The following is a 111,080-nucleotide window of genomic DNA, read 5'->3' on the forward strand; positions in this document are numbered from 1 at the left end:
CGGCTCGTCCAGGACCAGGACCGGGGCGTCGCGCAGGATGGCGCGCGCGATGGCCAGGCGCTGGAGCTGGCCGCCGGACAGACGGGCCGAGTTGGGGTCGACCCGGGTGTCGTAGCCGTCGGGGAGTCTGAGGATGAACTCGTGGGCGTCCGCCGCCCTCGCCGCTTCCTCGATCGCCTGATGGCTGGCGCCGGGGCGGCCGCAGGCGATGTTCGCGCGGACCGTGTCGTGCAGGACGAGGGTCTCCTGCGGGAGGAGCGTGACGTACGCGCGCAGGCGTGCGAGGGGGAAGTCCCTGAGCGGTACGCCGTCCAGCAGGATCTGGCCGGTGTCGGGGTCGTAGAAGCGGAGCAGCAGTTTGGAGACCGTGGACTTTCCGGCGCCGCTCGGGCCGGTGACGATCACCAGTTCACCGGGGCTGACCGTGAAGGAGAGGCCTTCGAGGGCGGTCTTGTCGGCGCCCGGGTAGCGGAAGGCGACGTCGCGGACCTCCACCCGGCCGTCGGGACGGCCGGTCTCCGTGCCGCGCCGGGGGTCGGTGACCGAGGGGCGGACGTCGAGGATCTCGATGAGCCGCTCGGCGCCCGCCGTGGCGGCGGTGATCGTGAGGCCGAGCTGGGCGAGGCCGCGCACGGGCGGGTAGAGGTAGCCGAGGAAGGCGGCGAAGGCGAGCAGCTGGCCGAGGGTCATGCGGCCGGTGGAGATCTCCCAGGCACCGATGCCGATCACCGCGAGCACGCAGACCGTCTCGATGACCTGGACGAGTTGCTCGTAGGCCTCGTTGAGGCGGGTGGAACGGACCGAGGCGCGGAACCAGGCGCTGGCCTCCTCGCCCAGCCGGCGGCGCTCGGCGTCGCGGCGGTCGTAGGCTTGGGTGAGCACGATGTTGCCGAGGGATTCCTCGACCACCGAGGTGATGGCGCCGTCGGCGACCCGGCCCGCGCGGGAGACGTCCTTGATGGAACCGGAGAAGCGGCGGGCGGCCAGCCAGAACAGGGGCGCGAGGACGAAGGTGGCGGCGGCCAGGTCCCAGCGCAGCCAGAACGCGGCGGCGGCGTAGAAGAGGGCGGAGAAGGCGGCCGAGGCGGCGCCGACCAGACCGGAGACGACCATCGTCTCGATCGCCTCGACGTCGCTGGTCAGCCGAGAGAGCAGATCGCCCTGGCGGTGGCGCTGGAAGAAGTGCGGGGGCAGCTGCTGGACGTGGTCGAAGACGTGCTCGCGCAGCCGCATCACGAAGCGTTCGGTGGCCCAGGCGGCGAGGGAGTTGCCGGCGTACGCGACGAACGCGCCGACGACGGCGACGCCCAGCCACTTCACGGCGGGCGCCCAGAACGCGGCCAGTGATCCCTTCTCCAGGGCGTGGTCGGTGAGTTCGCCGAAGAGCAGAACGGCCTCGGTCTCGGCGAGCGCGGCGATCACCGTGCACAGCCAGACGACGAGCAGCCATTTTCTCAGCCCCTTGGTCAGCGGCCAGAAACGGCGGAATGCTGTCCGGGCGGGAATGGTCGGGGTCTCGTACTCGAATTCATCACCCTCGTCCGTCATGCGAATCCCTTCTCGATTCCGTTCCGGATCACCTTTCTGAAATGAAAAACCAAAGGGGCCGACGGTGCACCATCGACCCCTTTCAATTCAGCCTCGGATTACTGGTCCTGGCCGGGGAACGGCTTGGGCAGCGGCTTCGGCGCGTGCTTCTTCGGCTTCGGCTTCGGCGGCGGGGGGAGCTGCTTCGACTTGGGCTTGGGGGGCAGCGGGGCAAGCTTCTTGAAGCTCATTCCGACTCCTAGTGTTTCGCAGTTCTGGTATTTCGAGAATTCCGCGTCCGGCTCCCGACATCGAAGAACCTACACGTCTCCCGACAGCCCGAACGGCAAAGTTGGCAAAGGGGCGCTGTGAGTACCTTGGTGATTCCTGAGAGACCCGCGCGAAGCTGAGAGTTCTCTTGTGAAGCTGAGTGCGGCCTTATGATCCCGGGCCCGCGCCCCGGTCGGCTCTGGCCTCTTTCGTCGGCTCGTCCAGCGCCTCTGCCAGCACCTCCGCCAGATGTCTCCCCCGCACCCCGGCCAGCTGCTCCAGCTGCGTGCGGCAGGAGAAACCGTCCGCGAGGACCAGCGTCTGCTCGGATGCGTCCCGGACCGAGGGCAGGAGCTGTTCCTCCGCGCAGGCGCGGGAGACCTCGAAGTGGCCTTTCTCGAAGCCGAAGTTGCCCGCGAGGCCGCAGCAGCCCCCGCTCAGCTCGCCGGTGAGGCCCGCGGCCTCACGCAGTCGGCGGTCGGGAGTGTCGCCGAGCACCGCGTGCTGGTGGCAGTGGGTCTGGCCGGCGACCGGGCGGTCCACGGCGGGCGGGGTCCAGTGCGGTGCGTGCCGCTCAAGAGCCTCGGCGAAGGTGAGGACCGACGAGGCCAGCTCGGCCGCGCGCGGGTCGTCGGGCAGCAGCTCGGGCAGGTCGGCGCGCAGGGCCGCAGCGCAGCTCGGCTCCAGGACGACGACCGGGAGCCGCGCCCGCAGCACCGGCTCCATCAGGTCCAGCGTGCGGCGCAGCACCGCTCGGGCTCGGTCCAGCTGGCCGGTGGAGACATACGTCAGACCGCAGCAGACCCGGGCCCGGCGGGCCGTGAGCAGCGCGGCGGCCGACCTGCCCGGACCGGCGCCGAGCGCTCCCCCGCGCGGCAGCAGCGTCGGCGGCAGGGCCACGCGCAGCCCGGCCCCCTCCAGCACCCGCACGGCGGCCCGGCCCACGGACGGAGACAGATGCTCGGTGAAGGTGTCCGGCCACAACACGACCAGGGGCGCTGTGCGTCGGCCCGCTCCCGGACCGCCCGGGTCCCCCCCGACCGGAGCCCCCACGCCTCCGGCGACCCCCCGCCTGCGCCACCAGGCAGTGAACGTCTGCCCCGCCAGCCGGGGAATCTCCCGTTCCGCCGCGATGCCCGCCAGGTGCCGGCCCGCGCGGGCCAGCGGTCGTAGCGATGCGAGCGCGTTGAGCAGCGGGGCGGTGCGGGTGCGGGCGATCCGGTTCAGCCACTCGGGGAGGCGGCCCATGCTGTGGTGAGCGGCGGGGCGGCGGCGGCCGGCGTAGTGGTGGTGCAGGAACTCCGCCTTGTAGGTGGCCATGTCGACGCCGACCGGGCAGTCCGAACGGCAGCCCTTGCAGGACAGGCACAGGTCGAGGGCGTCGCGGACCTCCGTGGACCGCCAGCCGTCGGTGACCAGTTCGCCCGCCAGCATCTCGTGCAGCAGCCGGGCCCGGCCGCGCGTGGAGTGCTCCTCCTCACCGGTCGCCCGGAAGGAGGGGCACATCACGGCGGGACCGGAAACGGTCGTCGTACGGCACTTGGCGACGCCGACGCAGCGGCGGACGGCCGCGCGGAAGTCGCCGCCGTCGGCCGGGTAGCCGAAGGCCACGTCGACCGGGCCCGGCGGCAGGACGGCGAAGCGGAGGTTGGCGTCCAGTGGGGCCGGGCGGACCAACATGCCGGGGTTGAGCAGGTCGTCGGGGTCCCAGAGCGCCTTGGCCCGCTCGAAGAGCCGGACCGTCTCCGCGCCGTACATACGCGGCAGCAGCTCCGCGCGGGCCTGTCCGTCGCCGTGCTCCCCGGACAGCGAGCCGCCGTGCTCCACCACCAGGTCGGCCAGTTCCTCGGAGAAGCGGCGGAAGCGGCCGACGCCGGCCTCGGTGAGCAGGTCGAAGTCGATGCGGACATGGATGCAGCCGTCGCCGAAGTGGCCGTACGGAGTGCCGCGCAGGCCGTGGGCCGACAGCAGGGCCCGGAAGTCGCGCAGATAGGGGCCGAGGCGGGCGGGCGGCACCGCGCAGTCCTCCCAGCCGGGCCAGGCCTCGGAGCCGTCGGGCATACGGGTGGCCGTGCCGCTCGCGTCCTCGCGGATGCGCCACAGGGCCCGCTGCGCGGCCGCGTCCGTCACCACCAGGGAGTCCACCACCTCGGCCGCGCGGACGATCTCCTGCGCACGCGCGCGTGCCTCGCCCGCCGACCGGCCGCCGGTCTCCACGAACAGCCAGGCCCCGCCCCGCGGCAGTCCGGCGGGCGAGCGCACCAGGTCGGCCGCCATGCCCTCCACCGTCAGCGGCCGGTACGGGAGCAGGCCCGCGGCGGCCTCGGCCGCGTCGCCCTCGTCGCCGTACCCCAGCACGGCGAGGGCACGCGCGCGGGGTGCCTCCACCAGCCGTACGACCGCTTCCGTGAGCACCCCCAGCGTGCCCTCCGAGCCGCAGAAGGAGCGGGCCACGTCGGCGCCCTTCTCGGGCAGCAGGGCATCGAGGGCGTAGCCGGAGATACGGCGGGGCAGGTCGGGGAAACCGGTGCGCAGCCGCGCCAGATCCCCCTCCACCAGTCCCCGCAGCCCCTCCGGCGCCCCGGCCCAGTCCCGTCCGAGCCGCAGCCGGTGCCCGCGCGCGGTGATGACGGACAGCTCGCGGACACTGTCCGCGGTCGTCCCCCAGGCCACCGAGTGGGAGCCGCACGAGTTGTTGCCGATCATCCCGCCGAGCGTGCATCTGCTGTGCGTCGAGGGGTCCGGGCCGAAGCGCAGTCCGTGCGGGGCTGCGGCCTCCTGGAGCCGGTCCAGGACCAGGCCGGGCTGGACGACGGCCGTGCGGGCCGCGGGATCGATCGACAGCAGGCCGTTCATGTGCCGCGTGAAGTCCAGCACCACGCCCGTGCCCGTCGCCTGCCCGGCGATCGACGTACCCCCGCCGCGTGCCACCACCGGTACCCCGCGCGCCCGGCACACCTCCAGCACGGCGGCCACGTCGTCCGCGTCCCTGGGGGCCACGACCCCGAGCGGGACCCGCCGGTAGTTCGACGCGTCCATGGTGACCAACGCCCGGGAGGTGGTGTCGAAGCCCACCTCTCCCCGGACGACCCTGCGCAATGCCTCGGCAAGATCTGTCATGCGTCCAGGATGCATCCGCTCACGCACAGTCACGGCGAGTTTTCCACAGCCTCGCCCATATCGTCGTACTAATTCACAAGTCCATGAGCCGGCGACCTCGTCTCATCGGACGGACATGGTTCCGTCCCGTTTCGCCCACCCGATACCCTCCGACTCGTGGCCGACATCCAGATTCCCGCTGACATCAAGCCCGCCGACGGACGATTCGGCGCGGGCCCCTCCAAGGTGCGCACCGAGGCGCTGGACGCCCTCGCCGCCACCGGTACGTCCCTGCTGGGCACCTCCCACCGCCAGGCGCCCGTCAAGAACCTGGTCGGTAAGGTCCGCGAGGGCATCTCCGAGCTGTTCTCCCTGCCGGAGGGCTACGAGGTCGTCCTCGGCAACGGCGGCTCGACCGCCTTCTGGGACATCGCCACCCACGGTCTGATCGACGACAAGTCGCAGCACCTGAACTTCGGCGAGTTCTCGTCCAAGTTCGCCAAGGCCGCCAAGCTCGCCCCCTGGCTGGCCGAGCCCACCGTCATCGCCTCCGACCCGGGCACCCACCCCGAGCCGCGGGCCGAGGCCGGTGTCGACGTCTACGCCTTCACCCACAACGAGACCTCCACCGGTGTCGCCATGCCGATCAAGCGCGTGGCCGGCGCCGACGAGGGCGCGCTCGTCCTCGTGGACGCCACCTCCGGCGCGGGCGGCCTCCCGGTCGACGTCGCCGAGACGGACGTCTACTACTTCGCCCCGCAGAAGTCCTTCGCCTCCGACGGCGGCCTGTGGATCGGCGTCTTCTCCCCGGCCGCGATCGAGCGCGCGGAGCGGATCCACGCGAGCGGCCGTCACGTCCCGGAGTTCTTCTCGCTGCCGACCGCGATCGACAACTCCCGCAAGAACCAGACGTACAACACCCCGGCCCTCGCCACGCTGTTCCTGCTGGGCGAGCAGCTGGAGTGGCTCAACGGCCAGGGCGGCCTCGCCTTCTCCACGGCCCGCACGAAGGACTCCTCGACCCGCCTGTACACCTGGGCGGAGGAGTCCAAGTACGCCACCCCGTTCGTCACCGACCCGGCCAAGCGCTCGCAGGTCATCGGCACGATCGACTTCTCCGACGAGATCGACGCGGCCGCCGTCGCCAAGGTGCTGCGCGCCAACGGCGTCGTGGACACCGAGCCGTACCGCAAGCTCGGCCGCAACCAGCTGCGCATCGCGATGTTCCCGGCGATCGACCCGGCGGACGTCGAGGCGCTGACGAAGTGCGTCGACTACGTGATCGAGAAGCTCTGACCTCGCACGTACGACGGTGAAGGGTGTCCGGCGCAGGTGCCGGGCGCCCTTCCCCCATGTCGCCGCACCGGAGATCCGGGAGCGCCCGACGTGACAAGTACCGGGACCGGTGCGTCCATGGAGACATGGCCAGTTCGCGCACGAGCCCCGCGCTCACCCCGTTCGTCAGGCAGTACACCGCCCTGCTCACGACCCACAAGCGGGACGGCACCGGTGTCGGCACCCCGGTGAACATCGCCGTCGAGGGAGACCACGCCTACTTCCGCACGCCGGGCAGCACCTGGAAGGTCAAGCGCATCCGCGGCAACCCCGAGGTGGAGCTGGCCCCCTCCACCGTGCGCGGGGCCCCCACCGGCCCGCAGATCCACGCACGGGCCCGGCTGCTGGACCGCGGCAGCCCGGAGGACCGGCACGCGTCGAAGTTGCTGCGCCACAAGTACCCTTTGACGCAAGGCGTGTTGGTGCCGCTCGCGCACAAGCTGATGCGGACGTCGACGCTGCACTACGAGGTACGGCCGGTGGCGCAGGAGCCGCCCGCCGGGAAGTGGGCCGAGCCCGGCGGCCGGTGACCGCTCAGCCCCTGCGCCGCAGCCGCCGCATCCCGAAGAGGACGGCCGCCCCGGCGGCGACGATGACGGCACCGAGCTTGTAGCTCCCGCCGTCCGGTCCCGAAGTGCCCTTGGCGGACGGCGAGTCGGACGTGGACGCCGGCCGGCCGGGCGCGTCCTTCGCCTCGACCGCGCTGTCGGCGCCCTCGCTGCTGTACAGCAGCTTGGTCCCGTCGGCGGAGTACGTGACGCCCTCGCCCTGCCCCTGCATCGGCACGTCGAGCCGGCCCTCGCGCTTGATCCGGCCGCCGTTCCAGTCGTAGTAGATCCCGCCGAAGTACCCGCGCACGGCGAGCCGGCGTCCGTCCGGCGAGAAGGCGGCGTCCGTGGCCCAGAGGTCGACGGTGGCGATGGGCTTGAAGACGTTCGCGCCGGAGGTGGAGAGGGTGGCCGGGCCCTCGTACAGGTGCCCGCCGTCTTCCTTCTTGTCGATGATGTAGACGCGGCCGGTCTTCGGGTGGACGACCAGTGACTCGGCGTTCCGCGGCCCGTTCGCGTACTTCACGACGTACTGCGCCGCCGTGACCGTCTGGTCCTTGAGCACCTTCGGCTCGGGCAGCTTGTAGATCCACACGTACGGCCACGTGCCGTCGAGGTTGTCGCCGATGTCGCCGACGTAGATCTGGTCGTCCGGCCCCATGGAGATGGCCTCGACGTCGCGCGGGGAACCGATGCCGCGCAGGGTGATCCGGGCGACCGTCTTCCCGGTGCGGCTGTCCACGGCGTAGATGTAGGGGCCGTCGCCGCTGTCGTTGTGCGTCCAGTAGATGCCCGGGTGCCGGCGGGAGGCGGCGAGCCCGCTGGACTCGGTGATCCGCGGGTCCTTGAAGGTGAACCCCTGGTCACCGGCGCCGGCGCCGTCGGCGGCGGACGCGGGCAGCGCGCAGGCACCGGTGAGCAGTGTCCCGGTGAGCAGCGCTGCGGCGAGGACGGAGAACGATCGGCGCATGCCCCAAGCCTGCCATTGCCTTGGGGTGTTCGGCGTTCGGCTGACGTGGTGGGCCTCACACCCCATGGGTACGCGTGATCGTCCATCATGAGCGGATGCTCAGATTCATGCCCGTAGGTGACTCCATGACGATCGGGAGCGCGGGCGAGCACACCTGGCGTTACCGGTTGTGGCGGCATCTGTGCGAGACGTACGAGGGCCCGTTCACGTTCGTCGGCCCGCGGGAGGAGCTGTACGACAAGACGGCCGACGCGCCGGCGTCGTACGCGTACGCCGAACCCGGCTTCCCCCGCCGTCACCTGGCGGGCTGGGGCGAGGGCTGGCTGCACATGGCTCCGCTGATCGGCGAGGCGGTGCGCGCGCACCGCGCGGACGTGCTGCTGGTCTCCCTCGGCCTGATCGACCTGGGGTTCTACACGAACGCCGAGCAGACGGCGGAGAACGTACGGGCCTTCGTCGCGGCCGCCCGGGAAGCGAAGCCGCGCATCTGCATGGTCCTGCTCCCGGTGATCCCGAACATCCGCGCCCTCGCGGACGCGCCCTTCGCCGAGCAGGTGGACCGGTTCAACGTCCTGCTCGCGAAGGCGGTGGCCGACCTGGACGAGCCGCGCTCGCCGATCCTGCTCGCATCGCCGCCGCAGTCGTACGACCTCGACGCCGACACCTACGACGGGACGCATCCCAACGCGAGCGGGGAGCACCGGATCGCGGGGGCCTTCGCGGGGGCGATGTACGAGGCCTGGGGAGTCGGACAGCCGTACGCGGCTGGAACAGGTTGACCTGATCCCGGCGTCTCCCGGTCACCGTGCGTATCGTTGAACCGCGCGGCTGCACTCGTCGACGTTGCAGCCGGGGAGGAGCGCCACGATGACCGTCCTCGAAGACAGGATCGCGATGGCCGAGAGCGACAGCGAGAGCACGCTGGACGAGATGTTCGAGCGGCTCGAGAAGATGCCCGTCCCCGAGGGATACAAGGTCGAGATCGTCGAGGGGACCGTCTACATGTCGCCGCAGCGGGACACCCACTGGGAAATCATCCTGGACATCGTCGAGCAGTTGCGGCCCAAGTACCCCCGGAAACGGGTGAAGTCCGACGTCCGGATCGACTACCCGGGCCACCTCAACGCTTTCGCCACGGACGTGACGGTGATGGCCGAGGGGGCCGAGGGGGCCGAGAAGACGGAAGCCGGCCACTGGCGCCACGAAGACGTCGAGTTTGTTGCCGAGGTCATCTCCAAGGGCACCGCCGCCAACGACTACGGCCCCAAGAAGACCGCCTACGCCACCGCCGAAGTCCCTGTCTACGTCATCGCCGATCCCTACCAGCGCCGGTGCCACATCTACACCCAGCCCAAGGAAGGCGACTACGAGATCGAGACCACGGTCCCCTTCGGCAGCGACCTGGACCTCGGCAACACGGTCGTCGGCCTCACCCTCAAGACCGACGAGTTCCCCCGCGACTAGCCCAACCCCGCTTGCTTCGAGCGCACTTCAAGCCGTTGGCTGGGGACCCATGAAGTACACGCAGCTAGGACGTACGGGACTCAAGGTCAGTCGGCTCGTGCTCGGGACGATGAACTTCGGTCCGCAGACCGACGAGGCCGGCAGCCACGCGATCATGGACGCGGCGCTGGACGCGGGCATCAACTTCTTCGACACCGCCAATGTGTACGGGTGGGGTGACAACAAGGGGCGGACCGAGAGCATCATCGGCAACTGGTTCGCCAAGGGCGGCGAGCGGCGCGACAAGGTCGTCCTCGCCACCAAGGTCTACGCCAACATGGCCCCCGACGGGCAGCCGGCCTGGCCCAACCACGACAAGCTCTCCGCGCTGAACATCCGGCGCGCCGTGGACGCCAGCCTGAAGCGGCTGCAGACCGATCACATCGACCTCTACCAGTTCCATCACGTCGACCGGACCACCCCCTTCGAGGAGATCTGGCAGGCGATCGACACCCTCGTCCAGCAGGGCAAGATCCTTTACGTCGGCTCCTCCAACTTCCCCGGCTACAAGATCGCCCAGGCCAACGAGATCGCCGCCAGGCGCGGCGGCACCATCGGGCTGGTCAGCGAGCAGTGCCTGTACAACCTCTTCGAGCGCCGCGCCGAGATGGAGGTCATCCCGGCGGCCGAGGAGTACGGGCTCGGGGTCATCCCCTGGTCGCCGCTGCACGGGGGCCTGCTCGGCGGGGTCATCAAGAAGGAGGTGCAAGGTGGCCGCCGTGCCTCGGGGCGCGCCGCCGACACCCTGGGCGACCCGGCCGCCCGCGCCCGGATCCAGGCGTACGAGGACCTGGTCGACAAGCACGGTCTGGAGCCCGGTGAGACGGCCCTGGCCTGGCTGCTGACCCGCCCCGGCGTGACCGGCCCGATCGTCGGCCCGCGCACCGCCGAGCAGCTGGACTCCGCCCTCAGGGCTGTCGAGCTGGAGCTGAGCGAGGAGCTGCTGGCCGCTCTGGACGAGGTCTTCCCGGGGCCGGGTCCGTCCCCGGAGGCCTTCGCCTGGTAGTGCCTTCCTCCGCGTGAAGGGCCTTCCGACGGGTGAGGGGGCGACGGGGAACTGCGCGAGGCGGCCACGACGGCCCGCGGCCGGTCAGCCGGCCAGCCGCAGTTCCCCAGCCCCTACCTGACGGCCGCCGACACAGCCACCACCACGAACATCAGCACAAGCACACCGGCCATGATCCGGTTCCGCGTCTTCGGGTCCACGGCATCGAGCCTAACCGGCCCCGCCGAGGACCCAGCGGCCGACCGGCTCGTACCGCGGCTGCTCCCCCTTCACCCCGGACCGCGGCAGCTCGCTGCGCACCAGTGCCAGGTCCGCCACCGTCCAGGCGCTGCTGGTGAACTCCGCCAGGGCGTCGACGTACGGGTGGGTGTCGAAGCCGTCCCGGCTGCGGGCCAGCGTCAGGTGCGCCTTGTAGCGGCGGTGCTCCTCCATGGGCAGGCCCGCCTTCCGTGCCGCCGACTCCGTCCGCTCGGCCAGCAGGCGCAGTACTTCCAGGTCGCCGCAGGCGCCCGCCCACAGTGCGCGGCCGTGGCCGAACTGGCCGCCGCCGGAGACGGCGAGCCGGAAGGGCGTGGTGCGGTGGGCGGCGCGGGACAGGCGGTCCGACAGGGCGGGTACGACGTCGTCGGCGACCTCGCCGTAGAAGGCGAGGGTGAAGTGCCAGCCGGGGCGGCCCGTCCAGCGCAGCCTCTCCGCGCCGGGCAGCCTCTTCAACCCGGCCACCTCGGCGGCGAGTTCACGGACGACGTGCTCCGGCGGGAGCACCGCGGCGAAGAGTCTCATGTCTTCACCTTCGCAGACACCGGTCGGCATGATGGGCCCATGACGATCACCATCCGCGAGGGCGGACCCGACGACATCCCCGTGATACTCCGCATGCTCGACAGCAGTGTGGAGTGGCTGGTCTCACAGGGGCGCACCGGTCAGTGGGGAAGCGCACCGCTCTCGGAGAACCCGAGGGTGGCGGAAACGATCCTTCAGGCCATGGAGAAGGGCCGTGCGTACATCGCCGAGGCCGACGGGGTGCCGGCCGCCGCTCTCACCCTCACCGACGCGCCCGGCGCCTATCTGTCGCATCTCCCGCCGCCCGGCGAGCCCGAGCGGTACATCCACTGGCTCGCCTCGGACCGCCGCTTCAAGGGGCTGGGCGCCGGTGCCGCGCTGCTCGCCCACGCGGCCGGGGAGACCCGGCGGGCCGGGATCTCCCTGCTGCGCGTGGACTGCTACGCGGGCGGTGACCGCAAGCTCGTGGCGTACTACGAGGCCAACGGCTTCATCCCGACCGAGGCCTACACCCACGGCGAGAACGACTGGCCGGGGCAGGTGCTGGCCCGGAGGGTGCTGTAGCAGCCGACCGGGCCCGGAGCGCCTACGCCGCCGTCGTCAGTTCCCCCCGTTCCCTCGGGACGAAGCGGACCCGCGGGTGGCCGTGGTTCCAGCGCAGCGTCAGGCGCAGGCCGCCGATGCGGGCCAGGACCAGGCCGATGGTCGCGGCGGCCCCGGCCGAGATGACGCCGCCGAGGGCGAAGCCGACGCGGGCGCCGTAGGTGTCGGTGATCCAGCCGACGACCGGCGCGCCCAGCGGCGTACCGCCCACGAACACCATCATGAACAGGGCCATCACCCGGCCGCGCATGGCCGGATCGGTGGCCATCTGGACCGCGGTGTTCGCCGTGACGTTCACCGTCAGGCCGAAGATCCCGATCGGGACCAGGAGCAGCGCGAACAGCCAGTACGACGGTGCCAGCGCGGCCACGACCTCCAGCGCGCCGAAGGCCACCGCGGCGGCGATCAGGACGCGCAGCCGGGCCGTGCCGCGCCGGGCGGCCAGCAGGGCGCCGACCAGCGAGCCGACGGCCATCAGGGTGTTGAAGAGGCTGTAGCCGCCGGCACCCGCGTGGAAGATGTGCTCGGCGTAGGCCGAGAGCCACACCGGGAAGTTGAAGCCGAAGGTGCCGATGAAGCCGACCAGCACGATCGGCCAGATCAGCTCCGGACGGCCGGCCACGTACTGCAGGCCCTCCCGCAGCTGGCCCTTGCCGCGCGGGGCGCGCGTGACCACGTGCAGTTCGCGGGCGCGCATCAGCAGCAGGCCGGTGATGGGCGCGACGAACGACAGGCCGTTGGCGAGGAACGCCCAGCCGGTACCCACTCCGGTGATCATGAGACCGGCGACGGCCGGGCCGATCAGCCGGGCGGACTGGAAGTTCGCCGAGTTCAGGCTGACCGCGTTCTGCAGCTGCTCGGGGCCGACCATCTCGGAGACGAAGGACTGCCGGGCCGGGTTGTCGAGCACCGTGGCGAGACCCATCGCGAACGCGGCCAGGTAGACGTGCCAGACCTGGACGTGGCCGGAGAGCGTGAGGAACGCGAGCGCCAGACCCGTCAGGGCCATCGAGGCCTGGGTGACCAGCAGCGTGGGGCGCTTGGGGAGGCGATCGACCAGGACACCGCCGTAGAGGCCGAAGAGGAGCATCGGCAGGAACTGGAGGGCCGTCGTGATGCCCACGGCGGCGGAGGAGCCGGTGAGGCTGAGCACGAGCCAGTCCTGGGCGATGCGCTGCATCCAGGTACCGGTGTTGGAAACGACCTGGCCGACGAAGAAGAGGCGGTAGTTCCGGATCCTCAGCGAGCTGAACATCGAGGACTTGCGGGCGGCGGGGGTCGTAGGTGCGGTCGGTGCGGGGGCGGAAGGTGCTCCGGATCCCGTACTCAAAGTCGGTCGCCTCCTCGTATCAGCGGCTTACAGGTGTGCGAGCTTCTCCAGCACGGGGGCGGCGGCGCGCAGCTTGGCCCACTCGTCCTCGTCGAGGCCCTCGACCAGGCCGGACAGGAACGCGTTGCGTTTGCGGCGGCTCTCCTCGAGCATCGCCTCGGCCTGTTCGGTCTGGGTGACGACCTTCTGACGACGGTCCTCGGGGTGGGGCTCCAGCCGGACCAGTCCCTTGGCTTCGAGCAGCGCCACGATGCGGGTCATCGACGGCGGCTGGACGTGCTCCTTGCGGGCCAGTTCGCCCGGAGTGGCCGAGCCGCAGCGGAAGAGGGTGCCGAGCACCGACATCTCGGTGGGGCTCAGCGACTCGTCGACCCGCTGGTGCTTGAGCCGACGGCTCAGCCGCATCACGGCCGAGCGGAGGGAGTTCACGGCGGCAGCGTCGTCGCCATGGGTGAGGTCCAGGTCCGGCATGTCTTTAGGGTAACTCATTACTCTCTCTAAGGACCACCGCGGCACGGATCCGATGCCCGTGACCCTGGCCACTGAACCCCTCGGTCACCCGTATGAGTGAGTCAATTCCGGAAAGTGACGCACCGGGCACCCGGATGTGGCGACCCTCGTACACATGGGGACCAGTGTGCTCAGCCTGCGGATAGACGGGGAGCTGCTCGAAAGGCTCCGGCACCACGCGGCGAAAAGAGGAATGAGCGTGCAGGACTATGTGGTCCGCACGCTCATCCGGGACGACTTCGACGAGCGGTTCCAGACCGCCGTCGAGGAGACGGAGAGGTTCTACGGGGTCACCTGACCCCGGCCGATCAGAGCAGGCCCAGGGCCGGCATCAGGTAGTAGAACGCGAAGACCGCCGAGACGAGGTACATGGGCGGCGGGATCTCCCGGGCCCGGCCGGCGGCCAGGCGCAGGATCGTGAAGGTGATGAAGCCCATGCCGATGCCGTTGGTGATCGAGTAGGTGAACGGCATCATCAGCATCGTCACGAAGGCCGGGATCGCGATGGTGTAGTCGGCCCAGTCGATCTCCTTGACGGAGTTCGACAGGATCAGGAAGCCGACCGCGATCAGCGCCGGGGTGGCCGCCTGGGAGGGGACCATCGTGGCGATCGGGGTGAGGAACAGCGCGAGGGTGAACAGGCCGCCCGTGACGACGTTCGCGAGGCCCGTCCGGGCACCCTCGCCGACACCGGCCGTGGACTCCACGAACGCCGTGGTGGCCGAGGCGGAACTGGCGCCGCCCGCCGCGACCGCGAGGCCGTCGACGAAGAGGACCTTGTTGATGCCGGGCATATAGCCCTGGGCGTCGGTCAGCTTGGCCTCGTCGCTGATGCCCATGATCGTGCCCATCGCGTCGAAGAAGCACGACAGCAGGACCGTGAAGACGAAGAGGATGCCGGTCAGCACGCCGACCTTGGAGAAGCCGCCGAACAGGCTGACCTTGCCGACCAGGCCGAAGTCGGGGGTGGCGACCGGGTTGCCCGGCCACTTCGGGACCGTCAGGCCCCAGGAGGGGATGGTGGTGACGGCGTTGACGATCACCGCGAGGACGGTCATGCCGACGATCGAGATCAGGATCGCGCCCGGCGTCTTGCGGACGATCAGCGCGAAGGTGAGCAGCACGCCGAGGATGAAGACCAGCACCGGCCAGCCGTGCAGATGGCCGCCCGTGCCGAGCTGGAGCGGGACGGTGGTCTGGGCGGCGTCCGGCATGCGCGTGACGAACCCGGAGTCGACGAGGCCGATCAGCATGATGAACAGGCCGATACCGATCGAGATCGCCTTGCGCAGCCCGAAGGGCACGGCGTTCATCACGCGCTCGCGCAGACCCGTGGCGACCAGCAGCATGACCACGAAGCCGGCCAGCACGACCATGCCCATCGCGTCCGGCCAGGACATCCGGGGCGCCAGCTGGAGGGCGACGACCGAGTTCACGCCGAGTCCGGCGGCGAGCGCGATCGGCACGTTGCCGATGACGCCCATGAGCAGCGTGGTGAACGCGGCCGTCAGCGCGGTCGCGGTCACCAGCTGGCCGTTGTCCAGGTGATGCCCGTACATGTCCTTCGCGCTGCCGAGGATGATCGGATTCAGCACGATGATGTACGCCATCGCAAAGAAGGTGGCCAAACCGCCCCGTACCTCGCGGACGACCGAGCTGCCGCGCTCGGAGATCTTGAAGTAGCGGTCGAGCGCACCGGCGGACGCACCGCCCGGCTTCTCGGGGGTGGGGGCCTTGGCGGGTGCCGAGGTGGACATGCGAGACCTCATCACCGACGGGGTTCCCCCGAGCCCCGTTGGAGTTTCATACGAGCAGAAGTGGCCAAAGACAAACGGTTTCAGTATGAAGGTATGAGTGACAGATCGCTATCTCCGCGCGTAGACCGTTCGGCCGTCCGGACGCCTCGTAAGCTGTCCCCATGACCAAGTGGACCCCGAAGCACGAGGCGCCGGAGCCCCTGGAGGGCCCCGTGGTCGCCACCATCACCGGCGGCACGATCGTGTGGTTCGTCCTCTTCCTCGTCCAGCTGCCCTTCTACGGCTGGTTCGACGACCACGGCCATCTGTGGTGGCTGTGGACCTGTCTGGCCGGGGGCGCACTCGGACTGCTCGGCATCTGGTACGTCCGCAAGCGCGACGCGGCGATCAAGCGGGACGCGGCGCTGAAGGCGGCGACGGCGAACTAGCCGCCGCCGTACGACCAGCGCACGAATCGCCTCCTCCCCAGGTCGGACATCGGCTCTGCTCGGCAGGTAAACAGGTAAATCCGCACGTACCGTCGGATACATGACCCACATAGACGCGGGCTCTGAACTCGACCCCGTTCACCCCGTGGCCCTGCCCGAGAGCCCCTCGGCCGGGCTGACCGGTGCCGAAGTCGCGCAGCGCATCCAGCGTGGGCAGGTCAACGACGTCCCCGTGCGCAGCAGCCGGTCGCTCGGGGAGATCGTCCGGGCGAACGTCTTCACCCGGTTCAACGCGATCATCGGCGTGCTCTGGCTGATCATGCTGTTCGTCGCGCCGATCCAGGACAGCCTGTTCGGCTTCGTGATCCTCGCCAACACCGGCATCGGCATCGTCCAGGAGTGGCGGGCCAAGCAGACCCTCGACTCGCTCGCGGTGATCGGTGAGGCCCGGCCGACCGTCCGCAGGGACGGGACGGCCGTCGAGGTCGCCACCCACGAGATCGTGCTCGACGACCTGATCGAGATCGGTCCCGGGGACAAGATCGTCGTGGACGGGGCGTGCGCGGAGGCCGACGGTCTGGAGATCGACGAGTCACTGCTCACCGGCGAGGCCGACCCGGTCGTCAAACGGCCCGGCGACCCGGTCATGTCCGGCAGCTTCGTGGTCGCGGGCGGCGGCGCCTTCAAGGCCACCAAGGTCGGCCGCGAGGCCTACGCCGCCCAGCTCGCCGAGGAGGCCTCGCGCTTCACGCTGGTCCACTCCGAGCTGCGCACCGGCATCTCCACGATCCTCAAGTACGTCACCTGGATGATGGTCCCGGCCGCGATCGGCCTGGTCGTCACCCAGCTCGTGGTCAAGAGCAACGACTTCAAGGACGCCGTCGCCCGCACGGTCGGCGGCATCGTCCCGATGGTCCCCGAGGGGCTGGTGCTGCTCACCTCCGTCGCCTTCGCGATCGGCGTCATCCGGCTGGGCCGCAAACAGTGTCTGGTGCAGGAGCTGCCCGCGATCGAGGGGCTGGCCCGCATCGACACCGTCTGTCTGGACAAGACCGGCACGCTCACCGAGGGCGGCATGGACGTCACCGAGCTGCGGATGCTGGACGGCGCCGACGACGGTTACGTCCGCAAGGTCCTCGGCGCGCTCGGCGAGTCCGATCCGCGCCCCAACGCCTCCCTCCAGGCGATCATCGACGCCTACCCCGACAGCGAAGACTGGCGCTGTGTGGAGTCGCTGCCGTTCTCCTCGGCCCGCAAGTACAGCGGGGCCGCGTTCAGCGAGGGCGACGGCGAGACCAGCACCTGGCTGCTGGGCGCCCCGGACGTGCTGCTCGCCGACGGGGACCCGGCCCTGGCCGACACCGGGCGGCTCAACGAGCAGGGGCTGCGCGTGCTGCTGCTGGCCCGCGCGAGCCGCGAACTGGACGACACCGAGCCGGCCCACGGCGCCCGCCCCACCGCCCTGGTCGTCCTGGAGCAGCGGCTGCGGCCGGACGCCGCCGACACCCTGCGCTACTTCGCGGACCAGGACGTCCGCGCCAAGGTCATCTCCGGGGACAACGCGGTGTCGGTCGGCGCGGTCGCGGCCAAGCTGGGCCTGGAGGGGACGACGGTGGACGCGCGGCGGCTGCCCGCCGACCCGGCGGGGATGGCGGACGCGCTGGACGAGGGAACCGTCTTCGGGCGGGTCACCCCGCAGCAGAAGCGGGACATGGTGGGCGCGCTCCAGTCCCGGGGGCACACGGTCGCGATGACCGGCGACGGCGTGAACGACGTGCTCGCGCTGAAGGACGCCGACATCGGCGTCGCCATGGGCTCGGGCTCGGAGGCGACGCGGGCGGTGGCGCAGATCGTGCTGCTGGACAACAGCTTCTCGAGCCTGCCGTCGGTGGTCGGCGAGGGCCGCCGGGTGATCGGCAACATCACGCGCGTGGCGACGCTGTTCCTGGTGAAGACCGTCTACTCGGTGCTGCTGGCGGTGCTGGTGGTGTGCTCACAGGTCGAATACCCCTTCCTGCCCCGGCACTTGACCCTCCTGTCCACCCTCACCATCGGCGTCCCGGCCTTCTTCCTGGCCCTGGCCCCCAACAAGGAGCGGGCGAAACCGCACTTCGTACGGCGGGTGATGCGCTACTCGATCCCGGGCGGCGTGGTGGCCGGTACAGCGACCTTCGTGACGTATCTGATGGCCCGTCACTACTACACCGGACACGGCCAGTTGAACGCGCAGACCAGTGCGGCCACGCTGACCCTGTTCCTGATCTCCATGTGGATCCTGGCGATCGTCGCCCGCCCCTACACCTGGTGGCGGGTGACCCTGGTGGCCGCCATGGGCGTGGCGTTCCTGCTGGTCCTGGCCGTCCCGGCACTACAGGGCTTCTTCGCCCTGAAACTGGTCGGCGTCACGATGCCCTGGGCCGCCGTCGGTATCGCGGTGGTGGCGGCGGCCGCCCTGGAGTTCCTGTGGAAATGGGTCGACCGCCGTTTCCCCGACTAGGCGCGGGTGGACCGGGCGAGGGCTACTGCACGTCCACGTAGTCGCCCGCCGAGCTGACCGCCGGGGTCGTCGAGACGCCCCCGAAGCTGTAGCGGTAGTAGCCGTCGGAGCCGGCCGTGACCGTGGTCTTCAGGACGCCGGTGGAGGCGGAGGTGACCGTCTTCACCGTGGTGTAGGTGGAGGTGCCCGCCTTGCGGAACTGGAGCTGGACGGACTGGCCGCCGAAGGTGTTGTAGGTGTGGCGCTCCCAGTCGGCGCGGGTCAGCTTGCCGGTGACGGTGATGGTCCTGCCCTTCTTCACCGGCTCCGGGGTGGCGTCGGCCGTCAGTGCGGAATTGCGCTGGACGAGGGTGGTGGCCAGACCACTCTGGTCCTTGTAGCCGACCTTGCCCAGGTCGGGGTTGCTCTCGTTCTGGCCGTTGAGGGCGACGGCCTCGGCGGCCACGCTCCAGCCGCCGGCCCAGGTGTTCTTCAGGTCGCCGTCGGACGGGTAGATGTTGATGGAGCCCGTGCAGGTGGCCGTCGTCGACGTCACGGCCTTGCAGGTCGCCGGGTTGTCGCCGTACAGCTCGGGCGCCGAGTCGGTGTAGGAGCCGTGGTAGAGGAAGGCGTCCGTGATGAAGTCCTTCGCGGCGATGTTCACGTTGGTGCCATGCGTCAGCGTGTACGAGTACGAGACGCTGACCTCGTTGGTGGAGCCCACCTTGACCGCCTTGGCGATCGAGAGGTGGGAGAAGCTCGCGTTCAGCGTGTACGGCGTGCCCGAGTCGGCGGCGGCCTGCGCGGCCGGGACTGCGAGGGCGGACAGGGCCAGGGCGCCGGAGACGGCGGCCACGGTGGCGCGTATGCGCATGTGCGTTCCCTAGGAGGGAGAAGTGATCGTGGAGTCGGTTGACTCACGCGATCAGATCCACGACCCCTGGGGCTGGTTGTACGGCAAGGACGATTTCCGGCCAGATTTGGGACGGGCATTGCCTGTTCATGGTGTAGGCCATGAACAGGCGATGCCGGCCGTGTCCCGGGGGCGCTCAGTCGAACCAGCGGTCCCGCGCCAGCTCCTCCGTCCGTGACGGGTCCTCCAGCAGGGCCGCCACCTCGAAGCGCCGGGGCCACTGGCCCGCCGCCCAGGCGAGACCGGCCGCGACCCCTTCCAGCGTGGCCGCGTGCAGCACCCCGTCGTCGGTGAGCCGCCAGTCGATCTCCACGCCGTCCACGACCAGTTCCTCGTGCTCGACGTACGTCGCCGGCGTACGCGGCCCGAGCAGCACCCCCACCGGCTCCGGTACGTCGTGCTCGGTCCCCTCGGAGTGCACCTCGCCGGTGACGGACTCGCTCAGCCGCCGTACCTGGAACAGCTCCGCCAGCTCCGCCGCCCGGGCCGGCCGTACCGGCAGCAGCGGTACCCCGGAGGTGAAGGGCAGCAGGTCGGGCGAGTCGACCACGACGGCCTCGGCGGCGTCCACCACCGCCGCCCTCCCGTCGACCACGGCCCGCACCTCGTCCGGCAGGGTCACCTGATCGGGGTCCATGTCCGCCAACGCACCGTACAGGCCGTGCAGTTGGCCCGGGGTGAGGGTCCGGCCGGGATCGGCCAGCCGGTCCAGCAGTTCGGCGGCGCCGCCGGGCTCGTCCAGCAGGGCGGCCACGGAGGTGCGCACCCCCAGGGCCCGCAGCACCTGCTCGTCCTCGAACCCGGTCGCGTCGGCCTCGTCGTACAGGCCGTGCAGCAGCGGATCGCCGCCGGCCGCGAGGAGCCCGGCGGGCCGGCGCCCGTCGAGCACGGGGTGCCCCCGCAGCCACCACGCGGTGTACGACCGTACGACCTCGTGCGTGCCGTCGGGCAGCAGGATGCGGACCGGCTGGGTGAGGGCGTCCCTCAGCGGCGGGCGCGCGAGCAGCATGAGCGCCTCGGGCCAGTGCTCGTCGTCCACCAGGTCCAGGTCGCGCACGGCGACCAGCTCGGTGGCGACCGGGGGTACGGGACTGTCCGGGAAGCGGTCGAGGATGTCCTCGCACCACACGTCGACGGAGTCGAGCAGCCCGGCGTCGTCCGGCTCGGCGAAGTCGCCCTCCCGGGGCTCCAGTTCGTCGGGGTCGAGGACGACGTCGGTGGCGCGGACCAGCGCGAAGTCGGCGAGCACCCCGCACGCGGTCAGCGGCTGTTCGCCCCACTTGTCGGCCAACTCGCGCTCCACGGTGGCCAGTTCTCCGTCACGGATCACCCGGGCGAACGGGCTGCCGGGAAGGACCAGTTCGCCGGCGGGCGCCAGCTCCCCGTCCTCGTCGGGCAGGGCGAGCGCGCCCAGCCAGGGCTCGTCACCGGGCTCCAGGCCCGCGTCGCGCACCAGGGCGAGAACGGTCTCGGCCAGCTCCTCGGCGTCCGGCGCGTCCTCCTCCCACCCGATCCCCTCGTCGTCCAGCGAAGCGGCGACGGCGGCCCGCACCTGCGGGGTCGTCAGCACCGCGCGCGAGGTGGCGGGCAGCGCGCCCAGCTTCTCCAGCAGCGGGTGCGCCGCGCTCTCGTGGGCGACCTTCAGCCCGAGCCGGCCAAGGACGTCCGGGTCGATCAGCGCGCCGTCCGGGGTGGGCAGCAGCACCTGCCGGGGCCCGATCGTGCTCCGCCCGTCGGCGAGCGGCACCGGCAGCCCCGACAGCCGGTCCGGATCGACCCCGGCGAGGCTGTCGTAGAGCCGCCACCACCAGTCGGGGTCCTTCTCCAGCCCGGCGAGCCGGTCGACGGCGTCGGCGAGCGAGAGCCGGGCGACGCCGAGGCCGCGCAGTTCGGCCCGGCGTTCCAGACCGGCGGGCAGCAGGGTGGGCAGCACCTCGGCGAGCACCCGGACGGTCTGCGCCCCGGCGCCCTCCACGATCTCCGCGTCCCGGGGCCGCAGCACCTCGGGCAGCTCGTCGTCCTCCCCCGCCCGGACGGCCGGCGGCAGGAAGGCGATCCGCGGCAGCCGCTCCAGCACCGCCTGCCGCAGCGCGCCGTCCAGCTCCCCCCTGCCCAGCGGCCCGGGCACGAGGTCGATGATTTCCTCCGTCACCGGCCGCCAGCCGGCGAGGAGTTCGGCGTACGCGTCGGCCGCGCGCAGCACCAGGAAGTCGGTGAGGGGGCCAGGGGCCGCGTGCCGGCGGGTGGTGTCGAGGGGGAAGGAGGCGATGAGGAGCGCCGGGACACCGAGGGGCTCGTCACTGGGGGTGGGCGCGTGCACGACGGACGCGGTCCGGGGCCGCAGCGGACGCCCGGCCTCGTCCTCGGGGACGGCCCAGGTGACGGACCAGTGCGGCCGCAGCCGCTCTTCGACGGGCCGGTCGGCGAGCAGGTCGGCGGAGAGCGGCCCGTGCGCGGAGGCGGTACGCCACCGTGTGCTCCCCTCCCGCGAGTCCTCCACGACGGTGACGGCGCCGTCGCCGCGACGGCGCAGTGTGCGGGGCGCGCCGCCGTCCACCTCGATCACGACCTCCTCGAGCCCGGGCAGGGCGAGGAGCAGCGCGTCGTCGACGGTCTCCAGCAGCCGCTCGGCGAGATCGGCGGCGGCCGTGTCCCGCAGGGGCAGGATGACGGCGGTGTCGTACGGCTCCGGAGCGGTGCCCTCGGCGGCGAACGGCAGCCGGAGCAGCGGCACGTGCCCGTCCCGGCGCCGTACTTCGTCCCCGAGTCCCGGGCTGTGCCGGGCGGTGTCACCGGCCAGCTCCCGTGCCTCGGCGAGCGACCAGCGCACCCCGCCGTGCCGTCCGACGATCGCGGGCTCGTCGGTGACGGCGATGACGGCGGCGAAGCCGACCCCGAACCGTCCGACGGCGCCCTGGACGCCCTCGGTGTCCCGCTTGGCGGAGGCCCGCAGCGTGGACAGCGACTCGACGCCCGTCGCGTCCAGCGGGGCACCGGTGTTGGCGGCGACGAGGACCCCGTCCCGGAGAGTGAGCCGCAGCCGCCCCGGCACGTGCGCCCGCGCGGCGGCGTCGGCGGCGTTCTGCGCCAGTTCGATGACGAGCCGGTCCCGGTATCCGCCCAGGACCAGATCCTCCTCGGCGTTGGCGTCCTCCCGGAACCGGGCGGGGCTGGTGGCCCAGGCGTCGAGCACACCGCGCCGCAGCCGGGCCGTCCCGAACGGATCGGCCCCTTCAGCGGCCGGCCGCACGTACTTGCTGCTCACGTTCACTCCCTCGTCTACGTGAGGACGAAGGTACAGCGCGGGCGGGGAAGGGTGCGGTCAGCGGGGTGGTGGCCGGGCAGCTGGCGGGGCATCACGTCAAGGGACCACGGGAGCCGACGCGGCGGCCTGTTGGCCGCTCCGCGTCCCCGTACGCCGCGTCCCGGCCCACCCGCCGACAACCACCCGAACCGGCGGCCCGGCGGTCCGCTGGGGTCACCTGTCCGGACTTCCGGGCCGCCCGCCGGACCGCAGGCGGCTCGCCGCATCCGGTACCGCTACGAGTGACCCAGTTCCGCCGTCTCCTCGTCGGCCGGTTCCGGGACCGAGCCCGAGTCGCGGGCCGGGCGGAGGGGGAAGGCGTCGACCTTCGTCTCGTCGACGACCGGCGGGGCCGGCTGCGGGGGCTTCGGCATGACCGCGGCCTCGGAATGGCCGCCGCAGCCGTAGGCGAGAGAGACCACCCGGCCGTCGGCCGGGGAGAACTCGTTGGCGCACACGCCGAAGGCCTGGCCCAGCGAGCCGCCGATCGGAGAGAGGAAGCCACAGGTCACACAGGTGGCCGGGGCCGCCTGGGCCATCGGGGTCTTCGGGCCGAAGGACTCCTCCCAGCGGTCGGCCGCGATGTGCAGGCCGTAGCGGGACAGGACCCGGGCGCGGCGCAGGCCCAGCTCCTCGGCGACCGCGGCGATCGAACCCCGGGACGGGATCGTGGGCTGGACGGCCGGGGCGCCGGGGGTGACGTCGGCGTCCTCCGCCTCGGCCAGCTGCGCCATCTCCTCGCTCACCGCCGAACTGGGCGGCGGCTGCTCCTCGGTCGTGTAGCCGGGCTCCAGGCGCAGGTCCTCCTGGTCCGTGGGCAGCAGATCGCCGGGGCCCAGGTCGCCGGGGCGCAGGCGCTCGCTCCACGGGACCCACTCGGGGGCGAGGAGTGCGTCGCGGCCGGGCAGGAGGACCACCTCGTCGAGGGTGACGACCTTGGCTCGGGAGGCGCGGGCCACCGTCACCGCCCAGCGCCAGCCGCGGTAGCCCAGCTCCTTGCACTCGAAGAAGTGCGTGACAACGCGGTCGCCCTCGGACACCACGCCGGCGTGCTCGCCGACCACGCCGGGTGCGGCGGCCTCCTCAGCGGCGGCGCGGGCGAGGTCGACGGCCTCCGCGCACAGACGGTCGGGGGTGCGGCTTCGCGTGGTCGCTGCGCTCACAGGTATCGCTTCTCTCCTACGCCGTCTCACGAGTGCGGCTGCCTCCGGCGGGTTGGCCAACGGAGCGGACCGGGGGACCGCATCGACGTCTGCATCCGCGCGCTCGGGCGCACCTCTGCCATCCATTCTGCGTTATGGCTGAGATACGCACGCTACACCGAACAGGATTCGTCGCCGCTACGCGGCATCTTTTCGCACCCGCCCACCCGGCCCCACCCGACCGGAAAGCGGGGGCCCGCACAAGTCTTCCTCGGCCGCGGAGCGGGGGGCCACACGGGTACCCCTCGACCGGGGCCGGGGTGTTCCGTGGCTTGCGGGGCGGATTTCGCAGTATCGACCGGCTTCTCAGGGCACTATGAACGGCGTGGCAGCCGCGGACAAGGCGAGTGGTCGTGGCGGCGGTGCGGGTCGTGTGGGCGGCGCCGTCCGTTCCGTCGGGCGTGCCCTGCACTTTCCCGTGACCGGGGCCGCGCGCGGCATCCGGAAGGCCACGCACGCCCATGGCGCGGGCGAGTCGGGACTGGGCAAACTGATCGAGCTGCACGCCGTGAACGGCGCCGGCGACGTCATGGTCACCGTGGCGCTCGCCTCCACCGTGTTCTTCTCCGTGCCCACCGACGAGGCGCGCGGGCGCGTCGCGCTGTACCTCGCCATCACGATGGCGCCCTTCACGGTTCTCGCCCCGGTCATTGGGCCCCTTCTCGACCGGCTGCCGCACGGGCGGCGCGCCGCGATGGCCGCGGCCATGCTGGCCCGTGCCCTGCTCGCGCTGATCATCTCGGGCGCCGTGGCGAGCGGCAGCCTGGAGCTGTACCCCGCCGCGCTGGGCGTGCTGGTCGCCTCCAAGGCGTACGGGGTGGTCCGCAGTGCCGTCGTGCCCCGGCTGCTGCCGCCCGGGTTCTCGCTCGTGAAGGCCAACTCGCGGGTCACCCTGGCCGGCCTGCTGGCCACCGGCGCCGCCGCGCCGCTCGCGGCCGGGCTGCACAAGGTCGGTGACCCCTGGCCGCTCTACGGCGCCTTCGTGATCTTCGTCGCGGGAACGTTCCTGTCGTTCACCCTGCCGCCCAAGGTCGACTCGGCCAAGGGCGAGGCCGTGGCGCTGCTCGCGGCCAGGGACGGCGGCCCGGGCCCGAAGGAGCAGGCCAGGCGGCCGGGGCTGCGGAGCGTGGGGCCCGCCGTCACGTACGCGCTCGGTGCCAACGCCGCCCTGCGCTGTCTGTCCGGCTTCCTGATCTTCTTCCTCGCCTTCCTGCTCCGCGAGCACCCGCTGACCGGGGAGAGCGCGGCGGTCTCGCTGGGGATAGTCGGGGTCGCCGCCGGCGCGGGCAACGCCCTCGGTACGGCCGTGGGGTCCTGGCTGAGATCGCGCGCCCCGGAGATCATCATCGTGACCGTCGTCGCCGTGGTGCTCGGTACGGCGGTCGTCGCCGCCGTCCTCTTCGGCGCGTTCCTGGTGGCCTGCCTCGCCGCGGTCGCCGGATTCGCCCAGGCGCTGGCCAAGCTGGCCCTGGACGCGCTGATCCAGCGGGACGTGCCGGAACAGGTGCGCACCTCGGCGTTCGCCCGCTCGGAGACCCTGCTCCAGATGGCCTGGGTGTTCGGCGGAGCGGTCGGCATCGTGATGCCGCTCAACGGCACGGTCGGGCTCCTCGTCGGCGCCGCGTTCGTCGCCGTCGGCTGGCTCACCACCCTGAAGGGGCTGCTCGCCACGGCCCGGCACGGCGGCCGGCCCCGGACCCGCGTGGCGTGACGAGGTGGCGTAACGAATGGGACACGGTCCGCCGCTCGCGGGCGCACCTGGCGTAACGAACCGGGCACGCCGCACCCCACGTGGCCGGACGGCTCCGGGCGCCCGATAGCCTTCGGCCATGACCACGCTGCAATCCGCTGTGCGACGCCGCCGCGCCGTCGCCGCCGCCGGCGCCGTTTCCGCCGGACTGCTTCTGCTGTCGGCCTGTGACAAGCCGACGCCCGTCGCAACGATCACTGTCGGGCGGAGCTCGGTCAACTCCGAGGCTCTCTGCTACAACGACGGCAACACGCTGGACGCCAAGTCGCTGACGAAGTGCGCCAAGAAGGTGAACGACGTCAAGTCGATCACCGTGGACACGGACGACACCGTCCGCTTCGGCGTCGACCCGAAGATCGCGGACGCCGGCTGGGTCATCCTGGTGAACGGCCGCCAGTTCACCGACTCCAGCAAGAAGACGTACCGCACCATCCCGGGCAGCGCGTTCTTCAACGCCCAGTACGGCACCCAGGGCGACACCAACACGGTCTCCATCCAGACGGGCAGCAGCAGCCCGGGCAAGGGCCTGTGGTCCTTCAAGCTGAAGAAGGCCTCCTGACCACGTCTTACGCACGCGTCCTCGTAGCCACCGCGGTTCCCGCCGAACGGGACGCGGTGGCGCGGGCGTTCGCCCCGCCGGTGGAGCACGTCGGCCTGCCCGGCGCGGCTCTGACGCGTACGGCCGACGCCTGGGACCTGCTCGCCGCCGGGGTCGGCCCGGCCCGCGCCGGCGCCTGTGTCGCGTCCGCGCTGACCGCCGCCGCCCTCGCCGGGACCCCGTACGACCTGGTCGTCTCGGCCGGGATCGGCGGCGGCTTCCAGCCCGGGGCACCCGTCGGCTCGCTCGTCGTCGCCGACCGGATCACCGTCGCCGACCTCGGTGCCGAGACCGCGGACGGCTTCCTCCCGGTCACCGAACTCGGCTTCGGAACCGTCACCCACCGCACGCCGGAATCACTCGTGCGGGTCGCCACCGAGGCCACCGGCGCCCGCACCGGCACGATCCTCACCGTCTCCACGGTCACCGGCACCGCCGCCCGCGCCACCGAGCTGCGCACCCGGCACCCCGGCGCGCTCGCCGAGGGCATGGAGGGCTTCGGGGTGGCGGAGGCGGCCTACGCGCACGGGACGGCCGTACTGGAGATCCGCGCGATCTCCAACCCGGTCGGCCCGCGCGACCGCGCCGCGTGGCGCATCGGCGACGCCCTCACCGCCCTCACCGAGGCGTTCGGGAAGCTCGCCCCCGTACTGGAGAGTTGGCAGACACATGAGCAGTGAGCAGCAGCACGCGCTGAAGATCGCGTACTCCCCCTGTCCGAACGACACCTTCGTCTTCGACGCCCTCGCCCACGGCCGCGTCCCCGGCGCCCCCGCGCTGGACGTGACGTTCGCCGACATCGACATCACCAACGGCATGGCCGAGCGCGGTGAGTTCGACGTGCTGAAGGTGTCGTACGCCGTCCTGCCGTACGTCCTCGACGAGTACGCCCTGCTGCCGTGCGGCGGCGCGCTGGGGCGGGGGTGCGGACCGCTGGTGCTCACGCGGGAGCCCGGCGCTGGGGGCACCTCCCACGCTTTCGGCAGTGGGGGACTGGCGGGCCGTACGGTCGCCGTGCCCAGCGAGAAGTCGACCGCCTATCTGCTGTTCCGGCTGTGGGCCGCGGACACGCTGTCCGACGGCGGTGTCGGCGAGATCGTCGTCATGCCGTTCCACGAGATCATGCCGGCCGTGCGGGACGGCAAGGTGGACGCCGGACTGGTCATCCACGAGGCGCGCTTCACGTACCAGAACTACGGGCTGCACAAGCTCGCCGACATGGGCGAGCACTGGGAGCACACCACCGGGCTGCCGATCCCGCTGGGCGCGATCATCGCCAAGCGCTCGCTGGGGGCGCCGGCGCTGACGGGACTCGCGGACGCCGTCCGCGCCTCCGTACGGGCCGCCTGGGACGAGCCCGAGGTGTCCCGGCCGTACGTCATGGCGCACGCCCAGGAGATGGACCCGGCCGTCGCGGACCAGCACATCGGGCTGTACGTCAACGAGTTCACCGCCGACCTCGGCGAGGACGGCTACGCGGCGATCCGCGGGCTGCTCACGCGCGCGGCGGCCGAGGGGCTCGTCCCGCCCCTCGGCCGCGATGCGCTCGTCTTTCCCTGACGCGCGTCTAGACGTCCAGCTGGTCGGCGACCGCGCGGAGCAGGCCGGCGATCTTCTTGCCCGAGGTCTTCTCCGGGTAGCGGCCCTTCTCGAGCATCGGGGTGATGTTCTCGAGAAGGGTCGTCAGGTCCTGCACGATCGAGGCCAGCTCGTCCGGCTTCTTGCGCTGGGCGGCGGCGACCGACGGCGTCGGATCGAGCACGGTCACCGAAAGAGCCTGGTCACCGCGCTGACCGGCGACGACGCCGAACTCCACGCGCTGTCCCGGCTTGAGCGCTTCGACTCCGGCGGGGAGAACCGAGGAATGGACGAAGACGTCACCGCCGTCGTCGCGGGAGAGAAAGCCGAAGCCCTTCTCGCTGTTGAACCACTTGACCTTGCCGGTAGGCACGTCTGTCCTCGTCCTCGTATCTCGTCGTGGAACTACTTCGGAAACGGCTCTTGATAGCAGTGGAGCGGGTCGACCGTGACCCGCTGCTACCTAGCGCTACCAAGGCTAATGGTCTTCGAGCGGGTGACAAGACGTCCCCCGGTTGTTCACCGTGGCTGGGAACTACCCTGGTCCGGTGCGTGACAAAACCCAAACGAATTCCGCCGGGCCCGGTGACCGACTGATCCGCGCCGGTGTCGTCGTCTTCTTCATCGGGGCCCTGGCCACCCTCGTCACGGTGACCCCGCTGTTCCTCGGCGCCACACCGTTTCCGACGTACATGTATCTGCTGAGCATGCTCATGGGCGTCGGTTTCCTGCTCGCGGGCGCCGGTGTGCTGCGGTCGGTGACGGCCGGCCGGCGTCAGGCGCGGGCGGCCGCCGCCGAGCGATAGCCGTCCAGCCAGCCCGGGAACGCGGACAGGTCGTCCAGTACGACGTCCGCTCCGGCGGCGCGCAGTTCGTCGGCCGAGCAGGGGCCGGTGGCGACGGCGACGGACAGCGCGTCCGCCGTCCGGGCCCCGCGGACGTCCCCGAGGTGGTCACCGACGTACACGGCGGCGCCGTACTCGCGCAGCGCCTGCGCCTTCTGCTCGGCCCACAGGTCGCCCACGACCACGTCGGGCTCGATGCCGAGGTGCGCCAGGTGCAGCTTGGCGTTCGGCTCGTACTTCGCCGTGACGACCATGGTCCGCCCGCCGGCGGCCCGCACCGCCTCGATCGCCTCCTGGGCGCCGGCCATGGCGGGGGTCGCGGCGATGGCTATGGACGGGTACATCTCCCGGTACAGGTCGGCCGTCGCCGGCACCTGCTCGGCCGGGAACCAGTTGATCAGCTCCTCGGCGAGCGGCGGCCCGAGCCGGGTCACCGCCAGATCGGCGTCGATGTACGTCCCGGTCCGCTCCGCCAGCGCCAGGTAGCACGCACGGATGCCCGGCCGGGAGTCGATGAGGGTCATGTCGAGGTCGAAGCCGACGGTGAGAGTCATGTCCGACATTGTGCCGGTTGCCTCCGGCGGGGGGTGGGGGACGGGTTGGCGCCCCCTGCCCCGCTCACTTCCTCCGCTGCGACCGCCACACCAGATAGAGCGCCGACGTCACCGCCGCCCCCCGGACCACCCACGGCCACGTCCCGGCGACCGCGTCGTTCATGTGGCCCTGGGCGATCGGCTCCCCCCAGCGCCCGTCGTTGCGTCCCCACAGCCACACCAGCCCGGCCGCGACCGCCGTGCCGGGCAGGATCATCACGGCCGTCCTGGTCTCCGCCGCCGTCAGCCGCCGGGAGCCGTAGGCGATCACCCAGCCGAGGAGCAGCGCGAACCAGTTCCCGAGCACCGCGCCGGCGATCAGTGCGGCGGCGGCCAGCAGCAGGAGGGGGTTGGTCCAGCCGACGGCGGGGCGCAGGGCGAGCAGACGACGGCGCGGGGCGGCGGCGGCCTCCGGTGCCTCCTCCGCCTCCTTGGGCACGTCCGCCGCCTCTGCCCGCGCCGCCTCCCGCGTCTCCTTCTCGGTCTCCCTGGGCGGTCGCCGCAGCAGTTCCGGGATCTCCACACCGCCGACGAAACCCGGCACCGCGTCGCTCTCGGTGCCGCCGAAGGGGGTGCCGCCGACCCGCCACCAGTCGGGCCGGGTCGCGCTGTCCCCGAGTTCGTGCGCGGCCGCGAGGTGCGGCGGGGACGGTACGTCGCGCGGGGCGGCAGGCTGCCCGGGCTCGGCGGGGCGCGGGCGCGGTACGACCCTGCGCAGGCCCTTCGGACGATCACCGCTCTCCGCCGGCCTCGGCTTCCGCTCGCGCGACGCCGGCTGTGCGGGCCCGGCGGTGGTGGGCGGCTGGGGGGCGCGGCCAGTGCCGGAGGTGCCGCCCGCGGCCTGGACCACCTCGTCCGGGGTGCCGATCCGCTCCAGGATGCGGCGGACGGCGGCGGGACTGTCCACCGTCGTCCTGGCCCGGTGCCGGTCGATCTCGTTACGCAGCTCCGACACGAGCCGCATCCGCGCGGCCGACGGCAGCTGCCGCTGCTGAGCGATGTCCCCGACACGGCTCAGGTACTCGTAGACGACCTGGTCGCTCTCGATCCCCAACGGAAACCCCTCCGGGGCGACGGCGATGAAACCCCGTGAGGACGGTACCGCTTGCCCGCCCTCCCCCGGCTCACTCGGCTGGAACGTACGCAACCGCTAACGTGGGTCAGATGAGCCAAGCGGCCCAACCAGCTCCCCGTTCCCTCGCGGAAGCGCTGCGCGCCAGGGACGACGCCTCCCTGTCCGCGCTCCTGCGCAGCCGGCCCGACCTCATCACGCCCGTCCCGACCGACCTCACCCAGCTGGCCACCCGGGCCGGGACCCGCGCCTCGGTGCTGCGCGCGCTGGAGCGGCTGGACCGGTTCGCCCTCCAGACCGCGGAAGCGCTGGCCGTGGCCCCGGACCCGGCGCCGTACGACACGCTGCTCGGGCTGATGGCGGGCGACGCGCAGGACGAGGCCGTCACCGCCGCGCTGCCGCGTGCCCTCGCGACCCTGCGCGAACAGGCGCTGGTGTGGGGCGACGACCAGCGGCTGCGTCTGGTGCGCACCGCCCGCGAACTCCTCGCGCCCACCCCGCAGCACCCCTCGCCGACCGGGCTCGGGCCCACCGTGCAGGAGGCGACCTCGGGCATGTCGCCGGGCCGGATCCAGGAGATCGTGACGACGGCCGGGCTGCCGACGACGCACGACGCGGTGTCCGCCGTGGCCGCGCTCACCGCGCTGTTCACCGGCCGGAAGAAGATGGCCAGGCTGCTCGCCGGGGCCCCGGAGGGCGCCCTCGAGGTGCTGAACCGGCTGGTGTGGGGGCCGCCGTACGGACAGGTCACCCCGGACCCGGCCGCGCATCTGCGCTGGCTGCTCGACCGGGGCCTGCTGCTGCCGACCGCACCGGGCACGGTCGTCCTGCCCCGCGAGGTGGCCCTGCGGCTGCGCGAGGGCCGCGCCCATCGCGCGCCCGAGCCGCTGCCGCCGGCCGTGGCGCCGGCCACGACGCACGGTCCGCAGGTGGTGGACGCGACGGCCGCCGGGCAGGCGTACACCGCGCTCGCCACCGTAGAGGAACTGCTGAAGGACTGGGACGAGGGCGGCCCGGCGGTGCTGCGGGCCGGCGGGCTGAGCGTGCGGGACCTGAAGCGGACCGCCGTCGCCCTGGACGTGTCCGAGCCGGTCGCCGCGTTCTGGGTGGAGCTGGCGTACGCGGCCGGTCTGATCGCCTCCGACGGCGAGGCCGACGAGCGGTACGCGGCCACGCCCGGCTACGACGAGTGGCTGGAGCGGCCCGCCGCCGAGCGCTGGAGCCGGCTCGCCGAGGTCTGGCTGGCGGGCACCCGGACACCGGGGCTGGTCGGCGGGCGGGACGCGAAGGACCGTACGCTCTCCGCGCTCGGCCCGGGCCTGGACCGCTCGGCCGCGTCCGAGGTACGGCACCGGGTGCTGACCCTGCTGTCCTGGCTGCCCGCGGGCACGGCGCCCGACCCCGAGTCGGTCCTGGCCCGGCTGCGCTGGGAACGGCCCCTGCGCGGTCCTCAGCGGGACGGCGAGGAGGACCTGCGCTCCCGGCTGGCCCGCTGGACCCTGTCGGAGGCGGAACTGCTGGGGATCACCGGGCGGGGCGTGCTCTCGGCCCAGGGGCGCGCGCTGCTCGGGGCGCCGGCGGCTGCCACCACCCGTCCGGTGGACGACGGGGCGGGCCCGGGTGCCAAGCTGCCGGTCCATCACCACCAGCCGGCCGCACCCGCCCTCGCGGCCCTCTCCCCCGCCGAGCAGGCGGTGGCGACGGCGGCCGCCGCCCGGATCCTCGCCCCGCTGCTGCCCGAGCCCCTGGACCACGTGCTGCTCCAGGCCGACCTGACGGCGGTGGCGCCCGGCCCGCTCCAGCGGCCGCTCGCCGAGACGCTGGGCGTGCTCGCGGACGTCGAGTCCAAGGGCGGCGCGACCGTGTACCGCTTCACTCCGGGCTCGGTCCGCCGCGCGCTGGACGCCGGCCGCACGGCCGCCGATCTGCACGCCTTCCTCACCGAGCACTCCCGGACCCCGGTCCCGCAGCCGCTGGCGTATCTGATCGACGACGTGGCCCGCAAGCACGGTCATCTGCGGGTGGGCGCGGCCTCGGCGTATGTGCGCTGCGACGACGACACCCTGCTGAACGAGATCCTGGCCGACAAGCGCGCCGCCGTCCTGCGCCTGCGCCGCCTCGCGCCGACCGTGCTGGCCGCCCAGTCGGACCCGGCGGCTCTGCTGGAGGGCCTGCGGGCGATGGGCTACGCGCCCGCCGCCGAGTCCGCCGAGGGTGACGTCCTGATCGCCCGCGCGCACGCCCACCGCACCCCGCCGCGCACCGCCCCCGAGCCCGTGCCGGACGGCCCTCCGCCGCCCGACGCCACGCTGCTCACGGCCGCGATCCGCGCGATCCGGGCGGGCGACCTGGCCGCGACCACCCCGCGCAAGACCACCGGGTCCGGGGCCTTGTCGGCGGTCGGCGCGCTGCCCCGCACGTCCTCCGCCGAGACCCTGGCCACGGTGCAGGCCGCCGTCCTGACCGGCGGCTCCCTCTGGATCGGCTACGTCAACGCCGAGGGCGCCGCCAGCCAGCGCGTCATCGCCCCGGTCCGTGTCGAGGGCGGCTTCGTCACGGCGTACGACCACACGGCGGACGAGGTACGGACGTATCCGCTGCACCGGATCACGGGAGTGGCGGAGCTGGCGGAGGACTGACCCGGTCGGGCGGCGGATGCGGCACACTGGAGGTTTGGCCGTCATGGAAAGGGTGTGCCGCTCGTGAACGGACCGCTGATCGTCCAGTCCGACAAGACCCTGCTCCTGGAAGTCGACCACGAGCGGGCCGACGACTGCCGACGGGCCATCGCGCCGTTCGCCGAGTTGGAGCGGGCGCCGGAGCACATCCACACCTACCGGGTCACACCGCTCGGGCTGTGGAACGCGCGCGCGGCCGGACACGATGCCGAGCAGGTCGTGGACGCGCTGGTGGAGTACAGCCGGTATCCCGTGCCGCACGCGCTGCTCGTGGACATCGCCGAGACGATGGACCGCTACGGGCGGCTCACCCTGAGCAAGCATCCGGCGCACGGACTCGTGCTCACCAGCACCGACCGGCCGGTGCTGGAGGAGGTGCTGCGGTCCAAGCGGATCGCGCCGCTGGTCGGGGCGCGGATCGACCCGGACTCGGTCGTGGTGCACCCCTCCGAGCGGGGGCAGATCAAGCAGGTGCTGCTGAAGCTGGGCTGGCCGGCCGAGGACCTCGCCGGGTACGTCGACGGTGAGGCGCACCCGATCGAGCTGCTGGAGGACGGCTGGGCGCTGCGGCCGTACCAGAAGCAGGCCGTGGAGAACTTCTGGCACGGCGGGAGCGGTGTCGTCGTCCTCCCCTGTGGTGCCGGAAAGACGCTGGTCGGCGCCGGTTCGATGGCGCAGGCGAAGTCCACCACGCTCATCCTCGTCACGAACACCGTCTCCGCCCGGCAGTGGAAGCACGAGCTGGTGAAGCGGACGACGCTGACCGAGGACGAGATCGGCGAGTACAGCGGGACGAAGAAGGAGATCCGCCCGGTCACCATCGCCACCTACCAGGTGCTGACCACGAAGCGGAAGGGCGTCTACCCCCATCTCGAACTCTTCGACTCCCGGGACTGGGGCCTGATCGTCTACGACGAGGTGCATCTGCTGCCGGCTCCTGTCTTCAAGTTCACCGCCGATCTCCAGGCCCGCCGCCGCCTCGGTCTGACGGCCACCCTGGTCCGCGAGGACGGCCGCGAGTCCGACGTGTTCTCCCTGATCGGGCCCAAGCGGTTCGACGCGCCCTGGAAGGAGATCGAGGCGCAGGGGTACATCGCGCCCGCCGACTGTGTCGAGGTGCGGGTGAACCTGACCGACTCCGAGCGGCTGGCGTACGCCACCGCCGAGCAGGAGGAGAAGTACCGCTTCTGTGCCACGACCGCGACCAAGCGGAAGGTCACGGAGGCGATCGTCCGCCGCTTCGCCGGCCAGCAGATCCTTGTCATCGGTCAGTACATCGACCAACTCGACGAGCTGGGCGAGCACTTGAACGCGCCCGTGATCAAGGGCGAGACGTCCAACGCCCAGCGCGAGAAGCTCTTCGACGCCTTCCGCGAGGGCGAGATCAGCGTGCTGGTCGTGTCGAAGGTCGCGAACTTCTCCATCGACCTGCCCGAGGCGACGGTCGCCGTCCAGGTGTCGGGCACCTTCGGCTCCCGTCAGGAGGAGGCCCAGCGCCTCGGCCGGGTACTCCGTCCCAAGGCCGACGGCCACCAGGCGCACTTCTACTCGGTCGTCGCCCGCGACACGCTCGACCAGGACTTCGCCGCCCACCGCCAGCGCTTCCTGGCCGAACAGGGCTATGCGTACCGCATCGTGGACGCGGACGAGATCCTGGCGGAGGGCACGGGCTGAGCCGGCCGGCGCCGGGTCCGGCGGGGCGTGCGGCGGGCCCAGAGGGCGCGCCGGGCCGTCACTTGCGGCGTATGCCCGCTTCCTCGCCGTACTCACCGAGGATCACGACGCCGAACGCCGCTTCCGCGAAGACCTTGATCGCACGCAGGGCGTTGCCGAGGGGGTGGTGGTGGGGGCCGTCCGTCGCCGTGGCACCGGACGGGGGCCGTGCGGGGCCCGGAGAGATGGTTGCTGCGCTCATGTCTCCATGGTCGCTCTCCGGGCACCGCACCCGCATCGGTCTGCAGAGCCAATCCCGGGCGCCCCGGACTAGGCCCCCGGGTGGACCCCGGCCCCTAGTTCAGGGTGTCCGCGTCCCCTAGGGGATATTCATTGGCGCCCGCTCCGCGCCCTGACTAAAATCCTCGCTCTTGCCCGCCTCCGCCCACGGAGTGCTGCCGTCCGGACGGAAACCGGACGGCCCCGATCACGCAGGCCAGAGCAGTTCCAGATCCGGAGGCACCCCCTTGTCCACGCCCGCCCGAGAACCGCTGGACGACCCGCTCGCGCGCGAGCGGGCCCATCTCTCCTCCTCCCGCGCCGCGCTGCGCGCCATGCGCGAGGACGTGGAGTCGCTGGACATCAAGGACGTCGCCGCGAACTGGGTGAACGCCCAGGTGCTGACCCGCCAGATCGACGAGCGGATCAAGGCGCTGGCCGACCTCAGCGACACCCCGCTGTTCTTCGGCCGCCTCGACTATCTGCACGCTCCGGGGGCGGAGCAGGCCGAGGGGGCCGAGGGCGAGCAGTTCTACATCGGGCGGCGGCATGTGCACGACGCCGGCGGCGACCCCATGGTCATCGACTGGCGTGCCCCGGTCTCGCAGCCGTTCTACCGCGCGTCGAAGAAGGACGCGATGGACGTCGCGCTGCGCCGCCGCTTCGGCTACACGGGCGGCGACCTCACGGCCTACGAGGACGAGCACCTCTCCGACCCGGAGGAGAGCGCGAAGGCCAGCAAGCTGCTCCAGCGGGAGATCGAGCGGCCGCGCGTCGGCCCCATGCGGGACATCGTCGCCACCATCCAGCCCGAGCAGGACGAGATCGTCCGCAGCGGGCTGAGCGGGACCGTCTGCGTGCAGGGAGGGCCCGGCACCGGGAAGACCGCCGTGGGTCTGCACCGGGTCGCCTACCTCCTCTACGCCCACCGCGAGCGGCTGGCCCGCACCGGCACCCTCGTCATCGGGCCGAACCGCTCCTTCCTGCACTACATCGAGCAGGTCCTGCCGGCGCTCGGCGAGTTGGCCGTGCAGCAGGCCACCGTGGACGACCTGGTGGCGCATGTGGAGGTGCGCGGCACGGACGACGCGGCCGCGGCCGTGATCAAGGGCGACGCCCGCATGGCCGGGGTCCTCAGACGCGCCCTGTACTCCCATGTGACCCTGCCCACCGAGCCGGTCGTCGTCGTGCGCGGCTCCCGGCGCTGGCGGGTGCCGGCGTACGAACTCGAGGACCTCGTGCGGGAGTTGCTGGAGCGCGACATCCGCTACGGCGCCGCCCGCGAGGCCCTGCCGCAGCGGATCGCGCACGCGGTGCTGGTGCAGATGGAGCGGTCCGGGGAGGCGCCGGACGACCGGGTGCAGGACGCGGTGGCCCGCAACAGCGCGGTCAAGGCGGCCGTGAAGGCGGTCTGGCCGGCCGTGGACCCGGCCAAGCTCGTGCTGCGTCTGCTGACCGACGCGGACTTCCTCGCCGAGCACGCCGCGGGCGTCCTCGACGAGGACGAGCAGAAGACGGTCCTGTGGGCCAGGCCGGTGCGCAGCGTGAAGTCGGCGAAGTGGTCGGCGGCGGACGCGGTGCTGATCGACGAGGCGAGCGATCTGATCCAGCGCACCCACTCGCTCGGCCATGTCGTCCTGGACGAGGCGCAGGACCTGTCCCCCATGCAGTACCGGTCGGTCGGCCGCCGCTGCACCACCGGCAGCGCGACCGTCCTCGGCGACCTGGCCCAGGGCACGACCCCGTGGGCGACCCGGAGCTGGGACGAGGCGCTGGCCCACCTCGGCAAGCGCGACGGTGTGATCGAGGAGCTGACGGCCGGTTTCCGCGTGCCGACGGACGTCATCACGTACGCCTCCCGGCTCCTGCCGCACATCGCGCCGGGCCTCACCCCGGTCGCCTCGGTCCGTGAGAACCCCGGCTTCTTCGAGGTCCGCACGGTGACGGACACCGCCGAAGTCGTCGCCGCCTGCGAGGAGTTGCTCCGCAACGAGGGCTCGACGGGTCTGATCGCCGCCGACGCCCGCGTCCCGGCGCTGGCCGAGGCCCTGACGGCCGCCGGGATCGCCTACCTCGCCCCCGGCGAGGAGACCACCCGTGAGACCCGCCTCACCCTGGTCCCGGCGTCCCTCGCCAAGGGCCTGGAGTACGACTACGTGGCCCTGGACGAGCCGCAGGCGGTGGTGGACGGCGAACCGGACGAACGGACGGGCCTGCGGCGCCTGTACGTGGCGCTCACGCGAGCGGTCTCGGGCCTGGTCGTGACGCACACGGCACCGGTGCCTGCGCAACTCGTCGAGAGGAACGGTGAGTAGGGTGCTGATCCGTTCCGCCACGTCCCCATGGAAAGGCCTCCGTTGAGCACACCGCCGTCCCCGCACCCCGGCTACCAGCAGGCGCCCGGGCCGTACCCGCAGCAGCCGGGTCCGTACCAGCAGGCTCCAGGGCCGTACCAGCAGCCGGGCCCTTACGCGCAGGCGCCCGGGGCGTACCAGCAGCCCGCGCCCGGGCCGTACCAGCAGGCGCCCGCACCGTACCCGCCCCAGCAGGTGGCCGCCGGCTACGGCCAGGCCCCGGCTCCGTACCCGCAGGCGCCCGCCGCCTACCCGTCCGCCGCCGCACCCGCACCCGGCGGACCCGGGTGCGAGGTGTGCGGGGCCGCGCCCGCCGCACGGGTGACGGTCCGCGGCCACCAGGGCATGCTGATCGTGATGCGGAACCTGTGGCGGAAGGGCACCTTCTGCCATCCCTGCGCGCTGTCCGTGTTCCGGAAGATGCAGTCCGACACGATGGTGAAGGGCTGGTGGGGTCCGATGTCGATGATCATCACGCCCATCACGCTGCTGATCAACCTCTTCACCCTGTCCAGGATCCGGAAGCTGCCCGCGCCGACGGCCGCCTACGGCCCCGGCCTGGACCCGGGCCAGCCGGTGCTGCGGCGTCCGGCCGGAATGCTCGGTCTGATCCCGCTCACCGGCTTCTGCCTGGTGTTCCTCTTCGTCCTGTTCGCTCTCGCGACCGCCTGACGGGGCTCGTCCTACTCCCCGTCCAGCGCCCTGCGCCACTCCAGGACAGCGGCCTCGGAGACCGGTCCCTCCCACCCGGAGGGCCGGGCCGCGCCACCGATGTGGAAGGCGTCGATCCCGGCGTTCCGCAGCGGGCGTACGTGCTTCAGCCGCAGCCCGCCGCCGACGAGGACCGTCTGGTCGTACCCGGGCTCACCCCGGCGGCCCGCCTCCGCGACCAGTGTCGGCAGGCCCTCGTCGACGCCCGCGGCGGCGCCCGCCGTCAGATAGGTGTCCAGTCCGGGCAGGTCGGCGAGCTGCTTGCGCAGGGCGTCGCGGTCGGCGGCGCGGTCGATCGCCCGGTGGAAGGTCCACGCGCAGCCGTCCAGCGCGCCGACGACCGACTCCACCGCGGCCAGGTCCACCGCGCCGTCCGGGGCGAGGAACCCGAGCACGAACTGGTCGGCGCCCGCGTCCCGCAGCTCGCGCGCCACCCGGACCAGACGCTCGACGTCCTCGGGGCCCCCGGCCGCGAAACCGTCCGCCGGCCGCAGCATCACGCGCAGGTCGATGTCGACGGCGGCCCGGACGGCGGCGACGGTGGCGGGCGCGGGGGTGAGCCCGTCGGCCGCCATCTCGGTGACCAGTTCCAGGCGATCCGCGCCTCCCGCCTGGGCGGCGACCGCGTCCTCGACGTCGAGCGCGATCACCTCCAGGACTGCACGCTTGCTCATGGCACCCCATTCATCGGCCGCTACGGCTCTGCATAGCCCTACAGGTCTAGTCCAATTCACCAGACTACGCCTGTCCCCCGGCACCCTTCACCCGGAGCCGCCAAGTAGCCCAAGGACGCACACCGGCCACAATGAGCGCATGGCCGACCTCGACGCCCTGCGCCTCCGCTTCGCCCGCGCGCTGGAAGCCGCCCGCGCCCCCGGCGGCGGCCCCGACCCCGCGCCGTACGCCGATGACCTGCTCGCCCGCTGGCAGGAGCCGCAACGCCGGTACCACACGCTGGCCCACCTCACGGCGGTGCTCGACCACGTCGAGGTACTGGCGGAGCACGCCGCCGACCCGGACGTCGTGCGCCTGGCCGCCTGGTTCCACGACGCCGTCTATCTGCCCGAACGGTCCGAGAACGAGGAGCGCTCCGCACGGCTGGCCGAGCGGGCGCTCGCCGAGGCCGGGGTCTCACCGGTACGGACGGCCGAGGTGGCCCGGCTGGTCCGGCTCACCGTCACGCACGACCCGGCCGGCGACGACCGCGACGGCCAGGCGCTGTGCGACGCGGACCTGGCGATCCTGGCGGCGCCCCCGTCGGCGTACGCCGCCTACGCCGCCGAGGTGCGCGAGGAGTACCACTTCGTGCCGAACGACGCCTTCCGGACCGGGCGTTCGGCGGTTCTGCGCCAACTCCTCGACCTGCCGAGGCTGTTCCACACCCCCCACGGCCAGGAGCACTGGGAGGCCACCGCCCGCTACAACCTGGCGGCAGAGCTGGAATTGCTGTCGACCTGAGCCGACGCCTTCCCTAGAGTGCGCCTCATGCGAATGATCGACGGGGATGATGTGAGCGCGGCCGTCGCCGGATGCCTGGCGGCGCTGCGGCCGGTGGCGGACCGGGACTGGGAGAGCACGCGGGCCGCGCGGCTGGAGTGGAGCTGCCGGAAGACGGCCGAGCACATCGCGAGCGATCTCATCGCCTACGCGGGCCAGTTGGCGGGCCGGGCCGAGGGCGCGTACGTCCCCTTCGACATCACCCTCGACGAGGGCACCGACAACACCGGTCTGCTGTACGTCATCGAGACCACCGGCACGCTGCTCGCCACGGCCGTCCGCGCCGCCCCGCCCGGCGTGCGCGCCTTCCACCCCTACCCCTTCCGCAGCGCCGACCGCGAGGGCTTCGCCGCGATGGGCATCGCCGAGGTGCTGCTGCACACCCATGACATCGCCGAGGGCCTCGGCATCGCCTACACGCCCGCCGAGGAACTCGCCGAGTCCGTCCTGACCTGGATCTTCCCGCACATCAAGCCCGGCCCCGCGCCCTGGCCGACCCTGCTGTGGGCCACCGGCCGCGGCGAGCTGGAGGGCCGTGCCCCGGTCACCGACTGGCGCTGGCGCAACAACCTCACCCTGACCGCCGACCGCATCACGCTCACGGGCCTGCGCCCGGCCGTCGCCCGCGATCTGCGCCTCGGCGGCGACGGCGGCCTGGACTGGATTGAGGGCGGCCCGTACGAGGGCACCCGGGAGGCCTCCGGCCACCTCGTGAAGGCGTACGAAGCGGGCGTGCACCGGCCCGAGTTCGGGGTCTTCGCCCTCGTCCGGCACGAGGACGGCCGCGCGATCGGCGGCATCGGCTTCCACGGCGCCCCGGACGAACAGGGCTGGGTGGAGATCGGCTACGACCTCGCCGAGGGCGCCCGGGGCCAGGGATACGCCACCGAGGCGCTGCGCACGCTGACGGAGTGGGCGCTGGCCCGGGACGACGTCGAGATGGTCTTCGCGACCATCGAGCAGGCCAACGCCCCCTCGCAGCGCGTGGTGTCCCGGGCCGGGTTCACCCGGGCGACCGTGGAGGAGGAGCGGCTCGCCCGCGAGGAGCACGGCATGGACGACGGACTCCAGCTCCACATCCGCCGCGCCTGACCCTCCTCAGACTCCGCGCTTGCGCCGGCGCAGCCCGGAGGCGTGCAGCAGCCGTACCACCGTGCGGCTGCTGACCTCCACCGCCCCGGCGGCCACCGCGTCCGCGTACCGGTGGGCCGGCAGATCGTAGTGGTCGCGGTCGAAGGCCCGCCTCGGCACGTCCAGCGTCCCGGCGAACGCGTGCAGTTCGTCGTACGACACATCGCTGACCAGATGCGACCACATGCGTCCGTGCCCGGGCCAGGCGGGCGGGTCGATGTAGAGCGTCACGACGAGGTCGTTCCGCCGGTGGCCGAGCCCAGCGAGCCGACCGACGCGACCTTCACGCCCGCCTTGTGGCAGACCCAGTGCGGGTCGGGGCCCAGTTCCGGCTCGACGTCCAGCGCGTGCGGGTCGCCCGAGCCGCACACCGGGCACACCGGCCAGCGGCCGTACCGCTCCAGCAGCGCGTCCTGCACGTCCTGCGCGATCAGCCCGGCGACGTAGGCGACGCCGTCCGGCCACTGCTGGACCCACCAGCGGCGCTCCGCGACGGAGTCCTCGACGAGCGAGACGACGTCCGCGTGCGCGACCCCGCCGGCGACGAGATCGGCGAGGACCAGGGCGCGGGCGGCATGCAGCGCCTGCTCAAGGGGGCTGGCGGGATTGACGGGCTCCATGGAACCCATTGTGCGCACCCTTGACCGCCACACCGAACCGAAAATATCTTTCACCTGTGACCCAGGACGTGAAGGAAACTTTCGGCAGTCCGGGCGGTTCCCTCGCCGCGAAGGTGCGCACCCTCGCCCCTTCCATGACCCGGTCCATGCACCGCGTCGCCGAGGCCGTCGCGAACGACCCGGCCGGCTGCGCCGCCCTCACGGTCACCGGCCTCGCCGAGCTCACCGGCACCAGCGAGGCCACGGTCGTGCGCACCGCCCGGCTGCTCGGCTACCCCGGCTACCGGGACCTGCGGCTCGCCCTCGCCGGGCTGGCCGCGCAGCAGCAGTCGGGCCGGGCGCCGGCCATCACGACCGACATCGCGGTGGACGACCCCATCGCCGACGTCGTCACCAAGCTCGCCTACGAGGAGCAGCAGACCCTCGCCGACACGGCGGCCGGGCTCGACACCGTCCAGCTCGGCGCCGCCGTGACCGCGCTGACGGGCGCCCGGCGTACGGACGTGTACGGCATCGGCGCGTCCGGGCTGGTCGCCCAGGACCTCACCCAGAAGCTCCTGCGCATCGGCCTCATAGCCCACGCCCACGGCGATCCGCATCTCGCGGTGACCAACGCGGTGCAGCTCCGGCCGGGCGACGTGGCGATCGCGATCACCCACTCCGGCTCGACGGGGGACGTCATCGAGCCGCTGCGGGTCGCCTTCGAGCACGGGGCCACCACCGTGGCCATCACCGGCCGGCCGGACGCGCCGGTCACCCAGTACGCCGACCACGTACTGACCACGTCCACCTCACGGGAGAGCGAGCTGCGGCCCGCCGCGATGTCCTCGCGGACGAGTCAACTGCTCGTGGTGGACTGCCTGTTCGTGGGAGTGGCCCAGCGGACGTACGAGACGGCGGCGCCCGCGCTGGCCGCGTCGTACGAGGCGCTGGCCCATCGGCATCGCACCAGCCCCAGGTGAGTACCAGCACGCGAACCCGGACCTGACGAACCTGAAGAGCCTGAGAGAGCCGCCCCCCATGACCTCGCATGACCTGCGCAGCCAGTTGGCCTCCCTGACCACCGAGGCCTTCCGCCCCGAACTCGCCGACATCGACCGTCTGCCCACCCTCGACATCGCCCGTCTGATGAACGGCGAGGACGCGGGCGTGCCCACCGCCGTCGCCGCGCAGCTCCCCCGGATCGCCGCCGCCATCGACGCCGCGGCCGAGCGGATGGCGAACGGCGGGCGGCTGATCTACGCCGGCGCCGGTACCGCCGGGCGGCTCGGGGTGCTGGACGCCTCCGAGTGCCCGCCCACCTTCAACACCGATCCCGCCCAGGTCGTCGGCCTGATCGCGGGCGGCCCCCCGGCCATGGTCACCTCGGTGGAGGGCGCCGAGGACTCCCGGGAGTCGGCGCGGCAGGACCTGGACGCGCTCAAGCTCACGGCGGACGACACCGTTGTCGGGATCTCCGCCTCGGGCCGTACCCCGTACGCGATCGGCGCCGTCGAACACGCCCGGGCGACAGGCGCGCTGACGATCGGCCTGGCCTGCAACGAGCACAGCGCGCTGGCGGCGGCCGCCGAGCACGGCATCGAGGTCGTGGCGGGGCCCGAGCTGATCACCGGCTCCACGCGTCTGAAGGCGGGCACCGCCCAGAAGCTGGTCCTCAACATGCTCTCGACCATCACGATGATCCGGCTCGGCAAGACGTACGGGAACCTGATGGTCGACGTCCGGGCCTCCAACGACAAGCTCCGGGCCCGTTCACGCCGTATCGTCTCGCTGGCCACGGGGGCGGGGGACGAGGAGATCGAGCGGGCACTCGCCGAGTCGGGCGGTGAGGTGAAGAACGCGATTCTCTCCCTCCTCGCGGACGTCGACGGCCCGACGGCCGCCCGCCTTCTGGAGGAGTCCGGCGGCCATCTGCGCGCCGCGCTGGCGCACACGCCCCGCTGACCCGCACGCTCGGGGCGTGCGCAACGACCCCGCCTCCACCGCGACCGCCGTCCTCGCCCTGGTCGGCGGCCCGGCCAACATCACCGACGTGGCCCACTGCATGACCCGCCTCCGCCTGACCCTCGCCGATCCGACGGCGGTGGACGAGGAGGGCCTGCGGGCGGTACCCGGCGTAGTGGGCATCGTGTCCGACGGACCGTCCCGCCAGATCGTGCTCGGCCCCGGTGTGGTCGAGGAGGTCACGGAGGAGGTGGCCGCACGGGTGGCTGCGGTCGGGCTCCGGGCGACCGAGGGCGGGGCGGAGGGAGCGGCGGGGGCGGAGGGGCTGGTGGCTTGGGGGGCTGCCGGGCGGGACTGGACCACCGGGACCGGGGCTGAGGAGGAGGCGCGGCGCCTCTGGCCTGCGAACGCCGGGGCCGGGGAGGAGACGGGCGGGTCGCTCGTCGGGCGGGCCCGGGCAGCCGACGGCGGAGCGGAGGCAGCGGCGCGGGAGTCCGTCCGGCGGCCCCGGCAGGCCGACGGCCGGCCGGGGCAGGCGGCTCCCCTCAAGGCCGTCCTGCGTCGGGTCGCCAACGTCTTCCTCCCGCTCATCCCCGCCCTGATCGGCTGCGGCATCCTGGCCGGCCTCAACGGGCTGCTGCTGAACGCCGGTTGGCTGCCCGGTCTGACCCCGGCCCTGTCCTCCGTCGCGTCCGCCTTCCTCGCGCTGATCGCGGTGTTCGTCGGCATCAACACCGCGCGCGAGTTCGGCGGCACGCCCGTGCTCGGCGGGGCGGTCGCGGCCGTCGTCGTGTACCCGGGGGTGGCGAAGGTGACGGTGTTCGGGGCCCAACTGGCCCCCGGGCAGGGCGGGGTGCTCGGCGCACTGGCGGCGGCGCTGCTCGCGACCCGCGTGGAGAAGTGGGTCCGGGGCCGGGTGCCGGGCGCGCTGGACGTCCTGCTCACCCCCACGGTCACCGTCCTCGTTTCCGGACTGGTGACGCTGTACGGCCTGATGTACGCGGCCGGTGCGGTGGCCGGGGCGATCGGCACGGCGGCGGGCTGGCTCATGACCACCGCCGGGGCGGCCGCCGGACTGGTCCTGGGCGGCCTCTTCCTCCCGCTGGTCATGCTGGGCCTGCACCAGGCCCTCATCCCCATCCACACCACGCTGATCGAGCAGCAGGGCTACACGGTCCTGCTGCCGCTGCTGGCCATGGCGGGCGCCGGTCAGGTGGGCGCGGCGCTCGCGGTGTACGTCCGCCTGAACCACGACACCTCGCTGCGTACGACGATCCGGTCGGCCCTCCCGGCGGGCCTGCTGGGCGTGGGCGAACCACTGATCTACGGCGTCTGCCTCCCCCTCGGGCGGCCCTTCCTGACCGCCTGCGCGGGCGGCGCGGCGGGCGGGGCGTTCGTCGGCTTCTTCGCGATGCTCGGCACCAAGGTCGGCGCGACGGCGATCGGCCCGTCGGGCTGGGCCCTGTTCCCCCTGCTGACCGGCAACAGGGGCGCGGGCGCGGCGGTCGCCGTCTACGCGGGCGGCCTGCTCACCGGCTACGCGGTCGGCTTCGCCGCGACCTACCTCTTCGGTCTCCCCCGCCGCCCCCGAGTGGCCGCGACGACGTAACACCCCACCCGCAGCGGTCGTTTGCCCGGCGTGACGAGGAAGCCCCCCCGTTCTCAAGGCCGTGTCCCCGCTGTCGCTGCCCGACGCCGCCCCCGCGTGCGGCAAGGGAAGCCTCATCAAGAAGCACGGGCACTGACGGGGGCGCGCCAGAGCAGGGTGTAGCGCCAGAAGAGCCGGCGGCGCAGCCGGGCGCCGGGCAGGATCCGGCGGGCCTCGCGGCCGATCTCGGTGAGGGTCAGCTCCGGGTCACGGGTGGGGGCGGTCATGGAGACCGGCCGCCGCGCCGTGGCCCGCCCCCGGTTCTTCACCCACCCGGTCAGCATGTTGAGCGGTACCGCCGCCAGCCCGATCGCGTGGTCGAGGACGCCCTTGGGCCGGGCGCAGCCGACGACCACCAGGGTGCCGCCGGGCGCGAGTTCACGCCGGAAGCGGGTCAGGGCGTCGGCGCAGGGGAGGTGGTGGAGTACCGCGACGCAGGTGATGACGTCGTAGGGGCCGGCGGGCAGGCCGTGCGGGGCGGAGGCGAGCGCGTAGGTGACGGGGGCGGCCGCGTCGGTCAGCCGCCGGGCCTCCTCCAGCATCCGGGGCTCCGCGTCCGCCCCGACCACCGACTCCGCGCGCCCGGCCAGCAGCCGCACCAGATCCCCGCTGCCGCACCCCACGTCCAGGACGCGGCCGACCCTGCGGGGCAACTGCCGTAGCAGCCAACGGTGGTAGTGCGCGTTGTGGTCCCAGGGGTGGTCGGCGTTGAAGCGATGCAGGGCCTCGACCAGTCTGCTCAATGGCTGCGCCTCTCCCGGTTCACCTGCCGCACCTTGACCCGCAGTTCCTCACCGACGGACATCGCCCTCAGCACGTCCGTCAGCCGCTCGGCGGTACGGACATTGCAGCGCCCCAGGTCGACCAACGCGAACGGTTCATCGCTCGCGCCGGTCACCGGGTCGACGCACAGGGACGGCAACACGACACCGACCCCGGCGAGCGCGTCCCGCAGCGACTCCACGATCTCTTCGGTGGTGCGCACGTCCTCTGACCTCCACGGTGAGTTCCGGTTTTGCTACATAGCGTGGTGGGCGGCTCGCTAGCCTGGCCAGATACGGCGCCCCAACAATCCCGTTTGTGCGAGAGGGAGCTGCTGCCATGGCAGGACCGAAGAATCTGGACCCGTCGTCATCACCCCGGGCCCTGCTGGGCGCGGAGCTACGACACGCCCGCGAAAGAGCCGGACTGAGCCAGGAGGAACTGGGCCAACGGCTGTTCGTGAGCGGGTCGTTCATCGGTCAGCTGGAGGCGGGTACGAGACGGATGCAGCCGGAGCACGCGCGGATGCTTGACGAAGCCCTGGGGACGAAGGGCTTCTTCACGCGGAACTGCAAGGCGGCGGCCAAATCGAAGTATCCGGAACACTTTGCGGAGGCAGCGGAGGCCGAAGCTCAGGCCACGGCGATCAGGCAGTACGCCCCACTGCTGATTCCCGGCTTGCTCCAGACCTCCGCGTACGCACGGGCCGTGTTCCGCGCGTACCGGCCGACAGCACCGGAGACGGAGATCAACGAGTTGGTCGCCGCCCGGATAGAGCGGGCCCACATCCTCGACGATCCAACAGAGCCGTTGTTGTGGATGGTGCTCGACGAAGCAGCCTTGCGGCGAGTGACCGGTGGGCGCGAGGTAATGACACAAGCGCTGAGTCACATCATCGATGTGATCCACCAGAACCGGGCCATCGTGCAGGTCCTGCCGTTCGGCGCAGGCGCGCACGCGTCAATGGAGGGCTCCATCAAGCTGATGGACTTCGAGGACGCCCCTCCCCTGCTCTACTTTGAGGGAGTTGGCACGGGACGACTGGAGGACGACCCAGCCGTTGTCCGCTACCAGCGGCACACCTTCGAACTCCTCGCAGCGTGCGCACTCTCGCCGGAGAAGTCCTTGGCTGTCATCGAGGCGATGGCACAGGATTACGGCCATGAGGAGCATCCCTGAGTACGATCTGGACGCGGCTACCTGGCACAAGTCCAGCTACAGCGGCGGTAGCGGCGGCGACTGCCTCGAAGTGAACGACACCCACCCCGCCCTCGTCCCCGTCCGAGACTCGAAGACCCCCCACGGCCCGAAGCTCTTCTTCGGCTCCGCCGCCTGGGCCGCCTTCACGTCCTCCCTCAAGTGACCGCCCGAAGCTCAAGCCTCGAGCGCCAAGCTCCTAACGTGCGGCCATAAGCAAACGGCCCCCGCCGGACTACCTGCCCCGTCCACCACCCGGCCGCCCTGGTCCGCCGCCGCCTGACCGACAAGCTTCCGCCCGCCCCGCCGCCCACCCCGCCCACTCGCCGTCTTCTGGAGTGCGGCGAGTGCGGTGTGCCGGGGCGGCCGGAGGCGCTGGAGGGCGGGCTGTGCCGGGCGTGCCGGAGTGCGCTCTCCACCGGCAGCACGCACTCCAACGCGCCCCTGACGGCTTCCGCGATCCGGTCATATGCAGATGGCATGCGTGCCGCGATCTTGCAGAGGCGACGAGACAGGGCACCGGGATGACCGGTCCTACGGTCCGACGAGACCACTCCAGGGCACCATGGAAGGGAGGAGGCACGCAGATGTCCGTCGAGGAATTCGAGGAACTCGTCCGCAGGGCTCCGAGGGAGCTGCCCGACCGGCTCCCCGCTACCCCTGGGGCGCTACCGTCGAACTGCCGCCCCCGGTCGGCATCACACTGGACACGGAGAAGCTGAAGGACTACGCGGACTGACATGAACCACGCCCAGCTCACCACCCTAGGACGAGCCCTGCGCCTCCTCGGGGACCACGGGGACGAACTCACCGCCGACACCCCGGACGCCCGGCTGCACGAGATCAAGGCCGATCTGCGCCGGGCGCTCGACCTGGTGGAGGAGAGCGCCGTGAGCAAGGCGCCCACCACCCGGTGCCCCGAGCATCCGCAGGGGCCCGTGGACAAGAGCGCGCCCGATCTGTGTCTGCTGTGCGAGACCCGGCGCCGGGCCGCCCGCCGGTCGGAGTACCAGGGCCGGCCGAGCGCGGCCGAGCCCGTGGCCACCGCGCCCTCCCGGTACGGCGTCCGCGCCGACCGGCCCCAGCCCCAGCAGCGGTGGCTGCCGGAGTCGTGGAACGGGCAGGAGTGGCAACTGTGCGGGACACCCCGGCGGGACCGGCGTGAGGCCGAGACGTATCTCGCCGCCCAGCGGCGCTCCTCGCGGCCCGCGATGGCGTACCGGCTCGTGCACGAGTTCACCGACTACGAGGTGCTGCGCGTGTGGGGGACGCCCGTGCACGTCCCCATCGAGCCGATGAACAACCCGCTGGGCGATCTGTAGACGCCCCTCAGACCAGCAGCGGCAGGGGCGCGAAGTCGTACCCCTCCCAGATGCGTCTGATCCGCTCCTCCGGGTACGGCGCCACCCGCTGTTCGGCGTCCAGGATCTGGACCGGGCGGGTGTCGGCGGCGTACGCGGGCCAGCCCGGGTCGCCGGTCCGGGCGAACGCCGTCCAGGCGCGCTGGAAGAACGCCGAGAGCCGCTCCGCCTCCGGTGTCGGCTCGCCCCGGGAGAAGAGCAGAGCGCCCAGGTCGGCGCCGAACGTGCCGAAGAGCAGCGGGACGTCCAGGCCGTGGCAGGCGCCCAGCACACCGGCGCTGTCGGGAGCCGGCCAGGTCAGCTCGTAGACATGCGCGCGCCCGCCGCCCGCCAGCTGGGCCTCCGCCAGGCGCAGGCTCGGCATCGCGAACAGCCAGTCGGTCTGGACCCGTTCGAAGAGCCGCTCCGGGCCCGCGTCGGGGAACGCCGAGCGGTAGGCCGCCTCGCCCGCCTCGCCACCCGGCGCGTACAGCCGCAGGGTCTGTGCCGCCGTCTCGTCCGTGATCTTGCCGGACAGACCGGCCATGACCATGAACAGGCGGAACTCGTCGCGGTTGTGGCCGAGGAGGAGGTCGATGTCGCGGGCCGCGCCCGCGGCGAGGGCCTGCCAGGGCGTGCTGGGGAGGACGTCGCCGTCGACCACCGGCGAGAAGGGCACCGAGGTCGGGGCCGCCTGACCCCAACGGTCGGTGTACGACAGCATCTTGACGCCCAGCGCCTGGCCCGCCTGGGTGAGCTGCCGCGGGTCGGCCTCGGCCAGGTCCGCCGCCGTCGGCCTACGGCCCGCCTCGGCCGCCAGGACCGCGGCGATGTCCCGGGCCAGGTCCACGGAGAAGAACGTACCGGGCACGCTCTGCGTCACCGCGCGCCGGAACAGTCCGCGCGCTCTCGGCATGGCCAGCAGCGCGGCGATGCAGCCCGCGCCCGCCGACTCGCCGAAGACGGTGACCTGCGCCGGGTCGCCGCCGAACGCGGCGATGTTCTCCTGGACCCACTCCAGGGCCGCGACCTGGTCCAGCAGGCCCCGGTTGGCGGGGGCACCGGCCCAGAGGGCGAAACCCTCCATGCCCACGCGGTAGTTGAGGGTGACGATCACGACGTCGCCCGCGCGGGCGAGATGCTGCGCGTCGTAGCCCGGCTGGCCGCTGTGGCCCAGTTTGAACGCGCCGCCGTAGAGCCACACCATCACCGGGCGGGCGGCGCACGGGTCCGGCTCCGGGGTCCAGACGTTGACCGTCAGCCACTCGTCACCCTGCGGGAGCGGGACCTGGGCCGTGCGCCCCGCGAAGCCCGTCTCCTGCGGGGGCGGCGGGCCGAACGCGTACGCCTCGCGGGTGCCGTCCCAGGGGCGGGGCGGGCGCGGGGCCTGGAAGCGGTCCGGGCCGACGGGGGGTGCGGCGAAGGGGATGCCCCGGAACACCGACAGGCCCTGCTCGCGCAGACCGCGCACCGCACCGGAGGCGGTGCGCACCACGGGGCCGTCGGTGTCCGGGGCCGGGGACTCACCAGTCGTCATGCTCGCTCCTCACTGCCCTGCTGCCCGCACTGCTCATCAGGGGAACGCACGACGCCGGTCACAAGTGCCCGGCCTCCAGGGTCAGCTGAGGGTCTTCACCGCGGCCGCGTCGTACGACTTCAGCTCGTCGTAGCGGTCGCCGAGCACCTTGGCGGCCCACTCCGGGTCCTGGAGCAGCGCGCGGCCCACGGCGACCATGTCGAACTCGTCGGCCTCCAGGCGGTCGAGGAGGTTGTCTATGCCCTGGACCGGGGAGCCCTCGCCCTGGAAGGCGTTGATGAAGTCGCCGTCGAGGCCCACCGAGCCGACGCTGATGACCTGCTTGCCGGTGATCTTCTTCGTCCAGCCGGCCAGGTTCAGGTCCGAGCCCTCGAACTCCGGCACCCAGTAGCGGCGGGTGGAGGCGTGGAAGACGTCGACGCCGGCCGCCGCCAGCGGGGTCAGGATGGCCTCCAGCTCCTCGGGGGTCTCGGCGAGGCGGGCGGTGTAGTCCTGCTGCTTCCACTGCGAGTAGCGGAAGAGGATCGGGAACTCGGGGGACACCGCCCCGCGGACCGCCGCGACGATCTCCGCCGCGAACTTCGTGCGGGCCACCGGGTCGCCGCCGTAGGCGTCGGTGCGGCGGTTGGTGCCCTCCCACAGGAACTGGTCGAGGAGGTAGCCGTGGGCGCCGTGGAGCTCCACGCCGTCGAAGCCGATGCGCTCGGCGTCGGCCGCGGCCTCGGCGAACGCGCCGATGACGGCGTCCAGGTCGGCCTGCGTCATGGGCTTACCGGTGGGCTCGGCGTCGGCGGTGACCAGGCCGGAGGGGCCCATCGCGGGGGCTTCGGGGTAGGGGGCGTCGCCGTCCTTGCGGACCATGCCGATGTGCCACAGCTGCGGGACGATCGTGCCGCCCGCCGCGTGGACGTCCTCGGCGACCTTCGCCCAGCCCGCCAGCTGCTCCTCGCCGTGGAAGCGCGGCACCCGGTCGCTCTGCCCGGCCGACTCGTGGCCCACGTAGGTGCCCTCGGTGACGATGAGGCCGACACCGGCGGCGGCACGGCGCGCGTAGTAGGAGCGCACGTCCTCGCCGGGGATGCCGCCCGGGGAGAACATCCGGGTCATCGGCGCCATCACGATCCGGTTCGGGACGGTGAGACCGTTGAGCGCGATCGGGCGGGACAGGATCTGGGCCGCGCGGGAGGCGGACGTCGTGGCGGTCACGGTGGGGCTCCTCGTGAGTGGCTGGGTGGACCGAGTGGCGCGTGCGCCGACCGTTGGGTATGTGCGTGCGCATTGTTGCACCTTCTGAAGGAAACCGACGCGCGGAGCTCCCTATTCCGCACCCGGCCCCGGTTTCCGTGTGGCCCCGGCCACTCGGGCGGTCCTAGCCGACCAGCAGCTCCTTCTTCAGCTCGCGCAGCTCGTGCCCGTCGATGCCGAGCCCCTTGCGCAGGTAGGTGCCGAACGAGCCGTACGCGGCCTGCACCTCGTCGAAGCCGGAGTCGAGGTACTCGGGGCGCACGTCGAGCAGCGGCTTGTAGATCTCGGCCTGGGCGGGGGGCATGGCCGCGAGGGTCGCCGCGTTGGCCGCCGCCCGGTAGGTGTTGCTGGCGAGGTAGTCGTCCATCACCGTCCGGCGCGGCACGCCGAGGGCCGTCAGGAGCGCGGCGCTGGACCAGCCCGTGCGGTCCTTGCCGGCGGTGCAGTGGTAGACCAGCCCGTGCTGCCCCTCGTCGGCGACACCCGCGTACACCGCGCCGTAGGCGGCGCGCGCGGTGCCCCCGCCGACCATGAACTTCTCGCCGTCCACCATCATCTTGACCGCGTCGTCCGCGGACGTCGGCATGGCGCTGAAGGCCGGGGAGCCGGCGAGCACGTCGGCGACGTCGTAGGCCGCGCCGGCCGGCACACGGTCGGGCCCGGACGTGCGCTCCGACTGCGTGCGCAGGTCGTACACCGCGTGGATGCCGAGGCGGTGGAGCTTCGCGAGGTCGGCGTCCGTGAGCTTGTTCAGGGCGTCGGAGCGGTAGATCTCGCCCATCTTCACCCAGTGGCCGTCCTGGGTGCGGTAGCCGCCCGCGTCCCGGAAGTTGACCGCGCCGTCGAGCTTGATCAGCCGGTCGGCGAGGCGCAGGGAGCCGCCGCGCTCGGGCACGAGGTCGAACCACTGGCGGTCGGCGGCGGGCAGCCCGCGCACCGTGACGTCCCCCGCCGCCCCGCCCCGCGCCACGACGTGCCCGTTCGCCCGGATGGTCACCGTGCGCACCCCGGGCGCCTTCCAGACGATGCGGTACGAGCCGTCGTCACCGGCGGTGACGGTCGCGGCCGTGAAGGGGATGCGGTGGCCGGCGGTGTGGTGGGCGGCAGGGCGGTGGCCGGCGGCCGGGGCGGCGAGGGCGGCCGACGTGGTGAGGGGGACGGACACTGCGGTGAGCGCGAGGGCGGCACCGGCGAGAGCGAGCTTCTTCATGAGGCGGATGCTGTGTGCACCCGCTGACACCGAGATGAACGCCGAGCGAATGACACCCTCTGCCGAAGTGGCAGTTTGTGCCACTCACGCTGCCCCGCCCCACCCCTTCGCCGTCCGCACCCGGAAACGCCCGAGGGCGGCACCCCCTGTCACAGACAGGAAGTGCCGCCCTCGGCAAGGACGTGATCAACCAGGGGTCGATCAGAAGTCCATGTCACCGCCCGGCATGCCGCCCGGAGCGGCCGCGGCGGCCTTCTCCGGCTTGTCGGCGATGACGGCCTCGGTGGTGAGGAACAGCGCGGCGATGGAGGCGGCGTTCTGCAGCGCGGAACGGGTCACCTTCGCCGGGTCGATGATGCCCTCGGCGATCATGTCGACGTACTCGCCCGTGGCGGCGTTCAGACCGTGGCCGACGGCCAGGTTGCGCACCTTCTCCACGACGACGCCACCCTCGAGACCACCGTTGACGGCGATCTGCTTCAGCGGGGCCTCCAGCGCGAGCTTCACGGCGTTGGCGCCGGTCGCCTCGTCACCCTCGAGGTCCAGCTTCTCGAAGACCGAGGAGGCCTGCAGCAGGGCCACGCCACCACCGGCGACGATGCCCTCCTCGACGGCGGCCTTCGCGTTGCGGACGGCGTCCTCGATGCGGTGCTTGCGCTCCTTGAGCTCCACCTCGGTGGCGGCACCGGCCTTGATGACCGCGACACCGCCGGCGAGCTTCGCCAGGCGCTCCTGCAGCTTCTCGCGGTCGTAGTCCGAGTCGCTGTTCTCGATCTCGGCGCGGATCTGGTTGACCCGGCCGCCGACCTGCTCCGAGGAGCCGGCACCGTCGACGATGGTGGTCTCGTCCTTGGTGATGACGACCTTGCGGGCACGGCCCAGGAGGTCCAGGGTCGCGTTCTCCAGCTTGAGGCCGACCTCCTCGGAGATGACCTCGCCGCCCGTGAGGATGGCGATGTCGCCGAGCATGGCCTTGCGGCGGTCGCCGAAGCCCGGGGCCTTGACGGCGACGGACTTGAAGGTGCCGCGGATCTTGTTGACGACCAGGGTCGACAGGGCCTCGCCCTCGACGTCCTCGGCGATGATCAGCAGCGGCTTGCCCGACTGCATGACCTTCTCCAGGAGCGGGAGCAGGTCCTTGACGGAGCCGATCTTGGAGTTCGCGATGAGGATGTACGGGTCCTCGAGCGACGCCTCCATGCGCTCCATGTCGGTCGCGAAGTAGGCGGAGATGTAGCCCTTGTCGAAGCGCATGCCCTCGGTGAGCTCGAGCTCCAGACCGAAGGTGTTGCTCTCCTCGACGGTGATGACGCCTTCCTTGCCGACCTTGTCCATGGCCTCGGCGATCAGCTCGCCGATCTGGGTGTCGGCGGCGGAGATGGACGCGGTGGAGGCGATCTGCTCCTTGGTCTCGACGTCCTTCGCCTGCTCCAGCAGGGCGGCGGAGACGGCCTCGACGGCCTTCTCGATACCGCGCTTCAGAGCCATCGGGTTGGCGCCGGCGGCGACGTTGCGCAGGCCTTCCTTGACCAGGGCCTGGGCCAGCACGGTCGCAGTGGTCGTACCGTCACCGGCGACGTCGTCCGTCTTCTTGGCGACTTCCTTGACCAGCTCGGCGCCGATCTTCTCGTACGGGTCCTCGAGCTCGATCTCCTTGGCGATGGAGACACCATCGTTGGTGATCGTGGGGGCGCCCCACTTCTTCTCGAGGACGACGTTGCGGCCCTTGGGGCCGAGCGTCACCTTCACGGCGTCCGCGAGCTGGTTCATGCCGCGCTCGAGGCCGCGCCGCGCCTCCTCGTCGAACGCGATGATCTTGGCCATGTGAAGTGGTCCCTCCAGGACTGGGGGTGATTCCTTCGGACCGCGCCCGCGCCCGCGACGGACGGCTCGCTGACCCCGTGGTTCCTTGCCCCACCTGGCCTGCGGGCCTCACCGACCCGGTCCTTCTTTGTCACTCTCACCTTCAGAGTGCTAACGCAATGATTAGCACTCGGCATGCCCGAGTGCAAGGCTGCGCCCGCGCAGCGGGCTCGCCGGGGGTGACGGTCGGGTGACGGGCGGGTACGACGAAGGGTCCGCACCCCTGCGGGGTGCGGACCCTTCGTACAAGAAACGTTCAGGCGCTGAGGCGAACCATGTCGGCCTGCGGGCCCTTCTGGCCCTGCGAGATCTCGAACTCCACCCGCTGGCCCTCTTCCAGGGTGCGGTAGCCGTCCATCTGAATGGCGCTGTAATGGACGAAGACGTCCGCACCACCGTCGACCGCGATGAAGCCGTACCCCTTCTCCGCGTTGAACCACTTGACGGTGCCCTGAGCCATGCCTAACTCCCCTATTACTGGCCCTTGCACAGATCCACACTTCGCGGACCCGGGTCAGACCTCACCCCCCATTGGTCGGGGGCGTGCGCCGGAACGCGTCGACCGCGGCTGAATGTATCTGTCCAACTGCCGTCTGCAACAGGTCAATCGGACGAGAATTCTGGACGAGCCCAGTCCGGAATCTGCCTAAAGTTCGGCTGAATTCAGGGCAAGTCGGGCCGTACAAAATGGAACGAAAGCCGCATAAAGCCCGCACACTTTGGCTACTTCTTATCGGGCGTGCGGCGCGGAATCCGGGACCGGGGAGGCGCGGGTCCGGCGCGCGTTCCCCAACTGTACCGCGCTCAATCACACTGAATGGCCCCCTCCGTTTCTCTCACGGAGGGGGCCATTCGATGAACAATCAGTAACCCGGGTTACCGAAGGTAATGACCGGTCATTCGGTCAGCAGGATCAGCGCGATCAGCAGCCGCCGGCGACCGCCGGAATGATGGAGACACCCGCACCCTCGGGGGTGGCCGTCTGAAGGCCCTGCTCGAAGCGGACGTCGTCGTCATTGACGTAGACGTTGACGAAACGGCGCAGCTTGCCCTGGTCGTCCAGGACGCGGGCGGCGATCCCGGTGTGGTTCTTCTCCAGGTCCTCGATGACCTCGGCGAGGGTCCCGCCCTCGGCGGGCACCTCGGCCTGACCGCCGGTGTAGGTGCGCAGGATGGTGGGGATGCGAACGGTCACGCTCATGCGAGGCCAGCCTCTCGGAAAGAGTCCAGGGTGGGGCGGATCGTCGCGGTGAGGCCCGTGTCGGCCACCGCGTCGAGGGTCTTCAGGCCGTCGCCGGTGTTGAGGACGACCGTGGTCTTCGTCGGGTCCAGGAGGCCTTCCTTGAGCAGCTTGCGGGTGACGCCGACCGTCACGCCGCCCGCCGTCTCGGCGAAGATGCCCTCGGTGCGGGCCAGCAGCCTGATCGCGTCGACGACTTCCTCGTCGGTCACGTCCTCCACCGCACCGCCGGTCCGGCGCGCGATGTCCAGGACGTAGGGCCCGTCGGCCGGGTTGCCGATGGCGAGGGACTTGGCGATGGTGTTCGGCTTCTGCGGGCGGACCACGTCGTGACCGGCCTTGTACGCCGTGGACACCGGCGAGCAGCCCTCGGCCTGGGCGCCGAAGATCTTGTACGGCCTGTCCTCGACCAGACCCAGCTCGATCAGTTCCTTCAGACCCTTGTCGATCTTCGTGAGCTGGGAGCCGGAGGCGATCGGGATCACGATCTGGTCCGGCAGCCGCCAGCCGAGCTGCTCGCAGATCTCGTACGCCAGGGTCTTGGAGCCCTCCGCGTAGTACGGCCGCAGGTTGACGTTGACGAAGCCCCAGCCCTCGCCGGCCGGGTCGCCGATCAGCTCCGAGCAGAAGCGGTTGACGTCGTCGTAGTTGCCCTCGATGCCGACCAGCTCGCCGCCGTAGACCGCGGCCATGACGACCTTGCCCTGCTCCAGGTCGTGCGGGATGAACACGCACGAGCGGAGGCCGGCGCGGGCGGCGGCGGCGCCGACGGCGCCGGCCAGGTTGCCGGTCGAGGAGCAGGACAGGGTGGTGAAGCCGAAGGCGCGGGCGGCCTCCAGGGCCTGGGCGACGACGCGGTCCTTGAAGGAGTGCGTCGGGTTGCCGGAGTCGTCCTTCACGAACAGGCCGCCGGTGACGCCGAGTTCGCGGGCGAGGTTGTCGGCCCTGACGAGGTTGGTCCAGCCCGGGTTCAGGTTCGGCTTGTCGGCGACGTCCGCCGGGACGGGCAGCAGGGGCGCGTACCGCCAGATGTTGGCCGGGCCGGACTCGATCCGCCGGCGCAGTTCCTCGGTGTCGTAGCCGGAGAAGTCGTAGGCGGCCTCCAGCGGGCCGAAACACTCCTCGCACGCGAAGACCGGACCGAGCGGGACGCGGTGACCGCACTCGCGACAGCTCAGAGCCACGGCGGGACCGAGGTCGACGGCGGGGGTGGTGGTGCTTGCAACTGTCTGCACAGCCATGGAGGCGAGGCCCTTTCTCCTCATCTTCCTCACGACGCATCTCGCCGTGAGACGGATTTGGCACCTTCCCTAGCCGGGAGCCTCGCTTCGAGAAGACGAGAATCGGCTGGAGGGTTGCCGGGGCTTCATCGGGCCGTATCCCTCTGCCCCTCTGGATGAGCGGTATTCGATTGTGAACGCGCGCGAGCCCCGACATGCGATGGTCATCGGCGTTGTCCAAGACTGTAACCGAAGGCCAGGACAGTTGAGATAGTCGTCCGAACCGCGAGATGGATCACACTGTCACCACCTGTGATCACGAACAGTGAGGAGCCGCAGACCGTGCTGGAAGAAGTCGAGCGCTGGCTGGCAACCCGCTCCTGGTCCGTGACCGACCGTCCGCTCCACCGGATCCTGACCGCCAAGCAGCGCACGGGACAGACGATCAGCGTCGTCCTGCCCGCGCTCAACGAGGAGGAGACCGTCGGCGACATCGTCACGGTCGTCCGGCGCGACCTGATGGAGCGGGTCCCGCTCGTCGACGAACTCGTCGTCGTCGACTCCGGCTCCACCGACCGCACCTCCGAGGTCGCCGCCGCGGCGGGCGCGCGGGTCGTCCACCGGGACACCATCCTGCCGCGCATCCCCGCCGTTCCGGGCAAGGGCGAGGTCCTGTGGCGCTCCCTGCTCGTCACCGGCGGCGACATCGTCTGCTTCGTCGACGCCGACCTGAAGGAGTTCTCCGCCGACTTCGTCTCGGGAATCGTCGGCCCGCTGCTCACCGACCCCGAGGTGGCCCTGGTCAAGGCCATGTACGACCGCCCGCTCGGCGCGGCGGCGGGGCAGGGCGGCCGGGTCACCGAGCTGATGGCCCGCCCGCTGCTGAACATGCACTGGCCGCAGCTGGCCGGTTTCGTACAGCCGCTCGGCGGTGAGTACGCGGCCCGCCGCAGCCTGCTGGAACAGCTCCCCTTCCCCGTCGGCTACGGCGTGGAGCTGGGCATGCTGGTGGACGCCCTGCACCTGGTGGGGCTCGACGCGCTGGCACAGGTGGACGTGGGCGTGCGCAAGCACCGCCACCAGGACGGCCAGGCGCTGGGCCGGATGGCGGCCGCCATCTACCGCACCGCCCAGCTGCGGCTGGCCCGGGGCCATCTCATCCGGCCGTCGCTGACCCAGTTCGAGCGCGGCGAGGACGGTTTCGAGCCACGCACCTACTCGGTCGACACGGAGGAACGGCCGCCGATGGTGGAGATCACGGAGTACGCCGAGCGCAAAGTGGCCTGAGCCGAGCGCGTGACGGCCCCGGTCGGGCGCGGTGGCCTGTCTTCGTATACGGCCGAGGCGTCGGGCGTGGCCGTACGTTTGAGCGTTTCCGGGCCGGGCTAGGTTGAGGACCATGGCTTCCACCGGCGGTGCTGAGGTGCTGGTCGCGTCGAACCGCGGCCCGGTTTCGTACGAGCTGCACGAGGGCGGGGTGCTGCGCGCCCGGCGGGGTGGCGGCGGGCTGGTCTCGGGGCTGTCGGCCATCGGACCGGACGCGAACGCCGTGTGGGTGTGCGCCGCGCTGGGCGAGGGCGACCGGGAGGCCGTACGGCGCGCGGACGGCGCGCTGCTGCCGACGGAGGACACCGGCGGGCAGCGGGTGCGGATGCTGGACATCGACCCGGCCGTGCACGCCGACGCCTACAACGGCATCGCCAACTCGGTGCTGTGGTTCGTCCACCACATGCTGTACCAGACCCCGCTGGAGCCGGTCTTCGACGCCGGGTTCCGGCGGCAGTGGGCGTCGTACGAGGCCTACAACCGGGCGTTCGCCGAGGCGCTGGCCGAGGAGGCGGCCGAGGGGGCCGCGGTGCTCGTGCAGGACTACCACCTGTGTCTCGTGCCCGGGATGCTCCGTGCGCTCCGCCCCGACCTGCGCATCGGCCACTTCTCGCACACCCCGTGGGCGCCCAGGGAGTACTTCGAGCTGCTCCCGGGGGACATCCGCGAGCAGCTGCTCACGGGCATGCTCGGGGCGGACCGGGTGGCGTTCCTGACCTGGCGCTGGGCGACGGCCTTCATGAGGTGCGCCGAGGGCCTGGATCCCGAGCGCTACCGGGTGACCTGGCCGTCAGGTGCCCCGCGGGCGGTCCAGCACCTGCGGGAAGGCCGGAGCACCGAGGTCGGCGTGCACTCCCTCGGTGCCGACGGCGACTTCCTGCGCGAGCGTGCGCACCGGCCGGACGTCGAGGAGCGGATCACGGCCCTGCGGGCGGAGATCGGCGAGGGCCGCAGGACCGTCGTACGCGTGGACCGCACGGAGCTGTCGAAGAACATCGTGCGCGGTCTGCTGGCGTACCGGCAGCTGCTGGACGAGCACCCCGAGTGGCGCGAGAAGGTCGTCCACGTGGCCTTCGCGTACCCGTCCCGCCAGGACCTCGCCGTGTACCGCGACTACACGGCCTCGGTGCAGCGGCTGGCGGAGGAGATCAACTCGGCTTACGGCACGCCCGGTTGGACGCCGGTGGTGCTGCACGTCAAGGACGACTTCGCCCGTTCCCTGGCCGCCTACCGGCTTGCGGACGTGGCCCTGGTCAATCCCGTCCGGGACGGTATGAACCTGGTCGCCAAGGAGGTCCCGGTCGTCTCCGACCGGGGCTGTGCGCTGGTGCTGTCCCGGGAGGCCGGGGCGTACGAGGAGCTGGGCGCCGACGCGTTCGTGGTGAACCCCTACGACGTGCTGGAGACCGCGCGGGCCCTGCACGAGGCGCTGTCCCTGCGGCCGGAGGAGCGGGCGGACCGCGCCAAGAGGCTGGCGGCGGCGGCCACCGCGCTTCCCCCGGCCCAGTGGTTCCTGGAGCAGCTGCGGGCGCTGGAAGGGCTTCAGTCCAGCTGATCGGCGAGCGTCCGCAGCAGGTGGACGACCCCTGCCGGGCCGTCGACCACCACGTCCGCCCGTTCCGCCAGTTCCGTGACCTCCGTGCTGCCGCTGCAGACCAGGAGGCCGGGGACACCGTCGGAGCGGAGTTTTTCCACGGCGGCGAAGGCGGGGAGGTCGCCCAGGTCGTCACCGGCGTAGAGGACCGAGCCGGCGTCGATCCGGCGGGCGTACTCGGTGAGGGCCATGCCCTTGTCCATGCCGGGCGGGCGCAGTTCCAGGACGAGGCGGCCGGGTTCGACGATCAGGCCGTGGCGGGTGGCGAGGTCGGCGAGGGGGCCGCGCAGGGCCTCGAACGCGGCCTCGGGATCGGCGGCGCGGCGGGTGTGCACCGCGACCGCCCGGCCCTTCTCCTCGATCCAGGTACCGGTCCAGGCGCCCGCGCGGTCCAGAACGCCCGGCAGCTCCGCGCGGACCGCGGCGACGCCGGGGTGCGGGGCGGGGGCGGTGACCGTGCCGGTGACGGCGTCCCAGCGTTCGGCGCCGTAGTGGCCGAGGACGGTGAGGTGGTCCAGGCCGGGCACACCGGCGAAGCCGCCGTAGCGGACCGCGACGCCGGCGGGGCGGCCGGTGATCACGGCGACGGAGGCGACCTTCGGGGCGAGCGCGACGAGGGCCGGTACGGCTTCGGGGTGGGCGCGGGCCTGTTCGGGGTCGGCGACGATGGGGGCCAGGGTGCCGTCGAAGTCGAGTCCGACGAGCGCCGTACCCGGCCGTGCGAGCAGCGCGGCCAGTCCGTCCCGGCCGGGTTGGGTCTGCGGGGTGGGCAGAGGGTCCATACCCCGACAGTATCCAGCGCGGGCAGCCATCACGCCTGGGTCCCGGCCCCGAACCCTGCCGGGTGCTCCGCCTCGTCGGCCGGGAGGGCACCCGCCCCGGCCCACCCGGGTTCAGCGCTCCGCTGCGCGGCCGTCCCGGCCGGCCGGGCAACGCGGAGCGGGGGTCAGCGTTGCGAGCGTTGGGTCTCCCGTACTCTGCGCAGGCGGTTCACCGTCACCGGGTCCGCCGCCAGTGCCCGCTCGTCGTCCAGCAGCGCGTTCAGCAGCTGGTAGTAGCGGACCGGAGCCAGGCCCAGTTCCTCGCGTATCGCGCGCTCCTTCGCGCCGGGGCCGGGAAAGCCCCGGCGTTCCAGCGCGAGGATGGCTTGTTCGCGGTGGCCGAGTTCCATGGCAGCCACCGTAACGCCGGGTACTGACAGCGGGCTCAGCCGCCGTTGCTGCCGTCGGCCGCCGTGGCCGTGGCCTGGAGGCGGGTGAGGACGCCGGAGGGGCTGCCGCCGGGGGCGACGGCCTGGCCGATGTTCTGCTTCACGGCCGCGCTGACCGCCGCCCAGGAGGTCTTGCCGACCGGGTACAGCTCGGAGGTGGGCAACTGGTCCAGGAAGGGGTGCAGGGCCTTGTCGGGCTCGGCGTCCGAACCGCTCATCGCCGTCGAGGCGGAGCCCGTCACCGGCAGCAGGCCGTAGTCGCGGGAGAACGCGAGGACGTTCTTCTCGCTGTAGACGAAGTTGAGGAAGTCGCCGATCTGCTCGGCGTGGCCGCTCTGCTTGAACGCCATCATCCAGTCGGTGACGCCCATCGAGGCCCGGGCCGCGCCGGTGCGCCCCGGCATCGGCACCATGCCGAACTTCACGCCCTTCTTCCCGGCCTGCTGGATCAGCGTGGGGTGCCCGTCGAGCATGCCGACCTGGCCGTCTGCGAAGGCGGCGAAGGCATCCGCGCGATTGAGCTTGCCGGGCGCGACCGGGCCGGTCAGACCCTTGCCGACCAGGTTGTCCCTGAGCCAGGTGAAGGTGTCGACGTTCTGCGCGGAGTCGATCGTGTAGGTGCCGACGTCGTCGGTGTAGCCGCTGCCGCCGTTGTCGCTGTTCCCGCTCAGCATCCACTGCATGGTCTCGGCCTGGGCCTCCTCCGGGCCCAGCGGCAGCGCGACGGGGTACTTCACGCCCTTGTCCTTGAGTGCCTTGGCGTCGGCCGCCAGCTGGTCCCAGGTGCTGGGCGGGGTGATGCCGGCCTTGGCGAACAGGGTCTTGTTGTAGAAGAGCACGCGCGTGGAGGCGGCGAAGGGTATGCCGTACTGCGTGTGGTTCCACTGGCCCGCGTCGGAGAGCTGGGACAGGAAGTCGGCCTGGGTGCGGATCGAGAGCAGGTCGGAGGCCGGGTAGAGCTTGCCGGCGGCCGCGTAGTCGGCGTAGGCGCCGATCTGGGCCAGGTCGGGGGCCTTGCCGGCGGCGACCATCGCCTTGACCTTGGCGTCGACGTCGTTCCAGGAGTAGACGCTGACCTCGACCTTCACCCCGGAGTGCTTGGCCTCGTACGCCTTGGCCAGGCTGTCCCAGTACTTCTTGGAGCTGTTGGCGGAGGAGTCGCCGTAGTCGGCGGCGACGAGTCTCAAGGTCACGCCCGAGGAACCGGTGCTTCCGCAGCCCCCGAGAACCGCTGTCATGCCCAGTGCGGACACCACCGCGATCGTTCCTGCCGTACGCCGACGCACGCTCAAAGCCCCAACCCTGCTGTCTGACCGTTCAATATATGGACAGATAAGGTCTACACCACGTGAGTGGACTAGACCTCTCCCGGGTGCGAGGGCCACACTAGGGCCCGTGGTGAGACATGTCATCGCCCTGGACGTGGGCGGTACCGGGATGAAGGCCGCCCTCGTCGGCGACGACGGCGAGCTGCTCCACCGCGCCCGCCGCGCCACCGGCCGCGAGCGCGGGCCGGACGCGGTGGTCAGGGCGATCCTCGACTTCGCCGCCGAGTTGCACGCGTACGGCGTCGAGCACTACGGCACGCCCGCGCTCGCCGCCGGCATCGCGGTCCCCGGCATCGTCGACGAGGAGCGGGGCAACGCCGTCTACGCGGCCAACCTCGGCTGGCGGGACGTACCGCTGCGCGCCCTGCTCGCCGAGCGGCTCGGCGTGCCCGTCGCCCTCGGGCACGACGTGCGCACCGGCGGCCTCGCCGAGGGCCGGATCGGCGCGGGCAAGGGTGCCGACCGGTTCCTGTTCGTGCCGCTCGGCACCGGGATCGCCGGGGCCATCGGGATCGACGGCCGGGTGGAGTCGGGCGCGCACGGCTTCGCGGGCGAGATCGGCCACATCGTCGTACGGCCGTCCGGCACCCCCTGCCCCTGCGGACAGCACGGCTGTCTGGAGCGGTACGCCTCCGCGTCCGCCGTCAGCGAGGCCTGGGCGGCGGTCTGCGGGGACCCGGACGCGGACGCGGCCGACTGCGCCAAGGCCGTGGCCTTTGGCGACCCGAGGGCGGCCCAGGTCTGGCAGGAGGCGGTGGACGCCCTCGCCGACGGCCTGGTCACCGCGCTCACCCTGCTGGACCCGCGCACACTGATCATCGGTGGCGGTCTCGCCGAGGCGGGGGAAGTGTTGTTCTCACCCCTGCGGGACGCCGTACGGCGCCGGGTCACCTTCCAGAAACTGCCGGCCATCGTTCCCGCCGCCCTGGGCGACACCGCGGGCTGCCTGGGCGCGGGCCTGCTCGCGCGGGACCTGCTCGGCTCGCCCACTTCTTCTACGACTCCGGAGGTAAGCGCCTGATGGCTCCCAGCTTGGTTCTCACAGGTGCTCGGGTGGTACTGCCCGGCGGGGTGGTGGACGACGGGCGCGTGTCCGTCGAGGGTACGAAGATCACGGCCGCCGCTCCCGAGAGCGCCGAGGTACTCGACGCGACCGGCCACTGGGTCGTCCCCGGCTTCGTCGACATCCACAACCACGGCGGCGGCGGAGCCTCCTTCTCCGGTACCCCGGACGACATCCTGACGGCCATCCGCACGCACCGCCTGCACGGCACCACGACGCTCGTCGCCTCCACGGTGACCGACGAGATGGACCTGCTGGTGAGCCAGGCCGGGCTGCTGAGCGAGCTGGCGGAGCAGGGCGAGATCGCGGGCGTCCACTTCGAGGGACCGTTCATCTCGCCGTGCCGCAAGGGCGCGCACTCCGAGAAACTGCTGCGCCACCCGGACCCGGCCGAGGTCCGCAAGCTGATCGACGCGGCGCGCGGCAGGGCGAAGATGGTCACCCTCGCCACCGAGCTGCCGGGCGGCATCGACTCCGTACGGCTGCTCGCCGAGCACGGCGTGATCGCGGCGATCGGGCACACGGACGCGACGTACGAGCAGACGGTCGAGGCCATCGACGCGGGCGCCACGGTCGCCACCCACCTCTTCAACGCGATGCCCCCGCTGGGCCACCGCACGCCCGGCCCGATCACCGCCCTGCTGGAGGACGAACGGGTCACCGTCGAGCTGATCAACGACGGTACGCACCTCCACCCGGCCGCGCTGGAGCTGGCGTTCCACCACGCGGGGGCGGACCGGGTCGCGTTCATCACGGACGCGATGGACGCGGCCGGCATCGGCGACGGCCGCTACATGCTCGGCCCGCTGGAGGTCGAGGTCAGCGAGGGTGTGGCCCGGCTGGTGGAGGGCGGCTCGATCGCGGGCTCCACCCTCACCCTGGACCGCGCGTTCCAGCGGGCGGTCACCATCGACAAGCTGTCGGTCGAGGACGCGGTGACGGCCCTGTCCGCCAACCCGGCCCGGCTGCTCGGCCTCTTTGACCGCATCGGCTCCCTGGAGCCCGGCAAGGACGCCGACCTGCTCGTCCTGGACGCGGACTTCGGCCTCAAGGGCGTGATGCGCCGGGGCGAGTGGGTGGTAGCACCCCAACTGGCCTGATCCGCCCTACTTCTGCGCCGACGGCGGCCGACCCACGACTGGGCCGGCCGCCGTCTGTTTGGCATGATCGAGGCCCCGGAAACGGAAGACGGACACAGGGACTTCGAGGGAGGTCGGCCCGGGTGATCCTCACGGTCACACTGAACACCGCTCTCGACCTGACCTATCGCGTACGGTCGCTGCGGCCGCACGCCTCGCACCGGGTCTCCGAGGTCGTCGAACGGCCCGGCGGCAAGGGCGTGAACGTGGCCCGTGTGCTGGCCGCCCTCGGACACGAGGTGACGGTCGCGGGCTTCGCGGGCGGCGCGACCGGACGGGCGATACGCGAGCGGCTCGCCGACACCCCCGCTCTCACCGACGCCCTGCTCCCGGTCGCCGGAGCGACCCGGCGCACGATAGCCGTGGTGGACGAACTCTCCGGCGAAACCACCCAGTTGAACGAGCCCGGCCCACAGATCGAGCCGGCCGAGTGGGGCACCTTCCTGGACCGCTACGCCGAACTCCTGCCGTCCGCCTCGGCGGTGGCCCTGTGCGGCAGCCTGCCGCCGGGCGTGCCGGTCGGCGCGTACGCGCACCTCGTCCGGACCGCACGTTCCGCGGACGTCCCCGTCCTCCTCGACACCAGCGGCGAGCCACTGCGCCGAGGCGTGGCGGCCCGCCCGGACCTGATCAAGCCGAACGCCGACGAACTGGCCGAACTGACCGGCTCCCACGAGCCGTTGCGCGCCACCCAGGACGCCCGCCGGCGCGGCGCCCTCGCGGTCGTCGCCTCCCTCGGCGCGGAGGGCCTGCTGGCCGTCACCCCCGAGGGCCGCTGGCGCGCCACCCCACCAGCCCGCGTCCACGGCAACCCGACGGGCGCGGGCGACTCGGCGGTGGCGGGCCTACTGTCGGGCCTGCTGGAAAAGCTCCCCTGGCCGGACCGCCTGACCCGCGCGGTCGCTCTGTCGGCGGCGACGGTACGATCCGCGACAGCGGGCGACTTCGACCACGCGCACTACGAGAAACTCCTGGCGCAAGTGTCGGTGACGCCGCCGTGAAAGGCAGTGTGGCCAAGAATCACCCTTCCCTTCATGTCAGCCGAGTGATCTGATGATCACCCGTTCGCTGCGCTGACCAGCAGCGAAAGACATAGGGGAACTCCACATGAGCCTGCTCAAGAAGAGCCTGACGACGGTGGCTGTGACCGGCGCGTTGCTGGCCGGTGCCTTTGCCACACCGGCTGCGGCGGCCGATCCCAACACCTGCCCGAAGGGGAAGGTCTGCGGCTGGTCGGGGACGAACAGGACCGGAACCAGGACCGCCATCTCTGTGACGCCCGGTTGCTATCCCTTCGGCACTTTCCGGTCCGTCTCGAACCAGACGTCGTATCGCATAGAGTTCTGGCACGCCACCACGGGCTGCCACGCTGGCACCCGGCTAGTTACTCTGAAGCCGGGCACCTACTCGGACAACACCCATGGCACCGTTACGGGGATTGAAGTCTGGGCGAGTTAGTGCTGCGGCCTTTTAGCGGCGGCCGAGCCTGAGGGTGCACCGCCGGTGCTCCGCACGTCACGGTAAAGCTTCATGACGGTCCGCCGGGCTACCGACGGACCGTTCCGCTGTCTGACCCCTACTGCACCCACAGTTGGTCGATGAGGGCGTTGCACTGGTTCCCCTGACCACAGGAGATCGTCAACGTGTTGGTGCCCTTGGTCAACGTCACTGGAGCCCAGGTGGACTGCCAGCCCTTCTCAAAGTTGCCCTTCGGAGAGCCGATGAAGTTCTTCATACCCAGTGGCTGTTCGTTGGGCTTGCCGTTGACCGTCAGCGTCGCGTTGGCATCCACACCGGGAATGCTGTAACGCACATACAGGCGGTACGGGCCAGCTTTCTGGATGTCATTGACAGTCCAGGTGACCGAAGCGCCGACAGTGTTGAACCCCGCCACATAGAGCCCGCCGTCCGTTTTCGCCCCCTTGACGCCCGAGGCCGTGGACGCGCCGCCGCCCAGCTGGAGGTCCTTCGCGTCGGTCTTCGGCAAGTCCCCCGACGCGCTGCTGCTCGCCGACTGGCTCGGCTGGGAGTTCTGTGAGGCGGACTGCGAGGGCGAGGAGTCGCCGCCCGCCTTGTTGTCCGAGGAGTTGCCGTTCATCATCGCCACGCCGATGCCGACGACGACCGCCGCGACCACCGCGATCGCGCCGATCAGCAGGCCCTTGGTGTTGGGGCCGCGCCGGCCGGGGGCGGGCGGGGCCTGGCGGCCGGTGGGGGCGCCGCCCGGGAGGGTCTCCGGGGCCTGGTAGTGGGCGTTCGGCTGGCCGTAGCCGCCCTGCTGCTGGGGCGAGCCCTGGCCGCCGTAAGTCGGCTGCTGCTGCGGCACGCCCTGGCCGTACACGGGCGCCTGCTGGCCGTACTGGCGCTCGCCGACCGCACGCACCCTGCTGACCGAGTTCGGGTAGCCGTAACCGCCGGACGGCGGCTGGGCTCCTCTGGCCTGGCCGTCTGCGTACAGATAGCCGAACGGGTCGTCGTCCTCGGGCGTGCTCGCGCCGTTGTCGCCGGGCGTCATCCCTAGGTACTCCTCAACAGGTGCGGGCGGATGCGGTACAGGTATGTGAAGGGCGAGCCTACCCGCTCTGGCTGAGCCAAACAGGTGACTCGCACCGCATCAGGTCGCTGACCTGCGACTCATCCGGCGCGTCGGTGCTGTTTGGGACGAGATCGTTTCTCTACGTACATCCGCTCGTCAGCAGACTTCAGGACTTCGTCCGCCGTCATGCCGCAGTGTGCCCACCCGATGCCGAAACTCGCGCCCACCCGGACGGCCCGGCCCTCGGCCCGGATCGGCTGGATGATCTCGTTGCGCAGCCGTACGGCGAGGTCCTCGGCGTCGGCCCGGCCGAGGCCGTCGGCGAGGATCACGAACTCGTCGCCGCCGAGCCTGGCCACCGTGTCGCCGTCGCGGACCCCGCGCGAGAGACGTCGGGCGACCTCGATCAGAACCGCGTCGCCCGCGTTGTGGCCGAACCGGTCGTTGATCGACTTGAAGCCGTCGAGGTCGCAGAAGAGCACCGCGAGGCCCTTGGTGCCGTCGTCGCGGTCGTCCTCGGGCGCGACGGTGTGCACATGGTGGTCGAAGGCGTCGAAGCCCTCCGCGCCGGGCCGGAAGTCGAAGCCGTGGCCGGCCGGGGTGTCGAAGACGGGGTGGCCGTAGGCCGCGTCCAGGGACTCCAGGTCGCCGGGCTGCGAGGGGCGCCGGCACAGCCGGGCCGCGAGCCGCGAGCGCAGCTCGGCGGAGTTCGGCAGGCCGGTCAGCGAGTCGTGGGAGGCGCGGTGGGCGAGCTGGAGCTCGCGGCGCTTGCGCTCCTCTATGTCCTCGACGTGGGTGAGGAGGAAGCGGGGGCCGTCGGCGGCGTCGGCGACGACCGAGTTGCGCAGGGACACCCAGACGTACGTGCCGTCCCGGCGGCCCAGGCGCAGCTCGGCCCGGCCTCCCTCGGCGGAGGTCCTCAGGAGCGTGCCGATGTCCTCGGGGTGGACGAGGTCGGAGAAGGAGTAGCGGCGCATCGCCGAGGCGGGGCGGCCGAGCAGCCGGCACAGGGCGTCGTTGGTGCGCAGGATCCGGCCGTGCTGGTCGCCGCCCATCTCGGCGATGGCCATGCCGGAGGGGGCGTACTCGAAGGCCTGCCGGAAGGATTCCTCGCTGGCGCGCAGGGCCTGCTGCTCGCGCTCCAGGCGGACCAGGGCGCGCTGCATGTTGGCGCGCAGCCGGGCGTTGCTGATGGCGATGGCGGCCTGGAAGGCGTACATCTGCAGGGCCTCGCGGCCCCAGGCGCCGGGGCGGCGGCCGTTGCGCGGCCGGTCGACGGATATGACGCCGAGCAGCTCGCCGGAGGAGCCGCCCTGGAGGCCGGGCGTGAGCATCGGCGCGAAGAGCCGGTCGGAGGGGTGCCACTCGTCCTCGAAGCGCGGCGCCGGGCCGTCGGTGTACCACTGGGGGACGTCGTCGTCGTCCAGCACCCAGCCCTCGGTGTGCGGGATGAAGATCAGGTCGTCGCCCCAGCGCTCGCCCATGTTCAGCCGCCGCTCCCAGGACTCGCGGGAGCCGACCCGGCCGGTGATCAGGGCCTCGGCGGCGGAGTTGCCGGAGAACGCGGCGACGACGAGGTCGCCGTCGGGGCGGACGAGGTTCACGCACGCCATCTCGTACCCGAGGGCCTGTACGGCGCCGTCGGCGACGGTCTGCAGTGTGTCCGCCAGGCTGCGCGCCGTGTTCATGTCGGCCATGACCTGGTGCAGCTGCCGCAGGGACGCAAGACGGACATACGGCTCCGACTCGGTCTCCATGCTCGCCCTCCCCCCGAGACCTCGCAGCGAATCAAGGGTTGTCTTCGGCGCTTCTTTACTGTGCCTCTTACGGTGGTCTTTCAGCTCCCCCGCCACTGAATCACAGCGCGCTGCCCACTCGGTACACAGGGTCAACAATTCCTGCCTTCTGTGACTCAAGTCACAGATGAACGTGAACAATTGAGTGGAGTTTCCGCGATTTCCACGTGCGATTACTGAACGCAGGCTTTGCGAGCGTGCGCACAATTGGTCCTTGATCCTCCGCTGGTCCTAGGACCCGGCTCAGGCTCAGGCCCGATGCGGCGCGCACAGGGCGGACACTAGCGTTTCCGGCGTGCTGAAGACTGCCTCCCCCACCGCCCTCACCGCTTCCGGGCATGCTGAGGGGGTGAGCAACGACGAGTTCCGGGCCGCGATGTCCCGGCTGGCCGCGGGCGTGGTCCTGGTGACCGCTCAGGAACCGCCGCTCGACCCGGACGACCCGGCCGCGCCGGGCGTGGAGGACGTCGGCATGACCGCCACCGCCTTCCTGTCGGTCTCGCTCGACCCGCCGCTGGTCCTAGTCAGCCTGCGCGAGGGCTCCCGCATGGACGACCTGCTGGACGAACAGCCCCTGTGGGCCGTGTCGGTGCTCACCGAGAACCAGCGGCACATCGCCGGCCGCTTCGCGATGAAGGGCCGCATCAGCGACCGGCTGCTCTTCGAGGACGTCCCCTGCGTCCGTGGCGAGGCCACCGGCGCGCCCCTGGTGGGCGGTGCGCTGGCCACGCTGGAGTGCCGCACCGAGCAGCGGGTGAGCGCCGGGGACCACACCCTGGTCGTCGGCCGCGTCCTGACCGCGCACGTGCCGAGCGCGGAGGGCGGACCGCTGCTGTACTTCCGCGGCCGGTACCGGCAGTTGGGCTGAGCCCCCGCCCCCGAGGCGTACCGCCTCGGGCCCGGGCGGCCGACGGCCGCGTCTACGCCGGCTCGACGGTCAGCTCGGACAGTCGGGCCGGGTCCGTCACGATGTCGATCGCCGCGATGCGGTCGGCGACGAAGGTGAAGGTCAGGACGCGCTCCAGACGGCCGTCGACGGCGAGGACCAGGCCCGTGGCGCCGTCCACCAGCGCCGGGCTCGACAGGGCGGCCAGGCGGGCGAAGCCCGTCGCGCCGGAGGCGACCCCGATCGCCCCGACGGTCGTACCGGCGTCGCTGCGGGCCAGCACGTCCGGGTCGAGGACGGCGAGCAGCCCGTCGAAGTCGCCGTCCCGCGCCGCCGCCAGGAAGGCGTCGACGACCTCCCGCTGCCGTACCAGGTCGGCCTCCGGCGCGCCCGCGCCCCGCACCCGGCGCCGGCCCCGGCTGGCCAACTGCCGCGCGGCGGCCGGGCTGCGCCCGAGGATGCCGCCGACCTCCTCGAACGGCACCCCGAACAGGTCGTGCAGCACGAACGCCAGTCGCTCGGCCGGGTTGAGCGTGTCGAGGACGACGAGGAGGGCCGAGCCGACCGAGTCGGCGAGCAGGGCGTCCTGCGCGGGGTCGGGCTCGGCGGAGGCCACCGGATGCCAGGTGTCCAGGGGCTCCTCGCCCCGGGTGCGGCGGGAGCGCAGCATGTCGAGGCAGACCCGGCCCACGACGGTCGTCAGCCAGCCCCCGAGGTTGTCCACCCCGCTCGTGTCGGACCGGCTCAGCCGGAACCAGGCCTCCTGCACGGCGTCCTCGGCCTCCGCGGCCGAGCCCAGCATCCGGTGGGCGACGCTGCGCAGATGCCCCCGGTAGACCTCGAACCGCTCGGCGAGGATGTCGTGGTCGTGCTGCTGCTCGTGCTCGTTCATCGCGGGGCCCGGCCTCTCGGTCGCCGTCATCAGTCCTCTGCGACACCGACGAACGGCGGCCCGGAAGTGTGACGGACACCCCGCTCCGCGCGCTCCGTGGCCTACTGCCAGTCCCGGCCCGTGCGACCGCGCTTGGTCTGCGAGCGCTGCTTCTTCTCCCGCAGCCGGCGTTCGTTGATGCCGCGCGGGATGCGGGTGGGCCTGCGGGGCTTGGGCGGGGGCGCGGCGGCCTCCGCGAGGAGCGCGGCGAGGCGTACGGCGGCGGCCTCGCGGTTGCGCCACTGGGAGCGGTGCTCGGAGGCGCGGACGGTGACGACTCCGTCGACGAGCCGGCCGGCCAGCCGCAGCAACGCCCGCTCCTTCCACACCGGCGGGAGCGCCTCGGTGCGGGCCAGGTCGAAGCGCAGCTCCACCTGTGAGTCGCTGGTGTTGACGTGCTGTCCGCCGGGCCCCGACGACCTGGAGAAACGCCACATCAGCTCGGCCTCGGGAAGGGAGACGGAGCCACGGATGACGTAGGGACCGGACATGCCCACCATGGTCGCGCGACCGGCAGGTCCACGTCACGTGAATAAGCGGGGCCGATGGAGTGGGCCGGGCGGGACACAGGAGGGTAAAGAAAGTAAAGAGACCTGGAACCTTCCGCACCCCCCTTGGCGTTCATACGGGTAGCTGTAGCTTTTCCGCCGTACCGAACCGAAGGAAGGGACTCCCAAGAATGGCTGTAAGCCTGTCCAAGGGTGGCAACGTCTCGCTCACCAAGGAGGCTCCGGGCCTGACCGCCGTCACCGTGGGCCTCGGCTGGGACGTCCGCACCACCACCGGCACGGACTTCGACCTGGACGCCTCCGCGATCGCGGTCAACGCACAGGGCAAGGTCTACTCGGACGCCCACTTCGTCTTCTTCAACAACAAGCAGACGCCGGACAACTCGATCGTCCACACGGGCGACAACCGCACGGGCGAGGGCGCGGGCGACGACGAGTCGATCAACGTGAACCTGGCCGCGCTCCCGGCCGACGTCGACAAGATCGTCTTCCCGGTCTCCATCTACGACGCCGAGAACCGCGGCCAGAACTTCGGCCAGGTCCGCAACGCGTACATCCGCATCCTGAACCAGGCCGGCGGCGCCGAGATCGCCCGCTACGACCTGTCGGAGGACGCCGCCACGGAGACGGCGATGGTCTTCGGCGAGCTGTACCGCAACGGCGCGGAGTGGAAGTTCCGCGCGGTGGGCCAGGGCTACGCCTCGGGCCTGGTCGGCATCGCCCAGGACTTCGGCGTCAACGTCTGACGGACACCATGCCGAGCAGAAGCCCCGGACCGCGGCGGACAGCCCTGGGCCGGGGCTTTCGCCGTAGCGGGCGCACGCCACGGGCACGGACGGTGGATTCCCCCGGTGCTCCTCGAACTCCTGTCGCGGCGGGTGGTCCGGCGCTGGACACATGGGAGTTCGAGGAGCGGCGGCTGAAGCACGCTCGCCCGGCGTGGGCGGCGATGCGGGCGGGGCCGGCCCGCGAGGGACAGCCCCCGCGCCCGGCCGCCCCCGGCCTCACGGGTGGGCCGGTTTGCCGTCGCCGTAGAGCCAGTCCTTCCAGATCTCGGTGAAGTCCTTGTCCGGGGCCTGTTTCTCGACGTAGGCGGTGAAGTCGGCGGTGTCGGCGTTGCCGTAGCGGTGGCTGGCGGGCCAGCTGCGCAGGAGGGCGAAGAAGGCCTTGTCGCCGATCTTCTGCCGGATCTTGTGGAGGACCATCGCGCCGCGTTCGTAGACGGGGCTGTCGGAGATGTGGGCGGCGCCGGACGGCTTCGCGGGCGGATAGGCCCAGATCTGGTCGTCGTCGCCGTTGTAGAGGTCGGTGAAGATCTTCTGCGCGGAGTCGCCGCCGTGGTCCTCCTGCCACAGCCACTGGGCGTAGGTGGCGAAGCCCTCGTTGAGCCACATGTCCTGCCAGGACTTCGGGGTGACCGAGTCGCCGTACCACTGGTGGGCGAGTTCGTGCACCACCGTGCCGGTGTCCGGGGCACCGGGGAAGGTGGGCCGGTTCTGGGTCTCCAGGGCGTATCCGGCATCGTCCGGCCCGGCCACGATCGCGCCGGCGGAGGAGAAGGGGTACGGGCCGAAGGTGTCCTCCTCCCACTTGATGATGTCGGGGAGCTTCGCCAGCACCTCCGCGCCGTCCTTCGCCTGGTCCGGGGCGACGGCCGTGAGGATCGGCAGCCCGTGCGGGCCGGTGCCGCGGCCGATGTCGAAGTGGCCCACGGCGACCGTGGCCAGATAACTCGCCATCGGCTGGGCGGTGTGCCAGTGGAAGGCCGTACGGCCGCCCTGGGTGGACCGGCCCGCCAACTCGCCGTTGGAGACGGCCACAAGGCCCTTGGGGACGGTGACGGTGATGTCGTAGGTCGCCTTGTCGGAGGGGTGGTGGTCGCCGGGGAACCACGCCATGGAGCCGACCGGTTCGCCGAGGCCGAGAGCGCCGTCGGCGGTGGGCAGCCAGCCCTCCTTGGAGCCGTCGGGGTCGGTGAGGGTCCGCGGGACACCCGAGTAGCGGACGGTGGTCCGGAAGGTCTCACCCGCGCTCAGGTCGGCGTGCGGGCGGACGGTCAGTTCCTGCCCGGCCCGGCTGAAGGGGGCGTGCTCGCCCTCGACGGTGACCGAGTCGACGTGCAGACCGGCGAGGTCGAGGTCGAAGGCGGACAGATCCTGGGTGGCGCGGGCGGTGATGACCGCCGTACCGGTCAGACGGCGGGTGGCCGGGGTGTAGTCGAGGGTCAGGGCGTAGTGCCCGACGTCGTAACCGCCGTTGCCCGCCTTCGGGAAGTACGGGTCGTGTACGCCGGAGTCGCCCGGGGTGCCGTGCACACCGCCGTCGCACGCGGTGCCGGTCAGGGCGAAGCTGAAGGCGAGCAGGGCCGCGGCGGCCGGGACCAGGCGTACGGATCGGGGCACAGCAGCGATCTTAGGGGGCACCGGTCTTACTTATGGGGCCCGAGATCCGGGGCCGGGCAGGAACTCCCCCGCCTTCGTGACACCATCTCTGCGTGCTCGACATCGGCTACGCCCTCTCCAATCGGTTCCCGGACCCCCCGCAGACCGACTACCGCCGCGCGGACGTCCACGCGCTGCGGCACGACCTGTTCTGCGGTGACGTCTACCTCGCGGACACCGAGACGGACCGGGAGCTGTCCACAGCCTGGGGATGGGTGCCGGTGCTGGACTTCGCGTGGGCGCTGTGCGACATCGCGGAGCGGCTGGACCGGGATCCGATGGGCTCGCGCGCCGCCCGGCCGCAGCAGGCGGAGCTGGACTTCACCGAGTCCACGGACCGGATGCTGTTCGAGCGCCGCTTCGGCTGGGTGGACGTCGAGGCCGACTGGATGCCTGCCGAGGAGGCCCCGCTGGCCTTCTCGCACGCCGAACTGCGCCGCGAGGCCCGCGACTTCCTGCACGACCTGATCGCTGACCTCACCGACCTCCATGAGGACCTCGCGGAGAACCCGGCGATCTGGACCCTCCAGGCCCGCTTCCCCCGCCTCCCCTGACCGGCGGCCGGCCGGCCGCCCCGATGGTCAGCCCTCCACTCTGATCCCCAGCTCTGCGGCCAGCACCGGTGCCAGATCCAGCAGCTGCCCCGTGCTGATCACCGCTCCGGACAGCCGGTCCAGGCCGCGGACGATCTCCAGCGGGACGGCCCCGCGCAGGTCCACGTCCTTCAGCGTCGCACTGCCGAAGTCGGCCTCCTTCAGCGCGCAGTCGACGAACTCCACCCGCTCCAGGGTCGCGCCCGCGAAGTCCGGCTCGACCAGGACGCAGGACTCGAAGACGACGTCTCTGAGGCGGGCCTCGCGCAGATTGAGATAGTCGATCTTGCCGCCGCGGACCACCACCCGCTCCAGTACGGCACCGTGCAGCTGGGTGCCGCCGAGGCGGGCGTCGATCAGCTCGACGTCGCGGAGCGTGGACTCGGCGAGATGGGTGCCGACCCCGCGCAGCCCGGTCAGCACCGAGTCCAGCACTCTGGCCCGGCCCAGCGCCGTACCGTCCACCGCGCAGCCCGTCAGCGCGCAGTCCATGAACCGGGCACCCACGCCGTCCTGCCCGCTCAGGTCCGCGTCCCGGAAGTCCAGCCCGTCGTAGTCCCCGTCCGGTTCCAGCCCGCCGTCGGCCCACGGTGTCAGGGGCGGCAGCCGCAGCTCCGGCCGTCGCGCACCGTTCACTGCGCCCCGGCCCGCCGCGGGACCGCCACCCGTCGCTCTCCTCGCCATGCCCCCATGCTGCACCCCGCCACTGACAATGTCCCTGACCTGGGCAGACAATGATCACTTGGCCTCAAGCACGGTTGAGGCCGGAGCCTGGACCCACCGAGACAGCCCCACCTGAACGCCGTCCTCCCTTAGGTCCCGTGCACGCCGTCCGCCTCTACTCCTTCGGTCCCGCCGAGAACCTGCGCCGAAGCCGCCAGCGGCCGGCTGCGCCCGGCCGTCACCCGCTTCCCACTCTCACGAGCGGCCGCCGCGCGTCTGGGGCGTGCGGCGGGCAGAGCGCGCCGGATACCTCGCGACGCACCGTCGTCCTGGGCCCTGCCCGGCTACTGCCCCGCACCCAGCCCGGCCAGTGCGTCACCGGTCAGCCGGTACACCGTCCACTCGTCCTGCGGGCGCGCGCCCAGCGCCTCGTAGAAGTCGATCGCGGGCCGGTTCCAGTCCAGGACCGCCCACTCCAGCCGCCCGTACCCCCGCTCCCCGCAGATCCGCGCCAGCTCGGTCAGCAGGGCGCGGCCGTGGCCGCCGCCGCGGGCGTTCGGGCGTACGTACAGGTCCTCCAGGTAGATGCCGGGCACCCCGCGCCACGTGGAGAAGTTCAGGAACCACAGCGCGAGGCCGACCGGCTGGCCGGTCTCGTCGTCCACCGCCAGATGCGCGAACGCGGCCGGCCGCTGCCCGAACAGCGCCTCCCGCAACTGCTCCTCGGTCGCCCGCGCCTCCTCCAAGGCCTTCTCGTACTCGGCCAGTTCACGGATCAGGGCGAGGATGACGGGGAGGTCGGCGGGGGTCGCGGCACGAATCATGAGGCGAGGCTAGATCACCTGGTCATGGGGCGGGGCTCACGGTGTCCGCTCAGTGCCGCCCCGCCACCCGGTCCGCGACCTTCGCCAGACGGGAGGACTCCGTGCCCGGGTGGAGGCGTTCTCGCCGGTCGGCGGTGCGGTAGGTGGCGTACATGCCGTGGACGCCCAGCCAGCGCAGGGGTTCCGGCTCCCACTTGCGGACCTTGTGGTTCACCCAGGGCAGATCCGTCAGCTCGGTGCGGCCGCCCTGGCCGGAGTCCTGCTGGACCAGGTCGCGCAGGGTGCGGGCCGCCAGGTTGGCGGTGGTGACACCGGAGCCGACGTAGCCGCCCGCCCAGCCGAGGCCCGTGGAGCGGTCCAGGGTCACCGTGGCGCACCAGTCGCGCGGGACGCCCAGCACACCCGACCAGGCATGGTCCACCCGCGCCCCGGCCAGCGACGGGAAGAGGCGGGTCAGCAGCTCGCGCAGTGCCTCGACCGTCGCCGGCTGCGTCCGGCCGTCGTTGTCCGTACGGGAGCCGAAACGGTAGGGCACCCCGCGCCCGCCCAGCGCGATCCGGCCGTCGGCGGTGCGCTGCGCGTACATGTACGCGTGGGCCATGTCGCCCAGGGTCTCGCCACCCGCCCAGCCGATCGACGCCCACTGCTCCTCGGTCAGCGGCTCGGTCGCGATCATCGAGGAGTTCATGGGCAGCCAGGTGCGCTTCTGGCCCTTCAGGGAGGCCGTGAAGCCCTCCGTGCAGCGCAGGATGTAGGGGGCGCGGACCGTGCCGTACGGGGTGACCGCGTGTTTGGGGCGGATCTCCGTCACCGGGGTCGACTCGTGGATGGTGACGCCCAGCGCCTCCACGACCGCCGCCAGGCCCTTCACCAGCTTCACCGGGTGCAGCCGGGCCCCGTGCGGGGTCCAGGACGAACCGACCGCGTCCGCGACCCGGATCCGCCCGGCCGTCTCCCGCGCCCCGTACAGCTCCCGGTCCTTCTCGCCGTACGACAGCTCGTGCTCGTGGAAGGCCTTGAGGCGCGCCAACTGGGCCGGTGTGGTCGCCACTTCGAGCACACCGCCCCGGAGGACGTCGGCGTCGATGCCCTCCGCCCCGGCGACCGCGATCACCTCGGCCACCGCGTCGTTCATCGCCTTCTGCAGCCGTACGGCGGCCTCGCGGCCGTGCAGCTTCGCGTACCGGTCGCGCCCGGCGATGCCGTTGTACAGCCAGCCGCCGTTGCGGCCGGAGGCGCCGTACCCGCAGAACTTCTGCTCCAGCACCGTGATCCGCAGGAAGGGGACCGCCTTCTTCAGGTAGTACGCCGTCCACAGGCCCGTGTAACCACCGCCGACGATGACGACGTCCGCCGACGCGTCCCCGCACAGCGGCTCGCGCACCGCCGGGAGACCGTCGTCCGCGTACCAGAAGGAGATCCCGCCGTTGACGACACCACTGCTTGCCGAGCTGCTCATGGCCGGGACGTTAACCCCTCGGAGCAGCCAGTGTCTCCTTCGGATTCCATGGTTTTCCGCGCCCTCTGACCAGCGGATAGCAGGCCAGCCCGATCAGCACGGAGACGAAGTGGCCGAGATCGGTGAAGGTCCGCCCCTCGACCAGCGGCAGCCCGAAGACCAGCAGCACCACCGCCAGATACCCGTACCGCCAGGGCGCCGCGAGCCGGTAGGTGAGCACCCCGATCACCCCGGCCAACGCGTAACTCACCCCGATGTCCAGGGTGTCGACCGCATGGTGCGGGGCGATGCCGTCCCGGATCGCCTTCAGCAGGGCGCCCTCGCTGATCAGCGTCGCCAGCACGTGCGCCAGGACGCACACCGCGAGCCAGCGGGCCGTACCCAGCCAGCGCTCGGCCGGCGCGTGGAACACCGTGTACAGGAAGGCGTACGGGATCCAGTGGCCGCTGTCGATCCAGAACGCGCTCGCCACCAGCACCCGCACCGGGTTGTGCGACAGCTCGTGGATGTTCGTCGACCGCTGCCGCAGGAAGTGCTGCTCGAACTCCGGCGACATGCGGTGCAGGGCGACGGTCGTGACGAACAGCACCACCAGCCACACATACGCACCGGGAGCACTGCGGATCCACGCCCCCACCGCGTTCCGAGCCCGGTCAATTCGCATGAGCCGATTCACGCATGCCAGTATCGTCCGGTCCGTGATCGACATCCCCACCGCACTGGCCGAGGCGCAGGAGACGTACAACGGCGCGGCAGGGAGGGCCTTCGTCGCCGGGCTGCCGGACCTCGTGGCGGCCTTCCTGGACCGCTGGCGGCTGCGGCTCGACGGGCCCTCCATGAACGGGGTCAGCGCCCTCGTCCTGCCGGTCCGCCGGGCCGACGACACCCGCGCCGTCCTCAAGCTCCAGCTGCTGGACGAGGAGAGCGAGGGCGAACCGGTCGCGCTGCGCACCTGGAACGGCGACGGAGCCGTACGACTCCTCGACCACGACCCGCAGACCGGCACCATGCTCCTGGAGCGCCTGGACGAGTCCCGGATGCTCGCCTCGCGGACCGACACCCGCGCGGCCGTCGAGGTCATCGCCCGGCTCCTGGCCCGCCTCACGTCCTTCCCGGCGCCGCCGGGCCTGCGCCGCCTCGGCGACATCGCCGAGGCCATGCTGGAACAGACCCCATGGGCGCTTCGGCACATCCCCGACCCCGCGGCCCGCCGCCTGGTCGCCGACTGCGCCGCCGCCGTACGCGAGGTCGTCGCCGAGCCCGGTGACCGACTGCTGCACTGGGACCTGCACTTCGAGAACGTCCTCGCCGCCGACCGCGCCGACTGGCTCGCCATCGACCCCAAACCGCTGGCCGGCGACCCCGGCTTCGAGCTGTGGCCCGCCCTGGACAACCGGTTCGACGCGGCCGACGTCCGACCGCGTTTCGACGCGCTGACGGACACCCTCGGCCTGGACCGGGAGCGGGCCCGCGCCTGGACGCTCGGCCGGCTGCTGCAGAACGTCCTGTGGGACGTGGAGGACGGCCGCCCGACCGAGGAACGCCAGCTGGAGATCGCCCGCAGGCTGCGCGCCTGAAACCGGCTGCGGACACAATCCTGATCAAGGATTTACTTGTTCCTCGTTGTCGCGGTCGAGGCGGGTCGGCACCATTCGGCTGACATGAGCAGACCATTCGGTCTCCCTCCTCACCCCACCAGAAGGGCACTTCCTTGCTCTCAGGAAGACGCCGGGCGGCCTCCACCGCCCTGCTGTCCGCCACGGCCCTCATATCCACCGCGGCGTCCACCGGATGGCTCACGTCGACCGCGGCCGCCGCACCGTCGGCCAACGGCACGACCCACGTCAAGCACCTGTGCGCCCACGCCGGCACGCCGGGCCATGTCGCGTGCCTCGCCGAGGCCCGGACCGACATCCTCCAGCGCCTGACCGTCAGCCCGCACACCGCCCCGTCCGGCTACGGCCCCTCGGACCTGCAGAGCGCCTACAACCTGCCGTCCGCCACCGCCGGTTCGGGTCGCACCGTCGCCATCGTCGACGCCATGGACGACCCCGGCGCCGAGTCCGACCTCGCCGCCTACCGGACCCAGTACCACCTTCCCGCCTGCACCACCGCCAACGGCTGCTTCCGCAAGGTGAACCAGACCGGCGGCACGACGTACCCGAAGGCGGACGCGGGCTGGGCCGGCGAGATCTCCCTCGACCTCGACATGGTCAGCGCCGTCTGCCCGCAGTGCCACATCACGCTCGTCGAGGCCTCCTCCACGAGCACGAGCGACATCGGCAAGGCCGAGGACGAGGCCGTCGCCCTCGGCGCCAAGTACGTCTCCAACTCCTTCGGCGGCACCGAGGACCCGAGCGAGACCACCGCCGACGTCCAGTACTTCAACCACCCCGGCGTCGCCATCACGGTCAGCGCGGGCGACAGCGGCTACGGCGTGCAGTACCCGGCCTCCTCCCCCTACGTCACCGCGGTCGGCGGCACCTCCCTCAGCCGCTCGGGCAGCACCCGCGGGTGGAGCGAGTCGGTCTGGTCCACCTCCAGCACCGAGGGCACCGGATCCGGCTGCTCCGCGGACGAGGCCAAGCCCACCTGGCAGACCGACACCGGCTGCTCCCACCGCACGGTCGCGGACGTCTCCGCGGTCGCCGACCCGGCCACCGGCGTCGCCGTCTACGACACCTACGGCGGCGCCGGCTGGGACGTCTACGGCGGCACCAGCGCCTCCGCGCCCATCATCGCGGCCACCTACGCCCTCGCCGGCACCCCGGCCGCGAACAGCTACCCGTCCTCGTACCCCTACGGCCACGCCTCGGCGCTCAACGACGTCACCACGGGCTACGACGGCACCTGCACCACGAACTACCTGTGCGGCGCACGCACCGGCTACGACGGCCCGACCGGCCTCGGCACCCCCAACGGCACCACCGCCTTCGCCCCCGGCGCCACCGCGGTCAACTCGCTGCAGCCCGGCGGGAAGCTCACCGCCGGCCACAAGCTGAGCAGCGCGGACATCACCCTGTCGATGGGCAGCGACGGCAACCTGGTCGCCTACCTGAAGACGAACGGCACGAGCGGCAGCGGCCCGGCGATCTGGTCCAGCCACACCTCCGGCCACACCGGCGCGTACGCGTACATGCAGACGGACGGCAACCTGGTCGTCTACTCGAGCGGCGGCAGCGCCCTGTGGTCCACCCACACCAACGGCCACAGCGGCGCGTCCTTCCTGGTGCAGGACGACGGCAACATGGTGGTCTACGGCTCCGGCGGCAGCCCGGCGCTGTGGTCGACCGGCACCTATCTGCGCTCGACGAAGATCGCCTCGGGCCAGAGGCTCCAGGGCGGCTGGTGGGCCCAGACCCAGTACGCCCGCCTGGTGATGCAGCCGGACGGCAACCTCGTGATGTACCGCAAGCACGACGGCAAGGCGATCTGGTCCAGCGGTACCTCCGGCCACACCGGCGCGTACGCGTACATGCAGACGGACGGCAACCTGGTCGTCTACTCGAGCAACGGCGGCCCGGGCAAGGGCGGCGCCCTGTGGTCCACCCACACCAACGGCCACAGCGGCGCATACGCCGTCCTGCAGAGCGACGCCAACTTCGTCGTCTACACGGCCTCCGGCGGCACCGGCAAGGGCGGGGCCCTGTGGGCCAGCAACACGCGGTCGTACGTGCCCTGACCTGCCCCGACAATCCCTGAAAACCGACGATGACCTGGGGAACACCCCAGGTCATCGCCGTTTGTGGAGCCTCCTGTCGGATTCGAACCGACGACCTTCGCTTTACAAGTGGGGTCGAATCCATGATCGAGGGTGTTCGTGCCTGCCGGGTGGTGCTGTTCTTGCAGGTCAGCGCCACCCGGCCTGACACTGTGTCCTGCTTCCAGGTCCTCATGTTCAGCCGTCCGCTCACGCATCGCTCACGCATGACGGACGGCTGGCCGGGCACGCGGCGCGCCGTGGCCTATGAGGTGGTCACAGCCCGGAAGGTGGGCGTTCCCAGCGGGCGGGACAATGATGGCGCTGGGCGCCTGCCCATGTCTGATCGCCCGTGGCGGTACGTGCCCGCGTGCCACGCGAGGGGCGGAGCCGTCGGGCGGGCAGGCGCACCCCGCCCCGATCACGAGGTCACAGCGTTGGCCAGTCAAGGGTTGTCGTCCTTCCCAAGCCGGATGTCCAGCTTGCTGTCTACGTCCTGCGGCATGAGGACCGTCGATGTCCGACCACCGTGGCATTCGCTCATCACCCGCCTGCCTCGGCCCGGCAGCGGCTGATCCGGCGTACCCGGGAAGGGGAACCAACGCGCGCACCGCAAGCCGGCATCATCCTTGAACGGCTGGAAGAGCAGTTCGCCGAGCGGATCGGCGGGGAGGCGGTCGACGCCCCGCGGACGACGCTGGAGGCGCCGTGGCGGTCAGCTCCGCGGCATCCCGCCCCAGTTCTCTTCATCTCGTTCACCGCGAAAATCACCCGGCAGCGCGGGGCATGGGCCTTGATCTCCCGGGCGCACGCGAGCGCGGCCTGGAACTGCGGGCGGACCCGCACCAGGGTGCTGATCTTCTCGGCGAAGATCTGGTCCCGGGGGATGCCGCGTTCGGCGAGCGCATCGAGCTGCGACTGGAGTACCGGCAGGGTCGTGTGGTCAGCTCAGGAAAGACAGCCGGACATGGCGTTCTGGGTTGTCCCGGTCGGTGCTCACGAGTACGACGGACTGCGAGGTCCCCAGCTCAAGCTCACCGTCGACTACGGGCAACGTGGCGTGTGGTGGGACCAGAGCCGGGAGCATGTGGGCGCTGCTGCGGTCAGGTCTGCCGTGGCGGTCTTGCCAGCGGTCGTCGGCGGGAAGAACGTCGCGGAGGGCCGCCAACAGATCATTGTCGCTGCCCACGCCGGTCTCGATGACGGCCAGGCCGGACGTCGCGTGGGGAGTGAAGATGTTCAGCAGTCCGTTCCGCCCGTGAGCGACCTCTCGGAGGAAGGCGGAGCATGCGTTCGTGAGGTCGTGCAGGGTCTCGGTGGAGCCGGTTGTGATGTTGATCGTGCGGGTGGTGAAGGTGCCAGCCATGGTTCACCGGTACCCGTCGCGGAGCCCGAGCGCTGGCGGCCGGATGGGTGAACAGCATTCGCTTCGCGTCAGCCCCGCTTCTCCTCTTCGGCTTCCATGAGCCGGATTCCCTGGTGCATCAGCGTGACCATTACGGGTGTGTTTCCTTGTTCCCAGTCGACGGTGACGAGCCCTTCGCCCACCAGATATGCGCATGCGGCGGCCAGATCCCGCTCAGGGATCTGAAGATCGTCGCGTAGCTTTGCCCCGGTGACGCCGAGGAAGCGATTGCCTTCCGTGGTCTCGTACAGGGCCTTCATGATCGCATCGCGGTAGTGCTTCCGCTCTTGCAGTGTTGCCATGATCGCTGTCCACTCGTGCCAGCGCCGGACTCGGAGCCTGCGGGCCTTCGCTTCAGATTTCGTCCGCCTGTGTGCGGGCGTCCCCGGAGGATCGGCTGGATACCAGCCAGGGCTGCGCCGGCTCCGGTGTGCGGGTGGTGTCGATGGTGAGGTGGAGGCGGGTTCCGCCCGAGTCGTCGACGGGGTAGCTGCGCTGTTCGGTGGCGGCGAAGCGACATCGGAGGGCTTCTCCGACCTGACGGGCGGCTTCGGGGGACGCGGCGACGATGCGTACGTCGGCGCGCCCGGCCGAGGGGAGTTCCGGGGACTTCATGGTGACCTCGCTTGCGTGGGACGGCAGGATGACGTGTCGGTGGGTGTGATGCCGTGCGTCATAACCGCCCCCGGTCAGAAAAAGGTCGGTGTCATGCGCGGCCCCCGTTTGCCGAGACGGCTCCGCCGTCGGTCTCCCAGTCTTCTTCCCGCCACAGCGTCTCCTGTGCGTCATGGGTGGTGTGCTCGCTCGCCATGAGGGCGCTGGCGGTCAGCAGGCCGCCGGGGGTGGCTGCGGCGGACATCAGCCGGGCGGCGGCGGCCGGATCGCTCTCCGGCGGGATCACCAGCAGGTCCCAGCGGCCCGCGGTGTAGGAGAGGAGGATCAGCTTGTTCGGATCCTGCTCCTCGGCGAACCAGCCCACATGCACGGTGTGCCCGGCCACCGGCACTTTGCGCGGCACCACGGGCCAGTAGGTCGGGTTCACCGTGACATGCGTGATCCGGCCCCAGCGCGCGTCCAACACCTTCGTCAGTGCGGGAAGTTCGCGGAAGAGATCGCGAGAGCGGGGCCACCAGGCACCGTCCAGGAGCCCCGGAGGTGATCCTGCCGGAGTGAAGGAGAGGCGGGCCGGCAGTGAAGGTGCGCGCTCGCTGATGATGATGCGGTCAATGGTCGCGGTCATGGCGCGGACCTGTCCCCGGGACTCGTCGTCGAATGTCCCGGTGTTGTTGCTCGCCGAGAACGACGCCGACGTGGGAGCCGGTGCGCGAAGTACTCCCGGTCTCTTCACTCTACTCCGGCCGGTAGTCCGTGAAGGCGCTTTCGCCAGGGACTTTCCTGGCGAAAGCGGATCGGCGCCGGCGCCGCGGGGCGCGTCCGTGCCCTGGCTCGCGGAGTACGGTGAAGTGAGGAGGTCGCCTCGCCGGGCGGACGCACCGCTCTGGAAGGCGGGCGAACGCCCATGGCCGAATCCGACGCTTCGCGAGTCCCTCCGGGGGTTCTTCCGGAGGCGGTGCACCAGGCCGTCAGGCCCGGGACGGCCCTCTTGAGACTGATGACCACGCAGACCCGCGAGCAGGTTCTCGACGGCGCGTGGTGGCCGCGTTCCCGCGACATCGGCGCCGAGCTCCCCGGCCTGATCGCCGCGCTGACCGAGCACCTCGGCCCCGTCCTGCGCGTCGGACTGGACACCGACGCCTGGGAGGAACTGCCGACCCGGCTGATCATCGACGACCGGGTCGTGCACATCGACTCCTTCCCGGTCGGCGACGACACCATCCTCATCACCCGAGGCGACCAGGACCACTTCTCCCTGCTGGTGGTCCCGCCGCACGCGACGCCTGAAGCGGCCCGCACCGCCATGGCCAGCGCCGTCGCGGCCGGCAACGTCACCCAGGCCGAGAAGATCCTCATCGACACCGGTACCCATCGGGCACCCCCGGTTCCCACGGAAGAGCCTCGGACGGACCGTGAACCCGGTGAGCGGTGAGCCGTGAGGGAGCCAGCGAGACGTCGAGGCGCTTTGACGACAGGGATTCAGATCGCCCCGAAGGTGCGGCTTCGACGGACACCAATAGGTGACACTACGTCACGTGTCGCATGTGCAGAGTGATGGCGGTGGAGAGGGCCGGGACTCCGGTGTGCTGAGCCCTTCGGCCGCCTTGCCGGGGCTCGACGAGGAGCAGTTGGGGCTGCTGCGCCGGGTGGGGCGTGAATGGGGGCGGGTGTCGACTCCTGAGGCGTGGCACCGGGCGCTGCCCGTGGATTCCGATCTGGGCCGTTTCCCGTCCCCCGCGGAGATCCAGCCCGTCGGGTGGGGGCGTCTGGTCAGCGTCTCGCCTCTCGGCGGGCAACCGCCCGCCCCCGGCGAGGCCGCGGGGGAGCTGCCGCCCGGCCGACTGGGCCGCTTCGGCTACCACGTGCGCCGCGTCGTCCTGGGGGCCGCCCTGAAGAGCACGGCAATCGCGCAGGAGCGGATGCGCAAGCTGGTGGCGCTGCCCGTCCTGTCCGCCGACGCACTCTCCTCGGTCGCCTACGGGCCCGAGGCCATGCTCGCCGTCCTCGTACTCGGCGGCGCGGCGGGACTGGCCTACTCCGTGCCGATCGCCGCCACGATCGCCTTCCTGATGCTGACGGTGGGGGTGTCGTACCGCCAGACCATCCGCGCGTATCCGCACGGCGGCGGCTCGTACATCGTCGCCAGCGACAATCTGGGCCGCGTGCCCGGACTGATCGCCGCCGCCGGCCTGATGACCGATTACATCCTCACGGTCGCCGTGTCGATCGCCTCCGGGGTGGCGGCGATCACCTCGGCGGTTCCCTCGCTCGCCACCGACGCCGTCCCGATCGGCGTCGGTGTGATCGCCCTGCTGCTCGCCGGGAACCTGCGGGGCATCCGGCAGGCCGGCGCGCTGTTCGCCGCGCCGACCTACGCTTTCGTCGTCGCGGTGTTCGCGCTCGTCACCGTGGGCCTCGTCGACGCCGCCGGCCGCGGTTTCCACCCCACTGCGGCTCCGCACCTGAACGCCACGGAGAGCGTCGGCGTCCTGCTCGTGATGCGCGCCTTCGCTTCCGGGTCCACGGCGATGACCGGTATCGAGGCGATCTCCAACGCGGTGCCGGCATTCAAGCCCGTGGAGTGGCGCAACGCCCGCACCACGCTGACCTGGATGATCGGCCTGCTCATCACGCTGTTCGCCGGCACCATCGCCATGGTCCGACTCGACGGCGTCGTCCCCAGCACCCAGGAGACGGTCCTCTCCCAACTCGCCCACCACAGCTTCGGCTCCGGACCGCTGTACGTCCTCACACAGGCCGCCACGGCCGCGGTCCTGCTGCTCGCGGCGAACACCGCCTACAACGACTTCCCCCGCGTGCTGTTCCTGCTCGCCCGCGACCGACACGCCCCACAGATCTTTCTGCGCCTGGGCGACCGCCTCGCCTTCAGCAACGGGATCATTCTGCTGACGATCGCGGCGACGTTGGTCTACGTGGCCTTCAACGGCACGACCGCATCCCTGATCCCGCTCTACGCCGTCGGCGTCTTCCTGGCCTTCACCCTGTCCCAGGCCGGAATGGTGGTCCACTGGTGGCGCCTGCGTGACCGCCACTGGCGCAAGAGCCTGTTCTTCAACGCCACCGGCGCCCTGCTGTCGGCCGTCGTCTTCCTCACCGCCGGCCTCACCAAGTTCACCGAGGGCGCATGGGTCGCCGTGCTCGCCGTCGGACTGTTCCTCGTGGTGACGATGCGCATCCGGCACCACTACGAGACCGTCGGCAAGGCGCTGCGTCTGCACCCGCACGCCATCGAGTTGCCCGCCCCCGCCATCCCCGTACACCCCGGCCCCGACGCGGCACCGCCCGCGGCGACAACTCCGCAGTTCCCCGCGGCACTTCCCGACGCCCGGACGGAAGAAGAGGACGAGGAGACACCCCAGGAGATCCGCCACCTCTCGGTCGTCCCCATCGCGACCATGGACCTGGCCGGCATGCGTGCACTGGCCTACGCCGCCTCGCTCCACCAGCCCGTACTCGCCCTCCACGTCAGCCCCGAAGAGGACGAGGCCGAACGCTTCCGCCAGTACTGGACCCTGTGGGGCGACCACCTCCCGCTGGAAGTCGTGGTCTCCCCCTACCGCGCGATCGTCGCACCACTGGTCCACTACATCGAAGCCCTGCACGCGAAGCGCCCGGACCTCACCTTGACGGTCATCGTGCCGGAGATCGTCACCATGCGCCGGCGCTACCGCCTGCTGCACAGCAGGATCGCCCCGCGGCTGCGGCACGCCCTGCGCCCACTGCCGAAGATCGTCATCACCACCGTCCCCTTCCATGTGTAGCCACCTCCCCGTGGCTGTGTCTGTGGTTGCGAGGACCGGAAGGCATGAAGTGGCGGGGGTGTAAAAGCGCGGATCGGGCTCACAGCGAGGGTGTGCCCGACCCGATTGTCTGAGCCCCTCGGCTCAGGCGAACGGGGGCAATGTACCTGCCTCTTGTCCGACACCGTCTCGCAGGAATGGGGGTTGCCGTCCCGGCATTGATCACGTATGCAGGGCTGCCGACCAGGAGGTCGGCAGTTATGCGACGCCGATACCGCGAGGAGTGGGAGAGCGCCTGGGTGGAGACCGGCCGCGTCTTCACCCAGGAGAACGGCGAGATGCTCCACCCTGCCAACGTCACCCGGCGTTTCATGGAGCTGTACGAGGAGATCGGTCTCCCGCCGATCCGGCTCCACGACCTGCGCCACGGCGCGGCGACGTTGGCCCACGCGGCCGGGGCCGATCTGAAGGACATCCAGGAGATGCTCGGCCACTCCTCGATCGCCATCACGGCCGACACGTACACGAGCCTGCTGCCCGAGGCGGATCTGGCGATCGCCGAGGCCGCAGCGCGGCTCGTACCGCGCGCCCGCCGAGCGGGTGATGCCGAGAAGCCCGAAGCCGAGCGAGGGGCGGCTGACGGCGGGAAATCCGGCACCGAGGAGATGCCGGCGGATGCCGAGCGATCCGTCGGCCAGCCGGGCCGTGGCGGCGCATCCGCTCACGCACCGCTCACGCAAACGGCCCCGGACGCGGAGTCCGAGGCCGAATAGAGCGTCTCGCCTGGGAGAAACACCAGGTCAGAGCTGGTTTTCCAGAGCCCCCTGTCGGATTCGAACCGACGACCTTCGCTTTACAAGAGCGGCGCTCTGACCAGCTGAGCTAAGGAGGCCTGCGCATGGGCGCCCGTGCAGTGTACCCACGTCCGAGCCGCCTCCTGTCGAAAATTTCCGCGAAGTTCACCGGCGCCCGGGTACTGACAGACCGAGTGAACGCCAGGTACGGTCCTGAGCCAGTTCACTCGTGTGGACTACACCAACCACCTTCCTACAACGGATCGTCCGGCACGTTCCTGCCGGTAGAAGGGGGCCCATTCACCATGGCCACTGTCACGTTCGACAAGGCGACCCGGATCTACCCGGGTTCCACCAAGCCCGCCGTCGACGGTCTCGACATCGCGATCGAGGACGGCGAGTTCCTCGTCCTGGTCGGCCCGTCCGGTTGCGGAAAGTCCACCTCGCTGCGGATGCTCGCGGGCCTGGAGGACGTCAACGGCGGCGCCATCCGCATCGGTGACCGCGACGTCACGCACCTGCCGCCCAAGGACCGGGACATCGCCATGGTGTTCCAGAACTACGCCCTGTACCCGCACATGACGGTCGCCGACAACATGGGCTTCGCCCTGAAGATCGCGGGCGTCAACAAGGCGGAGATCCGGCAGAAGGTCGAGGAGGCCGCGAAGATCCTCGACCTCACCGAGTACCTCGACCGCAAGCCGAAGGCCCTCTCCGGCGGTCAGCGCCAGCGTGTCGCGATGGGCCGCGCGATCGTCCGCGAGCCGCAGGTCTTCCTCATGGACGAGCCGCTGTCCAACCTGGACGCCAAGCTCCGTGTGAGCACCCGTACACAGATCGCGTCGCTGCAGCGCCGGCTCGGCATCACCACCGTCTACGTCACCCACGACCAGGTCGAGGCCATGACGATGGGCGACCGGGTCGCCGTACTGAAGGACGGTCTGCTCCAGCAGGTCGACTCGCCGCGCAACATGTACGACAAGCCCGCGAACCTCTTCGTCGCCGGCTTCATCGGCTCCCCCGCCATGAACCTGATCGAGGTCCCGGTCACCGACGGCGGCGTGAAGTTCGGCAACAGCGTCGTCCCCGTCAACCGGGAGGCCCTGAAGGCCGCCACCGACAAGGGCGACCAGACCGTGACCGTGGGTGTGCGCCCCGAGCACTTCGACGTCGTCGAGCACGACAGCGGCGCGGCGGCCTCCCTGAGCAAGGACAGCGCCGACGCCCCGGCCGGCCTCGCCGTGTCGGTAAACGTGGTCGAGGAGACCGGCGCCGACGGCTACGTCTACGGCACCGTCGAGGTCGGCGGCGAGACGAAGGACCTCGTGGTTCGCGTCAGCAGCCGCGCCGTGCCGGAGAAGGGCGCCACGGTGCACGTCGTGCCGCGGCCGGGCGAGATCCACGTGTTCTCCACGTCCACGGGCGAGCGGCTCTCCGACTGAGCGGACTGAGCTGCGCGTTCGCGCAGAGGTTGACGAAGAGGGCCCCGCGGACCGCCGCGGGGCCCTCTTCGTACCGGGATGTACGTGTGGTCGCACCTCGGATATACCCCGGCACAGCGATCATTTCGGGTGGACGGCGTCAACCCTCTACCCCGAAAACGGCGCTTCCTCATCCCCCATAAGAGTGACGCAATGTCGCCAAATCATCACCGGGCGCTACCCTCACACGCGTGAAGCACTCCACCACTCCTCAGACGCGACGCGGCCACCGGGGCGGCCCTGCCCGCCGGATCGGCCGCACCCTCGCCCTTGTCCTGCCTGTCGTCCTGGTGCTGTCCGGAACCCTCGCGGTCACCCGGGTCAACTGGACCGGGAGCCCCTCCGGCTCGGCGCTGGCCGCCTCGGACGTCACCTCGGCGGCGGTCTCCTCCAAGGCGGTCCCCGAAGCCCCACAGGACGCGCTCCGCGACCGGCTGATGGGCGAGCTGCAGGACGAGAACCCGGGGGTGGTCCTCACCAACCTCCAGCAGGCCGTCAACGAACACCCGTCACTGGCCCGGCACTGCTCCTCCATCGCCCGCGCCCTGGGCAAGGCCGCGGTGCGGATCTACGGCGCCCCGCGCGCCCAGTCCTACGCCCGACCGGTGTGCGACACGGCGTTCGCCTCGGGCGTGCTCGCCGCGCACAGCTGAGGGTGGCCGGCCCGGGCGGGGCGGCACGTACAGTGCGGGCATGACCCATCCCAACGCCGAGTCGCGCCCCACCCAAGCCGTGGTCCTGGCCGGTGGCCAGGGCTCCCGGCTGCGTCCGTACACCGACGACCGGCCCAAGCCGATGGTCGAGATTCCCGGCACGGGCACCCCGATCATCGGCCATCAGCTGACCTGGCTCGCCGAGGAAGGCGTGACGGACGTGGTGGTCTCCTGCGGCCACCTCGCCGAAGTCCTGGAGAAGTGGCTGGACTCCGCCGACCTGCCGGTCTCCGTCACCACCGTCGTGGAGACCGAGCCCCTCGGCCGCGGCGGCGGCCTCAAGTACGCCGCCGCGCATCTGCCCCGTCCCGACCGGCCGTGGTACGCCACCAACGGCGACATCTGGACCCGCTTCTCCCTGCGGGACATGGCCGACTTCCACACCGAGCGGGACGCCGTCGCCACCCTGGCGCTGGCGCGGCCGCGTATCCCGTGGGGCGCGGTGAAGACCGACGGGTTCGGGCACATCACCGACTTCATCGAGGCTCCGCCGTCGACGTTCGAGATCAACGCGGGTGTGTACGTGTTCTCGCCGGAGTTCGCGGCGTCGCTGCCCGAGCGGGGGGACCACGAGCGGACCACGTTCCCCCGGCTGGCCCGGGAGCAGAAGCTCTTCGGGTTCCCCATTCCGCAGGGGGCCTACTGGCGGGCCATCGACACGGCCAAGGATCTGACCGAGGCGGCCAAGGAACTGGCGGCCTTGGGGCGGTAGGCACGGTCACCCCGCTCCCGGCCCAACCAGCCCGAAGGGCCCCGCATCTTCGTGATGCGGGGCCCTTCGCTGCTTCTCGTACGCGCTATCCGAGCAGTCCGCCCACCAGGCCCGGCTGGCCCGAGGACGAGGAGCCGCCGTCCGAGCTGCCGGTGCCGCCCGTCGAGGACGGGCCGCCGGTGCTGGTCGGGCCCGCTGTCGTGGTCGGGGAGCCGCCCGTCGGGGACGAGTGGCGGGGCGGGATCTGGCCCGTGGCGCCCTGGGTCTGGCTGGGCGTCGTGGTCGTACCGCCGACGGTGTGCGTGGCGCCCGGCGTCGTCGCCGCGCCGGACGGGCTCGCGCCGGCCGTGGCGCCGCCCGTGGGGGCCGTGGAGGCCGACGGTGCCGTGCGGTGTCGCGTGCCCGGTTCCTGGGGGAGCGCGGAGCCGGGGAGGTTGTTGCGGGGGGCCTCGCCCGGGCCGGGGACGACCACGCGGCTGGAGTCGCGTACGGCGCCGCCGAGCATGGAGCCGACGAGCAGGGTCACTCCGACGGTGATCACCGTGATCAGCGCGCCACGGCGCAGGACGTACTGGCGCAGCTCCCAGATGTCCGCACGGGGGCCGAGACGGCGCCAGGCACCGGCGGCGAGGCGGCCGTCCACGGAGTAGACGGGGGCACCGGCGATGATCAGCGGGGACCAGGCGGCGAGGTAGATGATGTCGGGGGCGTCGTAGGCGGGGACGGTCTTCCAGCTGACCGTGACGATCAGGGCGGCGGAGAGCAGGGCGCCGACGACCGCGGCCACGCGCTGCCAGCAGCCGAGGATCGTCAGGACGCCGACGACCACCTGGAGGAAGGCGATGACCAGGCCGGCGCCGACCGGGTGGTGCAGGGCGAACTGGCGCAGCGGCTCGGCCACGTCCCACGGGTGCAGGGTGTTGAGCCACTTGACCATCGAGCCGCGCTTGCCGCCGTCGAAGTAGACGGGGTCGCACAGCTTGCCCATGCCGGCGTAGATGGAGATGAAGCCGAGGAAGATGCGCAGGGGGAGCAGGACGACGCCGAGGTTCATACGGCGGCCGGGGTAGTAGGCGTGCCGGGCCGGGTCGTCGCCCTGGCGCTTGAGGGGGCGCTCGGTGTCGTCGGGAGCGCTGGGGTCCCGGTAGCCGTCGTAGTCGCCGTAGCCGTCGCGGCGGTCGAAGTCGGCTTCCGTGTAGGGGGGTTCGTCGTAGGCGCCGCCGACCGTGCGCATGTGCGGCAGCAGGCGGGTGCCGTCGGCTTCGGAGGCGGTGCGCTGGTGGCCCACGACGGGGGTCTCGACGGTCTGGTCGAGCGCGTCGTAGTCGTCGCCGTAGCCGGGCTCGACGCGCGGGATGACCTGGGTGGCGCCGCCCTCGGGCTCCTCGGCCTGGCGGACGCTGCCCCGTACGGCCTGGAGGAGTCGGTGGGCGCCGGTGTCGTCGGGGGCGGACTTGCCGCTCCACACGACGGGGCGGCGGCGGCCGGCCGTGCCCACGACGGGCATCCGGGCGGGGTCCTGTGCGCTCAGATGCCGGGCGATCCGCGGGGATTGGGTGCGCTTCGCCGAGGCGCCCAGCTGCACGCGGAAGCTGGCGTGAGCGACGATGACCTGCGCCGGATCGCTCGGCACCTTCACCATGCTCAGCGCGGGAGCGTCGTCGAGTCCGGCCTGGAATCCCGATGAGCGGTCCCCCGTGGGTGTGCGGGGTGTTCTGGTGTCCACACTCATCTAACCGAGTGACGCGGAGTTAGGACACGTCTTTGACCGGCCGGATGTGTCCGGACCCCGTCAAAGCGGCCCGGAACACCGTACGGACGCCGGAACCACCCCGAAGGGATGAGAATCCGAACGGCCGTTCAGACGCGCCTGCGCGCCGCCTCGTACAGCACGATGCCGGCCGCCACACCGGCGTTGAGCGACTCCGCGCCACCCGGCATGGGGATGCGGACCCGCACGTCGCACGTCTCGCCGACCAGCCGGGACAGGCCCTTGCCCTCGCTGCCGACGACGATGACGACCGGGCCCCCGAGGGCCGCCACGTCGCCGAGTTCCGCCTCGCCGTCCGCCGCCAGGCCCACGACCGTGATGCCGGCCTTCTTGTACGCCTCCAGGGCGCGGGTGAGGTTGGTGGCGCGGGCGACCGGGGTGCGGGCGGCCGTGCCGGCGGAGGTCTTCCAGGCGCCCGCCGTCATACCGGCCGAGCGGCGCTCGGGCACGACGACGCCGTGGCCGCCGAAGGCGGAGACGGAGCGGACGACGGCGCCGAGGTTGCGCGGGTCGGTGACCCCGTCCAGGGCGACGATCAGCGGGTCCGCGCCCTCGTCGTAGGCCGCGGCGGCGAGGTCCTCGGGGTGCGCGTACTCGTACGGCGGGACCTGCAGGACGAGGCCCTGGTGGTTGAGGCCGTTCGTCATGCGGTCCAGCTCGGGGCGCGGGGCCTCCATCAGGTTGATGCCGCCGCGCTCGGCGGCGAGCTGGAGGGCCTCGCGGACGCGCTCGTCGTTGTCGATGAACTGCTGGACGTAGAGCGTGTTCGCGGGCACGCCCTCGCGCAGCGCCTCGACCACCGGGTTACGGCCGACGACCAGCTCGGAGGCCGACTTGCCGCCCCGGCCCCGGGCCACGGGACGGCGCGCGGTCTGCTTGGCCTTGGCGTTGGCGATGCGGTTCTTCTTGTGGCCCTTGCGCATCTCGGCGGGCGGGGTCGGACCCTTGCCCTCCAGGCCACGGCGCCGCTGGCCGCCGGAGCCGACCTGCGCGCCCTTCTTGCCGGACATGCGGCGGTTGTTCGCGGCCATGAGTTACTCGTCTCCGTGAGCTTCGTACGTACGTCTTATGCAGTGTGCCGCCCGGACGGCCGGGCGGCACAGTCGATCAAGCGGGGGTCAGCGCGGGCCGAGTGACCAGCGGGGGCCCTGGGGGCTGTCCTCGATGACGAGGCCGGACTGGCCGAGCTGGTCGCGGACGGCATCGGCGGTGGCCCAGTCCTTGCGGGCGCGGGCCGACTCACGCTGGTCCAGGACGAGCCGCACCAGGCTGTCCACGACGCCGTGCAGGTCTTCGCTGCGGCCCGCGTCCTCGCCGGCCCAGAACGCGTCCAGCGGGTCGAGACCGAGGACGCCGAGCATGGCCCGTACCTCGGCGAGCCGGGCCACGGCCGCTTCCTTGTCGTCGGCGGCCAGCGCGCTGTTGCCCTGCCGGACGGTGGTGTGCACGATGGCGAGGGCCTGCGGAACGCCCAGGTCGTCGTCCATCGCCTCGGCGAAGGCCGGCGGGACCTCGGCGGCCGGCTCGACCACCGCCCCGGCCTTCTCCACCACACGCTGCACGAAGCCCTCGATCCGCGCGAACGCCGACGCGGCCTCGCGCAGCGACTCCTCGCTGTACTCGATCATCGAGCGGTAGTGCGGGGAACCCAGGTAGTAGCGCAGCACGATCGGACGCCACACCTTGACCATCTCGCTGACCAGCACACTGTTGCCCAGCGACTTCGACATCTTGTCCCCGGCCATGGTGACCCAGGCATTGTGCACCCAGTACCGGGCGAAGTCGTCACCGTAGGCCCTGGCCTGCGCGATCTCGTTCTCATGGTGCGGGAAGATCAGGTCCAGCCCGCCGCCGTGGATGTCGAAGGCACTGCCCAGGTACTTGTGCGCCATCGCCGAGCACTCCAGATGCCAGCCCGGACGGCCGGGGCCCCACGGAGTCGGCCAGGACGGCTCACCCGGCTTGGCGGCCTTCCACATGGCGAAGTCCCGCGCGTCCCGCTTACCGGTCTCCCCCTCCCCGGAGGGCTGCAGCAGGTTGTCCAGCTCCTGACGGGACAGTTCCAGATAGTGCGGGAAGGACCGGACGTCGAAGTACACGTTTCCGTCGGCCGCGTAGGCGTGACCGCGCTCGATCAGGCGCTGCATCATCTCGATCATCTCGGTGATGTGGCCGGTGGCACGCGGTTCGTACGTCGGCGCCAGGCAGCCCAGAGCGGTGTAGCCCTCGTTGAAGGCACGCTCGTTCTGGTACCCGATCGCCCACCACGGACGGCCCTGCTCACCCGCCTTGGCGATGATCTTGTCGTCGATGTCCGTGACGTTGCGGACGAACGTCACCTCGTAGCCGCGGTACGCGAACCAGCGGCGCATGATGTCGAAGTTGAGCCCCGACCGGATGTGACCGATATGCGGTGCCGCCTGCACCGTGGCGCCACACAGGTAGATCGAGACACAACCCGGCACGAGCGGGGTGAAGTCACGGATCTGCCGGGCGCTGGTGTCGTACAGGCGAATAGTCACCACTCCAGGGTAGTGGGCGCAGGACAGTGCCTCACGCCCTTCCCCGCGATGCCGGGACCTCAGATCCCCCCGACGATCTTCTGCGGCCGGATCCGTACGACCACGCGCTGGGCGTCGCCGGCGGAGGCCGGGTTGAACTCCGCGTACTTCTTGCCCGTGTACTTCAGGCTCAGTTCGTCGATGAGTTCATGGCCGCCCTCGGTGGTCAGTTCGGCGGTGCCGCGGATCTCTGCGTACAGGTAGGGCGTGTCGAAGGGCTGGAGGAGGACTGTCACCCGGGGGTCGCGGGTCAGGTTCTTGCACTTGCGGCGGTCGACCGTCGTGGAGAAGACGATGTCGTCGCCGTCCCGCTTCACCCAGACCGGGGACATCTGCGGGCTGCCGTCGGGCTGGACGGTGCCGACGACGACGAACACCGGCTCGTCGAGCTTGGACTTGAGCGCGTCGGGCAGAGGGACGGACATCGCTACCTCCGGCGAACCATGGTCAACGGTGACTCGGGACTCTCCCGTACCCTCGCACGCCCCCGGCGCCCCCGCACCAGGAACCCCGATGGCCTCCAGCACACTTCGAGCTCCGGGCCGACGTCGGTACGGCCGGTGGCCGGACGGCAAGCCCCGGGCCAGTACCGGATCAGGCCGAGGCCGGGCAGCGAACACCGGGGCGGTGTCGGTGCGGGCAGGTGCCGGGTGGCTCCCGGTGTCAGGACGTGCGGATCACCAAGGCCGTCGCGATTGCCATCAGGCCTTCGTCGCGGCCCGGGAAGCCGAGGCCGTCCGTTGTGGCGCCGGAGACGGAGACGGGGGCGCCGGCCGCCTCGGAAAGGATCTTCTGGGCCTCGTCGCGGCGCTTGCCGATCTTCGGGCGGGGGCCGACGACCTGGACGGCGACGTTGCCGATGACGAAGCCCGCCGCGCGGACCAGCCGGGCGGCCTCCGTCAGCAGGGTCACGCCCGACGCGCCGGACCACTCGGGGCGCCCGGTGCCGAAGTGCTGCCCCAGGTCACCGAGCCCGGCGGCGGAGAACAGCGCGTTGCAGGCCGCGTGGGCGACGACGTCCGCGTCGGAGTGCCCGGCCAGCCCCGGCCCCTCGCCCTCCCACTTCAGGCCGGCGCACCACAGCTCGCGGCCCTCCTCGAAGGCGTGGATGTCGGTGCCGACGCCGACCTGGGGGAGCACCGTCGAGGGCGGCTCAGAAGCCATCGTTCAGCCTCCTGCGGGCCAGGACCGCCTCGGCGAGGACCAGGTCGAGCGGGCGGGTGACCTTGAAGGCCTCCTCGTGACCGGGGACCGTCACGACCCCGAGGCCGAGCTGCTCGACCATGCTCGCGTCGTCCGTCACGTCGTCGGTGACGGTCTCGTGCGCGCGGACCAGGATCGTACGGTCGAAGCCCTGCGGCGTCTGGACGGCGCGCAGTCGGGCCCGCTCAGGGGTGGCGACGACCGGCTCGGGGTCGCCGGGCACGGCGGCCGGCTCGACCTCCTTGACGGTGTCGGCCAGCGCAAGCGCGGGGACGACGGCGGGCGCGCCCGCGCGTACGGCCTCGATGACCGCGTCGACCGTGTCGACCGGGACCAGCGGGCGGGCCGCGTCGTGCACGAGGACGACGCCGTACTCGGGGGGAAGCGCGTCCAGGCCGAGCTTCACCGACTCCTGCCGGGTGTCACCGCCAGGCACGACCAGGAAGTCCGTGCGCTCAGGCAGGGCGTGCGCGTCGAGCAGGGACTTGACCTCGGCGGCGCCGTCGGAGGGGGCGACGACGATGACCAGGGAGACATGGCGGGACGCGGCGAGTGCGCGGACCGCGTGGATGAGCATGGGCGTGCCGTTCAGCGCGCGCAGCGCCTTGGGGGCGCCCGGGCCGAGGCGCACGCCCCGGCCGGCGGCGGGAATCACGGCGGCGACGGGGGTCTGCGCAGGTGAAGGGCGCGATTCGTCAGACATCGGTTCCTGTCAGGTTTGTGTGCTCGACCTAGGTGGGTATGGCCTGGAGGAGTGCCGGGCGCGGCGCCTTGACCGGACCCTTCCGTGACCCTGGTCGAGGCCGACCGTCCGGGCCTGGCACCTCAAGTATCGGGGGATCTTTCTTCGTGAAGGGTTTCCCGACGTACGACCGCGCGGGTATGAACATGCCGCAGCGCCCGGCGACAGGATCAGTGTCATCGGGCACCGCGGCATTTCACTGTGCTGAGCATGCTGAGCGAGCCGGAAGCGAGGGAACGCCACCGTGACGCGTCAGGAGGCGAGCACCTCGTCGAGCAGGGCCTCGGCCTTGTCCTCGTTCGTGTTCTCCGCGAGGGCCAACTCGCTCACCAGGATCTGGCGGGCCTTGGCGAGCATGCGCTTCTCACCGGCGGACAGTCCGCGCTCGCGCTCGCGACGCCACAGGTCACGCACGACTTCCGCGACCTTGATGACATCGCCGGAGGCGAGCTTCTCCAGGTTTGCCTTGTAGCGACGCGACCAGTTCGTGGGCTCCTCGGCGTACGGCGCGCGCAGCACCTCGAAGACCCGGTCCAGCCCGTCCTGACCGACCACATCACGCACACCCACGAACTCAGCATTGTCCGCTGGCACACGTACCGTCAGGTCACCCTGGGCGACCTTCAGCACCAAGTAGGTCTTGTCCACGCCTTTGATCTGGCGAGTTTCGATGGCCTCGATCAGCGCGGCCCCGTGATGGGGATAGACCACGGTGTCGCCAACCTTGAACGTCATGTGACAGGTACCCCTTCCGTGGCTATCCAGGGTAACACGGATACGGCGTCTTCTGAATGGCGTTTTCGCAGGTCAGGGCATATCTCGGGGCTTGACAACAGCAACAGGAACGTGCTGCGAGGGGCCTGCGGAAGCGGGTATTCGCAGGTCGGAGGGGCTCTCCGGGCGGGGCGAAACGCGTGCGTCACACACCCCGAGCACCCTCTCCAAGTGGCCTAACGTCCCGATTTGTCCTGTTCCAAGCGTACGACTTCCGCTACTCCGTTCGGCGCTCCGGAGGCGTGTCCGGCTTGAATCCGGAATTGATCAACGACTGTCACAGGCGCGCCCGGTGATCAATTTTGAGGACGGTCATCGAGGGTTCGCGCATTCCTTCACGGAAAATTTGCGCGCGGTTATGTGAATGACGGACGAGCGCTCGGCAAAGTGACTGAAGGGTCACTTGTGTCTGGAGTGACGACAGCCCCGTAGTACCCCCAGCCGGAGGGAAGCCGGACGCTTGGGGAGGGTCGGGTGCGATGGCGCCGGAACGGCTCGGTAACCTAAGGCCGCTGACAGACACTTAGAGCGGCTTTATAAGAAGGCCGCCCCTGCGTTCAAGGAGTTGCCGCCGCCGTGAGCAGCAGCCTTCGACGCGGCGCCCTCGCCGCCTCCGCCATCGTCTTCTCGATCGCCTCGCTCGCCGCCTGTGGCGCCGGCAACGACTCGCAGACACTGGAGGTCAAGCCGGACAACGCGGCGACCTCCGTCGGCGACATCAAGATCCAGAACGCCCTGGTCATCACCCAGCCCGACCTTCAGTCGACCGGACCGGCCGTGATCTCCGGGTACCTGTACAACGCGGGTTCCACGGACCAGACCCTGCAGTCGATCACGCTCCCGGGCACCAGCGAGACGGTCAAGCTCACCGCCGCCAAGGGCCAGAGCCTGACCGTCCCGGCGCACGGCGCCCTGACCCTCGGCGGCAAGGGCAACGCCTCCGCGGAGCTGCCCAGCGGCCGTGAGGCGGTCAAGGACGGCAACGTCCAGAAGATCACCTTCACCTTCAGCAAGACCGGCGACGTGAGCCTCGGCGCCTTCGTGGTCCCGGCCACCAGCTACTTCGACAAGTGGGGCCCGAGCACGATTCCGTCCGCCCCGGCGACCCCCACCGGCGCCCCGGGCGCCACCGCCTCCGGCAAGCCTGCCAAGGGCAAGGGCAAGGGCGACAAGGCGACCCCGTCGTCCACCGCGAGCGGGGCCGCGACCGGCGGCGCCACCCCGAGCGACTCGGCGTCCCAGTCGGTCGCCGGGCACTGAGCACCGGGCCACGCCACGCACGAGGGCGGCACCCCCTGCCGGGGGTGCCGCCCTTCGTCGTGCGCCGTCGGGACCGTACGGTTTACGGCTCGAACTTGTAGCCCAGACCGCGGACCGTCACCAGGTAGCGCGGCGCGCCCGGGTCCGGCTCGATCTTGGCGCGCAGGCGCTTGACGTGGACGTCCAGGGTCTTGGTGTCGCCCACGTAGTCGGCGCCCCAGACGCGGTCGATCAGCTGCATACGGGTCAGGACGCGGCCGGCGTTGCGCAGGAGCATCTCCAGCAGGTCGAACTCCTTGAGCGGGAGGTCGACCTTGGAGCCGGCGACCGTCACCACGTGGCGGTCGACGTCCATACGGACCGGGCCCGCCTCGAGCGCGGCCGGGGTGACCTCCTCCGGCTCGCCGCGGCGGCGCAGGACGGCACGGATACGGGCCACCAGCTCGCGCGAGGAGAACGGCTTGGTGACGTAGTCGTCGGCTCCTATTTCGAGACCCACGACCTTGTCGATCTCGCTGTCCTTGGCCGTCACCATGATCACGGGGACGTTGGAGCGGCCGCGCAGCTGGCGGCAGACCTCCGTGCCGGGCAGGCCCGGCAGCATCAGGTCGAGGAGGACGAGGTCGGCGCCGTTGCGCTCGAACTCGTCGAGTCCGTCGGGGCCGGTGGCCGCGATGGCGACCTCGAAGCCCTCCTTGCGGAGCATGTACGACAGGGCGTCGGAGAAGGACTCCTCGTCCTCGACGACGAGCACTCGGGTCACGGAAGGACCTCCGGGGCAGGAAGCGGTTCGTACGGGGATGACTCGGTGGGAACGCCGGCCTCGTCATCGAGGTCGGGGTCGGGGTGCTGCCCAGCGCGGTCGCGGGCCACGCCCGCCTCCGGCAGTCTGAGGGTGAAGGTGGAGCCCTGGCCTTCGGCGCTCCAGACCGTGACCTCCCCGCCGTGCGAGGCGGCCACGTGCTTGACGATCGCGAGACCCAGACCGGTGCCTCCGGTGGCCCGGGAGCGGGCCGGGTCGACGCGGTAGAAGCGCTCGAAGATGCGGTCCTTGTCCTTGTCGGAGATGCCGATGCCCTGGTCCGTGACGGCGAGTTCGATCATGTCGCCGCCGGGTGCGGAGACATGACGGGCGGCTATGCCGACACGGGTGCGGGCCGGGGAGTAGTTCACGGCGTTCTCGACGAGGTTGCCGAGAGCGGCGGCCAGCTGCCCCCGGTTGCCCCAGACGTGCAGATCGGCCGTACCGCCGGCGGCCATGGTGATCTGCTTCGTACCGGCCTGGTGGCGGCAGCGGTCGATGGCCTCGGCGACCAGTTCGTCCACGCGGACGGGCTCGGCGTCTTCGAGAGGGTCGTCGTTCTGCACGCGCGACAGGTCGATCAGTTCCTGGACCAGGTTGGTCAGCCGGGTCGCCTCGATCTGCATGCGGCCCGCGAAGCGCTGGACGGCCTCGGGGTCGTCGGAGGCGTCCATGACCGCTTCGGAGAGCAGGGAGAGCGCGCCGACGGGCGTCTTCAGCTCATGGCTGACGTTCGCCACGAAGTCGCGTCGTACGGCCTCGATCCTGCGGGCCTCGGTCAGGTCCTCGACCAGCAGCAGGACCAGGCGGGAGCCGAGCGGGGCCACGCGGGCGGAGACGGCGAGGGCCTCGCCCCGTCCGGTGCCGCGCCGGGGCAGGTCCAGCTCGACCTGGCGTATCTCGCCGTCTCTCCTGGTGTCCCGCGCCATCTGGAGCATGGGTTCGACGGCCAGCTTGCCGCCGCGCACCAGCCCGAGGGCGTAGGCGGCGGAGCTGGCCTTGACCACGGCGTCGGCCTCGTCGAGGACGACGGCCGAGGAGCGGAGCACGGACAGCACGGTGTCCACGCCCGGCGGGAGTATGGGATCGGTATGCAAAGAAGTCCTGGTCGGTCGCTTCTGGTCGCGTTCACTCCAGCGGAACGCCAGCATGGCGATGACACCGGTGAGCACCCCGGCGATCGCTGCCGCTGCGGCGACCGCCGCGTTCACGTCCATGCATCCAGGTTAAGCAGGGGGTACGACATGCCCACAGCCGTCCGGGTGCGACCTCGGACACTCGTCGCCCAGAGTTCACCTTGGAGCCAGCATTGGTTCATTTGTGGTGGCAGAAAAGGACGCGTGCGAGCCCGACCGTGGGAGCGTGGGGTTCGCACCGCCGGTTTCGTACCCCGGAAAACACGCACGTAGGAGAGGGAACCCTGATGCGGGACGCGTACCACGAGGAACTTGACTCGATCGGCGACGGTCTGGTGGAGATGGCCCGGCTGGTCGGGTCGGCGATCGGGCGCGCCACGACCGCCATCCTGGACGCCGACCTGAAGCTCGCCGAGAGCGTGATCGAGGCGGACCAGAAGGTCGACGAACTCCAGCACGACCTGGAGGCCCGGGCGATAGCCCTGCTGGCCCGGCAGCAGCCCGTGGCCACGGACCTGCGGATCGTCGTCACGTCACTGCGGATGTCCGCCGACCTGGAGCGCTCCGGCGACCTCGCCCAGCACGTGGCGAAGCTGGCCCGGCTGCGCTTCCCGGAGCGCGCGGTCCCGCAGGACCTGCACGCCACGATCCTGGAGATGGGCCAGCTCGCGCAGCGCCTGATGGCGAAGGCGGCCGAGGTGATCATCACGAAGGACGTCGACCTCGCGCTCCAGCTGGAGCAGGACGACGACGAGATGGACCTGCTGCACCGCACGCTCTTCCAGCACCTGATCGACGAGCGCTGGAAGCACGGCATCGAGACGGCCGTGGACGTCACCCTGCTCGGCCGCTACTACGAGCGCTACGCCGACCACGCCGTGGCCGTCGCCAAGCGCGTGGTCTACCTGGTCACCGGCGAGCACGCGGACGAGCTCCAGCAGGACATCCGCCCGGCGACGGGGGTCGAGGGCGCCTGATCCTGGGCGGAACGTTTCGACCGGGAGGCCGTACGGCCGGGGGCCGGGCCGACCGCAGCCGTACGACCGTGGGGCTTGCGGCGCCCCGGCCGGGGCGCGTGGGCGCCTCCGTGCGCCGTTGATGCGCCCGGGGAAACGGGCATGAAATGGACGAGGGCATCTCTGCCCCAGCGTCTAGGAGGGACCCATGGCCGAATCCCCCGGCATCACGCCCGACCCCACGCAGGAGCGCGAGACCGACCAGCCCGCCGAGATCAGGAGCCTTCCGCTGTTCGGCGCGTGCGGCTGCGGCTCGGGCTGCGGCTGCGGCTGCCAGTCGGGCAACCCCTGCCAGTGCGGCTGAAGCACCACCCGGGGCCGGTGTGAACTCACTTCACACCGGCCCTTCGCCTGCCCGTGTTCACGCCGTGCTCACGGCCTTCATGGCGCCGCATTCGGCGGATCGGTATGGGTGGCGTGCCGGGCCCGGGGCTTGGCCGGGATCTGGCCGACGAGTTCCCAGAAACACACCAGGGCGGTGACCGGCGGAATTCCGAAGATCACTAATGAGAGCATCGCGTGTGACGAGTGGCTGACGCACAGTGCCACGGCCATTGCGGAAGCGGCCAGTACGACGCACCAGGACCGCCGCGCACTGCGGTGCTGAGCGGTGGCGCGCAGGACGGAAAGGGCGGCCACGAACCACGGGCCGTACACCGTCAGCGGCCAGCATTTCGCCAGGCTCCCCGGCAGCACCGTCGAGGCGATCACGCACAGTTGGCCGTAGGAATAGCACAGGGACCATCCGAGCATGCACACCGCGCACAGTGAGACCGTCACGATCAGCAGCGTGATGTGGGTGACGCGACGGCCGCCGTCGAGCAGATGGGATTCCTGGCGCAGTCGCCGACGGTTGCTCCGGCGCTGGCGCGGTACGTTCGGCGGGGTGGGAGCGGGGATGGTGACGGTCGGCGAGGCCAGCATCTGGGCCAGTTCCTCGACCGGGTCCCAGTCGTTCGGCCCGATGTCCTGTTCCGGGGCGCTCCAGGCGTCGTCGTAGAGAGGGGCGTCGCCGTAGAGGCCGGCATCGTCGTAGAGACCGGCGTCCTGCTGAATCCTGTCCACGATAAACCTCCGGGCGTGGCCTCAGAATGTTCCGTAAAGATCCGTCATGGCCCGCCAGTATTCATTTTCCATGGCGCTGAGTCTTTTCATGAAATCATCGAGCAGGTCCGAGCATGACGTGCGGTCCGCATCGTCGTCCCAGCGGAGCGTCCTTGTCGGATGATCTGCGGCCGTGCGCCAGTCCAATCGAATCACGGACAGCTAACGACCATCAACGGAGGCGGGGTTTGGGGCATTCGGGGGAACGCGGGCGCCCTGAGGGGTGAACTTACGAGTGCACTCCTACACATGTTTGAAGGAACGGTGAATATGAATGCAATTACATTCCGCGGACACTGGAATTAAATGGTCGACCGCTGGAATTAAATGCTCGGCGCCGACTCGGGCCTCGCGGCCGGCCGCGGTTCCTCGGCGACGGGCCGCTCGGCCGCGGGCTGCTCGGCCGCTGGCTGCTCGGCCGCTGGCTGCTCGGCCGCTGGCTGCTCGGCCGCTGGCTGCTCGGCCGCGGGCAGCCCCCGCATGAGCAGGCCGTACCCCAGCCCGGCGGCCGTCCCCACCGCGGCGCACGTCCCCCACAGCCACGCGGCCCCCAGCCGGTCGATGACCATGCCGGACATCAGCGGGGCGACCAGTGCGGCGACGGACCACGACAGGGTGTACACGCCCTGGTAGCGGCCGCGGCCGTGGACCGGGGACAGACGGACGACGAGGCCGGTCTGGGTGGGGGCGTTGACGATCTCGGCGAGGGTCCACACGCACACGGTGACCATGAAGACGCCGACCGATCCGGCGAAGGCGGTGAGCCCGAAGCCGTACCCGGCGAGGAGCGAGGAGGCGACGAGCAGGGTGCGCGGGTCGCGGTGCTCGATGAACCGGGTGACCGGGATCTGCAGGGCGACGATCAGGATGCCGTTGACGGCGATGGCGAGGCCGTAGTCGGCGGGCGAGAACCCGGCCCGTCCCATGGCCACCGGCAGGCCGACCGAGCCCTGCTGGAAGACCAGCGCGACCAGGAAGGACAGCCCGACGACCGCCATGTACCGCCTGTCGCGCAGCACGGTGACGAGGCTGACGGCGTCCTCCGCGCCCTTGGTGTGCGCGGCCGCCGGCGGGCGGGACTCGGGCACCTTGAGGAAGACGACGAGCGCGCAGGCCAGGGTCATCCCGCCCTCGATGAGGAACCCGGCGAGGTAGCTGAACTCGGCGATGAACCCGGCGGCCATGGAGGAGACGGCGAAACCGAGGTTGATGGCCCAGTAGTTGAGGGAGAACGCGCGGACGCGGTCCTCGGGGCGGACGATGTCGGCCATCATCGCCTGCACGGCCGGCCGGGAGGCGTTGGAGGCCATGCCGACGAGGAAGGCGACGCCGGCGATGGCGACCGGGTCGGTCATGAAGCCGAGCAGCGCGACGGAGGCGGCGGTGGCCGACTGGGCGATGAGCAGGGTCGGCCGCCGTCCGAGCCGGTCGGCCATCACCCCGCCGCCCAGCGAGGAGACGACGCCGCCGAGCCCGTGCAGGGAGGCGACGAGACCGGCGTACGAGGCCGAGTAGCCGCGGTCGAGGGTGAGGTAGAGGGCCATGAAGGTGGCCACGAAGGCGCCGAGCCGGTTGACCAGGGTGCTGGTCCACAGCCACCAGAACTCACGGGGGAGCCCGGAGACGCTCTCCCGGGCGGCACGTCGGAGACGAGCGGCGGACATGACAAATCCCCCCACGGATCGCAAAGCGCCCTCATGGAGGCGCCGTAAGTGGCTCAAGCGGTGAGCACAACTTACAGATGGAGGCTGCCGGCGACCACTCGATTAACAGACGCCGTCAACCGTCCACCCACCGGCCGGTCCGGGCGGCGCCCCGAACGCGTGGATTACGCTCTTTCCCATGGCCGACGCACCGTACAAGCTGATCCTCCTCCGCCACGGCGAGAGCGAGTGGAACGCGAAGAACCTGTTCACCGGCTGGGTGGACGTCAACCTCAACGAGAAGGGCGAGAAGGAGGCAGTCCGCGGCGGCGAGCTTCTGAAGGACGCCGGCCTCCTCCCCGACGTGGTCCACACGTCCCTCCAGAAGCGCGCGATCCGCACGGCCCAGCTGGCGCTGGAGTCCGCGGACCGCCACTGGATCCCGGTCCACCGCAGCTGGCGCCTGAACGAACGCCACTACGGCGCCCTCCAGGGCAAGGACAAGGCGGCCACGCTGGCCGAGTTCGGCGAGGAGCAGTTCATGCTCTGGCGCCGCTCGTACGACACCCCGCCCCCGCCGCTCTCCGACGACTCCGAGTTCTCCCAGTTCGACGACGCGCGCTACGCCACGCTCCCGCCGGAGCTGCGCCCGCGGACGGAGTGCCTGAAGGACGTCGTCCTCCGCATGCTCCCGTACTGGTACGACGCGATCGTCCCGGACCTCCTCGACGGCCACACCGTCCTGGTCGCGGCGCACGGCAACTCGCTGCGCGCCCTGGTCAAGCACCTGGACGGCATCTCCGACGCCGACATCGCGGGCCTGAACATCCCGACGGGCATTCCGCTGTACTACGAGCTGGACGAGAACTTCAGGCCGGTCACCCCCGGCGGCAAGTACCTCGACCCCGAGGCGGCCGCCGCGGCGATCGAGGCGGTCAAGAACCAGGGCAAGAAGAAGTAGGTTTGGTGATCATGCCCCTGACCTGCGCTCATGGCGCGGATCGGGGGCATTTTCACGGCCCGGGCCCACTGTGGGCCCTCAGTCCCCCGAGCCTTGCGGCCGGAGCGCCTGCCCGAGAGCCTTCCGGGCACGGTCCCGGCTGCTGGGCATGAGGTGCGCGTACACCTTCAGAGTCAGGCCCGGATCGGAGTGCCCGAGGTACTCACTGACGGCCTTGATGCTTTCTCCGGCGTCCAGGAGGACGGACGCGTAGAAGTGCCGCAGGGCGTGCATGCCGTGCTCGCGGGCGGCGGCGTGCTCGCGGCTCTTGGCCTTCGGGATGACGCCGACCTTCGCGAGAGCGGGCTTCCAGTGGTCCTCGTTTAGCGACGTACGCCAGACGTGCCCACCGTTGGGCCCGCTGAAGATCAGGCGCTTGGTCACGGGCTGGCCGTTCGCTCGCATCCAGGGCAACGTGATCTCCACGGGCGGGAAGCGCTCGATGTGTATCTTCAGCGCCTCCGCCACGGGATCAGGCAGAGGCACGTCACGGAGCTTGCCGCCCTTCGGGGGCGCGAACACGGCCTTGCTCAGGCTCAGCTTGAGTTGCTGCACCACGTGCAGGGTGTTGGTGTCGAAGTCCAGCTCATCGACGCACAGGCCGAGGATCTCACCCTGTCTCAGGCCGCAGCCGGCGCCCATGTCGACCATGGTGCGGAAGCGCTCGACCATGGCGGCCCGCACAGCGAAGACGCGTTCCGGCTGCCACGGGACCACACGGCGCAAGCCCATCTCGGGGAGCGTCACCGTGCGCGAGTTGCAGGGGTTCCGGCGAAGGTAGCCGTCCTCGACGGCCGCGCCGAGAACGGCGCGGACGTTGGAGAAGATCACACGGGCGTACGCGCCAGACATGCCGGACGCTTCGAGCTGCGTCACGAACTCGCGAACGTGGCTCGGCTGGAACGACCCGAGCGGACGTGACCCGATGCGGGGAAAGGCGTGCAGCCTGAGTTGGGACTGCATCGACGCTCGGGTGTTCGGGTCTCCGCTCTGGCTCACAAGCCACTCCTCCGCAAACTCCTGAAAGGACGTCCGGGACGCGTTCGGGTCGATGTAGTCGCCACGAGCCACGTCCGCAGCCATCTTGCTCAGCCACTGCTCGGCGAGGCGCTTCTGTCCGTCGGCGAACGACTTGCTCTTGCGCTTGCCGTCGGGCGCGAAGTAGCGAGCCCTGTAGCGCAGGCCGGTGCCATGGCGCTCGGTCTTGACCCGGATGGTCTTGCCGTTGGTGTCGGTCTCGGTCCTGAACCAACGGTCTTGGATGCTTCCTGCCATTTCGGGCAACAGCCCCTTCCGGACATGAGGCGGGGAGGGCCACGTCGTGGCCCTCCCCGAGGAGTGGAACGGTGCGGTGCGTGGACGCCTAGGCAGCGTCTTGGGTGACGCTCTTCCGTTGAGTGACGTAGGCGTACACGTCGGAGGGGTCGTAGCGCACGTGCTTGCCGATACGGAAGCCGGGCGGGCCCAGGCGCTTCTTACGCCACTGGTAGACGGTCTCTTTGGGCACCTCGAAGATCTCGGCGATGTCGTCCGGCGTCAGATACCGGTCGGGGAGGCCGTTGCGGAGGATGGCGCGGGGGTCGGGTTGAGCGGAACCATTTCGGTTCATGGGTTCCTCAGAGGTTGAGTCGCGTTGACTTCGGGGGTTCCTCGGACTCCGCGTGTGTCCGAGGTGCGGATTTCTGCGTCACTGCGTCACCTGCGTCATTCAGGCCTTCTGACCTGCGGTTTTTGGGTGACGCAGAGCGTTGGAGGTGCGTCATCGGTGACGCAGGCTGTCCGTCACGGGTGACGCAGGTGACGCGGCGTGACGCAGAGATGGGCCATCTGCGTCACGCCTGTAGGCGCAGGTCACCCGCCGTTTTCGCGGGCCCCGTGACGCTGTGACGCAGCATTCCCCTACTTAGGAGAAGGAGGGGGTGTTTGTGGTGGTGCGGCGCGGCTCAGGGCGTGAAGAAGGAGCCGCTGCGCGGCGCGACCATCGGGCGGCGCGAGCGCCGAACAGCAAGAGGAGCACGCGCCGCCGCCGGTGCTCCTCTTGCTCGTACGGCCGTGGCGCCGGTCAGAACGCCTGCTGCTCGTGCGACGGCGCGCCGAGTGTGCGGGTCATCACGATGTAGCGGCCCTCCCTGGTGCGGCCCGAGTCGATGAGGACACCACGGGCGGCGAGGGTGGGCTGTAGCCGCTTGAGACGGTCGGAGAGCACCTTGCCCGTGGTCGGCCAGCCTTTGGGCAGGGGGCGGAAGTCGTCCCCGGTGTAGACGCGGCTGAGGCAGTGCAGCCACTCCGTGGACGTCATCCGCTGTTCCGCACCCGTTTCCAGGCCGGCGGCATACGCGAGGACGGTCTGTGCCAGGAGGTCGCCCTCGATGACGTCGTCGTTGAGGTCGTCCAGGCTGGCTCGGTAGGCGGTGAGCGCTCCGAGACCGGTGGCCGCGTCGAGCTGCGCGCACAGGTGCGCGAAGTCCGCCATCCGCAGGTCGGTAGGGGTCTCCGCCTCTGCCGCGCGGACCTTGACCGTCAGGTCCAGGATCGAGCCGAGGACGACGGGCAGCACCTCTGCGTACTCCGTCCACAGCTCATCTTCGGTGCGCCGCACCTGAGGCCGCTCCAGCCGCAGCGGCAGGAGCCGTTCGGCGAGGTCGGGGCGGATGACTCCCACGTCGATACCGGTCAGGAGCAGGGGGCGGCGGTAGCCGACACGGAAGACGTCCCCGTCGGTGAACAGCGCTCGCTTGACGTTCTCGGCTCCGGTGACGATGCAGCACATGGCGTCGGACAGGTCCGGGCTCATGTGGGAGAGGTTGTCCAGCGCGGTCACCCAGCCCGCCGCGACGGCGGCGATCAGGTTCTCTTCGTCCTTCGGGGCCCGTCGCAGGTCACCGGTCATGCCCTCGACGATCCGCACGAGCATCCGGCCGCCGGTCGACTTGCCGGCGCCCTGCGGGCCGGTGAGGAACGGGGCCGGGACGGGCACGGACGGCCCGAGGCACCCGATCAGCCACGCGATGGCCAGGCACTCGGTTTCTGCGTTGGCGAAGTTGCACAGCCGCATCAGCAGATCGATGCCCTTGCCGTCCGTGTTCTTGACTGGCATCGGGAGTTCGCCGGTGAGCTGGGTGCGCCGCCAGCACACCTCACGCGGATCGGGAACGGCGATGTCCCAGCCGGTCGGGTGGATGCGGACGGATTGCCCGTCGGCGCGGCCGAGGTCCAACCAGGTGGCCCCGTCGAACCCCGGGGCGACGCGGATGTACACGGGCTGCACGTCCTCGGACAGTGCAAGTGCTTCGATCAAGTCCAACGCCTCCTTGAGCGCAGTCCCGTTGAACACGCCGAGTCCGTCCCTGTACAGGCCGACCATGAGTTCCTGGCGGTGGCTGCCGGTCGTGCCCTGGGAGCGGATCGGGCGGGCCACGGGGTGGCCGTTCCTCTGCGCGTACACGGTGCCGTCGGCGGTGCGGAAGTACCGGAAGTGCGCCTGTGCGTAGTCGGTGATGACCTCACGGGCCGGGTTCTTGTCGTCGTCGGACATGGTTACAGCCCCAGCGTGGTCAGGGCGTTGGTCCACGCGTCGGTGCAGTGCCTGGGGGATTCGCCCTTGGCTTGTGCGGCGGTGAACAGCCGCGCGACGTGGGCGTCGGTGAGGCAACCGCACCGGCCGTGCGTCGACAGCACCGCGAGGAACGTGCAGTACACGGTCGCGTGGATGGCGCTGCGGGCCTCGGTGATGCGCTGCACGGCCATGGCGATGCCACGGTCCAGATAGGCGGGCATGCGGTGTGGGCACTCGCCCCCATGGCTCTTCAGAGGCGCTGAGAGCGTCTGTGGCGCCCTGCGGGCGGGCGATGGGTTTACTGCCAGCGCGCGCACAGCGCCCGGGAGAGCGGCTGTGGCGCCGGTGCCGGGACCAAGCCAACGGGCGTACTGCATCAGGGACTTGATGTCGACGCCGGGCCGTACGGCGTTCGATGACGGCATGGTGCCCCGGTAGATCCAGTGCTCACCCCTCGTGGTGGTCACGGTCCGCGTGAGGGGCAGGGTGGTGCGGGCCCACCGGACGGCGGCGGGGTCGTCCAGGTCGACCACGGTCACGCCGGCGCCGCCGGGGTGGTAGGCGACCGTCGCCGCGTGCCGCCACGCCGATGCCCAGGCAGGGGAGTTGAGGACGTGCGGGTCGGTGGTGGCGGCGGCCCAGCCGTGGCACGGCTTCGGGCAGGCGCAGGGGCCGGGGGTCTTCATGTTCGGCCGGCCGCCGCACGCGTTCTGTGCGCAGGCCGGGCAGTTCCCGAACGGCACCTTCCCCTTGCGCAGCGGCAGCACTGGAAGACCGTCCGCCGCGAGGTGCAGCGCGGTGTGCAGGTGGCCGCGTGCTCGCCGGTTGTCGGTCGGATGGGTCATGCTGGGTGACCTCCACTGTTCAGTTGGTGGGTGGAACGAGGGCGGCCCCGGTTCTTGGCGGAATGGGGGGCCGCCCTTGACGTAGCTAGTGCTGTGACCGGCAACCTTCACCGGGTCGATCGTTTGCTTCGGCTGAGCAGGCCAGCCTCCACACGGCCTGCCACCGTTTAGGTGACTTCTGGCTCCTGCGTTGTCGTGGCGGGTACGTCTCTACCTGGCTCCATCAAGGAACTCGGACATCGACTGGGAGACACGACCATGGCTCAGGGCACTGTGAAGTCGTTCGATGCGGAGAAGGGGTTCGGGTTCATCACCCCAGATGGCGGGGGCCCTGAGGTGTTCGTCCACTACAGCGAGATCCAGGGAAGGGGGTTCCGGATCCTGGAGGAGAACCAGCGTGTCGAATTCGAAATCGGCCAAGGCACGAAGGGGCCGCAGGCGACAGCAGTCAGCGTGATCGCCTGAACCGGACGTCTCACGCAGCGGAAGTAGGACCCAACGCCGTCCACTGCATCCGTCGCCCCGGTCAACGTTTCCGGTCACAGCACTAGGAGTCGGTGCCGGTGTAGTGGGCGACGTAGCCGGGGCAGAGGTTGTCGGGGCAGTCGCAGCCGCCGCACTCGTTGCAGATGTCGCCGGAGCACTCCTCACACATCTCGTGTTCGGGGCATCCGTAGTCGGCGCAGTCGTCGCAGTAGATCTCGTCTTCCACGTGCGGGATTCCTTCCCTCACTGGTGGTTGTTGGTCTTGGCCCACACGCCGCGCGTGGTGGTGCGCACGTTGCGCTGGTCCTGGTAGACGGGGCCCTCGTAGTGCTGGTGGATGTCCGGGGCGGGCTGGGCGCGCTTGGCGAGCTTGGCGAGGGCGAGGACGAAGGCGGTGGGGGCGCCGAAGACGATGGCGCACACGACGGGGTTGGCGGTCTGGGAGACGTACATGAGTACGGCGGCGGTGAGCCCGGTCATGGAGGTGGCGGCGGCGCCGGAGAGCATGAGGACGCTGGCGTCGGTGGCGCCCTGGCTCATCGGCGGTCGGCCCGGCTGGGCGACGGGCGGGGTGCTGCCGTAGCGGGGAAGCGGGGTGTCGTCGCGGTGCGCGGTCGGGGTTTCGGGCGCCGGCCGGTAGGCGTCGGCGATGATCCGGCGGGCCTCGGCGGTGGCTTCGTCCTCGGTCATCCCGGTGGTCGCAGGAGACGTTGTCGGGGTGGTTTCGGGGGTCATGCGGAATCCCTTCCGGTGCTGGGTGAGGGAGGACGCGGCACCCCCTTCGAGATGCCGTGTAGAGGGGGTTTTCGAGAGTCTGGCCTGCGCGGCTCCCTGACTCCCTGAGCGATCATTGGTGCTGGTCAGGGCCAGGGAGGCGGGTCAGGGAGGGGGTTAGGGAGTTCTCCCTGCCTCCCTGGCCCGGCGGGGGTCGCCTCCCTGTGATCAGGAAGCGGAAGCGGAACCGGTGTCGTCGCGGTCGGCGAGTGCGCGGGTGAGCCGGTCACGGCTGATGACCATCACGCCGTCGGACTTGTACGGTTCGGCGCCGGTGCCGTCGAGGACGCGCTTGAGGTCGAGGAAGGTCCAGCCGCCGTAGGCCTCGGTGTTCAGGCTGGCGAGCCGGGTGATGACCTCCTGCGTACGCACGCGGGCGTTGGTGCCGACCACGGCCGCGATGTCGGCGAGCGGGTCCCGCTCCTCGTCGCGCTCGATGGCGTGCAGGGTGACGACGCCGGAGCGCAGGGCCTTGGCCCGGTCGGTGATGGCCGTAGCGCCCTCATCGTCGATGAAATGCGTGCGCACCGTGATGGACGACTGGCCCTTGGGAATCTCGATACCGTCGGACGCGACGACCAACGTTCCCTTGTCCAGGCCCTGACGCAGCAGGTGCGGGGCCGCGCCGCCGTCCACGGCCTTGTCCCCCAGCGCCATGCGGGACTGGGATTCGGTGCCCAGGGCGAGAGAGGCGCGGGTGTGGGCGCCCTCACGCACGAGCTTGGGAAGGTTCTGATCGGTGGGGTCCTGCGTTCCCTCCCACATCAGCACGTCCACGACGCGGCCCTGGTTGTGGACC

At 71.2% G+C, this 111,080-nt stretch carries 109 protein-coding genes, 1 tRNA gene and 1 riboswitch (2 of these 111 running past the window's edge); of the genes, 48 read left to right on the forward strand and 62 right to left on the reverse strand.

The genetic code is table 11. The annotated features are described in order from the left end of the window. The 3 genes from ADK64_RS11840 to ADK64_RS11845 form a co-directional block, all read right to left on the reverse strand. Window positions 1–1,548, reverse strand: the 5' portion of a protein-coding gene (locus ADK64_RS11840; protein ID WP_053657880.1) for an ABC transporter ATP-binding protein. It extends 513 nt beyond the left edge of the window; the window shows 1,548 of its 2,061 coding nt (coding positions 1–1,548); its start codon is at window positions 1,546–1,548; its stop codon lies off the left edge, out of view. 98 nt (window positions 1,549–1,646) lie between these two features. Continuing rightward, window positions 1,647–1,778, reverse strand: a complete 132-nt coding sequence (locus ADK64_RS48400; RefSeq protein WP_267888542.1) for a hypothetical protein — start codon at window positions 1,776–1,778, stop codon at window positions 1,647–1,649. Between the two features lie 187 nt (window positions 1,779–1,965). Beyond that, the gene (locus ADK64_RS11845; RefSeq protein ID WP_053657882.1) at window positions 1,966–4,917 is read right to left on the reverse strand and encodes an FAD-binding and (Fe-S)-binding domain-containing protein; all 2,952 of its coding nucleotides are present in this window, start codon (window positions 4,915–4,917) and stop codon (window positions 1,966–1,968) included. Window positions 4,918–5,073: 156 nt separating this feature from the next. Here ADK64_RS11845 and serC point away from each other — a divergent pair, with 156 nt between their 5' ends. Both serC and ADK64_RS11855 read left to right on the forward strand, forming a co-directional pair. Next, window positions 5,074–6,192, forward strand: coding sequence for a phosphoserine transaminase (serC, locus tag ADK64_RS11850; RefSeq protein ID WP_053657884.1), 1,119 nt, complete (start codon window positions 5,074–5,076; stop codon window positions 6,190–6,192). 125 nt (window positions 6,193–6,317) lie between these two features. Continuing rightward, window positions 6,318–6,761: a PPOX class F420-dependent oxidoreductase gene (locus ADK64_RS11855; protein WP_053657886.1), complete on the forward strand. Its 444-nt coding sequence runs from the start codon at window positions 6,318–6,320 to the stop codon at window positions 6,759–6,761. Between the two features lie 4 nt (window positions 6,762–6,765). Here ADK64_RS11855 and ADK64_RS11860 read toward each other — a convergent pair whose 3' ends face one another. Then, window positions 6,766–7,749: a hypothetical protein gene (locus tag ADK64_RS11860; protein ID WP_053657888.1), complete on the reverse strand. Its 984-nt coding sequence runs from the start codon at window positions 7,747–7,749 to the stop codon at window positions 6,766–6,768. A 95-nt stretch (window positions 7,750–7,844) separates the two neighbouring features. On the opposite strand from ADK64_RS11860, the gene ADK64_RS11865 reads away from it, so the two are divergent. The 3 genes from ADK64_RS11865 (at window position 7,845) to ADK64_RS11875 (ending at window position 10,258) form a co-directional block, all read left to right on the forward strand. After that, window positions 7,845–8,528 (forward strand): SGNH/GDSL hydrolase family protein, encoded by a 684-nt coding sequence (locus tag ADK64_RS11865; protein WP_053657890.1) that lies wholly within the window; start codon window positions 7,845–7,847, stop codon window positions 8,526–8,528. A gap of 88 nt (window positions 8,529–8,616) precedes the next feature. Continuing rightward, complete coding sequence (locus ADK64_RS11870; RefSeq protein WP_053657892.1) at window positions 8,617–9,213, forward strand: Uma2 family endonuclease; 597 nt, start codon at window positions 8,617–8,619, stop codon at window positions 9,211–9,213. 49 nt (window positions 9,214–9,262) lie between these two features. Continuing rightward, a complete protein-coding gene (locus ADK64_RS11875) occupies window positions 9,263–10,258 on the forward strand; it encodes an aldo/keto reductase (protein ID WP_053657894.1) in 996 nt (331 codons plus the stop codon). A 210-nt stretch (window positions 10,259–10,468) separates the two neighbouring features. On the opposite strand, the gene thpR is transcribed toward ADK64_RS11875, so the two are convergent. Continuing rightward, window positions 10,469–11,041 carry an RNA 2',3'-cyclic phosphodiesterase gene (thpR, locus tag ADK64_RS11880; protein WP_053657895.1) on the reverse strand — a complete coding sequence of 191 codons (573 nt, stop codon included), beginning with the start codon at window positions 11,039–11,041 and terminating at the stop codon, window positions 10,469–10,471. Between the two features lie 39 nt (window positions 11,042–11,080). Between thpR and ADK64_RS11885 the strand changes: the two genes are divergently transcribed. Further along, window positions 11,081–11,605, forward strand: coding sequence for a GNAT family N-acetyltransferase (locus tag ADK64_RS11885; protein ID WP_053657897.1), 525 nt, complete (start codon window positions 11,081–11,083; stop codon window positions 11,603–11,605). 22 nt (window positions 11,606–11,627) lie between these two features. Here the strand turns inward: ADK64_RS11885 and ADK64_RS11890 are convergent, their stop codons facing one another. Together ADK64_RS11890 and ADK64_RS11895 are read right to left on the reverse strand one after the other, a co-directional pair. Beyond that, entirely contained in the window at window positions 11,628–12,974 is a 1,347-nt protein-coding gene (locus ADK64_RS11890) for an MFS transporter (RefSeq protein WP_107092965.1), read from the reverse strand. A 27-nt stretch (window positions 12,975–13,001) separates the two neighbouring features. Then, a complete protein-coding gene (locus ADK64_RS11895) occupies window positions 13,002–13,445 on the reverse strand; it encodes a MarR family winged helix-turn-helix transcriptional regulator (RefSeq protein ID WP_053657902.1) in 444 nt (147 codons plus the stop codon). A 154-nt stretch (window positions 13,446–13,599) separates the two neighbouring features. Here ADK64_RS11895 and ADK64_RS11900 point away from each other — a divergent pair, with 154 nt between their 5' ends. Next, window positions 13,600–13,782: a ribbon-helix-helix protein, CopG family gene (locus tag ADK64_RS11900; protein ID WP_053658239.1), complete on the forward strand. Its 183-nt coding sequence runs from the start codon at window positions 13,600–13,602 to the stop codon at window positions 13,780–13,782. Window positions 13,783–13,792: 10 nt separating this feature from the next. On the opposite strand, the gene ADK64_RS11905 is transcribed toward ADK64_RS11900, so the two are convergent. Beyond that, on the reverse strand, window positions 13,793–15,241 hold the full coding sequence (locus ADK64_RS11905) for an NCS2 family permease (RefSeq protein WP_053657904.1): 1,449 nt from the start codon (window positions 15,239–15,241) through the stop codon (window positions 13,793–13,795). A 161-nt stretch (window positions 15,242–15,402) separates the two neighbouring features. Between ADK64_RS11905 and ADK64_RS11910 the strand changes: the two genes are divergently transcribed. Both ADK64_RS11910 and ADK64_RS11915 read left to right on the forward strand, forming a co-directional pair. Then, entirely contained in the window at window positions 15,403–15,669 is a 267-nt protein-coding gene (locus ADK64_RS11910; protein WP_053657906.1) for a DUF2530 domain-containing protein, read from the forward strand. A 100-nt stretch (window positions 15,670–15,769) separates the two neighbouring features. Then, on the forward strand, window positions 15,770–18,166 hold the full coding sequence (locus ADK64_RS11915; protein WP_053657908.1) for an HAD-IC family P-type ATPase: 2,397 nt from the start codon (window positions 15,770–15,772) through the stop codon (window positions 18,164–18,166). Window positions 18,167–18,188: 22 nt separating this feature from the next. Here the strand turns inward: ADK64_RS11915 and ADK64_RS11920 are convergent, their stop codons facing one another. The 3 genes from ADK64_RS11920 to ADK64_RS11930 all read right to left on the reverse strand — a co-directional run bounded on the left by ADK64_RS11920 (window position 18,189) and on the right by ADK64_RS11930 (window position 23,525). Further along, a complete protein-coding gene (locus ADK64_RS11920; RefSeq protein ID WP_053657910.1) occupies window positions 18,189–19,019 on the reverse strand; it encodes a hypothetical protein in 831 nt (276 codons plus the stop codon). Window positions 19,020–19,194: 175 nt separating this feature from the next. Then, window positions 19,195–22,323, reverse strand: coding sequence for a sacsin N-terminal ATP-binding-like domain-containing protein (locus tag ADK64_RS11925; protein ID WP_053657912.1), 3,129 nt, complete (start codon window positions 22,321–22,323; stop codon window positions 19,195–19,197). 275 nt (window positions 22,324–22,598) lie between these two features. Continuing rightward, a complete protein-coding gene (locus ADK64_RS11930) occupies window positions 22,599–23,525 on the reverse strand; it encodes a DUF3027 domain-containing protein (protein ID WP_053657914.1) in 927 nt (308 codons plus the stop codon). A 355-nt stretch (window positions 23,526–23,880) separates the two neighbouring features. On the opposite strand from ADK64_RS11930, the gene ADK64_RS11935 reads away from it, so the two are divergent. The 4 genes from ADK64_RS11935 to ADK64_RS11950 all read left to right on the forward strand — a co-directional run bounded on the left by ADK64_RS11935 (window position 23,881) and on the right by ADK64_RS11950 (window position 27,472). Continuing rightward, on the forward strand, window positions 23,881–25,275 hold the full coding sequence (locus ADK64_RS11935; RefSeq protein ID WP_199829577.1) for an MFS transporter: 1,395 nt from the start codon (window positions 23,881–23,883) through the stop codon (window positions 25,273–25,275). Window positions 25,276–25,393: 118 nt separating this feature from the next. Further along, window positions 25,394–25,873: a hypothetical protein gene (locus ADK64_RS11940; protein ID WP_053657918.1), complete on the forward strand. Its 480-nt coding sequence runs from the start codon at window positions 25,394–25,396 to the stop codon at window positions 25,871–25,873. Further along, window positions 25,843–26,592, forward strand: a complete 750-nt coding sequence (locus tag ADK64_RS11945; protein ID WP_078992615.1) for a futalosine hydrolase — start codon at window positions 25,843–25,845, stop codon at window positions 26,590–26,592. Before ADK64_RS11940 ends, ADK64_RS11945 begins: the two co-directional genes overlap by 31 nt. After that, the gene (locus ADK64_RS11950; RefSeq protein ID WP_053657922.1) at window positions 26,582–27,472 is read left to right on the forward strand and encodes a 1,4-dihydroxy-6-naphthoate synthase; all 891 of its coding nucleotides are present in this window, start codon (window positions 26,582–26,584) and stop codon (window positions 27,470–27,472) included. The genes ADK64_RS11945 and ADK64_RS11950 overlap by 11 nt, the downstream gene beginning before the upstream one ends. Window positions 27,473–27,479: 7 nt before the next feature. Here ADK64_RS11950 and ADK64_RS48630 read toward each other — a convergent pair whose 3' ends face one another. Next, window positions 27,480–27,863 carry a cold-shock protein gene (locus tag ADK64_RS48630; RefSeq protein ID WP_053657923.1) on the reverse strand — a complete coding sequence of 128 codons (384 nt, stop codon included), beginning with the start codon at window positions 27,861–27,863 and terminating at the stop codon, window positions 27,480–27,482. Between the two features lie 175 nt (window positions 27,864–28,038). Here ADK64_RS48630 and ADK64_RS11960 point away from each other — a divergent pair, with 175 nt between their 5' ends. Beyond that, window positions 28,039–28,296: a hypothetical protein gene (locus ADK64_RS11960; protein ID WP_053657925.1), complete on the forward strand. Its 258-nt coding sequence runs from the start codon at window positions 28,039–28,041 to the stop codon at window positions 28,294–28,296. Here the strand turns inward: ADK64_RS11960 and ADK64_RS11965 are convergent. Then, window positions 28,266–28,889, reverse strand: a complete 624-nt coding sequence (locus tag ADK64_RS11965; protein ID WP_420712957.1) for an HAD family hydrolase — start codon at window positions 28,887–28,889, stop codon at window positions 28,266–28,268. The two genes, ADK64_RS11960 and ADK64_RS11965, sit on opposite strands and share 31 nt — an antisense overlap. A 64-nt stretch (window positions 28,890–28,953) precedes the next feature. Then, the gene (locus ADK64_RS11970; RefSeq protein WP_053657928.1) at window positions 28,954–29,982 is read right to left on the reverse strand and encodes a hypothetical protein; all 1,029 of its coding nucleotides are present in this window, start codon (window positions 29,980–29,982) and stop codon (window positions 28,954–28,956) included. 110 nt (window positions 29,983–30,092) lie between these two features. Between ADK64_RS11970 and ADK64_RS11975 the strand changes: the two genes are divergently transcribed. Further along, complete coding sequence (locus ADK64_RS11975) at window positions 30,093–32,639, forward strand: helicase C-terminal domain-containing protein (RefSeq protein WP_053657930.1); 2,547 nt, start codon at window positions 30,093–30,095, stop codon at window positions 32,637–32,639. A gap of 63 nt (window positions 32,640–32,702) precedes the next feature. Continuing rightward, window positions 32,703–34,352 carry a DNA repair helicase XPB gene (locus tag ADK64_RS11980; RefSeq protein ID WP_053658241.1) on the forward strand — a complete coding sequence of 550 codons (1,650 nt, stop codon included), beginning with the start codon at window positions 32,703–32,705 and terminating at the stop codon, window positions 34,350–34,352. A 58-nt stretch (window positions 34,353–34,410) separates the two neighbouring features. Here ADK64_RS11980 and ADK64_RS11985 read toward each other — a convergent pair whose 3' ends face one another. Continuing rightward, a complete protein-coding gene (locus ADK64_RS11985; RefSeq protein ID WP_053657933.1) occupies window positions 34,411–34,593 on the reverse strand; it encodes a hypothetical protein in 183 nt (60 codons plus the stop codon). Window positions 34,594–34,858: 265 nt separating this feature from the next. Here ADK64_RS11985 and ADK64_RS11990 point away from each other — a divergent pair, with 265 nt between their 5' ends. Further along, on the forward strand, window positions 34,859–36,925 hold the full coding sequence (locus tag ADK64_RS11990) for a HelD family protein (RefSeq protein ID WP_053657935.1): 2,067 nt from the start codon (window positions 34,859–34,861) through the stop codon (window positions 36,923–36,925). Window positions 36,926–36,967: 42 nt separating this feature from the next. Further along, complete coding sequence (locus tag ADK64_RS11995; protein WP_053657937.1) at window positions 36,968–37,636, forward strand: hypothetical protein; 669 nt, start codon at window positions 36,968–36,970, stop codon at window positions 37,634–37,636. A gap of 11 nt (window positions 37,637–37,647) precedes the next feature. On the opposite strand, the gene ADK64_RS12000 is transcribed toward ADK64_RS11995, so the two are convergent. Further along, entirely contained in the window at window positions 37,648–38,349 is a 702-nt protein-coding gene (locus tag ADK64_RS12000; protein WP_053657938.1) for a copper homeostasis protein CutC, read from the reverse strand. Between the two features lie 139 nt (window positions 38,350–38,488). Between ADK64_RS12000 and ADK64_RS12005 the strand changes: the two genes are divergently transcribed. Together ADK64_RS12005 and ADK64_RS12010 are read left to right on the forward strand one after the other, a co-directional pair. Beyond that, on the forward strand, window positions 38,489–39,133 hold the full coding sequence (locus ADK64_RS12005; RefSeq protein ID WP_053657940.1) for a hypothetical protein: 645 nt from the start codon (window positions 38,489–38,491) through the stop codon (window positions 39,131–39,133). 27 nt (window positions 39,134–39,160) lie between these two features. Next, window positions 39,161–40,264 carry a GNAT family N-acetyltransferase gene (locus ADK64_RS12010; protein ID WP_234384543.1) on the forward strand — a complete coding sequence of 368 codons (1,104 nt, stop codon included), beginning with the start codon at window positions 39,161–39,163 and terminating at the stop codon, window positions 40,262–40,264. 6 nt (window positions 40,265–40,270) lie between these two features. Here ADK64_RS12010 and ADK64_RS12015 read toward each other — a convergent pair whose 3' ends face one another. Together ADK64_RS12015 and ADK64_RS12020 are read right to left on the reverse strand one after the other, a co-directional pair. Then, a complete protein-coding gene (locus ADK64_RS12015; protein ID WP_053657942.1) occupies window positions 40,271–40,534 on the reverse strand; it encodes a DUF4031 domain-containing protein in 264 nt (87 codons plus the stop codon). Further along, window positions 40,531–40,923: a hypothetical protein gene (locus ADK64_RS12020; protein WP_053658245.1), complete on the reverse strand. Its 393-nt coding sequence runs from the start codon at window positions 40,921–40,923 to the stop codon at window positions 40,531–40,533. The genes ADK64_RS12015 and ADK64_RS12020 overlap by 4 nt, the downstream gene beginning before the upstream one ends. A gap of 56 nt (window positions 40,924–40,979) precedes the next feature. On the opposite strand from ADK64_RS12020, the gene ADK64_RS12025 reads away from it, so the two are divergent. The 3 genes from ADK64_RS12025 to ADK64_RS12035 are packed head-to-tail and all read left to right on the forward strand — an operon-like array spanning window position 40,980 to window position 44,476. Beyond that, entirely contained in the window at window positions 40,980–41,885 is a 906-nt protein-coding gene (locus ADK64_RS12025) for a MurR/RpiR family transcriptional regulator (RefSeq protein ID WP_053657944.1), read from the forward strand. Between the two features lie 58 nt (window positions 41,886–41,943). Further along, window positions 41,944–42,867 carry an N-acetylmuramic acid 6-phosphate etherase gene (gene murQ, locus ADK64_RS12030; RefSeq protein ID WP_053657946.1) on the forward strand — a complete coding sequence of 308 codons (924 nt, stop codon included), beginning with the start codon at window positions 41,944–41,946 and terminating at the stop codon, window positions 42,865–42,867. A gap of 16 nt (window positions 42,868–42,883) precedes the next feature. Then, window positions 42,884–44,476 (forward strand): PTS transporter subunit EIIC, encoded by a 1,593-nt coding sequence (locus ADK64_RS12035; RefSeq protein ID WP_053657948.1) that lies wholly within the window; start codon window positions 42,884–42,886, stop codon window positions 44,474–44,476. A 116-nt stretch (window positions 44,477–44,592) separates the two neighbouring features. Here ADK64_RS12035 and ADK64_RS12040 read toward each other — a convergent pair whose 3' ends face one another. Together ADK64_RS12040 and ADK64_RS12045 are read right to left on the reverse strand one after the other, a co-directional pair. Continuing rightward, a complete protein-coding gene (locus tag ADK64_RS12040; RefSeq protein WP_053657950.1) occupies window positions 44,593–45,258 on the reverse strand; it encodes a class I SAM-dependent methyltransferase in 666 nt (221 codons plus the stop codon). Further along, window positions 45,255–45,500: a hypothetical protein gene (locus ADK64_RS12045; protein ID WP_053657952.1), complete on the reverse strand. Its 246-nt coding sequence runs from the start codon at window positions 45,498–45,500 to the stop codon at window positions 45,255–45,257. The genes ADK64_RS12040 and ADK64_RS12045 overlap by 4 nt, the downstream gene beginning before the upstream one ends. Window positions 45,501–45,616: 116 nt before the next feature. Between ADK64_RS12045 and ADK64_RS12050 the strand changes: the two genes are divergently transcribed. The 3 genes from ADK64_RS12050 (at window position 45,617) to ADK64_RS12060 (ending at window position 47,796) form a co-directional block, all read left to right on the forward strand. Further along, a complete protein-coding gene (locus tag ADK64_RS12050; protein WP_053657955.1) occupies window positions 45,617–46,456 on the forward strand; it encodes a helix-turn-helix domain-containing protein in 840 nt (279 codons plus the stop codon). Then, window positions 46,440–46,640, forward strand: a complete 201-nt coding sequence (locus tag ADK64_RS12055) for a DUF397 domain-containing protein (RefSeq protein ID WP_053657956.1) — start codon at window positions 46,440–46,442, stop codon at window positions 46,638–46,640. The genes ADK64_RS12050 and ADK64_RS12055 overlap by 17 nt, the downstream gene beginning before the upstream one ends. A gap of 574 nt (window positions 46,641–47,214) precedes the next feature. After that, a complete protein-coding gene (locus tag ADK64_RS12060; protein WP_053657958.1) occupies window positions 47,215–47,796 on the forward strand; it encodes a hypothetical protein in 582 nt (193 codons plus the stop codon). A gap of 7 nt (window positions 47,797–47,803) precedes the next feature. On the opposite strand, the gene ADK64_RS12065 is transcribed toward ADK64_RS12060, so the two are convergent. The 7 genes from ADK64_RS12065 to thrC all read right to left on the reverse strand — a co-directional run bounded on the left by ADK64_RS12065 (window position 47,804) and on the right by thrC (window position 56,150). Then, complete coding sequence (locus tag ADK64_RS12065; protein WP_053657963.1) at window positions 47,804–49,351, reverse strand: carboxylesterase/lipase family protein; 1,548 nt, start codon at window positions 49,349–49,351, stop codon at window positions 47,804–47,806. Window positions 49,352–49,432: 81 nt separating this feature from the next. Beyond that, a complete protein-coding gene (locus tag ADK64_RS12070) occupies window positions 49,433–50,557 on the reverse strand; it encodes an NADH:flavin oxidoreductase (protein ID WP_053657965.1) in 1,125 nt (374 codons plus the stop codon). 163 nt (window positions 50,558–50,720) lie between these two features. Beyond that, window positions 50,721–51,806 carry a tyrosine-protein phosphatase gene (locus ADK64_RS12075; RefSeq protein ID WP_053657967.1) on the reverse strand — a complete coding sequence of 362 codons (1,086 nt, stop codon included), beginning with the start codon at window positions 51,804–51,806 and terminating at the stop codon, window positions 50,721–50,723. Between the two features lie 201 nt (window positions 51,807–52,007). After that, window positions 52,008–53,630, reverse strand: coding sequence for a chaperonin GroEL (gene groL, locus ADK64_RS12080; protein WP_053657970.1), 1,623 nt, complete (start codon window positions 53,628–53,630; stop codon window positions 52,008–52,010). A gap of 295 nt (window positions 53,631–53,925) precedes the next feature. Continuing rightward, window positions 53,926–54,129, reverse strand: coding sequence for a cold-shock protein (locus ADK64_RS12085; protein WP_004929928.1), 204 nt, complete (start codon window positions 54,127–54,129; stop codon window positions 53,926–53,928). A 462-nt stretch (window positions 54,130–54,591) separates the two neighbouring features. After that, the gene (locus tag ADK64_RS12090) at window positions 54,592–54,870 is read right to left on the reverse strand and encodes a MoaD/ThiS family protein (RefSeq protein ID WP_053657971.1); all 279 of its coding nucleotides are present in this window, start codon (window positions 54,868–54,870) and stop codon (window positions 54,592–54,594) included. Next, the gene (gene thrC / locus ADK64_RS12095) at window positions 54,867–56,150 is read right to left on the reverse strand and encodes a threonine synthase (protein WP_053657973.1); all 1,284 of its coding nucleotides are present in this window, start codon (window positions 56,148–56,150) and stop codon (window positions 54,867–54,869) included. Before thrC ends, ADK64_RS12090 begins: the two co-directional genes overlap by 4 nt. Window positions 56,151–56,167: 17 nt before the next feature. Beyond that, a riboswitch (SAM riboswitch) is annotated at window positions 56,168–56,312 on the reverse strand. A 159-nt stretch (window positions 56,313–56,471) separates the two neighbouring features. Here thrC and ADK64_RS12100 point away from each other — a divergent pair. Both ADK64_RS12100 and ADK64_RS12105 read left to right on the forward strand, forming a co-directional pair. Next, a complete protein-coding gene (locus tag ADK64_RS12100; RefSeq protein ID WP_053658246.1) occupies window positions 56,472–57,416 on the forward strand; it encodes a glucosyl-3-phosphoglycerate synthase in 945 nt (314 codons plus the stop codon). A gap of 112 nt (window positions 57,417–57,528) precedes the next feature. Continuing rightward, a complete protein-coding gene (locus ADK64_RS12105) occupies window positions 57,529–59,010 on the forward strand; it encodes an alpha,alpha-trehalose-phosphate synthase (UDP-forming) (RefSeq protein WP_199829578.1) in 1,482 nt (493 codons plus the stop codon). Here the strand turns inward: ADK64_RS12105 and otsB are convergent. From otsB to ADK64_RS12120, 3 genes are all read right to left on the reverse strand, one after another. Next, window positions 58,998–59,831: a trehalose-phosphatase gene (gene otsB / locus ADK64_RS12110; protein ID WP_107092966.1), complete on the reverse strand. Its 834-nt coding sequence runs from the start codon at window positions 59,829–59,831 to the stop codon at window positions 58,998–59,000. The two genes, ADK64_RS12105 and otsB, sit on opposite strands and share 13 nt — an antisense overlap. A gap of 164 nt (window positions 59,832–59,995) precedes the next feature. Beyond that, window positions 59,996–60,220, reverse strand: coding sequence for a DUF3263 domain-containing protein (locus ADK64_RS12115; protein WP_053657978.1), 225 nt, complete (start codon window positions 60,218–60,220; stop codon window positions 59,996–59,998). 35 nt (window positions 60,221–60,255) lie between these two features. Beyond that, a complete protein-coding gene (locus ADK64_RS12120) occupies window positions 60,256–61,515 on the reverse strand; it encodes an extracellular solute-binding protein (RefSeq protein ID WP_053657980.1) in 1,260 nt (419 codons plus the stop codon). A 142-nt stretch (window positions 61,516–61,657) separates the two neighbouring features. On the opposite strand from ADK64_RS12120, the gene ADK64_RS12125 reads away from it, so the two are divergent. The 4 genes from ADK64_RS12125 (at window position 61,658) to ADK64_RS42770 (ending at window position 65,247) form a co-directional block, all read left to right on the forward strand. After that, complete coding sequence (locus ADK64_RS12125) at window positions 61,658–62,608, forward strand: ROK family protein (protein ID WP_199829587.1); 951 nt, start codon at window positions 61,658–61,660, stop codon at window positions 62,606–62,608. Further along, window positions 62,608–63,750, forward strand: a complete 1,143-nt coding sequence (gene nagA, locus ADK64_RS12130; RefSeq protein WP_053657984.1) for an N-acetylglucosamine-6-phosphate deacetylase — start codon at window positions 62,608–62,610, stop codon at window positions 63,748–63,750. The genes ADK64_RS12125 and nagA overlap by 1 nt, the downstream gene beginning before the upstream one ends. 122 nt (window positions 63,751–63,872) lie before the next feature. Beyond that, entirely contained in the window at window positions 63,873–64,790 is a 918-nt protein-coding gene (locus ADK64_RS12135; RefSeq protein WP_053657987.1) for a 1-phosphofructokinase family hexose kinase, read from the forward strand. A 106-nt stretch (window positions 64,791–64,896) separates the two neighbouring features. Continuing rightward, entirely contained in the window at window positions 64,897–65,247 is a 351-nt protein-coding gene (locus ADK64_RS42770; RefSeq protein ID WP_078992616.1) for a peptidase inhibitor family I36 protein, read from the forward strand. A gap of 118 nt (window positions 65,248–65,365) precedes the next feature. Here ADK64_RS42770 and ADK64_RS12145 read toward each other — a convergent pair whose 3' ends face one another. Together ADK64_RS12145 and cdgB are read right to left on the reverse strand one after the other, a co-directional pair. After that, complete coding sequence (locus ADK64_RS12145) at window positions 65,366–66,304, reverse strand: carbohydrate-binding protein (RefSeq protein WP_053657990.1); 939 nt, start codon at window positions 66,302–66,304, stop codon at window positions 65,366–65,368. 119 nt (window positions 66,305–66,423) lie between these two features. Then, a complete protein-coding gene (gene cdgB / locus ADK64_RS12150; protein ID WP_053657992.1) occupies window positions 66,424–68,082 on the reverse strand; it encodes a diguanylate cyclase CdgB in 1,659 nt (552 codons plus the stop codon). A gap of 334 nt (window positions 68,083–68,416) precedes the next feature. Here cdgB and ADK64_RS12155 point away from each other — a divergent pair, with 334 nt between their 5' ends. Beyond that, window positions 68,417–68,989: a flavin reductase family protein gene (locus tag ADK64_RS12155; protein ID WP_078992617.1), complete on the forward strand. Its 573-nt coding sequence runs from the start codon at window positions 68,417–68,419 to the stop codon at window positions 68,987–68,989. A 52-nt stretch (window positions 68,990–69,041) separates the two neighbouring features. Here the strand turns inward: ADK64_RS12155 and ADK64_RS12160 are convergent, their stop codons facing one another. Both ADK64_RS12160 and arfB read right to left on the reverse strand, forming a co-directional pair. After that, on the reverse strand, window positions 69,042–69,929 hold the full coding sequence (locus ADK64_RS12160) for a sigma-70 family RNA polymerase sigma factor (protein WP_420712958.1): 888 nt from the start codon (window positions 69,927–69,929) through the stop codon (window positions 69,042–69,044). Window positions 69,930–70,000: 71 nt separating this feature from the next. Beyond that, window positions 70,001–70,438, reverse strand: coding sequence for an alternative ribosome rescue aminoacyl-tRNA hydrolase ArfB (arfB, locus tag ADK64_RS12165; RefSeq protein WP_053657996.1), 438 nt, complete (start codon window positions 70,436–70,438; stop codon window positions 70,001–70,003). Between the two features lie 179 nt (window positions 70,439–70,617). Here arfB and ADK64_RS12170 point away from each other — a divergent pair, with 179 nt between their 5' ends. After that, window positions 70,618–71,193, forward strand: coding sequence for a TerD family protein (locus ADK64_RS12170; RefSeq protein ID WP_053657997.1), 576 nt, complete (start codon window positions 70,618–70,620; stop codon window positions 71,191–71,193). 258 nt (window positions 71,194–71,451) lie between these two features. Here ADK64_RS12170 and ADK64_RS12175 read toward each other — a convergent pair whose 3' ends face one another. Beyond that, the gene (locus ADK64_RS12175) at window positions 71,452–72,849 is read right to left on the reverse strand and encodes a M1 family metallopeptidase (RefSeq protein WP_078992618.1); all 1,398 of its coding nucleotides are present in this window, start codon (window positions 72,847–72,849) and stop codon (window positions 71,452–71,454) included. A gap of 92 nt (window positions 72,850–72,941) precedes the next feature. On the opposite strand from ADK64_RS12175, the gene ADK64_RS12180 reads away from it, so the two are divergent. Then, on the forward strand, window positions 72,942–73,442 hold the full coding sequence (locus ADK64_RS12180) for a hypothetical protein (RefSeq protein ID WP_053657999.1): 501 nt from the start codon (window positions 72,942–72,944) through the stop codon (window positions 73,440–73,442). A gap of 27 nt (window positions 73,443–73,469) precedes the next feature. Here the strand turns inward: ADK64_RS12180 and ADK64_RS12185 are convergent, their stop codons facing one another. From ADK64_RS12185 to ADK64_RS12200, 4 genes are all read right to left on the reverse strand, one after another. Then, complete coding sequence (locus ADK64_RS12185; RefSeq protein WP_107092967.1) at window positions 73,470–74,165, reverse strand: pentapeptide repeat-containing protein; 696 nt, start codon at window positions 74,163–74,165, stop codon at window positions 73,470–73,472. 323 nt (window positions 74,166–74,488) lie between these two features. Further along, window positions 74,489–74,968 carry a GNAT family N-acetyltransferase gene (locus tag ADK64_RS12190; protein WP_053658003.1) on the reverse strand — a complete coding sequence of 160 codons (480 nt, stop codon included), beginning with the start codon at window positions 74,966–74,968 and terminating at the stop codon, window positions 74,489–74,491. A gap of 49 nt (window positions 74,969–75,017) precedes the next feature. Beyond that, on the reverse strand, window positions 75,018–76,427 hold the full coding sequence (locus ADK64_RS12195) for an NAD(P)/FAD-dependent oxidoreductase (RefSeq protein ID WP_053658007.1): 1,410 nt from the start codon (window positions 76,425–76,427) through the stop codon (window positions 75,018–75,020). Between the two features lie 10 nt (window positions 76,428–76,437). Beyond that, entirely contained in the window at window positions 76,438–77,091 is a 654-nt protein-coding gene (locus ADK64_RS12200) for a rhomboid-like protein (protein ID WP_199829580.1), read from the reverse strand. On the opposite strand from ADK64_RS12200, the gene ADK64_RS12205 reads away from it, so the two are divergent. Together ADK64_RS12205 and ADK64_RS47140 are read left to right on the forward strand one after the other, a co-directional pair. Beyond that, window positions 77,090–78,004 carry an aminoglycoside phosphotransferase family protein gene (locus ADK64_RS12205; protein ID WP_053658011.1) on the forward strand — a complete coding sequence of 305 codons (915 nt, stop codon included), beginning with the start codon at window positions 77,090–77,092 and terminating at the stop codon, window positions 78,002–78,004. The genes ADK64_RS12200 and ADK64_RS12205 overlap by 2 nt on opposite strands. A 134-nt stretch (window positions 78,005–78,138) precedes the next feature. Then, window positions 78,139–80,109, forward strand: a complete 1,971-nt coding sequence (locus ADK64_RS47140) for a hypothetical protein (RefSeq protein WP_063789893.1) — start codon at window positions 78,139–78,141, stop codon at window positions 80,107–80,109. Between the two features lie 961 nt (window positions 80,110–81,070). On the opposite strand, the gene ADK64_RS12215 is transcribed toward ADK64_RS47140, so the two are convergent. The 4 genes from ADK64_RS12215 to ADK64_RS12230 form a co-directional block, all read right to left on the reverse strand. Further along, window positions 81,071–81,493: a YjbQ family protein gene (locus ADK64_RS12215; protein ID WP_053658013.1), complete on the reverse strand. Its 423-nt coding sequence runs from the start codon at window positions 81,491–81,493 to the stop codon at window positions 81,071–81,073. A gap of 68 nt (window positions 81,494–81,561) precedes the next feature. Further along, window positions 81,562–81,834, reverse strand: coding sequence for a hypothetical protein (locus tag ADK64_RS12220; protein WP_053658015.1), 273 nt, complete (start codon window positions 81,832–81,834; stop codon window positions 81,562–81,564). A 52-nt stretch (window positions 81,835–81,886) separates the two neighbouring features. Then, a complete protein-coding gene (locus ADK64_RS12225) occupies window positions 81,887–82,147 on the reverse strand; it encodes a hypothetical protein (RefSeq protein ID WP_053658017.1) in 261 nt (86 codons plus the stop codon). Window positions 82,148–82,238: 91 nt separating this feature from the next. After that, on the reverse strand, window positions 82,239–82,772 hold the full coding sequence (locus tag ADK64_RS12230) for a DUF5994 family protein (protein WP_053658019.1): 534 nt from the start codon (window positions 82,770–82,772) through the stop codon (window positions 82,239–82,241). Between the two features lie 279 nt (window positions 82,773–83,051). Here ADK64_RS12230 and ADK64_RS12235 point away from each other — a divergent pair, with 279 nt between their 5' ends. From ADK64_RS12235 to ADK64_RS12245, 3 genes are all read left to right on the forward strand, one after another. After that, window positions 83,052–83,579, forward strand: a complete 528-nt coding sequence (locus tag ADK64_RS12235) for a DUF5994 family protein (protein WP_053658020.1) — start codon at window positions 83,052–83,054, stop codon at window positions 83,577–83,579. A gap of 487 nt (window positions 83,580–84,066) precedes the next feature. Then, entirely contained in the window at window positions 84,067–85,929 is a 1,863-nt protein-coding gene (locus ADK64_RS12240) for an APC family permease (protein ID WP_234384548.1), read from the forward strand. Between the two features lie 239 nt (window positions 85,930–86,168). After that, on the forward strand, window positions 86,169–86,681 hold the full coding sequence (locus ADK64_RS12245; protein WP_053658028.1) for a tyrosine-type recombinase/integrase: 513 nt from the start codon (window positions 86,169–86,171) through the stop codon (window positions 86,679–86,681). Window positions 86,682–86,726: 45 nt separating this feature from the next. Here ADK64_RS12245 and ADK64_RS12250 read toward each other — a convergent pair. Further along, window positions 86,727–86,800 (reverse strand) — tRNA-Thr (locus tag ADK64_RS12250). Window positions 86,801–87,007: 207 nt separating this feature from the next. Here ADK64_RS12250 and msiK point away from each other — a divergent pair. From msiK to ADK64_RS12265, 3 genes are all read left to right on the forward strand, one after another. Further along, window positions 87,008–88,144, forward strand: coding sequence for a diacetylchitobiose ABC transporter ATP-binding protein MsiK (gene msiK / locus ADK64_RS12255; RefSeq protein WP_053658032.1), 1,137 nt, complete (start codon window positions 87,008–87,010; stop codon window positions 88,142–88,144). A gap of 230 nt (window positions 88,145–88,374) precedes the next feature. After that, window positions 88,375–88,836, forward strand: coding sequence for a hypothetical protein (locus tag ADK64_RS12260; RefSeq protein WP_053658033.1), 462 nt, complete (start codon window positions 88,375–88,377; stop codon window positions 88,834–88,836). Between the two features lie 40 nt (window positions 88,837–88,876). Continuing rightward, entirely contained in the window at window positions 88,877–89,608 is a 732-nt protein-coding gene (locus ADK64_RS12265; protein WP_053658036.1) for a nucleotidyltransferase family protein, read from the forward strand. 85 nt (window positions 89,609–89,693) lie between these two features. Here ADK64_RS12265 and ADK64_RS12270 read toward each other — a convergent pair whose 3' ends face one another. The 7 genes from ADK64_RS12270 to ADK64_RS12300 form a co-directional block, all read right to left on the reverse strand. Continuing rightward, the gene (locus tag ADK64_RS12270) at window positions 89,694–91,340 is read right to left on the reverse strand and encodes a DoxX family protein (RefSeq protein ID WP_199829581.1); all 1,647 of its coding nucleotides are present in this window, start codon (window positions 91,338–91,340) and stop codon (window positions 89,694–89,696) included. 128 nt (window positions 91,341–91,468) lie between these two features. Continuing rightward, entirely contained in the window at window positions 91,469–92,410 is a 942-nt protein-coding gene (rlmB, locus tag ADK64_RS12275; RefSeq protein ID WP_053658040.1) for a 23S rRNA (guanosine(2251)-2'-O)-methyltransferase RlmB, read from the reverse strand. Window positions 92,411–92,497: 87 nt separating this feature from the next. Continuing rightward, on the reverse strand, window positions 92,498–93,901 hold the full coding sequence (cysS, locus tag ADK64_RS12280; protein ID WP_053658042.1) for a cysteine--tRNA ligase: 1,404 nt from the start codon (window positions 93,899–93,901) through the stop codon (window positions 92,498–92,500). 59 nt (window positions 93,902–93,960) lie between these two features. Continuing rightward, entirely contained in the window at window positions 93,961–94,365 is a 405-nt protein-coding gene (locus tag ADK64_RS12285; RefSeq protein ID WP_053658044.1) for a PPOX class F420-dependent oxidoreductase, read from the reverse strand. 238 nt (window positions 94,366–94,603) lie between these two features. Beyond that, window positions 94,604–95,104 (reverse strand): 2-C-methyl-D-erythritol 2,4-cyclodiphosphate synthase, encoded by a 501-nt coding sequence (gene ispF, locus ADK64_RS12290; RefSeq protein WP_053658045.1) that lies wholly within the window; start codon window positions 95,102–95,104, stop codon window positions 94,604–94,606. Continuing rightward, window positions 95,094–95,846 carry a 2-C-methyl-D-erythritol 4-phosphate cytidylyltransferase gene (ispD, locus tag ADK64_RS12295; protein WP_053658047.1) on the reverse strand — a complete coding sequence of 251 codons (753 nt, stop codon included), beginning with the start codon at window positions 95,844–95,846 and terminating at the stop codon, window positions 95,094–95,096. The genes ispF and ispD overlap by 11 nt, the downstream gene beginning before the upstream one ends. A gap of 291 nt (window positions 95,847–96,137) precedes the next feature. Continuing rightward, window positions 96,138–96,620 carry a CarD family transcriptional regulator gene (locus ADK64_RS12300; protein ID WP_003953493.1) on the reverse strand — a complete coding sequence of 161 codons (483 nt, stop codon included), beginning with the start codon at window positions 96,618–96,620 and terminating at the stop codon, window positions 96,138–96,140. A gap of 615 nt (window positions 96,621–97,235) precedes the next feature. On the opposite strand from ADK64_RS12300, the gene ADK64_RS12305 reads away from it, so the two are divergent. After that, window positions 97,236–97,919, forward strand: a complete 684-nt coding sequence (locus ADK64_RS12305; protein ID WP_053658049.1) for a hypothetical protein — start codon at window positions 97,236–97,238, stop codon at window positions 97,917–97,919. A gap of 82 nt (window positions 97,920–98,001) precedes the next feature. Here the strand turns inward: ADK64_RS12305 and ADK64_RS12310 are convergent, their stop codons facing one another. Together ADK64_RS12310 and ADK64_RS12315 are read right to left on the reverse strand one after the other, a co-directional pair. Then, on the reverse strand, window positions 98,002–98,682 hold the full coding sequence (locus ADK64_RS12310) for a response regulator transcription factor (protein ID WP_053658051.1): 681 nt from the start codon (window positions 98,680–98,682) through the stop codon (window positions 98,002–98,004). Further along, complete coding sequence (locus tag ADK64_RS12315) at window positions 98,679–99,938, reverse strand: sensor histidine kinase (RefSeq protein ID WP_053658053.1); 1,260 nt, start codon at window positions 99,936–99,938, stop codon at window positions 98,679–98,681. Before ADK64_RS12315 ends, ADK64_RS12310 begins: the two co-directional genes overlap by 4 nt. A gap of 206 nt (window positions 99,939–100,144) precedes the next feature. Between ADK64_RS12315 and phoU the strand changes: the two genes are divergently transcribed. Further along, window positions 100,145–100,834, forward strand: coding sequence for a phosphate signaling complex protein PhoU (gene phoU / locus ADK64_RS12320; RefSeq protein WP_053658055.1), 690 nt, complete (start codon window positions 100,145–100,147; stop codon window positions 100,832–100,834). A gap of 187 nt (window positions 100,835–101,021) precedes the next feature. Next, entirely contained in the window at window positions 101,022–101,177 is a 156-nt protein-coding gene (locus ADK64_RS46620) for a hypothetical protein (RefSeq protein ID WP_199829582.1), read from the forward strand. 77 nt (window positions 101,178–101,254) lie between these two features. Here the strand turns inward: ADK64_RS46620 and ADK64_RS12325 are convergent, their stop codons facing one another. Both ADK64_RS12325 and ADK64_RS12330 read right to left on the reverse strand, forming a co-directional pair. Further along, the gene (locus ADK64_RS12325; protein WP_053658057.1) at window positions 101,255–101,938 is read right to left on the reverse strand and encodes a DUF2637 domain-containing protein; all 684 of its coding nucleotides are present in this window, start codon (window positions 101,936–101,938) and stop codon (window positions 101,255–101,257) included. Window positions 101,939–102,300: 362 nt separating this feature from the next. Next, window positions 102,301–103,641, reverse strand: a complete 1,341-nt coding sequence (locus ADK64_RS12330) for an MDR family MFS transporter (protein WP_053658060.1) — start codon at window positions 103,639–103,641, stop codon at window positions 102,301–102,303. Window positions 103,642–103,819: 178 nt separating this feature from the next. Here ADK64_RS12330 and ADK64_RS12335 point away from each other — a divergent pair, with 178 nt between their 5' ends. Further along, a complete protein-coding gene (locus tag ADK64_RS12335) occupies window positions 103,820–104,581 on the forward strand; it encodes a phosphoglyceromutase (protein WP_053658061.1) in 762 nt (253 codons plus the stop codon). A 78-nt stretch (window positions 104,582–104,659) separates the two neighbouring features. Here the strand turns inward: ADK64_RS12335 and ADK64_RS12340 are convergent, their stop codons facing one another. From ADK64_RS12340 to ADK64_RS12355, 4 genes are all read right to left on the reverse strand, one after another. Next, window positions 104,660–105,895 carry a tyrosine-type recombinase/integrase gene (locus ADK64_RS12340; RefSeq protein ID WP_053658063.1) on the reverse strand — a complete coding sequence of 412 codons (1,236 nt, stop codon included), beginning with the start codon at window positions 105,893–105,895 and terminating at the stop codon, window positions 104,660–104,662. A gap of 88 nt (window positions 105,896–105,983) precedes the next feature. Beyond that, the gene (locus tag ADK64_RS12345) at window positions 105,984–106,229 is read right to left on the reverse strand and encodes a helix-turn-helix transcriptional regulator (protein ID WP_053658065.1); all 246 of its coding nucleotides are present in this window, start codon (window positions 106,227–106,229) and stop codon (window positions 105,984–105,986) included. A 453-nt stretch (window positions 106,230–106,682) separates the two neighbouring features. Beyond that, the gene (locus ADK64_RS12350) at window positions 106,683–108,155 is read right to left on the reverse strand and encodes a hypothetical protein (protein WP_053658067.1); all 1,473 of its coding nucleotides are present in this window, start codon (window positions 108,153–108,155) and stop codon (window positions 106,683–106,685) included. 2 nt (window positions 108,156–108,157) lie between these two features. Further along, window positions 108,158–109,021: a bifunctional DNA primase/polymerase gene (locus ADK64_RS12355; protein ID WP_053658069.1), complete on the reverse strand. Its 864-nt coding sequence runs from the start codon at window positions 109,019–109,021 to the stop codon at window positions 108,158–108,160. A 258-nt stretch (window positions 109,022–109,279) separates the two neighbouring features. Here ADK64_RS12355 and ADK64_RS12360 point away from each other — a divergent pair, with 258 nt between their 5' ends. Then, complete coding sequence (locus tag ADK64_RS12360) at window positions 109,280–109,486, forward strand: cold-shock protein (protein ID WP_053658070.1); 207 nt, start codon at window positions 109,280–109,282, stop codon at window positions 109,484–109,486. Window positions 109,487–109,568: 82 nt separating this feature from the next. Here the strand turns inward: ADK64_RS12360 and ADK64_RS46625 are convergent, their stop codons facing one another. The 3 genes from ADK64_RS46625 to ADK64_RS12370 form a co-directional block, all read right to left on the reverse strand. Then, the gene (locus ADK64_RS46625) at window positions 109,569–109,733 is read right to left on the reverse strand and encodes a hypothetical protein (protein ID WP_199829583.1); all 165 of its coding nucleotides are present in this window, start codon (window positions 109,731–109,733) and stop codon (window positions 109,569–109,571) included. A 17-nt stretch (window positions 109,734–109,750) separates the two neighbouring features. After that, window positions 109,751–110,242 (reverse strand): hypothetical protein, encoded by a 492-nt coding sequence (locus ADK64_RS12365; protein WP_053658072.1) that lies wholly within the window; start codon window positions 110,240–110,242, stop codon window positions 109,751–109,753. Window positions 110,243–110,449: 207 nt separating this feature from the next. Continuing rightward, window positions 110,450–111,080: the final stretch of an FtsK/SpoIIIE domain-containing protein gene (locus tag ADK64_RS12370; protein WP_053658074.1), read on the reverse strand. The gene runs 1,517 nt beyond the window's last position; the window shows 631 of its 2,148 coding nt (coding positions 1,518–2,148); the start codon falls outside the window, past its right edge — the gene reads right to left on this strand; it ends in the stop codon at window positions 110,450–110,452.

Origin of the sequence: Streptomyces sp. MMG1121 (genome assembly GCF_001280015.1) — a bacterium.
In the GTDB taxonomy this organism is placed as follows: Bacteria; Actinomycetota; Actinomycetes; order Streptomycetales; family Streptomycetaceae; genus Streptomyces.

Coding starts and splice junctions, on each gene's coding strand:
- ADK64_RS12235 (WP_053658020.1), top strand. CDS start 83,052: ATGGCCGAATCCGACGCTTCGCGAGTCCCTCCGGGGGTTCTTCCGGAG.
- rlmB (WP_053658040.1), bottom strand. CDS start 92,410: ATGGCCGCGAACAACCGCCGCATGTCCGGCAAGAAGGGCGCGCAGGTC.
- ADK64_RS12215 (WP_053658013.1), bottom strand. CDS start 81,493: ATGGCTGGCACCTTCACCACCCGCACGATCAACATCACAACCGGCTCC.
- ADK64_RS12190 (WP_053658003.1), bottom strand. CDS start 74,968: ATGATTCGTGCCGCGACCCCCGCCGACCTCCCCGTCATCCTCGCCCTG.
- ADK64_RS12115 (WP_053657978.1), bottom strand. CDS start 60,220: ATGGAACTCGGCCACCGCGAACAAGCCATCCTCGCGCTGGAACGCCGG.
- ADK64_RS12265 (WP_053658036.1), top strand. CDS start 88,877: ATGACCCATCCCAACGCCGAGTCGCGCCCCACCCAAGCCGTGGTCCTG.
- thpR (WP_053657895.1), bottom strand. CDS start 11,041: ATGAGACTCTTCGCCGCGGTGCTCCCGCCGGAGCACGTCGTCCGTGAA.
- ADK64_RS12160 (WP_420712958.1), bottom strand. CDS start 69,929: ATGACGGCGACCGAGAGGCCGGGCCCCGCGATGAACGAGCACGAGCAG.
- ADK64_RS12200 (WP_199829580.1), bottom strand. CDS start 77,091: ATGCGAATTGACCGGGCTCGGAACGCGGTGGGGGCGTGGATCCGCAGT.
- ADK64_RS12330 (WP_053658060.1), bottom strand. CDS start 103,641: ATGTCCGCCGCTCGTCTCCGACGTGCCGCCCGGGAGAGCGTCTCCGGG.
- ADK64_RS12170 (WP_053657997.1), top strand. CDS start 70,618: ATGGCTGTAAGCCTGTCCAAGGGTGGCAACGTCTCGCTCACCAAGGAG.
- ADK64_RS12230 (WP_053658019.1), bottom strand. CDS start 82,772: ATGACCGCGACCATTGACCGCATCATCATCAGCGAGCGCGCACCTTCA.
- ADK64_RS12055 (WP_053657956.1), top strand. CDS start 46,440: ATGAGGAGCATCCCTGAGTACGATCTGGACGCGGCTACCTGGCACAAG.
- ADK64_RS11975 (WP_053657930.1), top strand. CDS start 30,093: ATGAGCCAAGCGGCCCAACCAGCTCCCCGTTCCCTCGCGGAAGCGCTG.
- ADK64_RS12145 (WP_053657990.1), bottom strand. CDS start 66,304: ATGACGCCCGGCGACAACGGCGCGAGCACGCCCGAGGACGACGACCCG.
- ADK64_RS11940 (WP_053657918.1), top strand. CDS start 25,394: ATGACCACGCTGCAATCCGCTGTGCGACGCCGCCGCGCCGTCGCCGCC.
- ADK64_RS12005 (WP_053657940.1), top strand. CDS start 38,489: ATGGCCGACCTCGACGCCCTGCGCCTCCGCTTCGCCCGCGCGCTGGAA.
- ADK64_RS12050 (WP_053657955.1), top strand. CDS start 45,617: ATGGCAGGACCGAAGAATCTGGACCCGTCGTCATCACCCCGGGCCCTG.
- nagA (WP_053657984.1), top strand. CDS start 62,608: ATGGCTCCCAGCTTGGTTCTCACAGGTGCTCGGGTGGTACTGCCCGGC.
- ADK64_RS12010 (WP_234384543.1), top strand. CDS start 39,161: ATGCGAATGATCGACGGGGATGATGTGAGCGCGGCCGTCGCCGGATGC.
- ADK64_RS12225 (WP_053658017.1), bottom strand. CDS start 82,147: ATGAAGTCCCCGGAACTCCCCTCGGCCGGGCGCGCCGACGTACGCATC.
- ADK64_RS12245 (WP_053658028.1), top strand. CDS start 86,169: ATGCGACGCCGATACCGCGAGGAGTGGGAGAGCGCCTGGGTGGAGACC.
- ADK64_RS11860 (WP_053657888.1), bottom strand. CDS start 7,749: ATGCGCCGATCGTTCTCCGTCCTCGCCGCAGCGCTGCTCACCGGGACA.
- groL (WP_053657970.1), bottom strand. CDS start 53,630: ATGGCCAAGATCATCGCGTTCGACGAGGAGGCGCGGCGCGGCCTCGAG.
- ADK64_RS11915 (WP_053657908.1), top strand. CDS start 15,770: ATGACCCACATAGACGCGGGCTCTGAACTCGACCCCGTTCACCCCGTG.
- ADK64_RS11885 (WP_053657897.1), top strand. CDS start 11,081: ATGACGATCACCATCCGCGAGGGCGGACCCGACGACATCCCCGTGATA.
- ADK64_RS12205 (WP_053658011.1), top strand. CDS start 77,090: ATGAGCCGATTCACGCATGCCAGTATCGTCCGGTCCGTGATCGACATC.
- ADK64_RS11895 (WP_053657902.1), bottom strand. CDS start 13,445: ATGCCGGACCTGGACCTCACCCATGGCGACGACGCTGCCGCCGTGAAC.
- ADK64_RS11950 (WP_053657922.1), top strand. CDS start 26,582: ATGAGCAGTGAGCAGCAGCACGCGCTGAAGATCGCGTACTCCCCCTGT.
- ADK64_RS12000 (WP_053657938.1), bottom strand. CDS start 38,349: ATGAGCAAGCGTGCAGTCCTGGAGGTGATCGCGCTCGACGTCGAGGAC.
- ADK64_RS42770 (WP_078992616.1), top strand. CDS start 64,897: ATGAGCCTGCTCAAGAAGAGCCTGACGACGGTGGCTGTGACCGGCGCG.
- ADK64_RS11910 (WP_053657906.1), top strand. CDS start 15,403: ATGACCAAGTGGACCCCGAAGCACGAGGCGCCGGAGCCCCTGGAGGGC.
- ADK64_RS11935 (WP_199829577.1), top strand. CDS start 23,881: ATGAACGGCGTGGCAGCCGCGGACAAGGCGAGTGGTCGTGGCGGCGGT.
- ispD (WP_053658047.1), bottom strand. CDS start 95,846: ATGTCTGACGAATCGCGCCCTTCACCTGCGCAGACCCCCGTCGCCGCC.
- ADK64_RS12105 (WP_199829578.1), top strand. CDS start 57,529: ATGGCTTCCACCGGCGGTGCTGAGGTGCTGGTCGCGTCGAACCGCGGC.
- ADK64_RS12060 (WP_053657958.1), top strand. CDS start 47,215: ATGAACCACGCCCAGCTCACCACCCTAGGACGAGCCCTGCGCCTCCTC.
- ADK64_RS12360 (WP_053658070.1), top strand. CDS start 109,280: ATGGCTCAGGGCACTGTGAAGTCGTTCGATGCGGAGAAGGGGTTCGGG.
- ADK64_RS12270 (WP_199829581.1), bottom strand. CDS start 91,340: ATGAGTGTGGACACCAGAACACCCCGCACACCCACGGGGGACCGCTCA.
- ADK64_RS11965 (WP_420712957.1), bottom strand. CDS start 28,889: ATGACTCTCACCGTCGGCTTCGACCTCGACATGACCCTCATCGACTCC.
- ADK64_RS12365 (WP_053658072.1), bottom strand. CDS start 110,242: ATGACCCCCGAAACCACCCCGACAACGTCTCCTGCGACCACCGGGATG.
- ispF (WP_053658045.1), bottom strand. CDS start 95,104: ATGGCTTCTGAGCCGCCCTCGACGGTGCTCCCCCAGGTCGGCGTCGGC.
- ADK64_RS12335 (WP_053658061.1), top strand. CDS start 103,820: ATGGCCGACGCACCGTACAAGCTGATCCTCCTCCGCCACGGCGAGAGC.
- otsB (WP_107092966.1), bottom strand. CDS start 59,831: ATGGACCCTCTGCCCACCCCGCAGACCCAACCCGGCCGGGACGGACTG.
- ADK64_RS11845 (WP_053657882.1), bottom strand. CDS start 4,917: ATGACAGATCTTGCCGAGGCATTGCGCAGGGTCGTCCGGGGAGAGGTG.
- ADK64_RS12220 (WP_053658015.1), bottom strand. CDS start 81,834: ATGGCAACACTGCAAGAGCGGAAGCACTACCGCGATGCGATCATGAAG.
- ADK64_RS12195 (WP_053658007.1), bottom strand. CDS start 76,427: ATGAGCAGCTCGGCAAGCAGTGGTGTCGTCAACGGCGGGATCTCCTTC.
- ADK64_RS12285 (WP_053658044.1), bottom strand. CDS start 94,365: ATGTCCGTCCCTCTGCCCGACGCGCTCAAGTCCAAGCTCGACGAGCCG.
- ADK64_RS11900 (WP_053658239.1), top strand. CDS start 13,600: ATGGGGACCAGTGTGCTCAGCCTGCGGATAGACGGGGAGCTGCTCGAA.
- ADK64_RS11875 (WP_053657894.1), top strand. CDS start 9,263: ATGAAGTACACGCAGCTAGGACGTACGGGACTCAAGGTCAGTCGGCTC.
- ADK64_RS12075 (WP_053657967.1), bottom strand. CDS start 51,806: ATGAAGAAGCTCGCTCTCGCCGGTGCCGCCCTCGCGCTCACCGCAGTG.
- ADK64_RS12315 (WP_053658053.1), bottom strand. CDS start 99,938: ATGGACGTGAACGCGGCGGTCGCCGCAGCGGCAGCGATCGCCGGGGTG.
- ADK64_RS46620 (WP_199829582.1), top strand. CDS start 101,022: ATGGCCGAATCCCCCGGCATCACGCCCGACCCCACGCAGGAGCGCGAG.
- ADK64_RS11905 (WP_053657904.1), bottom strand. CDS start 15,241: ATGTCCACCTCGGCACCCGCCAAGGCCCCCACCCCCGAGAAGCCGGGC.
- ADK64_RS12085 (WP_004929928.1), bottom strand. CDS start 54,129: ATGGCTCAGGGCACCGTCAAGTGGTTCAACGCGGAGAAGGGGTACGGC.
- ADK64_RS12350 (WP_053658067.1), bottom strand. CDS start 108,155: ATGTCCGACGACGACAAGAACCCGGCCCGTGAGGTCATCACCGACTAC.
- ADK64_RS11985 (WP_053657933.1), bottom strand. CDS start 34,593: ATGAGCGCAGCAACCATCTCTCCGGGCCCCGCACGGCCCCCGTCCGGT.
- ADK64_RS11865 (WP_053657890.1), top strand. CDS start 7,845: ATGCTCAGATTCATGCCCGTAGGTGACTCCATGACGATCGGGAGCGCG.
- ADK64_RS12345 (WP_053658065.1), bottom strand. CDS start 106,229: ATGAACCGAAATGGTTCCGCTCAACCCGACCCCCGCGCCATCCTCCGC.
- ADK64_RS12065 (WP_053657963.1), bottom strand. CDS start 49,351: ATGACGACTGGTGAGTCCCCGGCCCCGGACACCGACGGCCCCGTGGTG.
- ADK64_RS11920 (WP_053657910.1), bottom strand. CDS start 19,019: ATGCGCATACGCGCCACCGTGGCCGCCGTCTCCGGCGCCCTGGCCCTG.
- arfB (WP_053657996.1), bottom strand. CDS start 70,438: ATGGTGGGCATGTCCGGTCCCTACGTCATCCGTGGCTCCGTCTCCCTT.
- msiK (WP_053658032.1), top strand. CDS start 87,008: ATGGCCACTGTCACGTTCGACAAGGCGACCCGGATCTACCCGGGTTCC.
- thrC (WP_053657973.1), bottom strand. CDS start 56,150: ATGGCTGTGCAGACAGTTGCAAGCACCACCACCCCCGCCGTCGACCTC.
- ADK64_RS12300 (WP_003953493.1), bottom strand. CDS start 96,620: ATGACGTTCAAGGTTGGCGACACCGTGGTCTATCCCCATCACGGGGCC.
- ADK64_RS12340 (WP_053658063.1), bottom strand. CDS start 105,895: ATGGCAGGAAGCATCCAAGACCGTTGGTTCAGGACCGAGACCGACACC.
- ADK64_RS11855 (WP_053657886.1), top strand. CDS start 6,318: ATGGCCAGTTCGCGCACGAGCCCCGCGCTCACCCCGTTCGTCAGGCAG.
- murQ (WP_053657946.1), top strand. CDS start 41,944: ATGACCTCGCATGACCTGCGCAGCCAGTTGGCCTCCCTGACCACCGAG.
- ADK64_RS12090 (WP_053657971.1), bottom strand. CDS start 54,870: ATGAGCGTGACCGTTCGCATCCCCACCATCCTGCGCACCTACACCGGC.
- ADK64_RS12020 (WP_053658245.1), bottom strand. CDS start 40,923: ATGGAGCCCGTCAATCCCGCCAGCCCCCTTGAGCAGGCGCTGCATGCC.
- cdgB (WP_053657992.1), bottom strand. CDS start 68,082: ATGGAGACCGAGTCGGAGCCGTATGTCCGTCTTGCGTCCCTGCGGCAG.
- phoU (WP_053658055.1), top strand. CDS start 100,145: ATGCGGGACGCGTACCACGAGGAACTTGACTCGATCGGCGACGGTCTG.
- ADK64_RS11870 (WP_053657892.1), top strand. CDS start 8,617: ATGACCGTCCTCGAAGACAGGATCGCGATGGCCGAGAGCGACAGCGAG.
- ADK64_RS12185 (WP_107092967.1), bottom strand. CDS start 74,165: ATGGCGAGGAGAGCGACGGGTGGCGGTCCCGCGGCGGGCCGGGGCGCA.
- ADK64_RS48400 (WP_267888542.1), bottom strand. CDS start 1,778: ATGAGCTTCAAGAAGCTTGCCCCGCTGCCCCCCAAGCCCAAGTCGAAG.
- ADK64_RS12240 (WP_234384548.1), top strand. CDS start 84,067: ATGCGCAAGCTGGTGGCGCTGCCCGTCCTGTCCGCCGACGCACTCTCC.
- ADK64_RS12355 (WP_053658069.1), bottom strand. CDS start 109,021: ATGACCCATCCGACCGACAACCGGCGAGCACGCGGCCACCTGCACACC.